The 111470-nt window shown below is 64.7% G+C and carries 109 protein-coding genes and 1 tRNA gene (2 of these 110 running past the window's edge); 38 read left to right on the top strand and 72 right to left on the bottom strand.

Translation table 11 applies throughout. From position 1 onward, the window contains the following. Positions 1-377 carry the 3' portion of an L-threonylcarbamoyladenylate synthase gene (locus tag AT984_RS03730; RefSeq protein ID WP_058722068.1) on the top strand. 259 nt of this gene lie to the left of the window's left edge, so only the last 377 of its 636 coding nucleotides appear in the window; the start codon falls outside the window, past its left edge; the stop codon is at positions 375-377. Between the two features lie 17 nt (positions 378-394). On the opposite strand, the gene AT984_RS03725 is transcribed toward AT984_RS03730, so the two are convergent. The 5 genes from AT984_RS03725 to ybaK all read right to left on the bottom strand — a co-directional run bounded on the left by AT984_RS03725 (position 395) and on the right by ybaK (position 3236). Further along, positions 395-751, bottom strand: a complete 357-nt coding sequence (locus tag AT984_RS03725) for a glutaredoxin family protein (RefSeq protein ID WP_058718964.1) — start codon at positions 749-751, stop codon at positions 395-397. A 137-nt stretch (positions 752-888) separates the two neighbouring features. Beyond that, entirely contained in the window at positions 889-1635 is a 747-nt protein-coding gene (locus AT984_RS03720; protein WP_058718963.1) for a class I SAM-dependent methyltransferase, read from the bottom strand. A gap of 22 nt (positions 1636-1657) precedes the next feature. Further along, entirely contained in the window at positions 1658-2011 is a 354-nt protein-coding gene (locus tag AT984_RS03715) for a RidA family protein (RefSeq protein ID WP_058718962.1), read from the bottom strand. A gap of 1 nt (position 2012) precedes the next feature. Next, positions 2013-2735, bottom strand: coding sequence for a glycerol-3-phosphate 1-O-acyltransferase PlsY (gene plsY, locus AT984_RS03710; protein WP_058718961.1), 723 nt, complete (start codon positions 2733-2735; stop codon positions 2013-2015). Positions 2736-2741: 6 nt separating this feature from the next. Further along, entirely contained in the window at positions 2742-3236 is a 495-nt protein-coding gene (gene ybaK / locus AT984_RS03705; RefSeq protein ID WP_058718960.1) for a Cys-tRNA(Pro) deacylase, read from the bottom strand. Between the two features lie 71 nt (positions 3237-3307). Between ybaK and ydiK the strand changes: the two genes are divergently transcribed. Beyond that, positions 3308-4378, top strand: a complete 1071-nt coding sequence (ydiK, locus tag AT984_RS03700; RefSeq protein ID WP_058718959.1) for an AI-2E family transporter YdiK — start codon at positions 3308-3310, stop codon at positions 4376-4378. Here the strand turns inward: ydiK and AT984_RS03695 are convergent. The 12 genes from AT984_RS03695 to AT984_RS03640 all read right to left on the bottom strand — a co-directional run bounded on the left by AT984_RS03695 (position 4375) and on the right by AT984_RS03640 (position 26562). After that, positions 4375-6417, bottom strand: coding sequence for a transglycosylase domain-containing protein (locus AT984_RS03695; RefSeq protein WP_231741511.1), 2043 nt, complete (start codon positions 6415-6417; stop codon positions 4375-4377). The genes ydiK and AT984_RS03695 overlap by 4 nt on opposite strands. Positions 6418-6446: 29 nt before the next feature. Next, positions 6447-12446 carry an alpha-2-macroglobulin family protein gene (locus tag AT984_RS03690; RefSeq protein ID WP_082679763.1) on the bottom strand — a complete coding sequence of 2000 codons (6000 nt, stop codon included), beginning with the start codon at positions 12444-12446 and terminating at the stop codon, positions 6447-6449. Positions 12447-12628: 182 nt separating this feature from the next. Further along, on the bottom strand, positions 12629-12853 hold the full coding sequence (locus AT984_RS03685) for a CsbD family protein (protein ID WP_058718956.1): 225 nt from the start codon (positions 12851-12853) through the stop codon (positions 12629-12631). 92 nt (positions 12854-12945) lie between these two features. After that, complete coding sequence (locus AT984_RS03680) at positions 12946-13269, bottom strand: BON domain-containing protein (protein ID WP_197418235.1); 324 nt, start codon at positions 13267-13269, stop codon at positions 12946-12948. 62 nt (positions 13270-13331) lie between these two features. Next, positions 13332-13892: a ferritin-like domain-containing protein gene (locus tag AT984_RS03675; protein ID WP_058718955.1), complete on the bottom strand. Its 561-nt coding sequence runs from the start codon at positions 13890-13892 to the stop codon at positions 13332-13334. 75 nt (positions 13893-13967) lie between these two features. Next, positions 13968-22718 carry a GH36-type glycosyl hydrolase domain-containing protein gene (locus AT984_RS23405; protein ID WP_082679762.1) on the bottom strand — a complete coding sequence of 2917 codons (8751 nt, stop codon included), beginning with the start codon at positions 22716-22718 and terminating at the stop codon, positions 13968-13970. A 160-nt stretch (positions 22719-22878) separates the two neighbouring features. Beyond that, positions 22879-23115 (bottom strand): hypothetical protein, encoded by a 237-nt coding sequence (locus AT984_RS03665; RefSeq protein ID WP_058718954.1) that lies wholly within the window; start codon positions 23113-23115, stop codon positions 22879-22881. Positions 23116-23143: 28 nt separating this feature from the next. After that, positions 23144-24046 (bottom strand): OmpA family protein, encoded by a 903-nt coding sequence (locus AT984_RS03660; protein WP_058718953.1) that lies wholly within the window; start codon positions 24044-24046, stop codon positions 23144-23146. Positions 24047-24099: 53 nt separating this feature from the next. Continuing rightward, positions 24100-24486 carry a DUF4398 domain-containing protein gene (locus AT984_RS03655; protein WP_058718952.1) on the bottom strand — a complete coding sequence of 129 codons (387 nt, stop codon included), beginning with the start codon at positions 24484-24486 and terminating at the stop codon, positions 24100-24102. A gap of 130 nt (positions 24487-24616) precedes the next feature. Continuing rightward, positions 24617-25168 carry an NADPH-dependent FMN reductase gene (locus tag AT984_RS03650; protein ID WP_058718951.1) on the bottom strand — a complete coding sequence of 184 codons (552 nt, stop codon included), beginning with the start codon at positions 25166-25168 and terminating at the stop codon, positions 24617-24619. A 66-nt stretch (positions 25169-25234) separates the two neighbouring features. After that, positions 25235-25546, bottom strand: a complete 312-nt coding sequence (locus AT984_RS03645; protein WP_058718950.1) for a chaperone modulator CbpM — start codon at positions 25544-25546, stop codon at positions 25235-25237. 11 nt (positions 25547-25557) lie between these two features. Continuing rightward, positions 25558-26562, bottom strand: a complete 1005-nt coding sequence (locus tag AT984_RS03640) for a DnaJ C-terminal domain-containing protein (protein ID WP_058718949.1) — start codon at positions 26560-26562, stop codon at positions 25558-25560. A gap of 305 nt (positions 26563-26867) precedes the next feature. On the opposite strand from AT984_RS03640, the gene AT984_RS03635 reads away from it, so the two are divergent. The 3 genes from AT984_RS03635 to AT984_RS03625 all read left to right on the top strand — a co-directional run bounded on the left by AT984_RS03635 (position 26868) and on the right by AT984_RS03625 (position 29036). Then, positions 26868-27587, top strand: a complete 720-nt coding sequence (locus tag AT984_RS03635; protein WP_197418234.1) for a Crp/Fnr family transcriptional regulator — start codon at positions 26868-26870, stop codon at positions 27585-27587. Positions 27588-27681: 94 nt separating this feature from the next. Then, positions 27682-28410: a Crp/Fnr family transcriptional regulator gene (locus AT984_RS03630; protein WP_082679761.1), complete on the top strand. Its 729-nt coding sequence runs from the start codon at positions 27682-27684 to the stop codon at positions 28408-28410. A 17-nt stretch (positions 28411-28427) separates the two neighbouring features. Further along, complete coding sequence (locus tag AT984_RS03625; protein WP_156421878.1) at positions 28428-29036, top strand: hypothetical protein; 609 nt, start codon at positions 28428-28430, stop codon at positions 29034-29036. Between the two features lie 201 nt (positions 29037-29237). Here AT984_RS03625 and AT984_RS03620 read toward each other — a convergent pair whose 3' ends face one another. Further along, a complete protein-coding gene (locus AT984_RS03620) occupies positions 29238-30050 on the bottom strand; it encodes an N-acyl amino acid synthase FeeM domain-containing protein (protein WP_156421877.1) in 813 nt (270 codons plus the stop codon). 279 nt (positions 30051-30329) lie between these two features. Between AT984_RS03620 and AT984_RS03615 the strand changes: the two genes are divergently transcribed. Genes AT984_RS03615 through arcC form a run of 4 tightly spaced genes read left to right on the top strand, consistent with a single transcriptional unit; the run spans position 30330 to position 35050 of the window. Beyond that, positions 30330-31739, top strand: coding sequence for a basic amino acid/polyamine antiporter (locus AT984_RS03615; RefSeq protein ID WP_082679760.1), 1410 nt, complete (start codon positions 30330-30332; stop codon positions 31737-31739). A 43-nt stretch (positions 31740-31782) separates the two neighbouring features. Continuing rightward, a complete protein-coding gene (locus tag AT984_RS03610; protein ID WP_058718945.1) occupies positions 31783-33003 on the top strand; it encodes an arginine deiminase in 1221 nt (406 codons plus the stop codon). 50 nt (positions 33004-33053) lie between these two features. Then, entirely contained in the window at positions 33054-34052 is a 999-nt protein-coding gene (gene argF, locus AT984_RS03605) for an ornithine carbamoyltransferase (protein ID WP_058718944.1), read from the top strand. Further along, the gene (gene arcC, locus AT984_RS03600) at positions 34049-35050 is read left to right on the top strand and encodes a carbamate kinase (protein ID WP_082679759.1); all 1002 of its coding nucleotides are present in this window, start codon (positions 34049-34051) and stop codon (positions 35048-35050) included. The genes argF and arcC overlap by 4 nt, the downstream gene beginning before the upstream one ends. Here arcC and AT984_RS03595 read toward each other — a convergent pair. From AT984_RS03595 to AT984_RS03560, 8 genes are all read right to left on the bottom strand, one after another. Continuing rightward, positions 34962-35651 carry an ABC-type transport auxiliary lipoprotein family protein gene (locus AT984_RS03595; RefSeq protein WP_058718943.1) on the bottom strand — a complete coding sequence of 230 codons (690 nt, stop codon included), beginning with the start codon at positions 35649-35651 and terminating at the stop codon, positions 34962-34964. The genes arcC and AT984_RS03595 overlap by 89 nt on opposite strands. After that, entirely contained in the window at positions 35648-36613 is a 966-nt protein-coding gene (locus tag AT984_RS03590; protein WP_197418233.1) for an MlaD family protein, read from the bottom strand. The genes AT984_RS03595 and AT984_RS03590 overlap by 4 nt, the downstream gene beginning before the upstream one ends. Then, positions 36610-37497 carry an ABC transporter ATP-binding protein gene (locus AT984_RS03585; protein ID WP_082679758.1) on the bottom strand — a complete coding sequence of 296 codons (888 nt, stop codon included), beginning with the start codon at positions 37495-37497 and terminating at the stop codon, positions 36610-36612. Before AT984_RS03585 ends, AT984_RS03590 begins: the two co-directional genes overlap by 4 nt. Further along, the gene (locus tag AT984_RS03580) at positions 37494-38675 is read right to left on the bottom strand and encodes an MlaE family ABC transporter permease (RefSeq protein ID WP_058718941.1); all 1182 of its coding nucleotides are present in this window, start codon (positions 38673-38675) and stop codon (positions 37494-37496) included. The genes AT984_RS03585 and AT984_RS03580 overlap by 4 nt, the downstream gene beginning before the upstream one ends. A gap of 10 nt (positions 38676-38685) precedes the next feature. Continuing rightward, positions 38686-39111, bottom strand: coding sequence for a hypothetical protein (locus tag AT984_RS03575; protein ID WP_156421876.1), 426 nt, complete (start codon positions 39109-39111; stop codon positions 38686-38688). 14 nt (positions 39112-39125) lie between these two features. Further along, on the bottom strand, positions 39126-39506 hold the full coding sequence (locus AT984_RS22790) for a hypothetical protein (RefSeq protein WP_156421875.1): 381 nt from the start codon (positions 39504-39506) through the stop codon (positions 39126-39128). After that, a complete protein-coding gene (locus AT984_RS03565) occupies positions 39503-39694 on the bottom strand; it encodes a hypothetical protein (RefSeq protein WP_058718938.1) in 192 nt (63 codons plus the stop codon). Before AT984_RS03565 ends, AT984_RS22790 begins: the two co-directional genes overlap by 4 nt. 145 nt (positions 39695-39839) lie before the next feature. After that, entirely contained in the window at positions 39840-40331 is a 492-nt protein-coding gene (locus AT984_RS03560) for a BON domain-containing protein (protein WP_058718937.1), read from the bottom strand. 251 nt (positions 40332-40582) lie between these two features. Here AT984_RS03560 and AT984_RS03555 point away from each other — a divergent pair, with 251 nt between their 5' ends. From AT984_RS03555 to AT984_RS03545, 3 genes are read left to right on the top strand one after another with little or no spacing between them, the layout of a single operon-like run. Continuing rightward, on the top strand, positions 40583-41050 hold the full coding sequence (locus AT984_RS03555; protein ID WP_058718936.1) for a hypothetical protein: 468 nt from the start codon (positions 40583-40585) through the stop codon (positions 41048-41050). Beyond that, positions 41047-42525, top strand: coding sequence for an ATPase domain-containing protein (locus AT984_RS03550; protein ID WP_058718935.1), 1479 nt, complete (start codon positions 41047-41049; stop codon positions 42523-42525). Before AT984_RS03555 ends, AT984_RS03550 begins: the two co-directional genes overlap by 4 nt. 12 nt (positions 42526-42537) lie before the next feature. Then, a complete protein-coding gene (locus AT984_RS03545; protein WP_156421874.1) occupies positions 42538-44208 on the top strand; it encodes a diguanylate cyclase domain-containing protein in 1671 nt (556 codons plus the stop codon). Between the two features lie 49 nt (positions 44209-44257). Here the strand turns inward: AT984_RS03545 and AT984_RS03540 are convergent, their stop codons facing one another. After that, the gene (locus AT984_RS03540) at positions 44258-44497 is read right to left on the bottom strand and encodes a hypothetical protein (protein ID WP_058718933.1); all 240 of its coding nucleotides are present in this window, start codon (positions 44495-44497) and stop codon (positions 44258-44260) included. A 143-nt stretch (positions 44498-44640) separates the two neighbouring features. Between AT984_RS03540 and AT984_RS03535 the strand changes: the two genes are divergently transcribed. From AT984_RS03535 to AT984_RS03520, 4 genes are all read left to right on the top strand, one after another. Then, positions 44641-44859 carry a hypothetical protein gene (locus AT984_RS03535; RefSeq protein WP_058718932.1) on the top strand — a complete coding sequence of 73 codons (219 nt, stop codon included), beginning with the start codon at positions 44641-44643 and terminating at the stop codon, positions 44857-44859. 33 nt (positions 44860-44892) lie between these two features. Further along, the gene (locus AT984_RS03530) at positions 44893-45813 is read left to right on the top strand and encodes a YihY/virulence factor BrkB family protein (RefSeq protein ID WP_058718931.1); all 921 of its coding nucleotides are present in this window, start codon (positions 44893-44895) and stop codon (positions 45811-45813) included. Positions 45814-45918: 105 nt separating this feature from the next. Next, positions 45919-46806: a Crp/Fnr family transcriptional regulator gene (locus tag AT984_RS03525; RefSeq protein ID WP_231741510.1), complete on the top strand. Its 888-nt coding sequence runs from the start codon at positions 45919-45921 to the stop codon at positions 46804-46806. Between the two features lie 14 nt (positions 46807-46820). Then, positions 46821-48230: a class II fumarate hydratase gene (locus AT984_RS03520; RefSeq protein WP_058718930.1), complete on the top strand. Its 1410-nt coding sequence runs from the start codon at positions 46821-46823 to the stop codon at positions 48228-48230. 44 nt (positions 48231-48274) lie between these two features. On the opposite strand, the gene AT984_RS03515 is transcribed toward AT984_RS03520, so the two are convergent. The 3 genes from AT984_RS03515 to AT984_RS22785 form a co-directional block, all read right to left on the bottom strand. Continuing rightward, entirely contained in the window at positions 48275-48784 is a 510-nt protein-coding gene (locus tag AT984_RS03515) for a CBS domain-containing protein (RefSeq protein ID WP_197418232.1), read from the bottom strand. Between the two features lie 374 nt (positions 48785-49158). Further along, positions 49159-50229 (bottom strand): flavodoxin family protein, encoded by a 1071-nt coding sequence (locus AT984_RS03510; protein WP_058718928.1) that lies wholly within the window; start codon positions 50227-50229, stop codon positions 49159-49161. Continuing rightward, positions 50226-50477 (bottom strand): hypothetical protein, encoded by a 252-nt coding sequence (locus AT984_RS22785; protein ID WP_156421873.1) that lies wholly within the window; start codon positions 50475-50477, stop codon positions 50226-50228. Before AT984_RS22785 ends, AT984_RS03510 begins: the two co-directional genes overlap by 4 nt. A gap of 241 nt (positions 50478-50718) precedes the next feature. Here AT984_RS22785 and AT984_RS03500 point away from each other — a divergent pair, with 241 nt between their 5' ends. The 6 genes from AT984_RS03500 (at position 50719) to AT984_RS03480 (ending at position 56410) form a co-directional block, all read left to right on the top strand. Then, complete coding sequence (locus AT984_RS03500) at positions 50719-51192, top strand: PRC-barrel domain-containing protein (protein WP_058722063.1); 474 nt, start codon at positions 50719-50721, stop codon at positions 51190-51192. Between the two features lie 29 nt (positions 51193-51221). After that, complete coding sequence (locus tag AT984_RS03495; protein WP_058718926.1) at positions 51222-52949, top strand: ABC transporter ATP-binding protein/permease; 1728 nt, start codon at positions 51222-51224, stop codon at positions 52947-52949. A 108-nt stretch (positions 52950-53057) separates the two neighbouring features. Then, complete coding sequence (locus tag AT984_RS03490) at positions 53058-53297, top strand: hypothetical protein (protein WP_058718925.1); 240 nt, start codon at positions 53058-53060, stop codon at positions 53295-53297. Between the two features lie 80 nt (positions 53298-53377). Continuing rightward, positions 53378-53536: a DUF3309 family protein gene (locus AT984_RS22330; RefSeq protein WP_082679756.1), complete on the top strand. Its 159-nt coding sequence runs from the start codon at positions 53378-53380 to the stop codon at positions 53534-53536. Positions 53537-53624: 88 nt separating this feature from the next. After that, positions 53625-54959: a PQQ-dependent sugar dehydrogenase gene (locus tag AT984_RS03485; protein WP_058718924.1), complete on the top strand. Its 1335-nt coding sequence runs from the start codon at positions 53625-53627 to the stop codon at positions 54957-54959. A gap of 14 nt (positions 54960-54973) precedes the next feature. Then, positions 54974-56410: a phospholipase D-like domain-containing protein gene (locus tag AT984_RS03480; protein ID WP_082679755.1), complete on the top strand. Its 1437-nt coding sequence runs from the start codon at positions 54974-54976 to the stop codon at positions 56408-56410. On the opposite strand, the gene AT984_RS03475 is transcribed toward AT984_RS03480, so the two are convergent. The 5 genes from AT984_RS03475 to AT984_RS03460 all read right to left on the bottom strand — a co-directional run bounded on the left by AT984_RS03475 (position 56328) and on the right by AT984_RS03460 (position 59535). Beyond that, on the bottom strand, positions 56328-56909 hold the full coding sequence (locus AT984_RS03475) for a hypothetical protein (protein WP_156421872.1): 582 nt from the start codon (positions 56907-56909) through the stop codon (positions 56328-56330). The two genes, AT984_RS03480 and AT984_RS03475, sit on opposite strands and share 83 nt — an antisense overlap. Then, a complete protein-coding gene (locus AT984_RS03470; RefSeq protein ID WP_058718922.1) occupies positions 56906-57310 on the bottom strand; it encodes a hypothetical protein in 405 nt (134 codons plus the stop codon). Before AT984_RS03470 ends, AT984_RS03475 begins: the two co-directional genes overlap by 4 nt. A 46-nt stretch (positions 57311-57356) precedes the next feature. After that, positions 57357-57746, bottom strand: a complete 390-nt coding sequence (locus tag AT984_RS03465; RefSeq protein ID WP_058718921.1) for a hypothetical protein — start codon at positions 57744-57746, stop codon at positions 57357-57359. Positions 57747-57797: 51 nt separating this feature from the next. Further along, positions 57798-57962: a DUF1328 domain-containing protein gene (locus AT984_RS22325; RefSeq protein WP_082679754.1), complete on the bottom strand. Its 165-nt coding sequence runs from the start codon at positions 57960-57962 to the stop codon at positions 57798-57800. 202 nt (positions 57963-58164) lie between these two features. Further along, a complete protein-coding gene (locus AT984_RS03460; protein WP_058718920.1) occupies positions 58165-59535 on the bottom strand; it encodes a CHASE3 domain-containing protein in 1371 nt (456 codons plus the stop codon). Positions 59536-59591: 56 nt separating this feature from the next. Here AT984_RS03460 and AT984_RS03455 point away from each other — a divergent pair, with 56 nt between their 5' ends. Then, a complete protein-coding gene (locus AT984_RS03455; protein ID WP_058718919.1) occupies positions 59592-60224 on the top strand; it encodes a response regulator in 633 nt (210 codons plus the stop codon). 55 nt (positions 60225-60279) lie between these two features. On the opposite strand, the gene AT984_RS03450 is transcribed toward AT984_RS03455, so the two are convergent. Further along, positions 60280-60729, bottom strand: a complete 450-nt coding sequence (locus AT984_RS03450) for a response regulator (RefSeq protein ID WP_442952162.1) — start codon at positions 60727-60729, stop codon at positions 60280-60282. Positions 60730-61027: 298 nt separating this feature from the next. Between AT984_RS03450 and AT984_RS03445 the strand changes: the two genes are divergently transcribed. The 6 genes from AT984_RS03445 (at position 61028) to AT984_RS03425 (ending at position 64003) form a co-directional block, all read left to right on the top strand. Beyond that, positions 61028-61840 (top strand): beta/gamma crystallin-related protein, encoded by an 813-nt coding sequence (locus tag AT984_RS03445; RefSeq protein WP_058718918.1) that lies wholly within the window; start codon positions 61028-61030, stop codon positions 61838-61840. Positions 61841-61971: 131 nt separating this feature from the next. Beyond that, complete coding sequence (locus AT984_RS22780) at positions 61972-62115, top strand: hypothetical protein (RefSeq protein ID WP_156421871.1); 144 nt, start codon at positions 61972-61974, stop codon at positions 62113-62115. Between the two features lie 72 nt (positions 62116-62187). After that, positions 62188-62739: a hypothetical protein gene (locus tag AT984_RS03440; protein ID WP_058718917.1), complete on the top strand. Its 552-nt coding sequence runs from the start codon at positions 62188-62190 to the stop codon at positions 62737-62739. 87 nt (positions 62740-62826) lie between these two features. Beyond that, positions 62827-63027: a heavy-metal-associated domain-containing protein gene (locus AT984_RS03435; protein ID WP_058718916.1), complete on the top strand. Its 201-nt coding sequence runs from the start codon at positions 62827-62829 to the stop codon at positions 63025-63027. Then, the gene (locus AT984_RS03430) at positions 63024-63332 is read left to right on the top strand and encodes a hypothetical protein (protein WP_058718915.1); all 309 of its coding nucleotides are present in this window, start codon (positions 63024-63026) and stop codon (positions 63330-63332) included. Before AT984_RS03435 ends, AT984_RS03430 begins: the two co-directional genes overlap by 4 nt. 11 nt (positions 63333-63343) lie before the next feature. Beyond that, entirely contained in the window at positions 63344-64003 is a 660-nt protein-coding gene (locus AT984_RS03425; protein WP_058718914.1) for a SagB/ThcOx family dehydrogenase, read from the top strand. Positions 64004-64054: 51 nt separating this feature from the next. Here the strand turns inward: AT984_RS03425 and AT984_RS03420 are convergent, their stop codons facing one another. The 7 genes from AT984_RS03420 to AT984_RS22775 all read right to left on the bottom strand — a co-directional run bounded on the left by AT984_RS03420 (position 64055) and on the right by AT984_RS22775 (position 70667). Beyond that, positions 64055-64762, bottom strand: a complete 708-nt coding sequence (locus tag AT984_RS03420) for a VIT1/CCC1 transporter family protein (RefSeq protein WP_058718913.1) — start codon at positions 64760-64762, stop codon at positions 64055-64057. Between the two features lie 52 nt (positions 64763-64814). After that, positions 64815-66029, bottom strand: a complete 1215-nt coding sequence (locus tag AT984_RS03415; RefSeq protein ID WP_058718912.1) for an ABC transporter permease — start codon at positions 66027-66029, stop codon at positions 64815-64817. Further along, complete coding sequence (locus AT984_RS03410; RefSeq protein ID WP_058718911.1) at positions 66029-66778, bottom strand: ABC transporter ATP-binding protein; 750 nt, start codon at positions 66776-66778, stop codon at positions 66029-66031. Before AT984_RS03410 ends, AT984_RS03415 begins: the two co-directional genes overlap by 1 nt. After that, positions 66775-68247 carry an efflux RND transporter periplasmic adaptor subunit gene (locus AT984_RS03405; RefSeq protein ID WP_082679753.1) on the bottom strand — a complete coding sequence of 491 codons (1473 nt, stop codon included), beginning with the start codon at positions 68245-68247 and terminating at the stop codon, positions 66775-66777. Before AT984_RS03405 ends, AT984_RS03410 begins: the two co-directional genes overlap by 4 nt. Continuing rightward, positions 68244-69707 carry an efflux transporter outer membrane subunit gene (locus AT984_RS03400; protein ID WP_082679752.1) on the bottom strand — a complete coding sequence of 488 codons (1464 nt, stop codon included), beginning with the start codon at positions 69705-69707 and terminating at the stop codon, positions 68244-68246. The genes AT984_RS03405 and AT984_RS03400 overlap by 4 nt, the downstream gene beginning before the upstream one ends. Positions 69708-69972: 265 nt before the next feature. After that, positions 69973-70503, bottom strand: coding sequence for a hypothetical protein (locus tag AT984_RS03395; RefSeq protein WP_156421870.1), 531 nt, complete (start codon positions 70501-70503; stop codon positions 69973-69975). After that, positions 70500-70667: a hypothetical protein gene (locus AT984_RS22775; protein WP_156421869.1), complete on the bottom strand. Its 168-nt coding sequence runs from the start codon at positions 70665-70667 to the stop codon at positions 70500-70502. Before AT984_RS22775 ends, AT984_RS03395 begins: the two co-directional genes overlap by 4 nt. 206 nt (positions 70668-70873) lie before the next feature. Here AT984_RS22775 and AT984_RS03390 point away from each other — a divergent pair, with 206 nt between their 5' ends. Together AT984_RS03390 and AT984_RS03385 are read left to right on the top strand one after the other, a co-directional pair. After that, the gene (locus AT984_RS03390; RefSeq protein ID WP_058718909.1) at positions 70874-71524 is read left to right on the top strand and encodes a BON domain-containing protein; all 651 of its coding nucleotides are present in this window, start codon (positions 70874-70876) and stop codon (positions 71522-71524) included. 133 nt (positions 71525-71657) lie between these two features. Beyond that, positions 71658-71879 (top strand): hypothetical protein, encoded by a 222-nt coding sequence (locus tag AT984_RS03385; protein ID WP_058718908.1) that lies wholly within the window; start codon positions 71658-71660, stop codon positions 71877-71879. A 25-nt stretch (positions 71880-71904) separates the two neighbouring features. Here AT984_RS03385 and AT984_RS03380 read toward each other — a convergent pair whose 3' ends face one another. The 14 genes from AT984_RS03380 to AT984_RS03315 all read right to left on the bottom strand — a co-directional run bounded on the left by AT984_RS03380 (position 71905) and on the right by AT984_RS03315 (position 87575). Then, on the bottom strand, positions 71905-72384 hold the full coding sequence (locus AT984_RS03380) for a hypothetical protein (protein WP_058718907.1): 480 nt from the start codon (positions 72382-72384) through the stop codon (positions 71905-71907). Positions 72385-72729: 345 nt separating this feature from the next. Beyond that, a tRNA-Pro gene (locus AT984_RS03375) sits at positions 72730-72806 on the bottom strand. Between the two features lie 45 nt (positions 72807-72851). Further along, a complete protein-coding gene (locus tag AT984_RS03370; RefSeq protein WP_058718906.1) occupies positions 72852-73376 on the bottom strand; it encodes a MerR family transcriptional regulator in 525 nt (174 codons plus the stop codon). A 35-nt stretch (positions 73377-73411) separates the two neighbouring features. Next, on the bottom strand, positions 73412-73819 hold the full coding sequence (locus AT984_RS03365; RefSeq protein ID WP_231741509.1) for an integration host factor subunit alpha: 408 nt from the start codon (positions 73817-73819) through the stop codon (positions 73412-73414). A gap of 68 nt (positions 73820-73887) precedes the next feature. Next, the gene (pheT, locus tag AT984_RS03360; protein ID WP_058718905.1) at positions 73888-76314 is read right to left on the bottom strand and encodes a phenylalanine--tRNA ligase subunit beta; all 2427 of its coding nucleotides are present in this window, start codon (positions 76312-76314) and stop codon (positions 73888-73890) included. 53 nt (positions 76315-76367) lie between these two features. Beyond that, complete coding sequence (gene pheS / locus AT984_RS03355) at positions 76368-77411, bottom strand: phenylalanine--tRNA ligase subunit alpha (RefSeq protein WP_058718904.1); 1044 nt, start codon at positions 77409-77411, stop codon at positions 76368-76370. Positions 77412-77536: 125 nt separating this feature from the next. After that, a complete protein-coding gene (rplT, locus tag AT984_RS03350; protein WP_058718903.1) occupies positions 77537-77893 on the bottom strand; it encodes a 50S ribosomal protein L20 in 357 nt (118 codons plus the stop codon). Between the two features lie 26 nt (positions 77894-77919). Next, on the bottom strand, positions 77920-78123 hold the full coding sequence (gene rpmI / locus AT984_RS03345) for a 50S ribosomal protein L35 (protein WP_058718902.1): 204 nt from the start codon (positions 78121-78123) through the stop codon (positions 77920-77922). Between the two features lie 250 nt (positions 78124-78373). Next, a complete protein-coding gene (gene infC / locus AT984_RS03340) occupies positions 78374-78919 on the bottom strand; it encodes a translation initiation factor IF-3 (RefSeq protein ID WP_082679750.1) in 546 nt (181 codons plus the stop codon). 72 nt (positions 78920-78991) lie between these two features. Next, positions 78992-80899, bottom strand: a complete 1908-nt coding sequence (thrS, locus tag AT984_RS03335; protein WP_058718900.1) for a threonine--tRNA ligase — start codon at positions 80897-80899, stop codon at positions 78992-78994. A 304-nt stretch (positions 80900-81203) separates the two neighbouring features. Continuing rightward, the gene (locus AT984_RS03330; protein ID WP_058718899.1) at positions 81204-81551 is read right to left on the bottom strand and encodes a glycine zipper 2TM domain-containing protein; all 348 of its coding nucleotides are present in this window, start codon (positions 81549-81551) and stop codon (positions 81204-81206) included. An 89-nt stretch (positions 81552-81640) separates the two neighbouring features. After that, positions 81641-82768, bottom strand: coding sequence for a hypothetical protein (locus AT984_RS03325; RefSeq protein WP_058718898.1), 1128 nt, complete (start codon positions 82766-82768; stop codon positions 81641-81643). Between the two features lie 2 nt (positions 82769-82770). Further along, positions 82771-84984 carry a TonB-dependent receptor plug domain-containing protein gene (locus AT984_RS03320; RefSeq protein WP_058718897.1) on the bottom strand — a complete coding sequence of 738 codons (2214 nt, stop codon included), beginning with the start codon at positions 84982-84984 and terminating at the stop codon, positions 82771-82773. A gap of 236 nt (positions 84985-85220) precedes the next feature. After that, positions 85221-87575: a Tex family protein gene (locus AT984_RS03315; RefSeq protein WP_058718896.1), complete on the bottom strand. Its 2355-nt coding sequence runs from the start codon at positions 87573-87575 to the stop codon at positions 85221-85223. Between the two features lie 121 nt (positions 87576-87696). On the opposite strand from AT984_RS03315, the gene AT984_RS03310 reads away from it, so the two are divergent. Next, entirely contained in the window at positions 87697-89196 is a 1500-nt protein-coding gene (locus AT984_RS03310; RefSeq protein WP_058718895.1) for an RNB domain-containing ribonuclease, read from the top strand. Between the two features lie 57 nt (positions 89197-89253). On the opposite strand, the gene AT984_RS03305 is transcribed toward AT984_RS03310, so the two are convergent. The 4 genes from AT984_RS03305 to AT984_RS03290 all read right to left on the bottom strand — a co-directional run bounded on the left by AT984_RS03305 (position 89254) and on the right by AT984_RS03290 (position 92986). Continuing rightward, positions 89254-90528: an NAD(P)/FAD-dependent oxidoreductase gene (locus AT984_RS03305; RefSeq protein WP_058718894.1), complete on the bottom strand. Its 1275-nt coding sequence runs from the start codon at positions 90526-90528 to the stop codon at positions 89254-89256. A gap of 61 nt (positions 90529-90589) precedes the next feature. Beyond that, the gene (locus tag AT984_RS03300) at positions 90590-91486 is read right to left on the bottom strand and encodes an SDR family oxidoreductase (RefSeq protein ID WP_058718893.1); all 897 of its coding nucleotides are present in this window, start codon (positions 91484-91486) and stop codon (positions 90590-90592) included. 16 nt (positions 91487-91502) lie between these two features. Next, positions 91503-91964 (bottom strand): GNAT family N-acetyltransferase, encoded by a 462-nt coding sequence (locus tag AT984_RS03295; protein ID WP_058718892.1) that lies wholly within the window; start codon positions 91962-91964, stop codon positions 91503-91505. Beyond that, positions 91964-92986 carry an NADP-dependent oxidoreductase gene (locus tag AT984_RS03290; protein ID WP_058718891.1) on the bottom strand — a complete coding sequence of 341 codons (1023 nt, stop codon included), beginning with the start codon at positions 92984-92986 and terminating at the stop codon, positions 91964-91966. Before AT984_RS03290 ends, AT984_RS03295 begins: the two co-directional genes overlap by 1 nt. Positions 92987-93393: 407 nt before the next feature. On the opposite strand from AT984_RS03290, the gene AT984_RS23765 reads away from it, so the two are divergent. Beyond that, entirely contained in the window at positions 93394-94947 is a 1554-nt protein-coding gene (locus AT984_RS23765; RefSeq protein ID WP_058718890.1) for a methyl-accepting chemotaxis protein, read from the top strand. 38 nt (positions 94948-94985) lie between these two features. On the opposite strand, the gene AT984_RS03280 is transcribed toward AT984_RS23765, so the two are convergent. The 6 genes from AT984_RS03280 to AT984_RS03255 are packed head-to-tail and all read right to left on the bottom strand — an operon-like array spanning position 94986 to position 101719. Further along, a complete protein-coding gene (locus AT984_RS03280) occupies positions 94986-95501 on the bottom strand; it encodes a PaaI family thioesterase (RefSeq protein ID WP_058718889.1) in 516 nt (171 codons plus the stop codon). Beyond that, a complete protein-coding gene (locus AT984_RS03275) occupies positions 95498-96295 on the bottom strand; it encodes an SDR family oxidoreductase (RefSeq protein WP_058718888.1) in 798 nt (265 codons plus the stop codon). Before AT984_RS03275 ends, AT984_RS03280 begins: the two co-directional genes overlap by 4 nt. 47 nt (positions 96296-96342) lie before the next feature. Continuing rightward, the gene (locus AT984_RS03270) at positions 96343-96558 is read right to left on the bottom strand and encodes a hypothetical protein (protein ID WP_058718887.1); all 216 of its coding nucleotides are present in this window, start codon (positions 96556-96558) and stop codon (positions 96343-96345) included. A 42-nt stretch (positions 96559-96600) separates the two neighbouring features. Continuing rightward, complete coding sequence (locus AT984_RS03265) at positions 96601-98424, bottom strand: acyl-CoA dehydrogenase (protein WP_058718886.1); 1824 nt, start codon at positions 98422-98424, stop codon at positions 96601-96603. 2 nt (positions 98425-98426) lie between these two features. Beyond that, positions 98427-99602 (bottom strand): acetyl-CoA C-acyltransferase, encoded by a 1176-nt coding sequence (locus tag AT984_RS03260; RefSeq protein ID WP_058718885.1) that lies wholly within the window; start codon positions 99600-99602, stop codon positions 98427-98429. 23 nt (positions 99603-99625) lie between these two features. Then, positions 99626-101719 carry a 3-hydroxyacyl-CoA dehydrogenase NAD-binding domain-containing protein gene (locus AT984_RS03255; protein WP_058718884.1) on the bottom strand — a complete coding sequence of 698 codons (2094 nt, stop codon included), beginning with the start codon at positions 101717-101719 and terminating at the stop codon, positions 99626-99628. 95 nt (positions 101720-101814) lie between these two features. Here AT984_RS03255 and AT984_RS03250 point away from each other — a divergent pair, with 95 nt between their 5' ends. From AT984_RS03250 to AT984_RS03230, 5 genes are all read left to right on the top strand, one after another. Beyond that, positions 101815-103116 (top strand): esterase/lipase family protein, encoded by a 1302-nt coding sequence (locus AT984_RS03250; protein ID WP_231741508.1) that lies wholly within the window; start codon positions 101815-101817, stop codon positions 103114-103116. Between the two features lie 1596 nt (positions 103117-104712). Then, positions 104713-104940 (top strand): hypothetical protein, encoded by a 228-nt coding sequence (locus AT984_RS23390; protein WP_058718883.1) that lies wholly within the window; start codon positions 104713-104715, stop codon positions 104938-104940. Positions 104941-105114: 174 nt separating this feature from the next. Continuing rightward, positions 105115-105534: a DUF4019 domain-containing protein gene (locus tag AT984_RS03240; protein ID WP_058718882.1), complete on the top strand. Its 420-nt coding sequence runs from the start codon at positions 105115-105117 to the stop codon at positions 105532-105534. 109 nt (positions 105535-105643) lie between these two features. Further along, positions 105644-106093 carry a hypothetical protein gene (locus tag AT984_RS03235; protein ID WP_058718881.1) on the top strand — a complete coding sequence of 150 codons (450 nt, stop codon included), beginning with the start codon at positions 105644-105646 and terminating at the stop codon, positions 106091-106093. 135 nt (positions 106094-106228) lie between these two features. Continuing rightward, positions 106229-107173: a DMT family transporter gene (locus tag AT984_RS03230; RefSeq protein WP_058718880.1), complete on the top strand. Its 945-nt coding sequence runs from the start codon at positions 106229-106231 to the stop codon at positions 107171-107173. 55 nt (positions 107174-107228) lie between these two features. On the opposite strand, the gene AT984_RS03225 is transcribed toward AT984_RS03230, so the two are convergent. The 5 genes from AT984_RS03225 to AT984_RS03205 all read right to left on the bottom strand — a co-directional run. Continuing rightward, positions 107229-108230, bottom strand: a complete 1002-nt coding sequence (locus AT984_RS03225) for a sensor domain-containing diguanylate cyclase (protein WP_058718879.1) — start codon at positions 108228-108230, stop codon at positions 107229-107231. Positions 108231-108612: 382 nt separating this feature from the next. Next, positions 108613-109587: a porin gene (locus tag AT984_RS03220; RefSeq protein WP_058718878.1), complete on the bottom strand. Its 975-nt coding sequence runs from the start codon at positions 109585-109587 to the stop codon at positions 108613-108615. Positions 109588-109643: 56 nt separating this feature from the next. After that, positions 109644-110426, bottom strand: a complete 783-nt coding sequence (locus AT984_RS03215; protein WP_058718877.1) for an ABC transporter permease — start codon at positions 110424-110426, stop codon at positions 109644-109646. After that, positions 110423-111250, bottom strand: coding sequence for an ABC transporter ATP-binding protein (locus AT984_RS03210; protein ID WP_058718876.1), 828 nt, complete (start codon positions 111248-111250; stop codon positions 110423-110425). The genes AT984_RS03215 and AT984_RS03210 overlap by 4 nt, the downstream gene beginning before the upstream one ends. Beyond that, positions 111250-111470: the end of an ABC transporter substrate-binding protein gene (locus tag AT984_RS03205; protein WP_058718875.1), read on the bottom strand. It continues 829 nt past the right edge of the window; the window shows 221 of its 1050 coding nt (coding positions 830-1050); the start codon falls outside the window, past its right edge — the gene reads right to left on this strand; the stop codon is at positions 111250-111252. The genes AT984_RS03210 and AT984_RS03205 overlap by 1 nt, the downstream gene beginning before the upstream one ends.

The raw sequence follows: 111470 nt of genomic DNA, 5'->3' as shown, positions 1-111470 counted from the left end.
GCCTGCTCAAGCTGGCCACGCCGGGCCCGTTTGCCTTCATCCTGGAAGCCACCAAAGAAGTACCCCGCCGCTTGTCCCACCCCTCGCGCCGCACCATCGGCCTGCGGGTGCCGGATCACCGCGTGGTGCAGGATTTGCTGGCCTTGTTTGGCGAGCCCTTGTTGTCGGCTACCCTGATTCCCCCCGGCGAGACCGAGCCGCTCAACGACGCGCAGGAAATTTCCGCGCGCTTTGACAAGGTCTTGCAAGCCATCGTCGATGCCGGTGCCTGCACCCTGCAGCCCACCACGGTGATCGACCTCAGCGGGGACGCGCCGGTGCTGATTCGCCGCGGCCAGGGCGACCCGGAAAAGCTGGGCCTGAGTTTCAGCGATTGAGTTTCAGCGCTTGAGACTCAAGGCTTGAGCGACTGAATCAGCCGCGCTTGATCGAAGCCCAGCTGGGTTTGACCTCGCACCACCAGCGTGGGCGTGCCCCGCGCGCCGCGCGCCTGAAACTCGGCCAGGCAAGCAGCATCGCTTTCAACAAAGCATTCCCGAAACGGCACTTGCTGCGCCGTCATCCAAACACGCGCTTTGTCGCAGTAGATGCAGGTCTGCGAGGACAGCATCACGATGTCACCCGGCTTGGCCAGGGCACGCAGTTCTTCGCCCTGCCCGCGCCCCAGCCACCATGACGCAGCCTGGGAGGCCCCCAGCACCAAGGCCAGGATCAGCGCCAGCGACCAGAAATCAGCTTTGATCCTGGCCATCAGATGGGTTGCCTCAAGTCCAGGCAGGTGAACACCGGCACAGACGGAGCTGGGCGGGCAAAGCTCGTCAAGTCGATCGGGGTCATAACAAGCCGGATTTGAACTGCGGTCGATAGGGGCGCCAACAACTTAGCGCCTCAGCGCTTAGCCAGCAGCATATGGATCCAATTGCCATGCGGGCGCGCCCACAAGCCGCTCAGGCCACGCGTCCAGAAAGCCAGCTTGGTCGCGACTTTTTGCGCAGGGCTGCGCGCCGCAGCGCCCTTCATGCGTGCGCCGCAATGGATGCACGGCTCTTCCTGCTCATAGGTGCCGTAGGGGTTACCGGCCCAATCCATCAGCCGGGTCGACAAGGCATTGGTCTGCACCTTGCTACTGCCCACAAAGCTCACGCTTTGCAATGAACAGGCCGGGAACAAGGCCGCCAGTCGGGCCTCATCGAAGCTATTGACATGGCCCCAGGGCGGGCTGATCAGGCCGCAGTTGCCACAGGTGCAGCGGCCAACCCGAATGTCTTGCCGGTAGGGCACGCCAATCAAGATCTGCCCGCCTGCCACTCGCTCGATCTCGCGGCAAACGCCGCTCAGCAGTGCAGGCGGGATATGTTCCAGCACCTCGGCGCAGAACACAAAGTCAAGCGAGCCATCGGCCATCTCCATGGCGGCGGCATCACCGGCCACGCAGCGCACCCGCGGGTGCGTAATCTGCGGCAAGGTCAAATCAAGCGCGATGACCTGCTCGAAGCGCTCGGCCAGCAAGCGCGAGAAATGACCATCGCGAGCGCCAATGTCCAGGGCAAGCCGGCCAGTCGCCGGAAACAAGCGCAGCAAATCTTGCGTGCGCGCTTGCTCCGCAGCACTGGCCCGGTAAACCTCGAGACTCATGGCGGCTCCCGATGAAAAGGCTTTACACCGCAGCCGTCACCACAATTTCCACCTTCCACTCGGCGCGGGCCAGCTTGGCCTCGACCGTGGCGCGGGGCGGGGTGTGGCCGGGCACAACCCAAGCGTCCCAGGCGGCGTTCATGCCGGGGAAGTCGGCCAGGTCGGCGATGAAGATCTGGGCGCGCAAGATCTTGGTCTTGTCGCTGCCGGCCTTGGCCAGCAAGGCGTCGATGGCGGCCAGCACCTGGGCGGTTTGGCCGGTGATGTCTTGCGTGGCATCTTCGGGCACTTGGCCCGCCAGATAGACCACGCCGTTGTAGACGGCCATCTCGGACATGCGTGCGCCGACGTCAAAGCGCTGGATGTTGTTGCTCATTTCAGGAACCTTTCTTTTTGGACGGATGGTGGTGCGAATGGCCATGCGGCTTGGCGCCCACATGCCCATGCGGATGTTTCTTGCTCGTGCCTTCGGCCGGAACAGCGCCAGCGGCCTTGTGGCCGAGCTTGCTCTCGGTGCCATTGAGCAGCTTCTTGATGTTCTCAAGATGGCGCCACACGAGCAGCAAAGCCATCAAGATCAACACGCCGACGATGGGGCCGGTGTCCCAGATCAGCATTTGGTAGAAGGGCGCGAAGGCCGCAGCGGTCAAGGACGCCAGCGAGGAGTAGCGGAAGAAGTAGGCCATGATCACCCAAGTGGCCAAGGTCGCCAGGCCCAGAACTGGGTTCAGCGCCAAGATCACACCGGCAGCGGTGGCCACGCCCTTGCCGCCTTCAAAGCGGAAGAACACCGGCCACAAATGCCCCAAGAAGGCGCCCAGGCCCACCAAGGCGGCCGTGCCTTCACCCAGGCCGAAGCGGGCGCCGTACAGCGTCACCAGCACCACCGGCACATAGCCTTTGAGTGCGTCGAACACCAGCGTCAGGATGGCGGCTTTCTTGTTGCCAGAGCGCAGCACATTGGTGGCCCCGGGATTGCCCGAGCCATAGCTACGTGGGTCCGACAAGCCCATGAAGCGGCTGATGATGACGGCAAACGAGAGCGAGCCGACGAGGTAGCCGCAAATGGCGGCCAGCAGAGGGAGGAGTTGTTCTTGCATGGGGCGCTATTCTGCACTGGCACAGTGAACTGGCCGCGCCGCCAGCAGTTCGACCAAGAGCTGCGGCGCCAAGCCGACCAAAAAACCACGCCGGCCGCCGTTGATGCAGATGCGCGGCAGCTCAAGAATCGTCGCCTCCACATAGATGGGCATGGCCTTTTTGCATCCGAACGGCGAGGTGCCGCCGACCATATAGCCGCTGTGGCGTTGCGCCACTTCGGGCTTGCAGGGCTCGACCTTTTTGCAGGGAATTTGCCGCGCCAATTCCTTCAGGCTGACCTGGCGGTCGCCGTGCATCAGCACGATCAGGGGCTGGGCTTTTTCATCCTGCATCACCAGGGTCTTGATCACCTCATGCTCGGGCACGCCGAGCTGGCGCGAGGACTCCCCGGTGCCGCCGTGCTCGACGTAGTCATACACATGCTCGCTAAAGCTAACGCCCTGGCGGCGCAGCATCTGCGTGGCCGGGGTTTCGCTGACGTGGACTGTTTTCTTGCTCATGACAAGCATTTTCTCCGACTGCAGTCAGAATCTGGCCCATCGCCATTCTTCTGAGCCCGCAGCCCCCGCCCATGAGCAACACGCCCCGCCCCGAACTCATCCGCAATTTGCTGGCCATTGTGAGCGTCGCGCTGATGATGGCCGCCTCGCTATGGGTGCTGCGCCCTTTTCTCGGGCCTTTGATTTGGGCCACCATGGTGGTGGTGGCCACCTGGCCAATGATGCGCGGCCTGCAAGCGCGGCTGTGGGGCCGGCGCGGCCTGGCCACCGCCGTGATGGTGCTGGCCTTGCTGCTGGTGCTCTTCGTGCCCTTGTCTATTGCCTTGGGCGCCATGATCACGCATGCGGACAGCGTGGTGGCCCTGGCCAACAAATTGGCCGACTCCAAGTTGCCGGAGCCGCCCGAATGGGTCGGCGACCTGCCCCTGGTGGGCGGCAGCGTGGCAGAGATCTGGCACCGCGTGGCCGTGGATGGCTACGGTTATGTGATGGCTTTGGTCAAACCCTATTTCGGCATCTCCTTCAAATGGCTGGCGGGTCAGGCCGGCGGCCTTGGCATGATTGGCCTGCAGTTCCTGATCACAGTGGGCATTGCCGGCGTGCTTTACAGCTGCGGCGAAACTGCCGCGCGCGGTGTGCGCGGCTTTGCCTTGCGCCTGGCCGGCGCACAGGGTGACCAAGTCATCACCTTGGCCGGTCAAGCGATTCGCGGCGTGGCGCTGGGCATTGTGGTGACGGCCATCGTGCAGTCCTCGCTGGGCGGCGTGGCCTTGCTGATCGTCGGCGTACCCTTTGCCGGCCTGCTGGCCGCCGTGATGTTCATGGCCTGCCTGGCGCAGATCGGCCCGGTGCTGGTGCTCGCCCCGGCCGTGGGCTGGTTGTACTGGAGCGGTGACAACACCTGGGGCACGGTGCTGCTGATCTTCACGGTGATCATCACCTCGCTGGACAATGTGCTGCGCCCCTGGTTGATCAAAAAGGGGGCCGACCTGCCCCTGCTGCTGATCTTCTCCGGCGTCATCGGCGGCCTGCTGGCCTTCGGCTTGGTGGGCCTGTTTGTGGGGCCGGTGGTGCTGGCGGTGACCTACACCATGTTGATCGCCTGGATCGGCGATGACATGCCGCCGGAACAAAGCCACTAAGGCTTCTTCAACAACTCCGCCCCACGCACCTCAAATACCACCGCCTGCAAGACCTGACCCCGGGTGTCCAGCAGGCGCAGGCGGTGCTTGCCCGGCTTGGGCGCCCATTGCCAGCTGGCGCCTCGGCCCAGGGCTTTGCCATTGAGCTCCCACAGCCCCGTCTGGCCTTCGAAGCGGATGCGTTGGGCTTGCGGCGGAATGTCGGGGTCCAGCGCAAAAATGCTGCCGTCGCGCGGGCTGGCAATGCCCATGGCGGCGCGTGCGCCCATCTGGGCGGTGCTGCGCATCAAGGCCTGCTCGGTGCCGGCCACAAACCATTCTTCGCGGGCGGGCTCCCGCTGGGCGTCGAACTCCACGCGCTGATGCAGCACGCCGGCCGGCGGCTGCGGCGCGCGTGAGGGGCGGCCTCGGTGCAGATGGCGCATCAAGCCGGCCCAGATCGGCGCCGCGCCGCTGATGCCACTGACCCCATGCATGGGCGCGCCGCTGGCATTGCCGACCCAGACGCCGACCACAAAGCGCTCGGAAAAACCCAGGCACCAGTTGTCGCGCATATCTTTGCTGGTGCCGGTTTTGACAGCCGCAAAACCGCTGGTGGCCAAGGGGCTGTCCAGGCCGAAAGTGAGCGCGCGGGCATTGTTGTCGGCCAGCATGTCCGCCACGATGAAGGCGGCGGGTGAGCGGTCATTGGCCAGCGCTCGGTAAGCCTGGGTCAGCTTGAGCAAGCTCACCTCAGAGCTGCCCAGGGCCAGCGACAGGCCGTAAAAGCCCGCACTCTCGCGCAGCCCCAGGCCAAGGGCATTGAGGCGCTCAAACAGCGGGTCCACGCCCAGCATGGCGGTCAGCTTGACGGCTGGCACATTCAGGCTATTGCCCAGCGCCGCGCGCGCCGACACATAGCCGCGAAAAGTCTTGTCATAGTTTTGCGGCAGATAAAGGCCGGACGGGGTGCTGATCTGCGCCGCGGAATCATCCAGCCAGCTGGCTGCGGTGATCAGCTTTTTCTCCAGCGCCAGCTGGTAGATGAAGGGCTTGAGCGTGGAGCCCGGCTGGCGCCGCGCCAGCACGCCATCGACCTGGGCCGCGCTGGAATAGTCGTCCCCGCTGCTGCCCACCCAGGCCAGCACCGCGCCGCTGGCCCGGTCCAGCACCAGCACGGCGCCGTCCTCCACATTGCGGCCGGACAACTCGGCCAGTTGCTGGCGCAGCAGGTTCAGGGCCTGGCGCTGCAGGCCGGCGTCCAGGCTGCTGGGCTGGCGCGGCGGGCCATCTGCTTTGAGCACTTGGCGCGCGTAATGCGGCGCCAGAGCCTCGCCTTGCAGCGGCGAGGCGGGCCGGGCCAGCAAGGCCTCGACCTGACCCTGTACCGCCGCGCAGTTGGCAGCCGCCCCCTGCAACTTGAGCAAGGCACAAGCACGCTCAGCCACGCGCTCAGGCGCGGCATTGGGCGCGCGCACCAAGGCGGCGGCCAGGGCGGCCTCCTGTGTCGTCAGCCCGGAAGGATGTTTGCCGAACAGGGTTTGGCTCAGCGCATGGATGCCGATCACCTCGCCCCGGAAAGGCACGCTATTGAGATAGGCCTCCAGGATCTGCGCCTTGCTCCAGTTGCGCTCCAGCCGCCCGGCCTGCCAGGCCTGGCCGAGCTTCTGGCCCAGGCTGCGGCCGCCGCTGGGGCGCGCCAGGCCTTCATCGAGCAAACCCGCCAGCTGCATGGTGATGGTCGACGCACCGCGCGTGCGGCTGTTCCACAAATTGCCAAAACCGGCACTGGCCACCGCCGCCCAATCAACGCCGCTGTGGGCGTAAAAGCGCTGATCCTCACCCAGCAGCATGGCCGTCAGCAAGGCGGGCGACATCTCAGCCAAAGGGACCCACGCCAGGCTGCGGCGCTGCATGTCCAGGCGCAAGGTCTGCAAGACCTGACCCTGCCGATCCAGCAAAGTGAAGTCAGAGACTTTGTGGGCGGCCTTGACCTCGGCAAAGCTGGCCTGCGCCGCTGCCGGCGAGGCCAGCAAGCTCAGCGCGAGACCAAATGCCAAAACCGAGGCAAGCGCCGCCCTACTTCTCCTCAAGGTCCAACCTCCATCTGCTGCTGCGGCAGCACGCCGAAGCTATCGGGTGCATACATGGCCTCGGCCCGGGTGCCGGGCAGCTGGAAGCGGCCGGCATTGTTCAGGCGCACAAGGTACTCCACCGTGTGCTTGCCGCGCGGCAGATAGTCGAAATAGCCGCGCCAGGCCTCGAAGCTGCGCTCTTCAAAAGTGGGCCAGATGGAGCTTTGATTGCGCTGGCCTTGCTGGGCCAATTCGCTATCACCGCCCAGCCCTGAGCCCAGCACCGCCGCGCCGGGCGGCAGCGGGTCGGCCAGCACCACCCAGCTCATATCGCTGCTGGCTTCGAGCTCAAGGCGCACCTTGAGGACATCGCCACGCGACCATTTTCCGGCCGTCTTCTGCTCCACCGGCAGCAGGGTGCGCGTGAGGCGGTAGCCCGAATACAAGGCCTGCTTGAGCGGCACGGCCGCCAGCGACTGGGTCGTCACGAAAGGCTTGCCCGTGCCCTCTTGCGTCAGCGTCAAAGTGCCGCTGGCCCAGGGCATCAAGAGGCTGCCGCCCTTGGCTTGCGTGGCCCAGTCCAGGCTTTGGGTCTGAGCGCCCAGTTCGGCCCGGGTGCGGCCGCTCACAGCGACGCGCTCGAAGCGGGCACTGAACTTATCCAGCGCCAGCACACCCCACAGATTGGCCGTGGTGGTGGACCAGGCGCCCAGGCGCTGGCGTGCCAGCGTGCCTTGCAACAGACGCGGCAGCTCAGTCGCCCACGTCGTGTCGTCCAGCACAGCCAGCAGCAGGCGCGAGGCATTGGCGTCCGCGCTGTCCATCAGCCACCACCAGGCATCGCCCTCCTCGGTGCTGAAGCGCAAGGTGGTGCCGGCATAAGTGAGGCGGCTGCGCAGCAGGTTTTGCGCTTCAAGCATGCGGGCCTGGCGCTGCGGCGCGGACTGCAAGCGCTGGTGGATTTGCAGCCAGTCCAGCACCGCAGCAGTCGGCCAGGTCGGCAGCGCTTGCGCGTCCACCGTGCTGAGCATGGCCGGCGTGGCGCGGCCGTGGCGCGACAAGGCCTCCAGCGCGGCCAGGCGGCGCACTTGCTGGTCCAGTTGCCCGGGCTTGGGCGTCCAGGGCTGGCGCTGCAAACGTCCTTCGACAAAAGCCGTCAGCCCGTCCAGCATGCGGGCGCGCGGCAGCGCCGGAATCTCCCGCCCGGCCTCATGCGCGGCCGCAATCAGATAGGCGGTGAGGCGTTCACTGCCGGCCGAAGCGGCTTCCGGCGCAGGCGGGAAGTAGCTGGCCAGGCCGTCCCGGTCCAAATAGCCCGGCAGCTTGGCGCCCCAAGCCTGCCACAGCGCGTCGTCATGCAGGCCAATGGCTTTGGAGGCCATTTGCTCCAGGCAGCTGTAGGGATAGCTTTCAAAGAATCGGCGCGGGCCAGGCAAATCGCCGCCGAGCTTGGGCAAGAGGTTGAGCTGGATGCCCCCGCGCTTAACGCCGCTCAGCGGCAAGGCATCAGCCGGTGGCGCCACCGGCAGGCTGAACTTGCCGTCCAGCTGAGTCAGGCTGGCTTGCAAGACTTGCAAGGGCACGGCGGGCAGCACGCTTTGCTTGAACTTCAGGCGGTCTTGGGCCGCGCCACCTTGGACTGCGGCAGCACCCTGCTCTTGCGCCGCGGCCTCCCAGGTGAGGCTTTGCACGCCGACGGGCACCGTCACCTGCCATTGCACTTGGGCAGCAGCACCGGCGGCCAGCTGAACATTTTGAGCGGGCAAAGGCTTCTCCAGCCCCGGCGCCTGCAGCGTGGCCTGCAAGCTCATGGCGCGGCTGCTGCTATTGCGCAGGGTCAGCATGGCTTGGAATTGGTCGCCCTCGCGCACCAGCGGCGGCAGGCCGGACAGCACTTGCAAGTCTTGCGTCACCCGCACCGTGGCCTGGCCGGTGCCAAAGCGCTGGGCGCCGGCATCGGCAATCGCCACCAGGCGGAAGCTGGTCAGGGAATCATTCAGCGGCACCTCGATCAGCGCCTCGCCCTGGGCGTCCAGCTTCACGCTGGGGCGCCACAAGAGCAAGGTGTCGAACAGCTCTCGGGTGGCACCCTGCCCGCCGCCGCCGCCGGCCGCCACGGCCTTGCGCCCATAGTGGCGCCGGCCGATGATTTCGCTCTGCGCAGTGGACGTCTCCACCCCCCAGGCCCGCTGGCGGATCAAGGCGCCCAGCAGGTCCCAGCTCGTATTGGCGCGCAGGTTCAGCAGGCCTTCATCCACGGCAGCAAAGGCCACATCGGCATCGGCCAGCGGCTTGCCATCGGGCTGCAGCACCTTGAGCTTGGCACGCACCGTCTGGCGCACGCCGTACTGGGCTTTGTCCGGCGTGACCGTCACTTGCAGCTGATGCGCGGCCTGGCCCACCTGGAAGGCAACCACACCGAATTTGTAAGACGGTTTGGCCAGGTCCACCAGGGCGGTGGGCGCCGGCATGGCGCGCGACTCACGCCAGCTCTGCCACCAATTCAGCGGTGCGCGCCAGCCCCAGCTGAAAAAGCTGTACCAGGGCACATGGTGGATGCGGCCCCGCAAGGCCAGCACGCTGACGTAAACATTGGGCGCCCAGCTCGACTCAATCTTGAGCGAGATGGTCGGGTCTTGGCCGCTGAGGGTGATCACGCGGGTGTCGATCACGCCTTCGCGCTCGATCGCCACCAAGGCCGTGGCCTCACGGTAAGGCATGCGCACTTGCAGGCGCGCGGTTTCACCCGGCTCGTAGCGCTGCTTTTCCGGCAGCACATCGATGCGGTCGTCATTGCTTTGGGCAAACCACTGCTCACCGCCGGCGCTCATCCACATGGTGGTGGCGGCCTGCACGCTGCGGCCTTCGGCATCCTGGGCCTTGGCGATCAGCTCCACCTCGCCGTTAGCGTCCACGCGCGGCTCGCAGTTCAGCAAGCCCTGAGCATCGCTCGTGCCGCTGCACACAAGGCCCAGATCACGATGCTCGACATGGTTGTCATAGGCGTAAAAGCCCCCCACCATGCGCTTGCGGCTGCTGATGGTTTGGTTGACCCGGCCACGCACCTCCAGGCGCTGACCGGCCTGCGGCTTGCCGGCGGTGTCCAGCGCCAGCACGGTGAATTTCAGTTGACCGTCGCGATTGCTGGTCCAGGACGAAGCCCGCAAGCCCAGCACCAGCTTGGCCGGCCACAGGGCGATGCGCTGGCTGGCGGTTTTGATTTCGCCATTCGGGTCGGCATAGCTCAGCTCGACTTGCAGCTCGGAGGGCCGCTCCAGCTTGGGCAGGGGTTTGAGCAGCAACTCGGCCGCGCCATTGCGGTCACTCAGCAAGGCCACCTTGTCGGCCACCAGCTTTGTGCCCAGGGCGGCCTGGCTGGCCTCCCCTTCGCCGTCCTCGCCCGCATCGGCCTCGCCAGCACCGATGTATTGCGCATCACTGCGGGGCGGATCAAAGCTAAAACCCGGGTAAGCCGCGAACTGCACGGCCCGCGGCCGCAGCAGGGCCGAGAGCTTGAGGGGGGCCTGCGCCATGCCTCCGCCCGACTGGTAATTCAGCTGGGCGCTCAGGCGCAGCTCAGTCGGCGCCACCGGCACTTGCTTGGGCGCGCTGATCTGGGCCAGCACCAGGGGCACGCGGAACTCTTCCACCCGGAACTCGCCGCTCTCCCAGGCGCGGGCGGGCTGGCCGTTCTTGGCCGCGCGCAGCAGATTGATGCGGTAGCTGCCCAGCTTGGCATTGGCCGGAATCTGCCACTGCGAGCTGCTGCTGCGCGGACTGGGCCACTGCAGCGGGATAAGGGTTTGCTGGCCCGTGCCCTCGTGGGTCAGCTGCACTTGATCGGGCAAATGCGCGGGTGTGGGCAAGGCCAGGCCGGTGCCGGTCTCGATGCGCAAGAAGTGCTTCATCGACACGGTTTCCCCGGCGCGCAGCAAGCTGCGGTCCAGCACCGTGTGCGCGCGCAGGTCCGGGTTGCGGTCACTGGAGGTGGGCAGATTGAAGCGCCAGGGCTCGATGCCCTGATTCCAATTGCTGAACACAAAAGCCATATCCGCCGGCGCCTTGGCGTCGCCACCCGCGCCAGCCACAGTTCTCGCGGTCACGAACAAGCCGTACTCAGCCTCGCAGCTGGCATTCGAACCACGCGGCACGAGCGGCAGGCTGTCTTGAATGCGGGCCAGGCCTTGGGCGTCGCTGCGGCCGCTCCACAAGCGTTTGCCACGGCAGTCGTAAACGGCCAGCTCGGCATCCGCCACCGGCTTGGCATTGTCCAACCGGGTCACCCAAACCAAGCTGTTCTCACGCCCTTGCTTGAAATGCACGCCCAGATTGGTGACCAGCACACCGGTGCGCACAAACATGCTGGTGTTGGCTTTGTCCAGCAGGGCCGCACCCAGGCGCGGCGAGGCGATTTCGACCACGTGATAGCCCGGCTCGGCCAGTGGCAGGCCGATCACCTCGAAGGGTCTCGTCGCTTCGCCGTTCTCTTTGCCATTGCCCTTGCCCTTGCCCTCGGCGGGATCGGGCAGCTTCAAGGTCTGCACCGAACGATCGCTCTGCAGCAGCGAGACCTCGCGGGTGTGCACATAACGCGGCACTTGCCGGCTCTGGCTGCGGCCCTGGCCGTCGGTCCAGGTTTGGGTTTCCTGCCATTGCACTGCGGGCAGGCCCAGCTCGCGGGCCAGCAAGGTGTTCTCGTGATAGCGGCGCAGCTTGTTGTACCAGGCCAGTACCTCGGCATCATTGCCCAGGCGTTTGATGCGGATCTGGCCGCCCGCCTTCAGGGCGGCACCGGCCGCAGCATCTGCCGCCCAGTCCGCTTGCACATGGCGCATGGTCACCGGCAGCACGGCGGGGCCCTGGGCCTCGCGCTCGATGATGCCAAAGGGTGCGGCCGCAAACTTGGCCAGCGGCGGCGCGGTGCCGGTCTGGATCTTCAGCGCAGCGAGATTGGCGGCATTGGCCAGCGGGCGGCCGCTGCGGTCGCGCAGCTCGGGCGGCACTTGCAGGCTGTATTCGGCGTTCTCGGCCAGGGGCGGGGCAAATTGCAGCTCGCTCAGCTCGGCCTGGGTATTGTCTTTGTCCACGCGCGGCGCTATTGCCGCACCGCTCTTGGGCTGCAAGCGCATGCGCAGGGCCTGCTCGCGCGGCACGGCTTCGCTGAACAAGACGCGCAGGGGGCGGATCGGCAGGCAAGGCGCCTGGGCACGTTCGCGCTCGCAGCTGAACTCCGCCGTGAAGGGCCGGCGCACCTGGAACTGGTAGCGCTGCACACCGGCCTCACCCGAAGCACCGGCACCTGAACCCGTGCCATGCTGCCACTTGATCAAGACCTGGGCTTCGGGCGGCAAGGGGCGCTGGCAGTTGAGCAGCACCGCCCAATCGGCCTGCTTACCGCTGAGGCGCTTGGCGGCCAGCACGGCGGCGCGCTCGGCGCCCTCCACCCGCTTGACGGGCAGGCGCTCGCCCAAGCCCTCGACCTCGCACCAGGCCTTTTTGGCCAGCATGGCATCGCTGACCGGGCCGTTGAACTGCAGCAGGAAATGCTGGTCTTCCTCGATCTGGCTGCCCTCCCAGGGCTGCACGCGGCTCACCACCGGCGCGCCGGTGCGCAACTCAAATTCGCGCGGGCCGCTCAAGCTGATGCCGGTGATGGGTTTGAACTGCGGGTCCAGCGTGACCTTGCAGACCGAGCTGGCCGGCAGGGGCTGCTGCAGATCCAGCAACCACTCGCGCTCGCTGGACCAGCGCCCCTGGCCGGCGGGAGGCTTGGGCAAGCCGGCGCATTGCAGGGTGGCGGGTGCGGGCAGGCGCGGGTCGCCGGCAGGCACCACCGCATCAGAAAAACTCAGGCGCAGCTGACGCACCTCGCTGACCAGGCCGGCTTGACCATCGGGGCTGAGGCGCACCGTCGTGGCGGCTGACCCAGCGAGCGGCAATGCCAGCAAAACCAGGCCCAACATGGCGGCACGGCCCAAGCGCTGTGAGCCCTGCCAAAAAAAACTTCTTCTCATCCCTACGCTCCCTCGGCGTCCGTCACCTGACGGCCTCGCGCAAGAGTCTAAGGCGGCGGCGCATGGCCGGGGATGAATCTGCTGTGTCCAATGACCGCCTGCAGCCCTGCCCAAAACGCCGGCTCAAAACGACAGCGGCCCCTGTACGCACGCGTACAGGGGCCGCCAATCAAAACTGCTGCTTACTTCGCTGACGTGAACCAGTCATCGGTGACCGTGCGCTCCCAAGCGGCGATCTGCGACTCGGCCTCTTCCTTGGCGACGCCGTAGCGTTCCTGGATCTTGCCGGCCAGAATTTCGCGGCGGCCGGCGACGACATCAAAGTCATCCTTGCTCAACTTGCCCCATTGCTCAACGGCGCGGCCGCTGACTTGCTTCCAATTCCCTGCGATGCGATCCCAATTCATGGCGGACTCCCCTAAGTGTTTGTAAAACCGTGTGCGTAAAAAGTACCCAGTTCAGCGGCGAGGCTGTTACGCCACAGCCGCTGAACAGCCCATCAAGGGCGGACCGTGATTTCGTTCTTCACGGCCTTCACACCATTGACCTTCCAAGCCATGGCTTGGGCGGTGTCTTTTTCCTTCTGGCTCTTGGCGAAGCCGGACAACATCACGGTGCCCTTCATCGTCTCGACGCTGATGGCGGCAGCGTCAACGTCGGTGTTGTCAACGAAGCGGGCCTTCACAGCCGTGGTGATGGCGCTGTCATCGATATAGGCACCCAGAGGCTCTTGGCCACGGGTCACGGCACAGCCGGTGGCCGACAGCAGAGCGACGGCGGCCACGATGATGGCCAGGGTGTTGCGAATATTGAGTGAGTTCATGGTGGTCAGTCTCCGGGTCGGGTTAGAACAAAAGAAATGGCAAGAACAGGGTCCGGCAGGCTTTAAGCCGCCAGCCAGTCTTTGAGTTCCTCGGCATGGTCTTGCTCATCGCTGAGGATGCTTTCGAGCAAGCGGCGGGTGGTGCTGTCCTTGTCGCCGATCAGCGCGATCATTTGGCTGTAGCACTCAATGGCGACGCGCTCGGCGATCAGGTTGGCGCGGATCATGTCCTGCAGGCTGCTGGACTGGTCGTAAGCCGCGTGGCTGCGCTCGGCCAGTGTTGCGGGTGAAAAGTCGGGCGCGCCGCCAAGCTGCACGATGCGCTGGGCCAGCCGGTCGGCGTGGCCGGACTCGGCATTGGCATGCACTAAAAACTCCTCGGCAATCTTGGGCGAAGCCAGACCCTGGGCGGTGAAGTGATGGCGCTTGTAGCGCAGCACACATACCAGCTCGGTCGCCAGCGAGTCGTTCAGCAGCTGAATGATGTCGGCCGCCCAAGGGCCGTAGCTGGGCGTTACCGCCCCATGCGCCAGGCTGTGTTTGGCGGCCTCAACGGCCACCATGTCCAGACGCATCGCCGCATGAGGCTGGGCGGCTTGATCGTGATTTTTGTGATGCGTCATGGCGCTGTCCTGGTTGAACTTGGGGGCTGCCCCAAGCGATAAGGCCACTTTAAAAAACGCAGGGCCCGGCGGCCATCAGCGCGCTTCGCCTGCCGCTGTAGGAAGAAGCCGCGCGGGGCTGTGGGCCGGCGTGCCGCCCGCAGCGGGCAAGAGTGGAATCAGGAAGTGGCGGGTAGCTGGCAACTCGGGCAAGTCGGCCCAAGCCAGGCTTTGCCCCGGCAGCAGAACCTGGCCCGCCAAGGCTTGGGCAGCAACCAGCGCCTCGGCCGGCGTGCCGCGCAGCAAGACAAAGTGCATCACCCGGCCGGCCCGCTTGAGCCTCAGCTCCACACGCGGCCAGTGGCTGGGCAGGCATGGGGTAAAGCTCAAATTGCGCGCCTCCAGCCGCAGGCCACAGATGGACTCCAGCGCGGCGCGGTGCAGCCAGGCCGCCGCCCCCGTGTACCAAGACCAGCCGCCACGCCCGACATAGGGCGGCTGGCTGTAAACATCGCCCGCCAGCACATAAGGCTCGGTCCGGTAGACGGGGCCGCGCTGGGGATGCGCAGCACGGTGGGCCGGGCTCAGATAGCTGAAATAACGGTACAGCGCATCGCCCACCAGCTCAGCACCCTCACCTGCTCCACCCTGTTCGCCCCATGCGCCCTCATCTGTCGGTGGGCTGGCCTGCGCCAGCTGGGCCCGGGCCATCAAGGCCCAAACCCCGGCGTGGGAATACTGGCCGCCGTTCTCTCGCACGCCAGGCGGATAGGCCTGGATATAGCCCGCGCTTGGCACTGCATCCACCAGCGGCGGATCCAGCAAGCGCAGCAAGCCCGCCTCGGCATCCACCAGATGCGTTTGCGCGGCGGCCATGGCGATGCGCTGCAGGGCCGGCGGCGCGGCGCCCGACAAAACGCTCCAGGCCTGGGCGATCAAGTCGATGCGAGCTTCCGTGTTCTGGCCGCTGCCCAGCGCCTCGCCGTTGTCGAAGAAAGCGCGCTTGAACCATTGCCCGTCCCAGCCCGGCCCGATCAAGGCCGAGCGCCAGCCCGCCGCGGCGTTCTCCCACACCGAGGCGCGGAAGCTTTCGCCGCGTGCCCGGGCCAGCGGCGCATAGTCGGCCACCACCCGGCACAAGAACCAGCCCAGCCAGACGGATTCGCCCCGCCCCTCGGCCCCGACCCGGTTCATGCCGTCGTTCCAGTCGCCGCTGCCCATCAAGGGCAGGCCGTGCACGCCCACCTTCAAGCTGCGGTCGATGGCGCGTGCGCCGTGCTCGTAAACAGATGCCGCCTCAGCGCTTTCGGTCGGCGTGTAGTAAGCGTCTTCGGCGCCCTCGGGGATCTGCGCGCCGTCGAGGAAATGCACGCTTTGGTCCAGCAGTTCGGCGTCACCGCAGCAGCGAAGATAGTGCGCGCAGGCCAGGGGCAGCCAGAGCAAGTCATCAGAAAAATGCGTGCGCACGCCGGCCCCTTGCGGGCTATGCCACCAATGCTGCACATCGCCCTCGACGAATTGGCGCGAGGCACACAGCACGATTTGCTGGCGCAGCATGGCCGGCGCGGCCCAGGCCAAGGCCATGGCGTCTTGCAACTGGTCACGAAAGCCGGTGGCGCCGCCCGCTTGATAAAAGCCCGCCTTGGCCCAAAGCCGGCAAGCCACGGTCTGGTAAAGCAGCCAGCGGTTGACCAAGGCGTCGAACAAGGGGTCAGGTGTTGCCAGCTGGGTGGCGCCCAGCAGTTCATCCCAGCTGGCACGCGTGGCAGCCAAGCGCTGCGCAGGGATGACATCGGCGGCCTGCTCGGCCAAGTCCAGGGCGGCGGCCGGGTTGGCTGCGTAGCCGAGCAGAAAAACCCGCTGCGCACTGCCGCCCGGCGCCAGCATCAGCTGGGTCGATAAGGCGGCGCAGGGGTCCAGGCCAGCGCCCTGGCGTTTGCCGAAAAAGTCCGGCAACACCAAGCGCCCACGGGCGTCGAAGAACTCGCGCCGGTCGCAGGTCCAGTCCACGCCATGCCCTTCCCTGGCGTGCATCTCCGCCGGCGCGGCCAGGGCGAAGAAGGCCGTGCCATCGCCAAAGCCCTGCGCACGCTCATGCTGGGTGGCCAGCAAGGTGTTGAGGCGGTGGTCACTGGCGCGCGAGGGCCGGGCCGCCGTTAGCACCGTGCTGCGCTCGGCGCGGTTGGCGCCCATCAGCCACTCCACCATGCCCACCACGCGCAGGGACAGAACCCGGCTGCCATGGTTGACGAAAGCCAGTTGCACCTGCTTGACCGAGCGCTGTGCATCCAAGCACCAAGTCGCCGTCACCGCCAGATCGCCGCGCCGGTGCTTGATCACGCTATAGCCTTGGCCATGGCTGACTTCATGGCAGACATCGGCCGGCCCCCAAGCGCCCGGCGCCACGCTCCAGGCTGCCTGCGTCGCCAGATCCTGCAACAAGAACCATTCGCCCGGCGGATCGGCCACCGCATCGTTGGACCAGGGTGTGAGCTGGTTCATGCGGCTGTTCAAGGCCCAGCTGTAGCCGCCGCCGGCCTCGGAAATCTGCGCGCCGAAGTCGCGATTGGCCAGCACATTGATCCAGGGCCGCAGGGGCCGCGAGCGGGCGTCGACTTCGAAGCTGAACTCGCCCTGAGCTTCGTCGTCGGCGCTGCTGCTGAACTGGCCCTTGAACTGAGCAAGCTCTGGCATCGCCGAACTGAGCAGTGCCGGCCCAACCGCCGTCATCGACGCCTCCAGGCGCGCGTCCAGCGCCTGTTCGTGCTGCTGCAACCAGTCTTCGACATGATGCGTCAGGGGCCGGCCATCGGCATGCAGATGCAGGCAGGCCAGGCTGCGCAGGCTGTTCAGTTCGGCGTCTGAGAGTTCATCGGCGCGCAAGACATGCAGGCCGCTCAAGCCCTGGGCCCCCGATGGCCCGGCCGCGCTTTCAGCCAGATGGCGTTCGCGCAAAGCCGTCAGCTCGCGCTGCAAGGGCATCAAATAGGAAGCTGGTTCGGCATTAACGATCACCAGATCACAAGCCACCCCGCCCCAGGACCACAGGCGCAGCGCCTTGGCCAAGGTGCGCACCAGGCCCAAGCCTTGCAACACACCAGCCGAAACCAAAATCAGCGGCTTATCGCCCGAGATGCCAAAGCGCCAGAGCAGGCGGCGGTCACAGATGGCGGCGGCCGCGCCTTCCAGCGCGGCGGGCGCTTCGAAGCCAGCAGCGACCGCCGCCGCCTGCGGCCGCGTCAGCGTCAACACCAGCGCGGTGCTGAGGGACTGCAGCGCGTGCAGGCTCTCGGCGCTGAGGCCCAGCATGCGCAGGCGGATGCCGGTCAGCGTGGCCGACATCAACGTCGCCCGCTGCACATGGCTGGGCTGGCGGTATTTGTCGACGATGGCGTCCAAGCGGCTGCGGCTGTTCGAGGCGGCGGTGGCAAAGGTCAGCGTCACCTTGGCGTTGGCGGCGATGCGTACGCGCGCGGCCAGGGCGCACATCGGGTCCAGGCCGGTGTCTTGGGCCAGCGTGGCGCCGGGGGGCAGCGCCTGCGCACTGATCACAGCTGGATCGAAATTCGCCAAGGGCTGGTTGGGCGGGCGATTGCGACCCAGCCATTGCTGGCGATCGGTTTGGCAGCGCAGGCTCAGCAGATGCGGGCCACCATCGGCCAGAAAGTGCACCGCCAGCAAGCCTTGTTCGGTGGCCAGGCGCGGCTTGCGCTCGAACAGCAAGGCCTGGTGATCGGGCTGCCAATCGGCGCGCACAAACAAATTGGAAAAAGCCGGGTGCGCCTCATCGGCACGCGGCTCCGCCAGCGTGACTTCAAAGGCCGAAATCAGTTCCAGCTCCAGGGTGTGCGGGCCCAGATTGCGCAGCTCGACCTGGCGGAACTCGATATCGTCCTCGGGGCTGACCCAGACCGTGGTTTGCGCCTGCAGCTGCGGCCAACTGGCCTCGAAGCAAACCGTGTCGGCATGGAAGGTGCAGCGGTACTGGGCCGCGGGATCGGGCGCCGGATGCTGGGTGATGGACACCAAGCCAGGCCGCGCCGACAGCGCCGACAGTCCCGACCGAGCTGACCCGGACAAGCCGCGCAAATAGAAAAAGCTGCCCAGCGCATCGCGCAAGGCATCGTCACGCCAGCGGCTAATGCCAAAACGCCCCCAGCGGCTCCAGCCCGCGCCATTGGCGCGCAGCGCCACGCTGTAATTCCCGTTTGACAGCAAATGGGTGGGCGCCACGGCGGTGTCGCCGGGCAGCACTTCGCGCAGCAAGCTGGGCGCACGCAACTCACGCGGCTGCCGCACCCAGCCTTGCGGCGGCTCAAACAGCACCGCCACTTCACGCGGTGCGCGCTCATGCAGCAGCGAGGCCACCGCCTCGATCTGCGGCGGCGCCATGCCCCAGCGCTGCGCCGGGCCGCCCAGCAGCACATTGGCCAGCGCCACCACGCTCATGCCCTGGTGATGGGCCATGAAGGTGTTGACCGCCATGAAGCGGGTGTTGCCGGCTTGGGCCAGTTGACGCGCGGGCGAATAGTCCAGCGCTTCGATGAAGCCATAGCGGCTGCGCACCAAGCCCGGCGGGCCCAGCGCTTCCAGCCGAGCGAAGTTGCGACAAGCTTCCTGAGGTGCAATCTGCGCGGCCAGCGCCGTGGCATAGGGCGCGATCACCAACTCCTCGGTCGGCGTGCGCCGCAAGGCCAGGCGGGGCACGCCTTGGGGTGCGTACTGATAAGCCAGGGTGTAGTCGCGCCCGGCATAGGCCGATTCCGAAATGCCCCAGGGCGTCAGGTTCTGCTCAGCAAAGCGCATCTGTTCTTGCAAAGCGGCCAGGCAGGCCTCGCGCAAGACGCTGCCATGCGGCTCGTCCAGCACCAGGCTGGGCATCAGGTATTCGAACATCGAGCCAGACCAGGAACGCAGGCCGGCCACCGCCGCCACGGCAAAAAAGGGCCGCCCCAGCGCGCCCCAGTGGCGCACCGGCACGTCGCCCTTGGCAATCGCGAACAAGCTGGTCAGGCGAGACTCCGAGGCCAGCAAATCGTAAAAGCCCGAGTCCAGCTGCTGCTCGGCCACCCGGTAACCGATGTGCAGCAGATGCCGCTTGGGATGGTGGAGAAATTTGAAATCCGCCTCGACCGCCAAGCGCTCGAACGCCGTGGCCAGGGCCAGCAGGCGCGTGGCTGCAAGGCCGGAATCGGGGCTCACCCGATCCAGCGCGACGGAGCGCCGCGTGGCCCGCAGATCGGCCAGGCACCAGCGCAGCTGCTCGCGCAGCACCGCCGAGCCGCCGCAGCGCCTGGCCAGCAAGGGTTGCAAGCGCGTTTGCGCGGCCTGCAGCGCGCGTGCGCCAGCCTGCCTCTCAAATGGATCTGCGCGCAAGGCCCGGCAGGCTTGCGCGGCGGCCAATAGGTGGCCGCAGAGATTGCCGCTGTCCACGGTGGAGACGTAGCGTGGCAGCAGCGCCTCGCCGCGCTCGGTGTCGTACCAGTTCAAGAAATGGCCGCGATGGCGCTCCAGCGCCAGCATGCTGGTCAAGGTGGCCTCCAGGCGGCTCAGCAAGTCCTGCGTGCCAATCCAGCCGAACTCGCGCGCGCAGGCGCTGGCCAGCAAGTAGAGGCCGATATTGGTCGGCGAGGTGCGGTGGGCCAGCATGTCCTGCGGGTCCAGCTGCAGGTTGTCGGGCGGTAAGTGACGGTCGGCGGCGCTGATGCAGCGCTCAAAAAACCGCCAGGTGTCGCGCGCAATGGCTTCGAGATAAGCCTGCTCGGGCGCCAAGAGCGGCGCTTGCTCACAGGCCGGATTGGGCCGGCTGACCCACCAGCTGGCCAGGGGTGCGGCGAACCAGGCCAGGCACAAAAGACTGGCCAAGCCGGGGTTGGCCGTGCCGGCAAGCATCAGCGCGGCCCAAGCCAGCAGCGCCAGCGCGGCGCCGCACCAATGCTGGCGCAGCGCTGCGGGCAGCGTGGTTTTGGCGGCGGCCTGGGCGGCCGCGGCCGTGGTCCATTGCAAGAGCAGGCGGCGGCTGACAAGCAGGCGATAGAGCGCCCGCAGCACGGCGTCCAGCGCCATCAAAGCCTGCTGCAGCAACTGGCCCAGCAACCACAGGCCGCTGAGCAGCGCGCGCAGCAAGTCGGCGGCAGCACGGCCGTAGAAGTGGCGCAGCGCCAAATCATCCCGGCTGGGCGCAAAGCCGGCCAAGGCACCCAGCAGCGGCCCGGCCGCCACTGCCGCCCACACCAGGCCAAAGCCCGCCCAGGCCGAAAAGCCCAAGGCCGCCACGGCGGGGCTCAGCAAGAGCAGGAGCAAACACAAAGAGGCCGGCGCCACCAACGAGCGGCGCAGATTGTCAAACATCTTCCAGCGGCTCACTGCCGCAAAGGGATAGCGCCAGGGGTTCAGCAGAATCGGCAACAGCTGCCAATCGCCACGGGTCCAGCGGTGCACGCGGGAGGCCGCCACATCGGCATGGAAAGGCGCATCTTCAACCACCGTGATGTCGCTCAGCGCCGCGCAACGCGCCAGGGCGCCTTCGAGCAAGTCATGACTCAAGACCTGACCCTCGGGCAGGCGGGCATTCAAGACGGCGTGCAAGGCTTGCACATGCAGCAGGCCCTTGCCGCTGAAGCTACCCTCCTGAAACAAGTCTTGATAGACCTCGGAGCTGGCGGCGCTGTAGGGGTCCACGCCACATTGGCCGGCAAAGAACCAGTGATAAAGCGTGAAGTCCTTGGGCGCCGGCAGCGGCGTGACCACACGCGGCTGCAAGATGCCATAGCCCTGGGCCACAAAGCGGCCGCTGGGGTCCAACTCGGGCTGGTTGTGCGGATGGGCGGCCACGCCGACAAGCTCACGCAAGCGGCCCGGCGGCAGCTGGGTGTCGCTGTCCAAAGTGACGATGTAGCGGGTGCCGGGCTGCGGCGTTGACAGCTCGCCCAGAGGGATGAAGGCGCGGGCCGCGTTGGCGTCGGCGCTGTTCTCACTGCGGCTCTCTGGGCTGGCGGCGGCCAGCAGGTTCACCAACTGCTCCAGCTTGCCGCGCTTGCGCTCCCAGCCCAGCCAGGCCTGCTCGCTGGGGCTGAAGCGCCGGCGCCGGTGCAGCAAGATGAAGCGCGGCGCCAGCGGCGCCGCACCCGGCAAAGAGGCGGCGTTCGGGTGGCGGGCATTCAGCTCGGCCAGCTGCGCACAGGCCAAGTCCAGCAAGGCGGCGTCGCCCACCAGCTCGGGCGTGGGCGCGTCCAGCCAATCGCTCAGCAAGGCAAACTGCGCCTGTGACTCGGGGTTGGCCAGGTAATGCAGATGCAGGCGGTGCACCAGCTCGGTCACGGCAGCAGCACTGCTCAGCATGGCTGGAATGACCACCATCACGCGGTGCTCGGCCGGTATGCCTTGGGCCAGGGCCAGGCGTGGCAAATGGCTGGGCCGGGCGGACTCGCTGACCAGGCGGTTGATCACCGCAACCACCGCCTCCGAGGCCGGGAACAAGATTAGCAAGGCCAGCACAATGCTCAATCCAAGCCAGTCTCCTGTGAGCCCAAGTGCTGCCGGCCAGAGCCAGGTCAGCAAACCCAAGCTGCCGCCCAGCAAGGCGGCCAGATAGAGCGGCAGCCGCAAGGGCCGGCTCCAGCGGGCCAGCCAGCTGTCCAGGCGCTCCAGCAGGGCCGCTTGTTTAGGCAGGCCCAAGGCAGCGACCAAGGTCGGCCGGCCCGGCCCGCAAAGCCAGTGCCGGGCATCGCCCTCGCTGCTATGGCGCATCAGCGCCAGCAAGGCCTGCGCCACGGCGACTTCGCTGCGCCCGCTGCGCCGCGCCAGGCGCTCGATGGCGTGCAGGCTCTGGTCCCGCGTGACCATGTGCTCGGCGGCGAACACCGGTGCGTCCATCATCATTTGCATCAAGCGGCTGCTGCGGGCGACGATGTCAGGCCAGTCGGCATCACCGATGGCACGCAAGCTGGTCAGGGCATTGCTGACGCTGAGGTTGTCCGCCGTTTGATCAGCGATCTGCTGCGCCTGCGCGGCGGCCAGATCGGGCAAGGCCTCGCTCAACCAGCGCGCCGGCAGCGAATCGCTCAAGCGCACCCCGGTCATGCGCTGGTCTTGCAGGCGCTGCGCCATCTGGGCCAGAAACACTCGCCCGACGCCGCGCTGGTTCAGCAGCGCCAGCACCTCATCCAGCGCCCGCGTGTTGAAGCTGTCCAGCCGGTCAAAGCAGAGATTAGCAACCTCGCGCGCGGCCTTGTTGGTGGCCACGCGTTCGGCCAGGCGGCGCAGGTTTTCCACCAGAACTACCCGCAAGGTGGTGGGCAAGGCCCAGATTTCATTCAGGCTGAGTTCGCGCGTTTCTTGGTAGGCGGCCAGGAAATGCAGCAGCAAGTCCTCTTCGAAAGCGCCGTCGGTATGGGCCACAAAAGCCCAGGCCACGCCGTAGATGCGAGGCAGCCCAGCCAGCGGCTCATCCAGCAGCACGGGCAAGGCGCGGAAATAGCTTTGCGGCAGGCCCTCGTGGATCTCTTTGAGTTGCGCCTCGATCAGGTGGAAGTTGTCGAGCAGCCATTCGGCCGCCGGGCTGATGTCGTAGCCGCTTTTGGCGCGCTCGCCGATGTAGAGATGGGCTTGGCGCAAGGCCTGGATATTGCTGCGCAGGCGCGGGAAAAAGCTCGCTGCGAAGGCGCTGGAGCGCTCCGCCTTGTGGGTAAGGCCGAGGCTGCGGCCATGTTGGGCGAAGCGCTGCTGGCCGAAGATCTCGGCCCGAATCGGCGCCAACAAGGCGCCGCGCTGGCCGCCCAGGATGTCGCCCAAGAGGGGGGTCACCTCCGGCAGCAGGCGCTGCAAATCGCTAGTGTGGTGTTTCATGCTGTGTGGAACTTGAGAAAACCGATGCGTTTGGCCCCGTGGCAAGACGCAAACCGCAGACATAGCCGAAGCTATGGCGAGGATTTGCAACGCAGCCATGGGGGCAAAGGCATGGTTTTGTGTTCAACACAGTGTGAAACACCACACTTGTAGCCATGACCTAGCCAAACAAAACACTGCCGAGCACCAAGACCATCAGCACCAGCACCAGGCTGGTGACGAAACGCGGCGCCACAAAGCCATGCAAGCGCTCGGCCGCGCAGCGCAGCCGGAAGATGCGGCCGTGCGAGATCCGGCACAGCCCAAGATGCTCGCCCATGGCCTGAAGCTCGCCGGGCGAGGTGTCGGCACTGTCGCCGAAGGACGAGGTGCTCCAGTTGCAAGCGGAATCAGCCATGGCGTGCCTCATGCGGTTCAGCTGCCGCTCAACGACGCGGACGTACGGGCTGCTCGTTCTCCGAGATATAGATCTCGACCCGGCGGTTCATGGCCCGGTTGCTGGCACTCGCGTTATCCGCCACCGGGAAGCGCTCCCCATGGCCAACCGTGGCGATGCGCGCTGCGTCCAGTCCGGTATGAGTGGCCAGCAGGGCGGCCCTGACGGCATCGGCCCGGCGCAAGGACAGCGCATCATTCAGAGCCGCACCGCCGCTATTGTCGGTATGGCCTTCGACCAGCACCTGGCGCTGCGGATACTGCTGCAAAAAGTCCGCCAGCTTGCGCAGCGACTGCTGAGCAGCGGGCTTCACCTCGGCGCGGTTGAGTTCGAACAGCACATCACCCAGCGTCACCAACATGCCGCGCTCGGTCTTTTGCGCTTGCAAGGCGGCCAGCTCGGCCTGCGCGTCACGCGCCACGGCTACGGCCCGCTCACTCACCTGCTCGGCCGCTGCGGCTTGGCGCTGCGCCACGCCGGTTTGGCTGCGCGAGCGCTCCAGCTCTCGGCCGCGTTGATCGGCGCGGGCGCGTTCGCGCTCTGCCTCGCTGCTGAGCACGGCCGCATCACTGCTCTTGGCCTGCGCCACCGCAGTCGCGCTGCGGGCTTGCTGCGCGGCCACATAGGCCGCGCTGTCCAGATCGGAACTCGCATCGCCCTTGAGCAGCAGCGCATTGGCGCGGCTGAGCGAATCGTTGGCCGTTTTCAATTCCAACGGCGCATGTAGGCGCACCATCGGGTCAGCGGCGGCATTGGCCACGGCTTGGCGTGCGTCCACCAGCGCGGGCGGCGGCGTTGGCGGCGTGCTGGCGCAAGCGCCCAGCAGCAAGCCGGTCAACAGCAGGGTAGCTGGCAAGGTAGAGGTCTTGGGACTCAGAGTCAGTGTTTTCATGGGACGGGTTTCCTGTGGATTTGGCGCGGGGGCACTTAGACGGGCGCAAGCCTTCACTTGCGCGACATCTCGTCACGCAGCTGGCGTATGCCTTCGCGCACTTCGGCCAAAGAGCGGGCGGAGCGTGCTGAGCGGGCTTGGCTCTCGGCCAGGGTGGCGTCGGCCTCGGCCTGCTCGGCCAAGCGGCGGGCCAGCTCAAAGTCCTTGTTCGCGAAGGCCGCATTGGCTTGGCTGAGCTTGAGGCGGGCCGCGGCCACCTGCACCGGCGCATCCACGGCGGCCGAGGTGTCGGCCCGCTCCACCGCCGCCTTGCTGAGCGCCATCTGGGCCGTGGGCGGTGTACCGGCGCAGGCCGCCAAGCCAGCGATCAAGATCGCGCTGAGCAGGCTCAAGCCGGCCCGGCGAATCAGCGCTGGCTGCGTTGGTGCAATAGTTTTCATGGCTTCTCCAGTGGTTTTCAAATGCTGAATGGATGATGCTGGCGCGGGGCCGGTGGGGCCATCAGCCGAGCCCGCAAACAGCTGTCGGACAGGGCCTACAGCCGCCTGGCCGGGCCGCCGGGCTCACGGCCTAATCTGCATGTTTTTTGAGCCAAGCCAGGTAGTGCTCCATCCAGCTCTGCATAAAGGCCTTGGTTCCGGCGCCTAAGCCACCGTCGGCGTCGAACAAGCCCTCTTTGGCCTGCAAGAACACCTCCGGCACGCCCATGGCCGGCACATCCAGGGCGGCGAGCACATTGCGCAGATGTTGCTGCGCCATCGCGGTGCCGGTGGCACCGGGCGAGACCCCCATCAGCCCCGCCGGTTTGCCAGCCCAGGCGTTTTGGCCAGTAGGGCGCGAGCCATGATCAAGCGCGTTCTTGAGCACGCCGGGGATGGAGCGGTTGTATTCGGGCGAGACAAAGAGCAAGCCCTGCGAGGAGCGCAGATCGGCGCGCAGGCGCAGCACCGGCGCGCCGGGCTTGTCGTCGTCATCCTGGTTGTAGAGCGGCAGATCGCCGATCTCCACCGCCTTGAACCTGATCCAGCTCGGCGCCAGACGCATCACCGCGCCGGCCAAGCGCTGGTTGAAGGATTCGCGGCGCAAGCTGCCGACGATCAAAGCGACTTGGTAGTTCTGCATCAAGCTCTCCGGAAATGGAGGCTTGAACTTAGCGAGCCTGGGCTGCCGGGTCTGTGCGCTAGACCACTACGGGCGGCCCAATGCCTGCTTGAGCTGGGCGATTTCATCCAGCAGGTCCATCACCAGCGCAATGCCATGCGGGCTCAGATCCAGCTCGCGCTGCAGGCGCAGCGCCAAGCGCGCCCGTCGCAGCGCGGCTCCTTCGAACAGCCATTGCCCGGTATCCTCCGCCACCAGGCCAAACACGCCTTCGCGCGCCAAGTCGTACAGCCGCGCGGCGTCCACCTGGCAGGCTTGGCTGAGCCCGTCCAGCGTGAATTGCCATTCGCGCTCGACCAGCAGCGCCTGCCCTTGCCATTGCGCCAGAGTCGTGCTCATGGTGATAGTCCTCAAACCGGCGCCGAGACGCGTGGATCGAATGCGCTGAACTGCGCGGCCATGGCGCGATAGGCTTGCTCGGCCTCCGGGCTATCCGCCGGTGGCAGCTGTAGCTGCACGGTCGCGTAGAGATCGCCCGCCACGCCCGCATTGAAGGCAGGCAGGCCACGGCCCTTGAGCCTCAGCTGACGCCCGCTTTTGGAGCCCGGCGGCACGGTGAGGGCCAGTTCACCGTCCGGCGTTTGCAAGTTCACCGTTGCACCCAGTGCGGCCTCCCAGGGGGCCAGCGGCAGATCGGTGAACACATCGCTGCCTTCGACACGAAAGCGCGCCGAGGGCAAGAAGGCAATCTCCAAATACAAATCACCCGGCGGCGCGCCACCCAGGCCGGCATGGCCCTGGCCCGCCAGGCGCAGATGCTGGCCGGCTTGTATGCCTTTGGGGATGCGAATCTGGATGCGCTTGTTGAGCATGCCCGTGATGGCTTTGCCCGCACTGCCCTGCCCGCCCGCCTCATTCGGCGCGGCGGCTTGCGGCATATGCAAGGTGATCGTGCGCTCGGCCCCACGATAGGCATCCAGCAAGGTGATGCTGACCTTGGCATGCTGGTCGGCGCCGGCGCGCTGTGCGAACTCAGGCGCTGCGCCGCGGCCGGTCTGGCGGCCAAACAAGGCTTCGAAGAAGCTGCTGCGGCTGCCGCTGCTGCCTTCGCCACCACTGCCGGCGGCGGCGAATTCCGCCCCGTCGAAGGCAAAGCCATCGCTCCAGCCGGGGCTGGGCTTGAAGTCGGCACCGCCTTGCGTGCGGCTGTCAATCGCATCGTAGGCTGCGCGCCGATCCACATCGCACAAGGCCTCATGCGCCTCGGCCACCGCCTTGAAGCGGGCTTCGGCATCGGGCTCTTTGCTGACGTCAGGGTGATATTTGCGCGCCAGCTTGCGGTAGGCGCGCTTGATCTGCTCGGCCGTGGCACTGCGATCCACGCCTAAGGTCTGGTAATAGTCCTTGAACTCCATGAATGCACTTATCCGGGGTGAATGGCTGCTCGCGCCGGCCCTGCACAGGCGCCAGGCTTGATCCAATATTGAGCGCACTCAGGCCACCATCGGTCTGTGCGCCAGCGCACATAAGCAGCGTCCTTCGATGCCCACGTGCTGCGCACGCCACAAGCCGGTCTCTTGCACCCCCCTAGCTTCCACAGTGCAGCAGCACGCCGAGAAGCCCCCGTCTACACTGCCGGCTCAACCTGACCAGGCCTTCCACCGTAAGCACTCGCCGTTATTGGCCCTGAACGCCAATACACACCGCCTGGAGTTGTTTGATGGCCGCCCCCTCGCTTCTACGCAAAAACCGACTGCTCGATGCCTTGCCCGAGCCGGAGTGGCTGCGCATGCTGCCCCATCTGGAAAAGGTGGACCTGCCCCTGGGCACGGTGCTGTACGAGCCGGGCAGCACGCTCAGCCATGTTTACTTCCCCACCAGCGCCATCGTCTCTTTGCTCTATGTGATGCAAAACGGCGCTTCGGCCGAGATTGCCGTGGTCGGCTTCGAAGGCCTGCTGGGCATCTCGCTCTTCATGGGCGGCGACTCCACCCCCAGCCGGGCGGTGGTGCAAAGCGCCGGCCAGGGCTTGCGCATGAAGGCGCAGGCGATCAAGGATGAGTTCAAGCGCTCCGGCCCGGTGATGCAGCTGCTGCTGCGCTACACCCAGGCGCTGATCACGCAGATGTCGCAAACAGCGGTCTGCAATCGCCACCATTCGCTCGATCAACAGCTCTGCCGCTGGCTGCTGCTGAGCCTGGACCGGCTGCGCAGCAATGAGCTGGTGATGACCCAGGATTTGATCGCCAATATGCTGGGTGTGCGCCGCGAGGGCGTGACCGAGAGCGCTCTCAAGCTGCAGCGCGCCGGCTTGATCCGCTATGCCCGCGGCCATATCTCGGTGCTGGACCGGCCCGGCCTGGAGCAGCGCAGCTGCGAATGCTATGCGGTGGTCAAAGACGAATACGAACGCTTGTTGCCCCGGACTTCGCAGCTGTAGGACAGAGTTGACAGATAGATCAGCCGCCCGCTGATGGTCAGGCGGGCGCGGCAGGACAAAGATGGGCTCTCCTAAAGACGCAGCGGAGCCTGTCATGAAAACTTGCCCTAGCCCGACTTGCCAGCCGCGCCAAAACCTCTTGCTGGCCGACTTGCCCGAGGCCGATCTGGCCGGCTGGGCCGCCGACTTGCAGCCGGTGAAGCTGAGCCTGGGCCAAGTGCTGTGCGAGTCCGGCAGCACGGCGGCCTATGTCTACTTCCCCACCACAGCCATCGTCTCCTTGCTCTATCTGACGCAAGATGGCGAATCGACCGAGATTGCCGTGGTCGGCCGCGACGGCGTGGTGGGCATCTCGGTCTTCATGGGCGGCAATGGCACGCCCAGCCGCTCGGTGGTGCAAAGCGCTGGCGAAGCCCTGCGTTTGCCGGCGCACCGGGTCAAACAAGAAATCACGCAAGCCGGCGCCATCCAGGCCATGCTGCTGGGCTACACCCAAAGCCTGATGGCGCAGATGGCGCAAACCGCCGCCTGCAATCGCTATCACTCCATCGACCAACTGCTGTGCCGCCGCCTGCTGATGGGCCTGGATCGCCTGCCCAGCGAGGCCTTGATGATGACGCAGGAGTTGCTGGCCAATCTGCTCGGCGTGCGCCGCGAGGGCGTCACTGCCGCCGCACTGAGGCTCAGCCAGGCCGGCCTGATCAGCTATAGCCGCGGCCGCATTGCCGTGCTGGACCGCGCTAGCCTGGAGCAGCGCGTCGCCAACCCGGCCCAGCCGGCCAAGCAGCGGGGGGGGGCTGCCTTGATGTCCCAGCAGGCATGATGATGATGAACAAAACTATGAGTTCCCCGGTTGCGGAAATGGCGCACAGCCTGCCGGTTGACCGCGCGCTGGATTGCCTGGCCGGCTTCTACCTCAACGAGGCAGAATGGACGGCGGCCGCCCGGGAATTGCAGTTCAGCCACGGCCTGCACAGCGCCCAGCTGACCCTGCTGCGCCCGAGCGACGCCGCGCCGGGCCTGTTCTCGCGGCAGTCCCGGCATTGGTTGCGCCCGACCCGCATGCAGGCTCAAGCCTGGGATTGGGCCGCAGACGGCTGGCCGATGACCGGACTAGGCGCACTCGTCGGCGGCTTTCTCGCCTTGGGAGGCATCCTGCTCGACCTGAACTATAGCTGGCTGCAAGATCTGGGATCCAGCTCGCCGCTGCCACTGATGCTCTTGGCGATAGGCCTAGGCGCCTTGGTCGGCGCTGGTTTGGCGGCGCGGCGGCGGCGTCGAGTCCCTGTGCGTAGCTTTGAAGCGCAAGTGCACCACGGGCTCGAACAAGGCCTGTGGGTGCTGGTGCTGCATGACGTGCCCTATTCGCGCCAAGCCAAAGCGGCAGAGCTGGTTTGCCGCCGCAGCGTCCGGTGGTGCGCCGCCGCGCTGCCGGTGCAGCAGCTTTGAAGTCCATCGTTCCCCCCTGCATCGCCCTCTTCACCCCTTGCCTCAGAGGAAAAGGACACGGATGCAATGCTGTGAGGCGTGCACTCCAAGCTGCACCGTAAAAACAAGCGGTGAGGCATAGAACGCTCCCGACGCCACCTCAGTGCGGCGGCGCTAGCTGTCACCCTGAGCGCATCTGCGAGTGCGCGCACTCGGCGGCGCTCAGGCCTGTGGCCAGACCGGCCAGGCGCTATTCGGCTGAACCTGCGGCAGATGAGAGAAAACCACGTCGGGCTGGGTGCGCTTGAGCCGGCCGACGATGCTGGCCTCTTCGGCCACCGAGAACACAAAGGGATAGAGGGAGCGCGCTTGCAAGGCCAGCTCCGGCCGCCCGCCATACATGGCGATCTGTTCGTGGATATAGCTGAAGTCAATGCGCATCAGCACCGCCACCGCATTCACACGCGGGTTCATGCGCGGCTGGCCCAGCACCTGGAAGCCCAGCATGCCCTCGTAAAAGCGCACATGGCGTGGGTTGACCTCGATCAGCAAGCTGTCAAAGCCCATCATGCGGTGGGCATAGATATAGGCCACATGAAAGAGCGAGGCCAGCACCCGCTTGGAGCGCATCACACTGTCCACCGCCAGCTGGGTGAACTCACACAGCTTGAGGCCGTGCTCGCGCAGTGCCGTTGTTTCAAGCGAGAAGGGCTGGTCCACGCAAAGGCCGGCGCCTGAGTCAAAGCCTATCGTGATGGTGCCTATGGTCAGCTCGTCTTCGCTGGCCAGCAGGGTGATGCGCTCCGGCAATTGGGCGGCGGGCCCCTTGCCGGTGTCATAGCCGCGCCAGGCATACATGCGATTGACCAAGATGCTGGCCGAGCTGCGCTGGCCGGCCGAATCGGCGCTGCGGATCTTGAACAAGCGCTGGCTCTGCTCGGGCGAAGGCGGCTGCAGGGGCTCGAAAGCCTCCTGCAACAAAGAGCGCAAAGGTCGCGACTCAAAGGGCACGCCAATGATGGTGTCTGCGTTCATGGATCAGTACCTCCGAGGCTGAAAGCGGCTTGCTGCCTGCGCTTGCGAACCTAGTCCCATTGGCAGCGGCCTGTCGGTGCGACGGCGCACCCTGGCGCTGCATACAGGCCAGGACAAGAAAGGCAAGGCAGGTGGACGGCTAATCAGCCATCTGTGCGGTATCCAACAGTCAGGGTGAAGCGGGCTGTCGAAGATGAAGCCAAGGCCTCAACCGCCGCAGGCCTTCGTGTCAGCGCGCCACAGCCGCCATGCCCACCCGCCCCCTCATTAGGACCGCTCATGCCAGCCCCAAGCGCCAAGCCTTCAAACCGACTCAGCCTGATCCTGCTGGTGGCGCTTGTCTTGGGTTCCATGCTGGGCAGCGGTATCTTCGGCCTGCCACAGAACGTGGCGGCCGGTGCGGGCGCCGGTGCGATCCTGATTGCTTGGGGCATCAGCGGCTTGGGCATGCTGATGCTGGCCCTGTGCTATCAGATGCTGGCGCTGCGCAAGCCTGAGTTGGACAACGGCGTGTTCGCCTATGCCCGTGAACTGGGCGGCGACTATGTGGGCTTCAATGCCGCCTGGGGCTACTGGGTCAGCGCCTGGATCGGCAATGTGGGCTATCTGGTCGCCGCCTTCGGTGCTTTGGGCTACTTCTTCCCGGTCTTTGGTGAAGGCAATACGCCTGCGGCCATCCTTGGCGCCTCGGCCCTGCTCTGGTTGGTGCACGCCCTGGTGCTGCGCGGCATTCAGGGCGCGGCCCTGCTCAACGGCATCGTCACCCTGGCCAAAGTGCTGCCGCTGCTGATCTTCATCGTCCTGGTGTCCTTGGCCTTTGAACTCAGCACCTTCAAGATCGATTTCTGGGGCACGCCGGCCCTGGGCTCGGTGCTGGCCCAGGTGAAAAGCACCATGCTGGTGACGGTTTGGGTCTTCATCGGCATCGAAGGCGCCAGCGTCTACTCGGCTCGCGCAGCGCGCCGCAGCGATGTCGGCCGGGCCACGGTGATCGGCTTCTTGCTGGCCCTGGCGCTGCTGATGGCGGTCTCGCTGCTGTCGCTGGGCGTGCTGGCACAGCCGCAATTGGCCGGCCTGAAGAACCCGTCGATGGCCGGCGTGCTGGAGCACGCCGTCGGCGCATGGGGTGCGGTGCTGATCTATATCGGCTTGCTGGTCTCCGTGGGCGGCGGCTTTTTGGCCTGGACCTTGCTGGCGGCCGAATCCTTATTCACCCCCGCAAAAGGCGGCGTGATGCCGGCCTGGCTGGGCCGCCAGAACAGTGCCGGTGTGCCGGCCAATGCGCTGTGGCTGAGCAGCGCCATGGTGCAGGCCTTTCTCTTGCTCACGCTGATTTCCAAGGCCAGCTATCTGGCGCTGATCTCGCTATCCACCGCCATGATTTTGCAGCCCTATTTGTTCAGCGCGGTGTACGGCGCATTGCTGGTGCGGCGCGACGGCAAGCTGGGCATTCAAGTGATCACCGCCGTGGCCAGCGCCTATTGCCTGTGGCTGCTGTACGCCGCCGGGCTGAAGTACCTCTTGCTCAGCGCCCTGCTCTACCTGCCCGGCGTGGCCATGTATCTGTGGGCCAAGCGCGAGCGCGCACAAACCCCTTTCAAGCCCATGGAATGGCTGCTGCTGGCCGCCTTGCTGGGCTTGGCCTTGCTGGCGGCCTGGATGCTGAGTTCGGGCCGGTTGGGGCTGTAGTCAAGACATCAACACAACACGGCAATGAAAAGGGAAACAAGCGATGAAGCCAGGACTGAATTCCGAAGTCGGGCGCCTGCGCCAGGTGCTGGTCTGCCGGCCCGGCCTGGCGCAAAGGCGCCTGACGCCAGCCAATTGCCGCGAACTGCTGTTTGACGATGTGCTGTGGGTGGCGCGCGCGCAGAGCGACCATGATGCCTTCAGCTCCTTGATGACGGAGCGCGGCGTTGAGGTGCTGGAACTGCTGGACCTGCTGGCGGCCACCGTCAGCGATACCAAGGCCCGCGCCTGGCTGCTCGACCGCAAGCTCGCCCCCGATGCCTACGACCCCGCCGGCGCCGCCCAACTGCGCCCCTGGCTCGAAGGCCTGCCGCCGCTGCAGCTGGCCAGCTTTCTGATCGGCGGCCTGGCCCGCAGCGACCTGCCTTTTGAGCCGGTCGGCCTGCTGGGCGCTTGCAGCGGGCCAGCCGATTTGCTGCTTGCCCCCTTGCCGAACAGCTTGTTCACCCGCGACAGCAGCTGCTGGGTCGGCAATCAGCTCGTGCTGTGCCAGATGTTCTGGCCGGCGCGCCGCCAAGAGACCTTGCTGGTGGCCGCCGTCTACCGCTTTCACCCCATGTTTGCGGGCAAAAGCGAAGCGCTATGGGGTGAGCCAGACAGCAGTACCGCCCAGGCCAGCCTGGAGGGCGGCGATGTGATGCCCCTGGGCGGCGGCGTGGTGTTGATCGGCATGGGTGAGCGCACGTCGCCGCAGGCGGTCTGCCAGCTCGCGGCGCGCCTATTCGCCGACGGCAGCGCCAGCCAGGTGCTGGCCGCGCAAATCCCCAAGTCGCGCGGCGCCATGCATCTGGACACGGTGCTGACTTTTTGCGATGTCGATCTGGTCACCATCTTCCCCGAGATGGTGGATGCGATCCGAGTCCACAGCTTGCGGCCGGGCAAAGAGCCCGGCAGCGTGGATGTGCGCAGCGAGCATGGCAAGGGCTTCATCGACATCCTAGCCGTCGCCCTGGGCTTGAGCAAGCTGCGCACAGTCGCCACCGGCGGCGACAGCTTCGAAGCCGAGCGCGAGCAATGGGACGACGGCAACAACTTGCTGGCACTGGCGCCCGGCGTGGTGGTGGCCTACGACCGCAATGTCTTCACCAACACGCGGCTGCGCAAGGCCGGCGTCGAGGTCATCACCATTCCCGGCGGCGAGCTGGGGCGCGGACGCGGCGGCAGCCATTGCATGAGCTGCCCCATCGTGCGCGAAGAGCTCTGAACCCGCAGCAGTAACAGCAACAAATCCAGCAGCCGAAACCAGGACCCACCATGAGCTTCAACCTCCGCAACCGCAGCCTGCTGGATTTGCGCGATTTCCCGCCGCGCGCCATACGCTTTTTGCTCGACCTGGCGGCCGAGCTCAAACGCGCCAAAGCCGCCGGCACCGAACACCCGCGCCTGCAAGGCAAGAACATCGCGCTGATCTTCGAGAAGGCCTCAACCCGCACCCGCTGCGCGTTTGAAGTGGCCGTACATGACCAGGGCGGCCATGTCACTTACATCGACCCGGTTGGCTCGCAGCTGGGCCACAAAGAGTCGCTCAAAGACACCGCCCGCGTGCTGGGCCGCTTGTATGACGGCATCGAATACCGCGGCTTTCATCAAAGCGTGGTGGAGGACATCGCCCGCTACTCGCGCGTGCCGGTCTGGAACGGCCTCACCGATGAGTCACACCCGACCCAGGTACTGGCCGATCTGTTGACCATGGAAGAGTTCGGCGAGAAGCCGCTGCATGAGCTGAGCTTTTGCTATTTGGGTGATGCCCGCTTCAATATGGGCTGCTCGCTGCTGGTGGGCGGCACGCAAATGGGCATGGATGTGCGCATCGCCGCCCCATTGGCGCTGCAGCCGCCGGCCGAGCTGGTGGCACAGATGCGCACATTGGCCAAGACCACAGGCGCGCGCATCAGCCTGAGCACCGAACCGCAGACGGCGGTGGCCGGCGCCGACTTCATCTACACCGATGTCTGGGTTTCGATGGGCGAGCCGGCCGATGCCTGGAAGGAGCGCATCGATCAACTGCTGCCCTTCCAGGTCAACCAAGCCTTGATGCAGGCCAGCGGCAAACCGCGCAGCTGCTTTATGCACTGCCTGCCGGCCTTGCACAATCTGGACACCGAGCTGGGCCGTGACATCCACGCCCGCTTTGGCCTGAGTGAGCTGGAGGTGACGGACGAGGTCTTCGAATCCGAGGCCTCCATCGTCTTCAGCCAGGCCGAGAACCGCATGCACACCATCAAGGCCGTGCTGGTCGCCACGCTGGCATGAAGCTGGTCATCGCCATCGGCGGCAATGCCTTGCTGCGGCGCGGCCAGGCCCTGACCGCCTCCAATCAACTGGCCAGTGTGCGGCTCGCCGCGCTGCAGCTGGCCCGCGTCGCGGCCCAGCATGCCGAGCTGGTGCTGACCCATGGCAACGGGCCGCAAGTGGGCCTGCTGGCCCTGCAGGCCAGTGCTTATGCTGACAGCCACAGCGACCTGCCCGCCTTCCCGCTGGATGTGTTGGGCGCACAAACCGAGGGCATGATTGGTTACTTGCTTGAACAAGAGTTGAGCAATGCGCTGCCGCCGGGCCGGCAAGTCAGCACCCTGCTGACCCGGGTGGAGGTGGCTGCGGATGACCCGGCTTTCACCCACCCCAGCAAGCCCATTGGCCCGGTCTACAGCGAGGACCAATTGCAAACCATCGCCGCGGCCAAGGATTGGAAGCGGGTGCGGGACGGCGGCGGCTGGCGCCGCGTGGTGGCCTCGCCCCAGCCCTTGCATGTTTTGGGCATGCCTTCGATCCGCTGGCTGCTGGAGCACGGTGTGGTGGTGATTGCCTGCGGCGGTGGCGGCATTCCGGTGGCCAGGCTGCCTGGTCGCAGCGAGATGCGAGGCGTTGAGGCGGTGATTGACAAAGATCTGTGCAGCGCCAATCTGGCCATCGAGTTGGATGCCGACTGCCTGATCATCGCCACCGATGTAGCCGGCGTCTGCCTCGATTGGGGCTTGGCCACACAGCACGTGCTGGCGCAGGCCACGCCCGAGCAATTGGCCCAGCACAGCTTTGCCGATGGCAGCATGGGCCCCAAGGTCGCCGCCGCCTGCGCTTTCGTGAATGCGACCGGGCGCCGCGCTGTGATCGGGCCGCTGGAGCAGATCGAGGCCATGTTGGCCGGCCGCGCCGGCACCCAGATCAAGGCGGCGCTGCCCTGGGCGGCGCAAACTCCGGCGCCCGCGGCAAGTCAGCCAAGACCTGCTGCAGCGCCAGATTCGCGGCCGTGACGCCCCCCTGCGCGTCCTCGCTGGGCGCCGCCAAGCTCACATCAAACCCGCGGCTGGCCAGCACCCGGCGGCTGGCGTTGTCCAACAAGCTGGCGCGCAAGCTCAGGCGCAGCTGACTGGGCTGCTGCGAAAAGTCTTGCTGCAGACGCGTGATCTCGGTGTCCAGGCTGAGTTCCGTATTGGCCGCGCTCGCGGCGCTCACCACCACCCGGTACAAGCCGCTCACAGCGAAGGCGGATTGCAGCAGCGGCGCCAGCATCCGCGCCGGCGTGTCCGCCCACTCATGTCGGGCGTAATAGTCCAGCCGGTAAGGCTGGCGCAGATAGATGATGCGGCGGCTGTCAAAGCCGGCGGCGGCCAGCGGTTCATTGATGCGCAAGCTGAGTTGAGGCGGCAGCGCGGGCTGGGGCAGGACGGCCGATGAAGACATGGGCGCGGACACAGGCGCAGGCGCAGGTACAAGTGGGGGGCGCCAAGTCAATAAATGCAGCGTCGGCGCCGCTGGCGGCTCCGGCAACAAGCTGCCGCAAGCGCCCAGGCTCAGCAGCAGCGCGGCCGCGATACCCGAACGCCAAGCCCCTGCCAGGGTATGTTGTGTCATGGCTCTTCCTTGCGCGGCTTGTTGATCGGCTCGAGCGCTTCGCCGGGGCCGTCGGGCACAGCGCCCTGCCCCAGGATCAAAGCGCCGGGATTGCGTTCGGCTTGCTCGCTCAAGCGCCGCAGCGAGGCCGCCAGCACGCTCAGCTCACTCATCAAGCGCTGCAGCTCCGGCAGCGCCACGGCGCTGAAGCGCTTGAGATCGCCGCCCACATCCGCCACGGTGCGGCCCGCGCTGCTGCTGGCTTGCGCGGTCTCAAGGCCCATTTTTTCAACGGCCACGGCCGCGTTGTCCAGCCGCTGCATCAAGGGCCCAGCTTGGCGCCTGAGCTGCGCGCTCAGCGCGGCGCTGTTGTCCAGGGTTTGCGCGGCGCTCACCAGGCCGTCATCAATCGTGTCGCGGCGCCCAGCCAGGGTGTGGCTGAGCAAGGCAATATCAGACAAAGTGGCGCTGAAGGCCTTTTGATTCTGCGGGCTGAGCAAGGCATTGAGGCTGGCCGAGGTGCTGTCCAGCTTGGCCAGCACGCTGGTCAGCACATTCTCCAACCGGGCACTCAGAGAAGGCTTGCTGCGAATCAACGGATAACGCTCGGGCGCCACGGCATGCAGCGGCGCGGAGCTGGCCAGGCCGCCGGCTAACTCCACATAGGCAATGCCGGTGAGCCCTTGGGTTTTGAGCACGGCCACGGTGTCCACCCGGATCGGCGTGCCGTGCTTGATGGCGAACAGCAGCCGCACACGCTCGGGCTTGTCGGCATCCAGCGCAATGTCCTGCACCTTGCCCACATCCACGCCCATGTACTTCACAGGCGCGTTCAGGTTCAGCCCTGCCACCGACTCTTCCATGATGGACAAATAAAGGTCTTGCTTGGCCGCCCAAGCCCCACCCGAGGCCAGCCACAGCACGCCCGCGATCAGCGCCGCGCCGAGCAAGAGCACAAAGCCGCCCACCAGGCTGAAGTTCACCTTGGTTTCGATGATGGGCTCCCTGCGCTTGGGGTCGGCGGCTTCTGGGACGCCGGCGCCTCAGCTTTCGCTTTCGATTGTGTCTCTGCCTGCTCCTGAGCCTGGCGGCCACGCGGCCCTTCAAAGAACTGCCGCACCGCCGGCAGTTCCATGGCCGCCAACTCCGCCATGCTGCCGACGCCCTGCACCTGGCCATCGGCCAGCACCGCCACCCGGTCGGCCACCTGCCAGAGCAGGTCCAGGTCATGGGTGATCATCACGATGCTGAGGCCAAACAGATCCCGCAGCTTGAGCACCAAGGCGTCAACACCGGCGGCACTGACGGGATCCAGCCCGGCGGTGGGCTCGTCCAAGAACAGCAGTTCGGGGTCCAGGGCCAGGGCGCGTGCCAGCGAGGCGCGCTTGAGCATGCCGCCGCTGAGTTCGGGCGGGTATTGCGCGCCGACCTCGGGCTTGAGCCCCGCCATCTGCAGCTTCCTGGCTGCGATCTCGTCGATCAAGCCATCGGCCAGCGCGGTGTGCTCGCGCAGCGGCAGGCCAATGTTCTCCAGCACCGTCAAACTGCCGAACAAGCCGCCATGCTGAAACATCACGCCCCAGCGCAGGCGCAGGGCCAGCGCGTCCTTGGCACTGATGCCCTGCAGCGCCGCGCCCAGCACCTTGACGGTGCCAGCATCGGGCTGCTGCAACAGAATCATCTCGCGCAGCAGGGTGGACTTGCCCGAGCCGCTGCCGCCAATCAAGGCGAAGATCTCGGCCCGGCGCACCTCCAGGCTGATGTCGCGGTGCACCACATGCGCGCCGAAACTGGTGCTGACATGGTCCAGCCGAATCACCGTTTCGGCGGGTGATGCCTCAGCGGCAAGGGCTGCGGCGGCGCTCATAAATCCAGCGCGCTGAACGCGACCGAAAACAAGGCGTCGGCACTGACCACCAGAAAGATGGACTGCACCACGCTGCGGGTAGTTTGCCGCCCCACGCTGTCGGCGCCGCCCTTGGCTCGAAAACCCTGGAAGCAGCCCACCAGCACGATGATGGCGGCGAACACCGGCGCTTTGCCGATGCCAATCAGATAAGAGGTCACGCTGACGGCCTTGGCAAAGCGTTCGATGAACTCGGTTGGCGTCACATCCAGCTTGGCGCTGGCCATCAGCATGCCGCCCAGCACGCCCAGCACATCGGCAAACAGAGTCAGCAGCGGCAGTGCCACCAGCAGTGCGAGGAGCTTGGGCAGCACCAGCAATTCCAGCGGCAGCAGGCCCAGGGTGCGCATTGCGTCAATCTCCTCGCTGACCACCATGCTGCCGATCTGCGCCGCATAGGCCGAGCCAGAACGGCCCGCAATGATGATGGCGGTGATCAGCGGCGCGAACTCGCGCAGCATCGCCAGGCCCACCAGATCGGCCACAAAGATGTTGGCGCCGTACTGGCGCAGCTGACTCGCACCTTGATAGGCCACCACCACGCCGAGCAAAAAAGACATCAGGCCGACGATGGCCAGGGCCTCCACTCCCGCTTGCTGGAGGTTGAAAAGCATGGGTCGCCAGCGCAGGCGCTTTGGCGAAGCCAGGCCGCGGCCCAGGGCGAGCGCGCATTCACCCACAAAGCTCAGCAAGGCCAGCATTTCACTGCCTGCCGCCGCGATACGGCTGACGCTCATGCGCCCCACCCGCGCCAGCAGGCCGGCCGGTGCCGGCGCTGCCGCGGCGGCCGCTGGCCTTTGTTCCAACTGCGCCGCAACCTCCGCCAGCAAGGCCTGCATGCGCTCGGGCAAGCCTAGCAATTGCGCGGGCTGGCCGGCGCTGCCACGGCTAAGCAGCAGCTTTTGCAAGACATAGGCACCGGCGCTGTCCAGGGCTTGAATGCCGCTGGCTTCCACCTCAGTCGGCCCGGCCAACGGGGAATCAGGAGCGCTGCGCTCCGCTTGATCCGGCGCCGCGGCCAGCACGCGCGCGGGCAACAAGCGCGCCGGCATATCGCCCATGCCGCGCGCTGTCCAGAAGCCGGCCAGCGTCAGCCGCTGCGGCGTGGTCTGGTTGAAGCTCGCGGCGGCGGCATCCATGCCGGCGTTTTTAGGGCTTGGGCTGGGAAGCAGACGCGGGCGGCGGGACAGGGGTCACCGCACGGCGCAGAAGGCCCCCACCGGCCACACTGCCGCTGGCCGGCGCACGCATGCGGGCGATGCACTCGTAGCGTTCGGGCATGGGCAAGGTCATGCAGCGCTCGCGCGCATTGCGCTCGTAGGCGGCGGGGCCGTCATTGAGTTCACCGCGCTTGGCCTCGGCAAAAGCAGCTTCGGCCTCGCGCAGGCAATCGGCCCGGCTTTGCGCCGCCTGCCCGCTCTTGCACGCGGCAATCTCGCGCTGATGGCGCTGCGCCAGCTCAGACGGCTGCGCCGCCACAGCCTGGCTCAAGAGCACGGCGGGCAGCAAGAGCAACAGTCCGCTGAGGCGAGCCGCTAGGGGTGATCGGGCAGTGGGTGAAAACTTGGCTTTCATGGTGTGCTCCTTGGCTAGGGATTCGATGCTTGAACTGGCGGCAAGGCCTGCTGGGCTTGCGCCCCCAAACGCGCGCTTTCGTTCAGCGCCAGCAGGCAGGCTTCTTGCTGCCGCCCACCGACCAGTTGGGTGCAATGGCGGGCTTGGCCGATTTGGGTGGCTTTGATGGCACGGCGCAGCTGACCTTGTTCGACCGAGCGCTGCACAACCACTTGCAGCGCCAGCAACAAGGCCAGGCACAGCAAGGCCGCCAAGCCCGACCACCACCACAAACCGGCATGCGCAGGACCGTCTACATGGTGGACGGCGCGCAGACCGGGGCCTTGCTGCGGGCGCGATTGCCCTTGTGATTGCCCTTGCGAGCGCGGCCAATGCGGCAAGATGTGGCTGCTCATGCCGGCTCCACCGCAGCGCCGCCGTCTGCCGCTGCACCCAGCCAAAGGCTGGCCAGCAAGGCCGGGCAGGCCGACTCAAAGCCGATGGCGCCCAGCCCGTCCACATCGAATTCAGCCGCTCCGCCCCTGGCGTCCTGGGGGCGATCACCCGCCGGCGTCGGGCTCAGTGCGTTCAACTCATGTGTCATGACAGACCTTCAAGCCAACCCGCTGGCAGCGGGCTTTAGATGGCACCATGGTCCACCCGCGCAGGGCGGCTCGCCATCGGCAAACAGCGGGCCTGCGTGTAGGACGAACTCGACTGGGCGCAGCGTGCACCCGCAGGTCAGCGCATCAAGACTTGGTCTTGACGGTCAGCTGGTTGTCCACATCGACCACACCTTTGACGCCCAGTGCGATCGCCCGCGCACGGGCCACCGCCACCTTGTCGGCCGCCGTGCCACGCAGAACCACCCGGCCTTTCGTCGAATCGACGTTGATGTCGGACACCGTCAGCAGCGTCTCGGCGGCGAGCTTGGCCTTGACGGTGGTAACGATGCCGGCGTCGCTGAGATCGGCCCCCACCTGCTCACGCATCTCAAGCGTGGCCTGCTTGGCGTCTTGCATTGCCGTGCTGCTGGCTGAGGCCGCATCGGCCGCGCCCTGTTTCACTTCGGGCTTCATGGCCTCGGACTGCTGCTCCATCTTGGCAATGCCATCGTCCAGCTTCTTGCCCGGTGTGCGCGCATCATCAGCTTCTTTGCTGCAAGCGGCCATGCTCAAAGCGATGATGGCGGCGGCCAGGGCACGCATGGCCTGGGGCGAAGGATTTTTGGGTATTTTCATGGCGTTCCTGATTTGAATGGCACACTGCCAGCCTAGCCCTCGCCCGGGCCAGCACCTGTGGGCGCGGGCCGCAACTACTTGTCGGATTTCGCTGACAGGCGCAGCCCGAAAGCCAAGCCCATTCACCCCCTATGTGCGCTAGCGCACAGATGCCGCACAGAATGTGCGTTACGGTCAAGCGTCTATTCCAAACAGCAGGCAAACAAGACAGGCATGCTTGCATTTGATTGCTTGCGCGCCCCGACCCAACCATGACAAGTCCAGAGAGCGATCAAACCTTGGCCTTCCGGGCCCAGCACCTGGATGCTGGCGCCAGTGCGCCGCAGATTGCCCGGCTGGTCGAGCGGGTCTGCCATGAGATTTCGCTGGCCTTGGTGCCCATCGTGGGCCAACGCGGCGTGGCCGCCTTGTTCGCCCGCAGCGTGCAGCTCAGCGCCAAAAGCCACCCCTGGCTGGGTGCCCTGAGCGCCAGCATGGGTACGGGCATGAGCAGCGGTAAGAGCGCCGACGGCACGCCTTCGGAATTCAAGCCGAGCGCCTTGTCCGCGCTGATCGCCGCGCAGCCCCGCAGCGAGGCGGCTGTCGGCGCCTGTCATTTATTGCAAACCTTTTGTGAGCTGTTGGCCAAATTGGTAGGGCGCGCGCTCACCGAACGCCTGCTTCGCACCCCTTGGCTTACCTTTTTGAGCGGCACGGCCGCGCAGGACAACACGCAATGAGCAGCAAAGTAGCCATCCAACGTTTGCCCACCGGGGTGCCGGGATTGGATCAAGTGCTTGGCGGCGGTTTGCCCGAGTTCTCCTTCAATCTGATCGCCGGCCAACCCGGCTGCGGCAAGACCACCTTGGCGCACCAGATCATGTTCTCGCTCGCCACCACGCAGCGCCCGGCGATTTATTTCACCGTGCTGGGCGAGCCGCCGATGAAGATGCTGCGCTACCAGCAGCAGTTTGATTTCTTTGACAACGAGCGCGTCAACGACTCGGTGCGCTTCATCAATTTGTCAGAGGACGCCGCCAACGGCGACCTCGACCGCGTGCTGGCGCGCATCGGCGAGGCAGTGGCCACCTATGAGCCGGGCCTGGTGTTTGTGGACTCCTTCCGCTCGGTGATGATCGCCAGCGAAACCAACGGCAACCCGCAAAGCCCCACGCATCGACTGCAGCAATTCGTGCAGCAGCTCGGCATGATGATGACCAGCTGGCAGGCCACCACCTTCTTGATCGGCGAGTACTTCATCGAGACCGATGCCAACCCGGTCTTCACCGTGGCCGATGGCCTGATCTGGTTGCGCCAAAGCGTGCAGCGCAACTCCATGGTGCGCAAGATCGAGATCCTGAAGATGCGCGGCCAGCCGACGCTGCCGGGCCTGCACACCTTCCGCATCGCCAGCTCCGGCATCCAGATCTTCGCCCCGGCTGGGCATCAAACAATGGCCTCGTCGGCTGAGACAGTTGCCAGCGCGCCCGCCACCGACACCCGCTTGCAGCTGGGCGTGCCCGAGCTGGATGAGATGCTGGGCGGCGGTTTGCCGCGCGGCTATTCGCTGCTGGTGGCCGGCCCTTCGGGTTCAGGCAAAAGCATTCTGGCGGCCGCCTTTCTGGCCGAAGGCGCACGGCGCGGCGAAACCGGCGTGGTGGCGGCTTTTGAGCAGCGCTCCCATCAAGCGCAGAACCGCATCATTGCCGAGCTGGTCGCCAGCGGCCAGGTCGGGCTGGTGGACAGCCGGGCGCCGGATCTCTCGATTGATGAAGTCATTGGTCTGCTGCTGAGCGAAATCACGCGGCTGGGTGCGACCCGCGTGGTGATCGATTCGCTGTCGGGCTTTGAGCTGGCGGTAGCCCCCACCTTCCGTGAGGATTTCCGCGAATCACTGGCGCGCTTGGTGCTCGCGATGGCGGGTGCGGGCGTGACGATTTTGATGACCTCCGAGCTGGAGGATCGCTACACCGATCTGCGCTTCAGCCCCTACGGCACCGCCTTCCTGACCGACGCCATCATCGTGCAGCGCTACATCGAGATCGACAGCCGCTTGCGCCGCTTGTTGGCCGTGGTCAAGCTCAGGGGCAGCGCGCATTCCGACCAGCTGCGCGAGTTCCATATCGACGACCAAGGCCTGCAGATCGGCGCCCCGCTGGCCGATCAGGAAGGCCTGCTGGGCGGCCGGCCCCGCCAAAAAAGCAAAACGGCTTAAGGCCCTGCACCCGTGGACGCGCCGCCCACTCCCCCAACACCTGCTGTGGCCGAGGCCGAGCAGGCGCTGAGCAGGATCACCCAACGCGTCGAAGCGATGCGAGCGGTCTTGGTGCGCTTGCTGCAGGATGTTGTGCGGGCCGAGAGCTTTCTCGACGAAAGCCAAAGCGTGCAGCTGCTGGAAGCGAATGAGCAGCTGCTGCTGAGCGCTTTAGACGCGCAGATCGACAGTGAATCGGCCATGCAAGCGCTGGACGAAGCGGCTCGCACCAGCGGGCTCGATCCCTTGACGCAGCTGGCCAACCGGGCACTGGCCTTTGACCGATTGGAGCAGGCCATCGCCCATGCCAAGCGCCAAGGCACCCAGCTGGCCCTGCTGTTCGTGGACCTGGATAAATTCAAGCAGATCAATGATTCCAAAGGCCACGCCATTGGCGACCAGGTCTTGCGCCAAGTGGCGCAATGCCTCTTGTCAGCGGTGCGGGAGTCAGACACCGTCAGCCGCCATGGCGGCGATGAATTTTTGATTCTGCTGGACGATCTGGCCCAGATCAAAGACGCCTTGAGCGTGGCCGAAAAGCTCAAGGAAGTACTGGGCGAGGCCAGAGCCAGCAATGAGCAATGGGCCGAGCTGAGCGCCAGCATTGGCATCAGCATCTACCCACGCGACGCCGACACGGCCACGGCGCTCATCGCCTGCGCCGACCAGGCCATGTACATCGCCAAGCGCCAAGGGCCTGGCGGCATTTCCTTTTTCGTCGAACGCACGGCCTTTCCGGAACTAGGCTCGCCTTGGGCAGCCGGCACGGCCGCAGAGCCATCGGAGTCCTCAGAGCCCTCTGTATTGGCCCTGCAACGTCAAACCGCCGAATTGACTCAACGCTTGGCCCGACAAGAGAAATCCCAACTGCTCTTGCAAGAGGCCAACGAGCAGTTGGTGCTGGCCACCCTCAGCGCGCTGGACTTGCAGGCCGCTGCGGCAGCCGCGCAGCAACGCCAGGGCGACTTCATCGCCAGTGTGGCTGCCGAGCTGAATGATCCTGTGTCGCCAATCCGCCTCGCCATGACGGCGCTGGGCCGCCAGCCCGATGCCGCATCGCTGCTGCCGCACGCCCAGGACATGATGGCGCAGCAGGCCACGCAAATACGCGGCTTTGTCAGCGACTTGCTGCATCCGCTTGATGCATCAGCAAAAGCCAAGGCCAAGCTGCTGCTGAATCGGCAAACGCTGCCGCTGACGCCCCTGCTGGCTCATTGCGCGCAGCTGTGCCGGCCGCTGCTGGAGCAGCGCCAGCAGCGGCTGAGGTGCGAGCTAGCGCCCGAATCCTTGTGCGTCTACGGTGACGCCCTGCGGCTGACCCAGGCCGTCAGCAATCTGCTCAGCAATGCCAGCCGTTATTCGCACGAGGGCGGCACGATTCAGATGACACTGCAGCGCGCCGGCGAGCAGGCGCTCATCACCATCAGCGACGCCGGCATCGGCATCAGCGACCAGGCCTTGCAAACGATTTTTGAGCCCTTCGGCCGCGAGGCCCATGCAGTGGGCGTGCACGGCGATGCGCTAGGCCTGGGCTTGACGGTGGTGCGCGAGATCGTCGCGGCGCATGGCGGCACGGTGCGCGCCAGCAGCCCCGGCATCGGCCAAGGCTGCCAGTTCCTGGTCAGCTTACCGCTGTCGGAATGAGCTGAGCGGGGCTCAGCACAAGCGCGGCCAAGCACTGGGCCGCACGGCTTCAGTCCTTCTTATCCTTCTTCTTGTCCTTCTCAAGCTCATGGCCGATGACGCCGCCAACGACCGCGCCGCCCACCGTCGCAGCCGCGTTGCCACCGGTCAGCACCGCGCCGCCGGCAGCGCCGATGCCTGCACCGATGGCCATATTTTTGTCTCGCTGAGACATACCGGCGCAGGCGCCAAGAGCGAGCAGCAGGGCGGCGCTGAGCGCCATATTTGCCAAGCGTTGCAGTGAGTTCATAAAGGACCTCTTGAAGGGTTAAGGGACGTTGAAAGACCTGACCCTATGCCGCGCTATTCGCTGTGTCTGTCTGCCAGCGCACGGACGACTGCACTTTCGCCGCATAGCCTGAGACACCACAACTCTTTGGCAAGGCGGCAGTGATGAATGCAATCAAAGTCATGGCATTGGCCCTGATCGTGGCCGGCCTCATGGCCCTGGCTTACGGCGGATTCAGCTATACCGAGCGCAGTCAAGCGATCAAGCTGGGGCCGGTGGCCGTGACAGTGGATGAAACCCATGTTGTCAATGTGCCGATCTGGGTCGGCTTGGGCGCCCTGGTGCTGGGCGGCGCGCTGCTGCTGTGGGGGGCGAGGCGCTGAGGCGCGGGCGGCAGCAGCCTCAAGGCGGCGTTCATGCCCCTCATCGACCCACGCTTGCGCCTGCTGCTGGCGCATCCCGCGGCCTTCAGCCTGCGCGTGCTGCGCAACTTTCAGCGCAATCAGGGCCTGCTGCTGGCGGGCGCGGTGGCTTATTACGCGCTGCTGTCCATCGTGCCCATGTTGATCCTGATCCTGATCGCCTTGTCGCACCTGACGCCTGAGGCCGAGTTGCTGCAGACTTTACGGCGCTACCTCGATTGGCTGCTGCCGGGGCAGGCGCCGGCGCTGGTGGCTGAGTTGGTGCTGTTTTTGGCGCACCGCCAGGTCATTGGCTGGACCTTGGCGCTGACCATGCTGTTTTCCAGCTCCCTGGCCTTCACCGTGCTGGAGAGCGCCATGGCGGTGATCTTCCGCCACCGACTGGCCTTGCTGCAGCGGGGCCGCAAGCGGGGCCGGCGCTGGTTGATCTCCGCGCTGATCCCCTACGCCTTCATCCTCTGCCTCGGTCTGGGGCTTTTGCTGGTGACCTTGATGACCGGCAGCTTGCTGGCCCTGGGGCAGGACGAGATTGAACTGCTGGGCCGCGACTGGTCGCTGGGCCGGCCCTCCAGCGCCTTGCTGTATTTGCTGGGCCTGGCTGGCGAGGTGGCGGTGCTAACGTCAATTTACATGGTGATGCCGGCCGGGCGCCTGCCGCTCAAGCATGCCTTGTTCGGTGCGGTGTTTGCGACCAGCCTGTGGGAGATCTCACGCCGCCTGCTGGCTTGGTACTTCAGCAGCCTGGCGCAGATCGGCCTGGTCTACGGCTCGCTGACCACGGCCATCGCCGTGCTGCTGAACCTGGAGCTGGCGGCCAGCTTGCTGCTGCTGGGCGCGCAAGCGATCGCGGAGTTTGAGCGCCTGCCGGGCCCGGCAAGCCCTGCCTTGAAGCTCCCGGTTTTTCCAGACGACTGAGCTGAGCTGAGCTGAACCGCGCTATGGCACGCCGCTGTGTTGCGCAGCGCACATACAGCGCCGCCCTAGGGTCTTAGCCTGAACATCTAGCCCAGGGGAGTCGCCGTGTACAAAGCCCAGCAGGACATATCTGAAGACCGCCCGCCCCGGCTTACCGCCCTGGCCGGGCATCCGCAGCCACCGAAGGCCTTGAATGCCTTGAATGCCGCCGACGCAGCGGATGGCGGGCGCCGCAGCGCAGCAGCCAACCATCGCGGCACCAGCGCCGGAACAAGCCCTGGCGCCGACCGGATCGCCCGCTCACTGAGCTTGCTGCAAGAGCATTTGCCACTGCGGCGCCGCCTGGTGCATGCCGGCGACCTGATCTTTGAAGCGGGCGTTCCGTTCAAGCAGCTCTATGTGCTCAATTCGGGCAGCGTCAAGCTGGTCAACACCGCGGCGGACGGGCGCAACCAAGTCGTTGGGCTCCTGCTCCGGGGTGACTGGCTGGGTTTTGACGGCATTGCCAAAGGCCGCTACGGCTGCAGCGCACAAGCCCTGGAGATTGGCGAGATCTGGAGCTTGCGTTATGACGCGCTGATGGACGCAGCCAGCGCCCAGCCCCAGTTGCTGCAGGTGCTGCATGCGGAGATGAGCCGCGCCATCAGCCGCGGGCGGGATGCGATGCTCTCGGTCTGCACCCTGCCGGTCACGGCGCGGGTGGCGGAGTTTTTGCGCCAGTCGGCCGCATCCCTGGCCGCGCGCGGCCTGCGCAATGACCAGATCATCTTGCGCATGTCGCGCGCCGAGATCGGCAACTACCTGGGCATGACGCTGGAGTCGGTCAGCCGTGCGTTCTCTAGCCTGGCGCGGGCGCAGGTGATCTGCTTCTCAGAGCGCGGCCGCCGCATGATTCAAATCCCCGACCTGCAGGCCTTGAGCGACTTCATTCAGGTCGAAGCCCAAGCTCACGCGCAGCCCCAGGTTCGAGCGCCCGGCGCGACCCTGCAATGAAACCCCCACCGGCCATGGCCAGCACTCGCAGCGAGACCGATGGCTTTGGCACGCTGGAGTTGCCCCTGGACGCCCTCTGGGGCGCGCAGACCGCGCGCAGCTTGCAGTTCTTCAAGATCGGCCAGCACGAGGGTCAGCAGCAAATCATGCCCTTGAGCCAGATCCACGCGCTGGCCTGGTTCAAATGGGCGGCGGCGCTGGTGAACCGGGATCTGGGCCTGCTGGACGGCGCCGAGGCCGAGGCCATCGCGGCAGCGGCGCGCGAGGTGGCGGCGGGCGCGCATGACGGGCAATTCCCGCTCTCGGTCTGGCAGACCGGCTCGGGCACGCAAAGCCATATGAATGTCAACGAAGTGATCGCCAATCTGGCCTCGCAAGCGCTCGGCGGCGCCTTGGGCGAGCAGCGCTCGATCCACCCCAATGACCAGGTCAATCTCGGACAAAGCAGCAACGACGTTTTCCCCAGCGCCATGCACCTCGCCGTGGCCCTGCAGGCCAAGCAAAGCCTGCTGCCGGCGCTCGGCGACTTGCAGCAGGCGCTGACGGCCAAGGCGACTGAATGGGCCGCCATCATTAAGATCGGCCGCACCCATGGCCAGGACGCCACGCCGCTGACCCTGGGCCAGGAATTCAGCGGCTATGCAGCGCAGCTGCGCCTGTGCGAGGAGCATCTGCGTTATGCCTTGCGAGCGGTACACACCTTGGCGATTGGCGGCACGGCGGTGGGCACCGGCCTGAACACCCACCCGGAGTTCGGCAAGCGCGTGGCCGCCATGCTGGCGCAGGCGCTGGACTTGCCGCTGCGCCAGGCCAGCAATCTCTTTGCCGCGACGGCCGGCCACGAAGCCTTGGTGGGCTTGCATGCTGGCTTGAAGATGCTGGCCATCGCCCTGAACAAGATCGCCTGCGACATCCGCCTGATGGGCAGCGGCCCACGCGCCGGCCTGGGTGAGCTGCAATTGCCGGCCAATGAGGCGGGCAGCTCCATCATGCCGGGCAAGGTCAACCCGACGCAGATCGAGGCGCTGACCATGATCTGCGCGCAAGTCATCGGCCATGACGCAGCCATCGGCTTCGCGGCCTCGCAAGGCCTGTTCGAGCTCAACACCTACAAGCCACTGATCATTCTGGATTGCCTGGACAGCCTGCACTTGCTCAGCCAGGCCATGCGCAGCTTCCAGCAGCACTGCTTGCTGGGCCTGCGGGCCGCGCCCGAGCGCATCCAGGCCTTGCTGGAATCTTCGCTGATGCTGGTGACCGCGCTGGTGCCGCATATCGGCTACGACCGCGCAGCCGCCATCGCCAAGCAGGCCCAAGCCAGCGGCTCAACACTGCGCGACGCAGCACTGGCACTTGGCGCGCTCAGCGCCGAGGAGTTTGACGCCTGGGTCGATCCTCGCCTGATGCTGGGGCCGCAGGCCTAGTTGGTGGAGCAAGGTGCAAGGTGAGGCCAAGCTCTCACCAGGGGCTACTGATAGCCAATGCCCATCACATAGTTGCGCAACAATTCCTCCTCGAAATTACCCGCCAAGAGCAGCGCGCGCAGGCCGTCACGCAGATTCAAAACGCCCAGCGGCTTGTTGTCGGTATCGAGCAGCAGCATGTGGATCAAGCCCTGCTGGTGCATCTCAGCCACCACCTCAGTCAGCAGGTCTTGCAGCGTGCAGGACTTGATTTCCCGCGTCATCACCGCGTCGGCCCGGGTGCTGAAGAAGTCGGCTTCCCCCAGGCCCAGCTGCCTGACCAGCATGGTCTCGGTGATCAGGCCTAAGACTTCCCCTTGCGCGTCACAGACCACCACCACGCTGATCTGCGCATTCGCGAGCAGGGCGGCCACCTCGACCAAGTGGGTGTCCGCCGCCACGGTCAGCAGCCGCGAGCGGGCGACCGCCTCAATCGCACTGACCGGGGATGGCGGGGCGCGGCCGGTCTTTGTGCTGCCACTATCGGTGTGGTTATCGGTAACGGTGTCAGCCATGGTGAATCCCTTCATCAAACTCAAAGCGGTGGCAGGGGCGTTCTTTGTCTGCTCCCATGCTCGCGGCCGGGAACGTTGCTGTCTGTTGTCCAGCGCACAGACCTGCGGTGCTGCCGCCCCCACACTGCAAGGCTTGCCCTGGCACTCTCACCTGGACGCATGAACGAATATGGCTCAAGCCCACAAACACCCTCATCCCCATACCGATGTGCCGGCAGAATTTGAACCCGGCGCGCTGCCGGTGGAGCCGGACTCTGGGGCTGACCCAAGCCAGATCCCAAGTGAGCCCGAGCACGAAGGCGAACCGCAGGCATGACGCTGGGCCGCAGGGTGGCCGCTCAGGCGCGGCCGGCCACGGACTTGGCTGCGCACGCTTACTTCGGGCGCGGCGCCTTGACTTGCTGATCGGGCTGGCTCAACTGCCCCAAGCGCACTTGCAACACGGCCTGAACCACGGCGCGCGCGGTGTTGCGGGCTTCCTCTTGCACGGCTAAGTCACGGTCGAGGGCTTCGTGGCTGTTGAAGTAGGGCTCGTAGTAGCCGATGTAACGATCTAGTTTGGCGGCAGCACCGGCGTCGATCAGGCCCATCCACTCCAGCCAATCACAGAGCGTGCGCCGGTGTGCTTCGGCACCGGCCACATCGCCGTGCACGATCACGCCATAAGCCCGGCCGGCCAGGTGTTTGGGGTAGTCCCAGCCCTGCTCTTCGATCAGCTTGGCCTCGGCCACATGCTTGCCGTGGGTCGTCGTCGGATCGGGGTTGCCCCCATCGGCCGAGACCATGCGGTCCATCATCAGCTTGAGTGGGCTGGGCGACTGATACCAATAAGTCGGCGCCAGGATGATCACCGCATGCGCGGCGACCCAGCGCTCATAAATTTCGGCCATCCAATCATTGGTCTGATCCAGCGCATGATTCGGATAGCAGCTGCAGGGCCAGTGACACAGCGGCATCGCGGTCGATACGCAAGCCTTGCAGGGGTGGATCTTGCGGCCGTATTCCGAGGTCACCAGACTCAGATCCAGCAAATCGGCTTGCAGGCCCGCTTGCTCGATCACCTCTCGAACCAAGCCGCTCAAGCGCCAGGTCTTGGACACTTCGCCCGGGCAAGTACCGTCATTGCGTGCACTGCCGCAAATCACCAGCACACGGGAGGGGACCTTGCTGTCGCTCCAGCGCCTTTGCGCGGCCTTCAGGCGCTGATGGGTGTCCAGCCACTGTACCGACACCTCGTAGCTCGGGTCGGCAAAGCCGCGCCCGGCCGGCCGAGTGAGCGGCGCTTTGCGGCCTTGCTGCAAGGCCGTCCAGGCAATGGCCTCCAAACGTTCGATGGCAGGCCCTTCCGCCTCGAAAGCTGGGTCGTAGAAGCGCGCCTTGAAGCGGGTGCTGAACTCCGCACGCGTCAGGGGCGCTGGCGCTTGACCGGTACGGATGGTGCTCATGCTGAACTCTCTTCATCAAGCAACTCAATCGCCCGGCTGGCGACGTAGCTTTTGTAGACGGCCAGCGGGATTGCGGCGGAGCCATGCATCACACCCTCGCCCTGCTCCTCGCCATCCGCCTCGCTCCAACTCAGCGTCACATCCTGCGCTGACTCCTCAACCTCGCAGCGGCCTTTGCGAATCGTCATCTGTGCGCCCTCGCCTTCGCGGTATTCGACTGTTCCGGTGATCTGCGCTGGTCTGCTCATGGCGGCTCCGCTGGCTGGATGGGGCACTGCACCGATGCGGTTCAGTGGCTGGCATCTTGCGAGCGGCCAAATCCGCTTGTCCGTGCGCTGGCGCACATGCACGCTGGCCGCTTGCCGCCCCGCTCTGTGCGCGAACGCACAGCCGAAAGCAGCCTCAGTCCTTAGCTTATGGGTGCGGCGCTGCTTCCTCATTGCAGCGCGCGCATCCACTTGCCAATGAGTCATCCACTTGGAGCAGCAGATGAACTACGAAGAACGCGACCCCTACGGCATGTACCGCGTCAATAACGGCACGGGTACCGATCTCAACAGCCAGGGTAATGGCAGCCTTTACACCCCAACGCATCAAGGCCCCGGCCCACGGCTGATGGGAGCCAACACCCTGATCGGCAACGACGTCAGCAATCAAGACGGTGACGATCTGGGCGAAATCAAGGAAATCATGCTGGACGTCAGCAGCGGCCGCATCAGCTACGCCGTGCTGTCCTTTGGCGGCTTCCTCAGCATGGGCGAGAAGCTCTTTGCCGTGCCCTGGAGCGCACTCAAGCTGGATACCGTCAACAAGCGCTTCACCGTCAGCATCGACAAGACACGGCTGGAAAGCGCCCCCGGCTTTGACAAGGACCAATGGCCCGATATGGCCGACCCCGAATGGGCCGCCGGCATCCACGCCTACTACGGCACCACGCCGCGCGCTGAAACCTTGATGAACTGAAGCGCAGAAAGAAAAGGCTGCCCCGCCTCATGCAAAGCCTTGCCGAGCCCGGATTCAACGCCCGCCTCTGGCATCGCTTTGCCGCCATCGCCAAGCCGTTTTGGCGCAGCGAGCAACGCTGGCGGGCCAGCGGCCTGCTGGCCTTGCTGGTGGTCTTGCTGCTGGGGCAGACCGCTTTCAACGTCTTGTTCAATCAAGAGACGGGCGAGTTCACCTCGGCGCTGGCCGCCCGCGACGGCGCGCGCTTTTGGAGCGCCATCGGCCGCTACACCGCCATCCTCGTCGGCGCGGTGCCGATCTACGCGCTTTACTTCTATGTGCGCGACACCTTGGGCCTGCGCTGGCGGCGTTGGTTGACTGATCACTTTCTGGCCCGCTACTTTGAGCAGCGCGCTTTCTACCGGCTAACGGCAGCCTCCGGCATCGACAACCCGGACCAGCGCATCGCCGAAGACATCAATGCCTTCACCCAGCAGTCGCTGTACTTCTCGATGGTTGTGATTGGCTCGGTGATGCAGCTGATCGCTTTCGCCGGCGTGCTGTGGTCGATCTCGCAGGGCTTGGTCTATTTCCTGGTGGGCTATGCACTCTTGAGCACCTGGTTCGCCAGCACGATGTTCGGGCGCCGACTGATTGCCCTGAACTTCCGCCAGCTGCAACGCGAGGCTGACTTTCGCTACAACCTGGTGCGGGTGCGCGAACATGCCGAGGCCATCGCCTTTCACGACGGCGAGGCGCGCGAAATGTCGGCGCTGCAGCGCGTCTTCACGGCGCTTTACGGCAACTATCTGCAAGTGCTGCGCTGGCAGTTCAAGCTCAATTTGTTTCAGTACGCGCACAGCTTTTTGATCGCGGTGCTGCCGATTGTGATCATCGCCGGCCCGGTGCTGGCGGGCGACTTGGAAGTTGGCCGTGCGATCCAGGCCGCGGGCGCCTTCGTGGCGATTCTGAGCGCGCTGACCGTGATCGTGGACCACTTCGAAAGTCTGAGCCGCTTCTCGGCCGGCGTTGATCGCCTGCATGCTTTTGCCGCGGCGCTGGGCACGCCCGGCCAGGCAGCAGCCTGCCCGCCAGATGAAGCCCTGCAGCAAATCATCACCGCACCGGCCTTCGCCTTGAGCGTGGCGCGGCTGACCGTCCTGACCCCTAACCGCGAGCATCTGCTGATTCAAAACCTGGACCTGAGCGTGCCGCCCGGTGAAGGGCTCTTGATTGCCGGCGCCAGCGGTTCGGGCAAAAGCTCGCTGCTGCGCGTCATCGCCGGCCTGTGGACCAGTGGCTCGGGCCAGGTGCAACGCCCGGCCGGGCTGGACATGTTGTTCCTGCCGCAGCAGCCCTATTTGCCCCTGGGCAGCTTGCGCGATCAGCTGATCTATCCGCAGACCGAGCGTTTGATTTCAGACCAAGAGTTGCTGGGCTGGTTAGAGCGCGTCAACCTGCCCCTGCTGGCCGAACGCTGCGGCGGCTTGGCGGCCGAGCTGGACTGGGCGCGGGTGCTCTCGGTGGGTGAGCAGCAGCGCCTGGCATTTGCCCGCGCGCTGCTGGCCAAGCCGCGCTATTTGCTGCTGGACGAATCGACCAGCGCCCTCGACGCGGCCAACGAGGCCAAGCTCTACGGCCAGCTGGCCGGGCTGAGCATCACGCCCGTCAGCGTCAGCCACCACGCCAGCTTGCTCTGCCATCACCGGCAAGTGCTGGAGTTGCCGGGCGACGGCAGCTGGTCATTGCATGTGGCGCAAGCTTATGTCTGGCGTTAAAGGCCAAGTATCTGAGCGCTGTGTTCGCTAACGCACGGAAGCCGCGGCGCTGCCGCCCTAGTCTGAGCATGTTCAGTCCCAAGGTCCACCCAAATTCCAAGGAATCCCATGAAGAACTTTGTATTGCTAGCTGCACTCATGCTGTCCCTGGGCCTTGCGGCCTGCGACAAGCCCACCGTCGTCAATGTGCCGCCGCCGGCCACGCCGGTACCTGGCCCAGCCGGCCCGACCGGCGCCACCGGCAGCACCGGCGCCACAGGCATGACTGGGCCCCAAGGCGCCAGTGGCGCACAGGGCGGCGCCGCGGTGATTGTCGTCACGCCACCGGCTTCCGCCGTACAGAACTAAGAACTTGTCCGCCAGCCGCGCCCAGCGATTGACGGATGGGTTCTAAGTCAAACCACCATTGCCCGTTTCAGGAGAACACCATGAGCTTAGGCGCCATACTTTTGATCGTTTTGATTCTGATGCTGATCGGCGTCTTCCCCGCTTGGCCGCACAGCCGCGGCTGGGGCTACGGGCCTAGTGGCGGTGTCGGCCTGGTGGTGTTGATCATCGTGGTCTTGCTGCTGCTGGGCCGCATCTAGGGCGGGCATGGGCGCTTCCGGCAGACCGTCAGGTGGACGCGTAGGCGCACGGCCCACAACAGGTCGCCGCCAAGCACCGCATCGCCGGATGCTGCTGAGCTTGGGCGTGGGTTTAAGTTTAGGCCTAACGCTCAGCGCCTGCGGTGACCTGGCCACTCAACCGCTGAGCGCCGGCACCGGCCCTCAGCCCACGCTGCCGGCACCGGTGAGCCGGCTCATCCCCACCGTCCATATTGCACCCGCCATTGGGTGGCCCAAGGGGCTTGCGCCTGTCGCAGCCCCGGGCCTGCAAGTACAAGCCTTTGCCCGTGGGCTCGAGCACCCACGCAATTTGCTCGTACTGCCCAATGGCGACGTGCTGGTCGCCGAGAGCAATGCGCCCGCCAAAGCGGCCCTGCAAGAGGGTTTGTGGGCCAGCATCAAAAGCCGTGTGATGGGCTGGGTGATGAAGCGGGCCGGCGCGGGCGTTGCCAGCGCCGACCGCATCAGCTTGCTGCGTGACAGCGATGGCGACGGCGTCGCCGACGTCCAAGTCCCTTTTCTGGAGGGCCTGCATTCGCCCTACGGCATGGCACTGCTGGGCCAGGACTTGTATGTGGCCAATACAGACGCCTTGCTGAAGTTCGCCTACACGACCGGCAGCACCCGCATCAGCTGCGCGGGGCTCAAAGTGCTGGATCTGCCCGCAGGCCCCATCAATCACCACTGGACCAAGAACATCATCGCCAGCCCTGATGGCCTGCGGCTCTACATCACCGTGGGTTCCAACAGCAATGTGGCGGAGCGTGGCCTGGCTGTTGAGCAGGGGCGCGCCGCCATTTGGGAGCTGGAGCTCAAGACCGGCGTCAGCCGCCTCTTCGCCACCGGCTTGCGCAACCCCAATGGCATGGCCTGGGCAAGCACCGGGCCGGGCCAAAGCAGTTTGTGGACCGTGGTCAACGAACGCGATGAACTCGGCAGCGATCTGGTGCCCGACTACCTCACCTCGGTTCGCGACGGCGCCTTTTACGGCTGGCCCTTCAGCTACTTCGGCCAGCATGTGGACAGCCGTGCGCAGCCACAAGCACCCGAGTTGGTCGCCCGCGCTGTCGCGCCCGACTTTGCACTTGGCGCCCACACGGCCCCGCTGGGCCTGGCCGCGGCGCAAGGCAATCGCCTGCCCGCGCGCTACGCCGAGGGCATGTTCATCGGCCAACATGGCTCCTGGAACCGCCGCCCGCACAGCGGCTACAAGGTCATCTTTGTGCCCTTTGCCCAAGGGCGGGCGCTTGATGGGCCGGTGCAAGAGGTCTTGAGCGGCTTCCTCAGCCCTGAGGGCGAGGCCCACGGCCGCCCGGCCGGCGTCGCCCTGGACCGCAGCGGCGCGCTGCTGGTGGCGGACGATGTCGGCAATGTGGTTTGGCGCGTCAGCGCGCTGCATTGAAGGCGGAGCCCGGCATGCGGCAATCCAAGAATCGCAGCAAGCGTGGCTGGCTTTGGCTTGCGCTGGGAGTGCCGAGCCTGCTGGCCATCCTCGGCCTGGCCTGCTGCACCCGCTTGCCCACACTCAGCCCGGAGTTGTCGCGCAGCGCCCGTACACCGCTGATCATCGAGGGCGCCAACGGCCCCTTGTCGGCACGCCAGGCCAAGGCCATCTTGCTGCGCCTGAGCGAAAGCGCCCCAGCGACCGGCATCTTCGAGCGCCATCTGGCGCTGGAAGAAGCCATTAACGGCAGCCCCTTGAGCGCAGGCAATGCGGTGCAGCTCTTGCAGGACGGGCCGGCCACTTACCGGGCCATGTTTGCGGCCATTTTGGCGGCGCAGGATCACATCAATATGGAGACCTACATCCTCGACGACGATGAGGTCGGCCAACGTTTTGCCCAGGCCTTGATCGACAAACAGCGCGCCGGCGTGCAGGTCAATTTGCTGCGCGACAGCGCCGGCACCATGGCCACGCCGGCGGCCTTTTTCGAGCGCCTGCGCGCCGCCGGCATTGCGGAGCTGGAATTCAACCCGCTCAACCCGGTGCAAGCGCTGGGCGAGCGCAGCGAGTGGGCGCTGAATCAGCGCGACCACCGCAAGCTGCTGATCGTGGACGGCCGCATCGCTTTTCTGGGCGGCATCAATATCAGCAGCGTCTATTCGGGCGGGTCCTTCAAGTCGGGGTCGCACGCGGCCAAGACAGCGAATGCGCAAAGCGGCTTGGCTTGGCGCGATACCGATCTGCAGCTGCAAGGGCCGGTGGTGGCTGATTTGCAGCGCCTCTTCATCGCCAGCTGGCAGGCCCAGCAGGGCCCGCCCTTGGCCGCAAGACACTACTTCCCTGCCCTGCCGGCGGTGGGCCGGGAGGTGGTGCGCGCCATCGGCAGTTCACCCGACGAGCCCTTCAGCCTGATCTACGCCACCTTGCTGTCGGCCATTGCCAGCGCCGAAACCAGCGTGCATCTGACCAATGCCTACTTTGTGCCCGACCCGCGGCTGCTGGCCGCTCTGATCGATGCGGCCCAGCGCGGGGTGGACGTCAGCCTGATCCTGCCCGGCAAGTCGGATTCCCAGCTGGTGCTGCAGGCCGGGCGCGCCAGTTACGCGCCGCTGCTGCAAGCGGGGGTGAAGATTTTTGAGCACCAAGGCGCCATCTTGCACGCCAAGTCCGCTTCGATCGACGGCGTCTGGTCGACCGTGGGCTCCACCAATCTGGACTGGCGCAGCTTTGTGCACAACCAGGAGTTGAATGCGGTGGTGCTAGGCGCCGACTTTGGCGCGCAGCTGCAAGCCTTGTTTGAGCGCGACCTGAGCGCCTCGACCCAGATCAGTTGGGCGATGTGGCAGCAACGCCCGCTGTCGGACCGGCTGCAGGAGTGGTTTGCGAGTGCCTGGGCGTATTGGCTGTAGGGCCGGTGCCAGCAGCAGCTGTGGCTCCGTGCGCCTGCAGCATCTGCCCCAGCGCCGCCAGCCAGTCTTCCAGCCCGGCGCCACTGAGCGCCTTGGCCAGCAGGGGCTGAACCAAGCCCACCAACAAGGCAGGCTTAAACACGCCACCCCAGCGCCAGGGCCGCGCCCAGACCAGCAAGCAGCCGGCTGCCGCACCCAGGCAGACCAGAGCCAGCGGGTGCTTTTTGGCGAACGGCGCCAAGCCCGCCTTGGCGCTCTGCGCCAACAGCGAGACGACGCCATGCAGCGGCTGCTTTTGCCACCAAGCCCGCGCCAAGGCCATCAAGAGGCCGGTCGCTGGCATAGCCTTCAAATCGGCCAAGCAGTCTGCCAGCTCGGCATTGCCAGCGGGCCGATCACGCAAGCCTTGCTGCAAGCGGGTGCGCGACAGTGCCAAGCGAGCCAGGGCCGCTGAAGTGGATGTTCCGATTGAACGTGAACTTTCCGGCGGCCTGCTCATGCGCCACCTTCCGGCGCTGCATCGCGGCTCTGCAACAGGGCACGGTCGGCGGCCCACTGCTGGCGCAGATGGGCAAACAAGGCACCGTCCCGGCTCCCGCTGGCCGCGGCGGCGCGCAGGCATACCAGCGCCAACAACAGCGGCGGCAGCGGCACGCACACCATCAGCCAGGGCGCGTGGATTTGCGCCGGCGGCGTCACCGCCCACAGCAGCAGCGCCACGCCGCCCAAGCCAACGCCCAGAGCCACGCTGCACATCACCACGGCATGCAGCACGAAGCGCCGCCGCAGCGCGTGCTTGGCCTCTTCAAACTCCGCACCGAACAAGTCGGCATAGGCTTGCGCATGCTCGGCCAAGGCCGTGGGCTGCGTCGTGAACAGATGGAAAAGCGCATGCAGCATGGCGGTGCGGATGTGGAGAAATGCCTGGGAGCGGTGCCGTGCAGCTTCAGCTGCGCGTGCGGTTCAGCATATTGACCAGGGCCATCAGGGCCGCGCCGGCAGCTGCGGCCATTAGCACCGACTTGAGCGGCTCGGCGCGAATGTAGTTCGTGCTGTTGGTGCCGGCCCGAAGCGCTTGCTCACGAAGGCGCAGCGATTGGTCGCGCACGGCATCCACGGTTTGGTGCGCCAGATGGCTGGCGCGGTCGGCCGCTCTGTGCAGCATGGGCTCGGCCTGATCGCGCAATTCTTGGACGCCGTCGCTCAGGCCATTGAGGGCCTCTTGTGCGAGCTGCTGCGTGGCCTGAACGGCCTGGGCCGCTTGCTCAACCGGGTGACCGGCGTGATCGAGGCTGCTGAGCGCAGGGCTAGATGAAGACTTATTGCTACCGAACATGATGCGTCCTTAGTGAGTTGTGGGGGCGAGCCGAACAGGCAGCTGAGCAAGTCAGTTCTTGCCAATCAAGCCAAACAAAAAGCTGGCAACCGCCAGCACCGCGAAGATCACGAACAAGATCTTGGCGATGCCCACGGCACTGGCCGCGATGCCGCCGAAGCCAAACACGGCGGCAATCAGGGCGATCACGAAAAAGACAACGGCGTAATGAAGCATGCTGATCTCCTGTCAAGCCGGGGCAAGGGCTGATGGCGGTGAGGTCGCTGCCCAAGTGGCGGCGGCATGCAAGGAGTGTGGGCTCAGCACAGCGCAGCCGCGATAGGCGGCCCGCTTGCAGCAGGGTCGGACGACCCGGCGCCGCTGTGTAGGACGATGGCTCTGAGCGCCCGCGAGGCGGGCAGCTTGGCCGCAAATCGGCTTATGCCGGGCTGTCTTGGGCCGGCAGCAAGAGCTGGATCAAAGTGCCCTGGCCCGGCTGCGAGCTCACCGTCAGGCGCCCGCCCTCGGCCTCCACCCGCACGCGCATACCGAGCAAGCCATAGGCCGAACGCGGCGTAGCGTCGGCATCGAAGCCCAGGCCATCGTCACGCACCGACACCGTCACCCAGCCCTGCGCCTGTTTCATCTCCACCCAGAGCTGACTCGCCTGCGCGTATTTGGAGATATTGGTGATCGCCTCTTGCAGCACGCGGTAAACCACGATCTCGGTGCCGCTGGCCAGTGCCACCGGATGCAAATCGCAATGCGCTTGCACGCCCTGGGCCTCGGCAAAGTCACGCACCAAGATCTCCAGGGTCGGCAGCAGGCCGAGATTGCTCAACGTGGAGGGCCGCAAATCCTCGATGATGGTGCGCCCCAGGGCGATGCTGGCATTGAGGGTGCTGACCAGATGCGCCAAGCGCTCCAAGGCCTCGGTCACGCCAGGCGCGGGCACCGGCGCCTGGTTCAGGCGCGACTTGATGCGCGCGGCATCCAGCTTGGCCGAGGTCAGCAAGGCGCCCAGCTCATCATGCAGATTGCGCGCCAGGCGGCCGCGCTCATCTTCGCGGGCGGTCAGCAAGTGTTGGGTCAGCTCGGTCAGCATCAGCTTGCTGATGCCGGCCTCGTCTTGCAGCTGATCGCGGTCGTCTTGCAGGCTGCGGCTGGAGTCCTGCAGCTGCTGTTTCAGAATCAGGCTCTTGCGCACATACAAGAACAAGGCCAGCAAGCAAGCCGCGCAAAGGGCGGCCAGGCCGATGCGGTTGACCAGCAGGGTGCTGGCCAGCGCGGCTTGCTCCAGGGCCGTGCGATCAAGTTCGAGCGCCAAAAGCTTTCTGACATCGGCACGGAAGGCCTCCATCAAGGTCTTGCCGACGCCACTGCTGACCAATTGCCGGGCCTGCTCGTGCTGGCCGGACTCGGTCAAGCGGACGCCGGCTTCAAGCAGCGCGATCTTGGCCTCCCATTGCTGCTTGGTGTCGGCCAAGATCGGGACAAAGCTGGGGTCAGCACCGTAAGCCAGGTTCAGCGCCTGCATGCCTTCTCGGCTGGCTGCCAGACCACGCTCATAGGGTTCCAGATAGGTTTTATCAGCGGTCAGCAAATAGTTGCGCTGGCTGGTTTCAGCGTCGAGCAAGCCGACCAACATCATGCGCGTGGTCGCTCGCATCTTCGTCATGACGGTCAATTCCTCCAGGCTCTCTGTGGCCTGCAAATAGGAACTCTCGCTCAGAAAGATAACGGCCACCGTCGCCACACAGGCCAAGGGCACGACCAGCGGACTGCGCCTTGCGACAGTGAAAAGATTCATAAGCCGGCCCAAAGGGAATTCGTGGGATCATGGCCCATAGGAGCGCCGTCACACCCATGATTCGTATTGCCATTGTTGATGACCACGCCATCGTTCGCGCCGGCTTGCAGCAGTTTTTTGCCGAGCAGATCGATTTCCAAGTCGTGGCCGAGGCGGCCACCGGCCGGGCGGCGATGGAGATCGTGCGCCAGGGTGAGGTCGATGTGATCTTGCTGGACATTTCCATGCCCGACCAGAGCGGCGTCGATACCCTGGCCGCCATCAAGGCGCGCGCGCCGGACTTGCCGGTCTTGATTTTGAGTGGCTTCCCCGAGGCCCATTACGCCACCACCTTGCTGCGCCAAGGTGCCAGCGGCTATCTGAACAAGGACTGCGACCCGGATGAGATTGTTCGCGCCATCCGCACCGTGGTGCGCGGGCGCAAATACATCAGCGCCGGTGTGGCCGAGCAATTGGCCAACGGGCTGGCCAGCGGCGGCGACCGCCCACCGCATGAAAGCTTGTCGGAGCGTGAGTTGCAGGTCTTCTTGCGCCTGGCCCGGGGTGAGACGATTGGCCATATGGCCGACAGCATGTCGCTCAGCGTCAAAACAGTCAGCACCTACCGCACCCGGGTGATGGAAAAAATGTCGCTCGCATCCAATAGCGACCTGACCTACTACGCCCTGAAGAACGGCCTGATTCAATAAGGCCGGCGGGCGGGCAGCGCGGGGACTCACTCGCCAAGCACTGCGCGCGCCCATCTCAGTCCAAGCCAGCGCGGCCGGTGTCGCCCACCGCCAAGCGGCAGCAATAGTCCAGCAAATCATCGATTTCATTGGACTTGTCGAACACCCGCGCCGCACCCAAGGCCAGGCACTTACGCCGCATATCGCTGGTGGCGTAGTTGCTGAGCACCACCATGGTGTGGTGGCCGGGTATGGCGCTGAGCGCCGTCAACACACCGATGCCTGAGCCCTGCTTCAAGAAGATATCGACGATGGCCAGGTCGAAGCGCTGCGCGTTCTGGCGGGTCCACTGCACCGCGCTGGCCTCATCTTCGGCCGTACCGACCACTTCGATCGGACCGAGCTCTTCCAGGGTCGCGATCAAATTCTCACGGATCACCGGGCTGTCCTCGACGATGTAAGTCTTGAGCCTGGCCATGGGCCGCGCAAGTTCGATGGGGTCAGGGGCCGAGATTTCAGGTGTCATGGGGGGTGGCGGCTGGCTGGGCAAGGCCCAAACGTATCCCGCTGACCTCGGGTCATTGGTGGATGGGCCGAGTGTGCCAGCAAAGCCACGCATGCCGCAGGTTGGACTTGCCCGGCTTGATGTAGGAATTGGCCTACAGCAGCAGCCCAAGGCCCATGCGTAGGACAGCAACTACGCGCTCCCAAGCCCCCGTCTGCTTCCGCAAAAGGGTGCTGGCTTCAACACTGCTCCTACCGTAGCAATGATGCCGCTCAAATTCAACATTAGCGGTGAACCACTCTCACTTCAGGAGCTTTCGATGAGTTCAAAGCTGAAACTACTGGCCGCTGCAGCGGGCCTCGCCTTGGCCACCCAGGCCGGCGCCCAGATCACCCTTTACGAGCATGACAGCTTCGCCGGCCGATCCTTCAAAACGCAGAACAAGGTCAACAATCTGCAGCGCTATGGCTTCAACGACATGGCCTCCTCGGCGGTGGTCGGCAATGGGCGCTGGGAGGTTTGCGATCAGCAGAATTTCGGAGGGCGCTGCGTCATCTTGCGCCGTGGCAACTACCTGAACTTCTCATCCATGGGTCTGAACGACCGCATCTCGTCGGCGCGCGCGGTGTCGGCCAATGCCCAATACGAGGATGAGCGCTATGCCCCCGCGCCGGTGTCCAGCTATGACTCGCGCCGCCGCGATAACGAGCGCCTGTATGAGGCCGAGGTCACCTCGGTGCGCGCCGTGATGGGCCATCAAGCCCAACAGCGCTGCTGGATTGAGCAGCAAGAAGTCTCCCAAAGCAGCAATGCCAATGTGCCGGCCGCCCTGGTGGGCGCCTTGATTGGCGGCGTGCTGGGTCACCAGGTGGGCGGCGGCCGCGGCAAAGACCTGGCGACCGTGGGTGGTGTGGTGGCCGGCGCGGCACTCGGCTCGCGGATGGGGGATGACGGGCCATCAAGCCGAACCCAGGACGTGCAGCGCTGCAGCTCCGACACGGGCCAACAACAAGGCCAGCCTGAGTACTGGGACGTGTCCTACACCTTTCAGGGCCGCCAGCACCGCATGCAAATGAGCTCACCCCCGGGCCGCACCATCATCGTCAACCGGCAAGGCGAACCGCGCACTTGAAGTCACGCGCAGCCATGGCCCGGCGCTGACCGTAGGACATTGACTACCCCGACAAGCGAAGTCGTCCGCTAGGCCAGCCGCCCCGGCAAGCCAACACTGGGGACTCGCTCACCCGTCGCAAAAGGTCCCCCATGAGCTTCGTTCTTTTAGCGCTGACCGCGCTGGCGTTTGCGTCCTCATGCGGACTCGCGATTTTGAGCTGGTATGCCGCAGAGCAAGTCCAGGCGGAAATGGGGCGCCAGGCGCTGGGCGGCTTGCGGATCTGGGATGACTGATCGCCCCCAAGCCGATCGCGCACCCACAAAAAATTCTTCCTCCCTTTCTTTCATCAACCACCAAGGAACATCATGAACACTCAATTCAATCTCAAGGCTTCAATCCTTCTTGCCGCCCTGTTCTGCGTGCCTGTGGCGCAAGCCGCCATGACCAGCAACGATGAGTACAAGGCCAACAAGACCCGCATTGCCGCGGACTACAAGTCCGAGAAAGCGGCCTGTGGCGCCATGAACGGCAATGCCAAGGACATTTGCGTTGAGGAAGCGAAGGGTCGCGAAAAGGTGGCACTCGCTGAAGGCGAATATGCCCACACCGGCAGCGCCGCCGACAGCAAAAAAGTGATCATCGCCAAGGCGGAATCGAACTACGCGATCGCCAAAGAAAAATGCGATGACCGGTCCGGCAATGACAAGGACGTTTGCGTCAAAGAAGCCAAGGCAGTCGAAGCCAAGATCCTGGCCGATGTGAAGTTGAGCAAGAAGATCGACTCGGCCGTGAAGGACGATGTGCAAACCAAGCGTGACGCCGACTACAAGGTGCGTGTCGAGAAGTGCGACTCCCAGTCCGGTGACGCCAAGGCCAGCTGCGTGGCGAACGCCAAGGCCAGCGTCGGTAAGGACTAAGTTTTAGTTCGGGGCAGTGAGATGCCCGGTCGACATGCCAGCAGCCCAGGCCCCGCTTGGGCTGCGCCTTGAAAGGATGGCCTCGCCATGATTGCGTTTCAAGTCAGCGATATGAGTTGTTCGCGTTGTGCCGGCGCCATCACCAAGGCACTCAAAGAGGCCGATCATTCCGCCTTGGTGCGGGTGGATCTGGCCACTTTCACGGTCGAGATCGAGCCCAGCCACGCCACAGCGCGGCAGCTGAGCGATGCGATCAAGCGGGCCGGCTATTCGCCGGTGGCGGCATGAAGAAGACTTTTGCGGTTTCCAAGGTCAGGCTGGATGCTGGCGGGCGCATCACCGCCGTGCTCTGGGGTCCGGTGGACACCGAGAAAAACGCCTGGGCCGCGCCCGAGGTGGAAGTGCCGGTGAGCAAGGCCGTCAAGGCCATTCGCGCCGGCGCCCCGGTGTTCGCCCTATTTCCTTCGACCCATGGTCACATCCCCGACCGCCAGTTCATGGTGGCAGACTATGAGGGCGGCCGCGCCACCATTGTGATGGACGGCCCAGCCACCCATGAGCGCGAGGTCCACGATATGGACCGGCTTGCCTGAGGACGGATGCGATGAATAGCTTGACCAAAATGGCCCTCGGCCTGATCGGCCAATTGAAGCCTTTGCCGGCGCTTGAAGGTGCCAGCACCCTGCTGCACTTGCCTGCGCCCTCGCTGAGCGGCGGCATGCCCTTGATCGCTGCGCTGGCCAGCCGGCAGTCGCGGCGCGAGTTCGCGCCCGAGCCTCTGGCCGAACAACAACTCTCCGATCTGCTGTGGGCCGCGGCCGGCATCAACCGGCATGAACTCGGCGGGCGCACCGTGCCCAGCGCGATGAACTCGCAAGAGGTGCTGCTGTATGTGGCGATGCCGCAGGGCCTGTTCCTCTACGAGCCGTTGCCTCACCATTTGCGCCTGATCGTTGCCAGCGATGTGCGCCGCGTCACCGGCCAGCAAGATTTTGTCGACACCGCCCCGCTGGACCTCGTCTTTGTGGCCGACCATTCGCGCCTGGGCCTGGTGCCCGCCGCCCAGCGCGAGGCCTATGCCTACGTCATGGCCGGTGCGATGGCGCAGAACGTGTATCTCTACTGCGCCTCGGAAGGCCTGGCCACGGTGATTCGTGCTTGGTTCGACCGCGACGCGCTGTCGCAAGCCATGGGCCTGCAAGCCGATCACCAACTGCTGCTGTCGCAGACGGTGGGCGGGATGAAGGCAGAGTCCAGCGCCTGAACGCACAGGCGCCGCACAAGGGCATGGTCGCTTCAATGCCATCGCCAACGATCAAACGCCAGCGACCGCGCCAAATATGGCGCCGGCCGCCGCGGTGACTGCCATCGCCACCGCGCCCCAGAACGCGACCCGCCAAGTGCCGCCCCAGATGGGCGCCCCGCCCGCCTGGGCCGAAAGCGCGCCCAGGCCGGCCAAAAAGGCCAGGGACGAGGCGGACACCCAAACACTCAGCTGCGCAGGCGCAGCCACCACAGTCACGGCGACAACGGCAATCGGCAAGGCGGCACCCAACGCAAAGCTGGCCGCTGAAGCCCAGGCCGCCTGAAGAGGCCGCGCGGCCGTGGTGTCAGACAAGCCCAATTCGTCCCGCCCATGGGCCGCCAGCGCGTCATGCGCCATCAACTGCGCGGCGACTTGATCGGCCAGCGCCAAGCTAAGGCCACGGCCGACGTAGATGTCCGCCAACTCGCGCTGCTCACCCGCAGGGTCTTGGGCCAGCTCGGCACGCTCACGTGCCAAGTCGGCATGCTCGGTGTCCTTTTGCGAGTGCACCGAGATGAACTCCCCCGCCGCCATCGACATGGCACCGGCGATCAGGCCCGAGACGCTGGTGAGCAAAATCAATCGCGGCTCGGTGCCGGCTGCCGCCACACCCAGCACCAGGCTGGCAGTGGACACGATGCCGTCATTGGCGCCCAGCACGGCGGCGCGCAGCCAGCCGATGCGGGCGCTGCGGTGGTTTTCAGCGGGAAGACGCATGACTCAAACCCCCATCAAATTTCTAGTTAGCCAGGCCGAACGCTTGTGCCAGCTACTCATGCCGCAGCGCCTCAATCGGGTCCATGCGCGCCGCGCGGCGGGCCGGGAAGTAGCCGAACACCACGCCAATCACCGCGGAGAACAACAGGGACAGCAGATTGATGGCCGGATCGAATGTGTAGGGCACGCCCATCACACCCGACAGCGCATAAGACGCCGCCGTGGCAATGACGATGCCGATCACGCCGCCCAGAGCCGACAGCACCACCGCCTCGATCAGGAACTGCAGCAGCACCTCGCTCTCCAGCGCGCCCACGGCTAGGCGCAGGCCGATCTCGTGGGTGCGCTCAGTGACGCTGACCAGCATGATGTTCATGATGCCAATGCCGCCCACCAGCAGGCTGACCGCCGCCACCGCGCCAAGCAAGCTGGTCAGCACGCCCATGGTGCTGGACAAGGTTTCGGCGAGTTGCTGGGTGTCGAAGATATTGAAGTTGTCGTCATCGCTCTCGGCCAGGTGGCGGCGCTCGCGTAGCAGCTGACGCAGGCTGGCTTTGAGCGGCGCGCTGTCACTGCCGTCTTGCATGGACACCAGCAAAACGCCCACCTTGCGGCTGCCGGTGACCCGCCGCTGCAGCGTGTGCAGCGGCAGCAGCACAGTGTCGTCTTGATCCCCCATGCTGCCCTGCCCCTTGGCCGCCAGGATGGCGATCACCTCGCAGGAGAAATGCTTGACCCGCAACTGCTGGCCCAGGCCGGTCTGCCCCACGCTGCCGCCCCAGAGTTCGCGCCGCACCGTCTCGCCGATGATGCACACGGCCGCACCCGAGAGCTGCTCATCGGGCGCGAACAGCCGGCCGCTGGCAAGCTCCCAATTGCCGGTCTCGAACCAGGCATTGCTGCTGCCCACCACCGTGGTGGCCCAGTTGCGCCCATTAGCCACCACGGTGGCGGTGGCGCGGCCCTGGGGTGCCACCGCAGCCACGCCGCCGATCTGCGCGGCGATGGCCTCACCATCGGCCTCAATGAACTGCGGCACACCGCCGCCGCCCCCGCCGCCACCGATGCGCTGGCCCGGGCTGACCATCAGCAAATTGGTGCCCAAGCTGGTGATCTTTTCTTCAATCGCCTGCGTAGCGCCATTGCCCAAGGTCACCATGGTGATGACGGCGCTGACGCCGATGACGATGCCCAGAATGGTAAGAAATGAGCGCAGCATATTGCGCCTCACCGAGCGCAGCGCCAGCATGAAGACGCTGAACAGCATCAGATGCTCTCCACACTGCTCTCAATGCCGTCCATCACCGGCGCGGCCGTGGTCGGATTGGGGTTGAGCACATCCTTGGCGATGCGGCCATCAACGAAATGCACCATGCGCCGCGCGTACGCGGCCATATCGGGCTCATGCGTCACCATCAGCACGGTGATGCCGTGGTCACGGTTCAGCGCCATCAGCAGGCCCATGATCTCGTGGCTGCGCAGGGTGTCCAGATTGCCGGTGGGCTCGTCGGCCAGCACCACGGCGGGCTGGGTGACGATGGCGCGGGCAATCGCCACCCGCTGCTGCTGGCCGCCCGAGAGCTCGCCCGGCGTGTGCTGCTCCCAGCCGGCCAAGCCCACATCGGCCAAGGCCTTGGCGGCCGCGCTGCGGCGCGCCGCCGCACCGTCGCCCCGGTACAGCAGCGGCAACTCCACATTCTCTTGCGCCGAGGTACGCGCCAGCAGATTGAAGCCCTGGAACACAAAGCCCAGGTAGCGCCGCCGCAAGCGCGCACGCTGGTCGCGCGACAGCGCTTCGACATGCGCGCCGCGGAACAGATACTGACCGCTGCTGGGCGTATCCAGGCAGCCCAGGATGTTCATGGCGGTAGACTTACCCGAGCCGCTGGGGCCCATGATGGCAACGAATTCGCCGGCGTCGATGTCCAGGTTGATGCCCTTGAGCGCCAGCAGCTCCGCCGCACCGCTGCCATAGCGTTTGCTCACGCCGCGCAACTCGATCAGGCGCGTGCTCATTTGGCACCCGCTGTTTGCTGGGCGGTGATGACCCGCATGCCGGCGCTGAGCGCGCCGCTGACGATCTCGGTCATATGGCCGTCGCTGATGCCAGGCACCACGGCCACCGCCTTGGGCACCGCGCCGCTGATGGCTACGCCGTTTGAGTCAGCGGGCAAGACCCAGACCTGGCGTGCCGCGGCCGTGCTGGCGCCATCCGCCGCGCCGCGGCGCCTACTCTCGGTCTTGGGCGGGCCGAAGGCAATGCCTGAGGCAATGCCCTTCTTAGCGGCGGCCGCGGCCGTACTGGGCGCGTAACGCAAGGCGGCATTGGGCACCAGCAGCACGTCTTTGCGCTGGGTGGCCACGATGATGGCGGTGGCCGTCATGCCCGGGCGCAGGCTGAGGTCGGCGTTGTCCACATCGAGGTAGGTCAGATAGGTGACGACGTTGTCGGTGATGGTCGAGCCAAAACCCACCCGCGTGATGCGCGCCGGGAAGGGCCGGCTCAGATAGGCGCTCACGGTGAAGGTGGCCGCCTGCCCAACCTTGACCGCCCCCACATCGGCCTCGTCCACATAAACCCAGAGGCGCAGCCGGGCCAGATCCTCGGCCACGGTGAACAGCGTGACTGCCTGCAGCGAGGCGGCAACCGTGTTGCCGGGGTCGACCGCGCGGGTCAGCACCACGCCATCGGCGGGCGCGGTGATCGAGGCTTTGGAGAGGTTGATCTGGTCGGTGGAGAGTGCAGCCAGCGCATCGCTGATGCCGGCCTGCGCGCTGCCGTCATCGGCCACAGCGCGGGCCAGGGTGGCGCGGCCGCTATCCAGCTCGGCCTTGGACGGCACCTTGCCGCCGGACAGGCGCGCCACTTCCTCTAGCCGGCCTAAAGCGGCGCGGGCTTCGGCCACGGTGGCCCCGGTCTGCGCATGCCGGGCGTGGGCGGCAGCCAAAGTGGCTTGTGAGCGCAGGATCTGGCCGCGCAGCTTGGCGGTGTCCAGCACCACCAGCACCTGGCCTTTTTTGATGCTGTCATTGACGTCGACATTGACCTTCAAGACCGTGCCCGACAGCTCACTGCCAATATTGATGGAGCGCGTGGGCTGCACCGTGCCATTGGCGGTGACGGTCAGCGTGAGATCGCCCCGCCCCACCACCACCGTGGTGTAGCCCGGCTCCGCCTTGGCCGCCCGCCCCGCCCACCACCAGGCAAGGCCAGCCGCGGCTAGCAACACGGCGGCGAGCAAGCCCCACAGCCAGCGCCGCAGGTACCAAGGCCGCGCAGCCGGCTCGCCCAACAGTTCAGACAGATCGGCGCCGGGCGTGGCCGTGCTTGTTGCTGCTGCGGGTTTGGCTTCAGCCTTTGCCTCAGCCTTTGCCTCAGGTTTGGCGGCAGCTTGGGGCTCGGTTGGAGTGGCGGCGGCAACTTCGGGCGCAGGCACGGGCACGGGAACTACCACTGGAGCCGGGGGCGGGATCGCTAAGTTCATCTGTTGGGTGCTTCCACTGCGGGCGACCAACCGCCGCCTAATGCTTTGAATAAGCGCACCTGGTCGCTACCCACTTCGGCACTGGCGCTGGCCACGCCGTCCTGGGTGGCGAACTGGGTGCGCTGGGTTTCGAGCACGGTTTGAAAATCGATCAGGCCGCTGCTGTAGCGCTGGCGGGCCAGCTGAGCGGCGCTGCTGGCGGCGTCGGCCGCCAAGCGCAGGCTGGCCAGGCGCAGGCGCGCGCCCTGCAGCGCCAGCAGCGCGTCTTCCACTTGCTGCAAAGCGGCAAGCACTGCCGCGCGATACAGCAACTGCGCCTGAGTCAAAGCCGCCTGCTGCACACGCAGCTGCGCGCTCAGGGCGCCGCCATCGAAAAGCGGCAAGCTCACACTGGCCAGCAAGCTGCCCAGCACCGCATTGCTATTGCCCAGCGCGCCGACCGTGGCAGCACTCCAGCCCAAAGAACCGCCAATGGCAAAGCTGGGATAGCGTTGCGCCTGGGCCTGTGCCTCGCGGGCCAGGGCCGCGGCCACTTGGTATTCGGCCGCGCGCACATCGGCACGTTGGCGCAAGGTCTCGGCGGGGATGTTCAAGGTTAGCGCCTCGCGCGCTTGCGGGACCTTGAGCGCCGAACTCACAGCGCCAAGCTCGGCCATCTCCAACAGGGCCGCCGGCGGCCGCCCCGTCAGCACCGCCAGCGCATGCAGCGTCTGCCCGCTGCTGGTTTGCAGCAGGGGAAGCAGCGCGCGGCTTTGCTCGACGGCGGCGCGCGCCTGCTCGGCCTCCAGCGCGGTGACCAAGCCCGCTTGCTGGCGCCACAGCGTGATCTGCAGCGTTTCCTCCTGGCTGGCCAGGTTCTCGGCCGCGATGAGGCTGCGCACCTGGCTGGTTCGCAGCAAGATGTAGTTCAGCGCCACTTCCGCCGCGATTTGCACCTGCACATCGCCCAGGCTGGCCTGGCTGGCCGCGAGGCCGGCTTCGCCCGCTTCCAAGGCGGCACGCCGCGCGCCAAACAAGTCCAGTGCCCAGCTGGCATCGGCACCGAGCTGAAAGTTGTTGCCACTGCTGCGGCCGCCCACCGTGCCACGCTGCGCGGAGGCTTGGGCCGTCAAATTCGGCCACAAGGCGGCAGCGGCAAGATCGCGCAAGGCCCGCGCCTGACCCAGCGCGGCACGCGCGCCCTGCACCGTGGTGTTGGCCTGCAGGGCTTGGCCTTCCAAGGCATCCAGTTGCGCATCATCAAAGCGCTGCCACCAAGCCAAGAGCGAAGCGGTGCTGACGGCGGAGCCGCCTGCTGCCGCTGATGCCGCCGCAGTGCCCCTTGACCAAGCGACGGGCATATCGAGCTTGGCCAGCGGCGCTTGCTCGCTTGGCGCCAGCGACGCACAGGCCGCCAAGCTGCCGAGCAAGCCCAGGCCGGCGAAGCGGCACGCCAAAGTCGCGCCTGGCGCGATGCCCATGTGCAGCCTCACCGGCGCGGCCGACCGGCGTTGCGGCGCGGCGTCGCCAGGCCGGCAAGTTCGCCAGGGCCATCAAGGTTCAGGGGCATGATGCAAGTCCTCCGCTGCTGCAGCCAACCGGCCATGTCGGCGAGTTGTGACGATGACGCAGTTTTAGAAGGCGATGAACAGGCCGTCTGTTCGGCAGCGCACATGGCGGTGAACTGAGCGCGCACCGCAGCGTGGGTCAAGCCCCAATGAACGACTTGGTTTAAGCGGGGCGAATTCACCCGCGCAGGCCGAGGCCCTCAGCCCTGCGCCCATGCACAGGGTTAAAGCCGCCGACCGATTGCACGGCGCTGGCGGCCCGCCGCACCGCCTCAAAATCCGACGCCAACATATCGACCGGCCGGCACTGAGCTAGATGCGCGTTAGCCCCAGCGAACCAAGCCGCCACCGCCCAGCCCGACCACAGCTGCGGCAAGGCGGCACGCACCTCTTGCGCCTCCGCCTTCAAGGCCAAGTCCTGCGCCTCAAACTGAAACATCGGTATCCACAAACTGCTGCGCCATTCAAAGCCGAAGACTTGGCCGGTATGAACGAGTTGGACGAGTTGAACAAGTTGGGTAAGGCTGCAGGCACGGCCGAGCTGATATTCCTCCAGCAAGCGCGCCAACACATCAGCCGGTGCCGTGCCCCCCGTCGCCCGGAAGGCCTCCAGCAAGGCGATGAAGCCGCGGCCGCTGGGCACTTCAAGTTCAGACGGTGGCGGGTAGGTGAATGAGGGCGCAAATGCGGCAAGGCCGGCGCGGCTCATTGCGCCCCCTTGTGATCTTTTTGGCCCGTGTTCTTGTGCCGGCCCAGCACTTCATTGGGCTCGGTCGGCGCGAGGGGTGACTTGGCTGCGGGCTTGTTTTGCGCGGGCTTAGTCGGCCGCCCAGGCACGGGCGCCATCCAGGGGCTTTGGTACTTCTTGTTCATCAGGAGCTCCTATCAAAACGTGGGCACCGGCGTCCGCAATGACGTCAGCATGGGAACGCACAGCCTAAGCAAGCCCAGCGCGGCCTTCTGTGCGACAGCGCACGCGCGCGACATCAGTTCATTGGCGCTTCAAGGTGCGCTGTCGCACAGAAATCATGTGCACCGGCGCGCAAGCTCAAGCCCCTCAAGCAACCGGATGGACACTTATGAAAACTGATTCACAGCTGCAACAAGACGTGATGGCCGAGCTGAAGTGGGAGCCTTCGGTGCATGCCGCGCAGGTCGGCGTCGAGGTCAAGGACGGTGTAGTGACGCTGGCCGGTGAGGTCAGCAGCTATACCGAGAAACTCAATGCCGAGCGCGCCGCGCAACGGGTGCATGGCGTCAAGGCCTTGGCCGTGGAAATGTCGGTCAAGCTCTCACAACTGGGCAAGCGCAATGATGCGGACATCGCCGGCTCCGCCCGCAATATCCTGAGCTGGACCAGCTCACTCCCCAGCGACGCCGTCAAGGTGCTGGTGGAGGACGGCTGGCTGACCCTGTCGGGCGATGTGGAGTGGCAATTCCAACGTCAAGACGCCGCGGACAGCGTGCGCTATCTGATGGGCGTGGTCGGCGTCAGCAATCAGATCGCCATCAAGCCCTTGTTGTCGGCCACGGTCGTCAAGGCGGACATTGAGTCTGCACTCAAGCGTCGCGCCGCAGCCGATGCCAAGACCATCACGGTCGAGGTCAAGGGTACCGACGTCACCCTCACCGGCACCGTGCACAGCTGGGCCGAGCGTGACCTGGCCAGACGCTCCGCCTGGGGCAGCGTGGGCGTGCGCAATGTCGTCGACAAGATGAACCTCGTCTGAGCGAGGTGGCGCGGATTGCGAGCGAGGCAGGTCCTGCTTGTTTCGCACGCGATCAGTCAGCCGTGGCCGAGCGGCGTCATTCCGTCTCGCCTTGGCATGCTCACAGGACCAACAATCAGCAAGGGGCAGCAGCATGGACATCACCACACACCGCGCACGCATCATCGGCCCGGTCTCTTACCTGGCCGGCACGGGGCGCAAACAACGCATTCCAATCGGGCCTTGTCTGGTTGAAAGCCGGGACGGGCGGCCGATCGACATCGTCTGGGGCGCGCAGGGGCAAAGCTCCGTCACCCTGCCCTTCGAAGATTTACAAGCCGCCCAAGATCAAGGGCATTTGGTGCTGCTGGACTGATAACGCCGATGCTGTGCGGATAGGTTCAAGACTGGGGCACGGGTGGGCGCAATTGCAATTCGAACTGCGCCAGGCTGGCCACATAGACCGCAGTCATGGCACGGTCCAGGCTCTCCGGGCTGAAGGCATCAGAGTTCGCGAGTTCAGCGGTGCTGTGAAGCGGTTCCCGCTGGGCCAGCGCCGCCATCACCACATCGCCACAGGCATCCAGCAGTCGGACATCCAGCGCTAGGTAGGCCTCTTGGCCCTGCGCCATGCCATCAAGCAAAGTGATGTCAACGATGCCGATCAGACCACGCTGGCCAACCAGGGCCAAAAAGGTCGAGTGCCCGCGCGGCGTCTGCCTGACTTGCACATCACCGCGCAGGCCGATGCCCTGAAAGCGCCGCAGCAGTATTTGCGCACATGCCTCAAGACGCGGCTGCAAGGCCTGCGTCAAACGGGTGACGGTGATCTCCCTTGCCGGCTGGCTGGGCGCTGCGGAGATGGGGTGTGGGATGGCCATGACTCAGATTGTCCGGCGCGAGCACTGGGCGCCATGCCCGAAACAGCCGGGTCATCGCCGCTCACCCATGTTCTGGACGCAGCCGCTGGCGGGCTATTGATTCAACCCCAAACGGCGGGGTGACTGCCAGCATCAGATGGGGCGGCAGCGCTTTGCTGAAGTGTTGGCATGCGCGTGGGAAACATCCGCGAAAAAGAGCGCCGCACATTCGGAATTCCGCAGACACCCTGCCCACTCAGCGAGCACCCTAGGCTCAAGCATCGCGTTGTTATGGCTGTTTCGGACCCGCAATGGAAAAACGGCCTAGCTGCTTACGCCGCTAGGCCGTTAGTCTCTTCTTATAAATGGTCGGAACGGTGGGATTCGAACTCACGACCCCTTGCACCCCATGCAAGTGCGCTACCAGGCTGCGCTACGCCCCGACTGAGCTTTGCATTATAGGACAGTTTTTTGTCCCATGCAAAGAATTACTTTAAAAGATCTTCGCGTATTGAAAAAAGCTCGTCCCGGATCTGTTCGATAGACCAAGGACCTGCAGGCATTGTACTCGTGCTGGCACGGTGAATTTGGCTAACAGCCAAAGCTGCGGCCGAAACACCCTGGCTTGAAGCAACGGTCTTGCGAGGCAAGTCATCTGCATCCAAGGCGCCGACATCAAAGCCCTCGATGTCGTCCGCCGCATCGACATCACTGTCTTGCAAATGCTCAAAAGCAAGGGCCGCGTCGCCACGCGAGCTGGCGGCATCGACCAACTGATTGCGGGCGCCGCTGATGGTGAAGCCCTGCTCGTACAGCAAGCTGCGGATGCGGCGAATCAGCAGCACTTCATGGTGCTGGTAATAGCGCCGATTACCGCGCCGCTTCATGGGCTTGAGTTGGGTGAACTCCTGCTCCCAGTAACGCAGCACATAAGGCTTCACGCCACAAAGCTCGCTCACCTCACCGATGGTGAAGTAGCGCTTGGGCGGAATGGCGGGAAGCACGTTGTCCATGCAAATCAAGGGCTAGACCTTTGGGAGCTCAGACTCTACTCGATGTCGTCTTCATCGCACGCATCGCCTTGCACTGCACTCTTGAGTTTGTGGCTGGCGTGAAAAGTCACCACATCGCGCGCCTTGATCGGGATGGACTCACCGGTGCGCGGATTGCGTCCCGGGCGCGGTGCCTTGCGGCGGATATTGAAATTGCCAAAGCCTGAGAGCTTGACGTCATCACCGCGCACCAGATTGGCGTGGATGATGTCGAAGAAGGCCTCGACCATGTCCTTGGACTCGCGCTTGTTCAGGCCCAGCTTGTCGAACAGCAGCTCGGCCAGTTCGGCCTTGGTCAAGGTGGGCGTTTCCAGGCTGGGCAGCAGCACGCGGGCAGGCGCGCTGGGCGTGCTCAAAGCATCCAGCTTGCTGTCATCGGCGCTGTTGTTCTTATTGTTTTCCATCGTCATCATCAAGCAAGCGTTCGCTGTTCTCAGGTGGGTGGAGCAAGAGCTGGATGGTTCTGAGACTATCAGCCGCGCAAGCGCGCGCCCAGCCCTTGAGCGAGTGCCGCGATCACAACTGCCACCGTCTGCTCGATGCGCTCGTCGGTCAAGGTTTGCTCATCGTCCAGCAATTCCAGGCGCACGGCCATGCTGCGCTCGCCGTCCTTCAGGTCAGCGCTGGCCTGGGTCGGCTTGAACACGTCAAACAGCTTGGCCGAGCGGATCAGGCCTTGGTGGGCCGAGCCCAGAATGGTCTGCATCAAGGCATCGTGTGTGACGCCCTCGCCCACGATGACGGCCAGATCACGCAGCACAGCTTGCTGGCGAGGAATGGCCTGGGCAGCGGGCAGCACGCGTTGCAGCGTGGCATCGAGGTCCAGTTCGAACAGCACCGGCGCGCTGGGCAGTTCATAGCCCTGGCGCCATTTGGGATGCAGCTCGCCGATCACACCGATGTCAACGCCGTCCAACTCCACACGGGCACTGCGGCCGGGATGCAAAGCGGGATGCTCAGCCGCCACGAAGCGCAGCTGACGCGGCGCGAACAGCGCCTCCAAATCACCCTTCACATCGAAGAAGTCGATCAGGCGATCACGCTGGCTCCACTGCTGCTGCTCGGCCGGGCCAAAGGCCAAGCCGGCCAGACGCATGGGCTGGTGAATGCCGGCCACGCTGGTGTCGCCCTGCTGCACCGAAGCGTCGCGCAGGAACACGCGGCCGATCTCGAACAAGCGCACGCGCGAGGCGCGGCGGCTCAGGTTGTAACGCAAGGTGTTGACCAGGCTGCCGATCAAGCTGGTGCGCATCACGGCCAGTGGTGCTGCGATCGGGTTGAGCAACTGGATAGGATTCTGATTGCCCGCCAATTCCTTTTCCCAGCGCGCTTCAACAAAGCTGAAGTTGATGGTCTCGAAGTAACCCAGGCCGGCGACGGCGCTGCGCAGTGCATGCGTGGCGCGGCGCGACTCCGAGCCCACCTTGGCCACCACGGGCGCCAGCGGCGGCGTGTCCGGCAGCGTGGGGTAGCCCAGCACGCGGATGATTTCTTCGATCAGGTCTTCTTCGATGCGCAGATCGAAGCGGAAGCTCGGTGGCGTCACGGTCAGCACGCCGCCATTGGCGTCGCTCTCGGTGAAGCTCAGGCCCAGGCGGGTGAAGACGCGGGCGCAGTCTTCCTGCGTCACCGGCATGCCGATGATCTTGGCGGCGCGCGCCACGCGCAGGGCCACCGGCTGACGCTCGGGCAGCGTGGTGATGGTGTCGTCGATCGGGCCGGCCTGGCCGCCGCAAATCTCCAGCACCAGCTGGGTGATGCGCTCGATATGGGCCACGGTCAGGGCCGGGTCAACACCGCGCTCGAAGCGGTGGCCTGCGTCGGTCGAGAAAGCGAAGCGGCGCGAACGGCCCATCACCGCCTCGGGCCACCAGAAAGCGGCTTCGACGTAAATGTTTTGCGTGTCGTCCGACACAGCAGTGGCGTCGCCGCCCATGATGCCGGCCAGGGACTCAGGCGCCTGGCTGTCGGCCACCACGCCAACCTTCTCATCCAGCTCGACGGTATTGCCGTTGAGCAGCTTGAGCGTCTCGCCCTGCTTGGCCCAGCGAACCACCAGCTCGTCGTGGATCTTGTCCAGATCGAAGATATGCGAGGGGCGGCCCAGTTCGAACATCACATAGTTGGAGATGTCCACCAGCGCCGTCACCGAACGTTGGCCACAGCGCGCCAGACGATCCACCATCCACGCGGGCGTTTGCGCCTTGGTATTGACGCCGCGCACGATGCGGCCGGAGAAACGGCCGCACAGATCAGCAGCCTCGATACGCACCGGCAGCTTGTCTTGATGCGCCACCGGCACCGGCGTGCAATCAGGCTGAGTCAACGGTGTGCCGGTCAGGGCCGAGACCTCACGGGCAATGCCGTAGACGCTCAAGGCATGGGCCAGATTCGGCGTCAGCTTGAGGGTGAACAAGGTGTCATCCAAGTTCAGGTGTTCGCGGATGTCTTGGCCCACAGGGGCATCGGCGGCCAGTTCCAACAGGCCGCCATGCTCTTCGCTGAGCTTGAGCTCACGCGCCGAGCACAGCATGCCGTAGCTCTCGACGCCGCGCAGCTTGCCAACGCCGATCTTGAAGGCCTTGCCATCTTCGCCCGGGGGCAATTCGGCGCCCACAGTGGCCAGCGGCACCTTGATGCCGGCACGCGCATTGGGCGCGCCGCAGACGATTTGCAGCGGCTCGGCCGCGCCGACATTGACCGAGCAGATGCGCAGCTTATCGGCGTTAGGGTGTTGCTCGGCCGACAAGATCTCGGCCACTTTGATGCCGTGGAAAGGCGGCGCCACCGGGCGCAGCTCTTCGACTTCCAAGCCGGACATGGTCAACAGCTCGGCCAGTTCTTGGGTGTTCAGTGCAGGGTTGCAAAAGGCCCGCAGCCAGGATTCAGGAAATTGCATGGTGTGTGTTCTCTCGGGTTCTCAGATGGTGGCGTGGGATGAGGTGCTGGGCCTCACTTGAACTGCGACAAGAAGCGCAGATCACCATCAAAGAACTGGCGCAAATCATTCACGCCGTAACGCAACATGGCCAGGCGGTCGATGCCGGAGCCAAAAGCAAAGCCGATGTAACGCTCAGGGTCCAGGCCCATATTGCGGACCACCTGCGGGTGCACCTGGCCGGAGCCAGACACTTCCAACCAACGGCCTTTCAGCGGGCCGGACTCGAACATGATGTCGATCTCAGCGCTGGGCTCGGTGAAGGGGAAGTAGCTCGGACGGAAGCGCAGCTGCAGCTGGTCGGTCTCGAAGAAGGCGGTGATGAAGTTGAGATAGACCGCCTTCAAGTCCTTGAAGCTGATGTTCTCGCCAACCCACAGGCCTTCGACCTGGTGGAACATGGGGGAGTGCGTGGCGTCGTTGTCGACCCGGTAGGTGCGGCCGGGGGCGATGACGCGAATCTCAGGCATGTGGTCCTGACCGGCATAGCGGCGGGCATGGGCCTGGGCATAGCGGATCTGCATCGGACTGGTGTGCGGACGCAGATTGAAATAGCGCCCGCCTTCGTCCTTCATATCCACATAGAAGGTGTCCTGCATGGAGCGCGCAGGATGGTTCTCAGGATTGTTGAGGGCCGAGAAGCTGAACCAGTCGGTCTCGATCTCAGGGCCATCGGCAACATCAAAACCCATCGAGCCGAAGATGGCCTCGATGCGCGCCATGGCACGCGTGATCGGGTGCAAGGCACCGGTGCCACGGCTGCGGCCTGGCAGGGTGACGTCCAGCGCTTCAGCCTTCAGCTGCAGAGCCAACTCGGCATCGGCCAGGGCTTGGCGGCGCTCGGTCAGCGCGGCCTCGATGCCACTCTTCAAGACATTGATCTCGGCGCCGCGCGCCTTTTTCTCGTCCACAGGCAGGGCCGCCAGACCCTTGAGCAACTCGGTCACGCGACCGGCCTTGCCCAGAAAACGAGCCTTGGCGTTCTCCAGTTCGGCAGGCGTGCTGGTGGCGGCGAATTCGGCCTGGGCGGCTTGCAGCAATTGTTCGAGATCAGTCATCTTGAAGAGGAAATTTCGGGCGGAAACAAAAAAGGCCGAGCACCAGGGTGTCGGCCTTGAGGTTGCTCACCGCGGCTCCCGAAAGAGCCGCGGCTGCAAAGAACCGCCAAAGGCGGCCCTCTGCATTAAGCCAGTGCGGCCTTAACCTTGGCGAAGACGGTGGCAAAGCCAGCCGGATCGTTGACGGCCATGTCGGCCAAGACCTTGCGGTCGATCTCGATCTGAGCCTTCTTCAGGCCAGCCACAAACTTGCTGTAGGTGAGTCCCAGGCCACGGCTTGCTGCGTTGATACGAGCAATCCACAGAGCACGGAACACACGCTTCTTGGCGCGACGGTCACGGTAGGCGTATTGGCCTGCCTTCATCACCGCCTGTTTGGCGATGCGGAAGACATTCTTACGACGACCACGGAAGCCCTTGGCCAGAGCCAGGACCTTCTTGTGACGGGCACGAGCGGTAACACCACGTTTAACGCGAGGCATATTAAATCTCCTTTAGTTAAATGGGTTTACAGACCAAAGCCGGGCAACATCTGAGCGATGTGACCCATATTGGTTTCGTGCACGGCAACCGAACCACGCAGATGGCGCTTGTTCTTGGTCGACTTCTTGGTCAGGATGTGGCGCTTGAACGCTTGACCGCGCTTGACGGTACCACCCGGACGAACGCGGAAGCGCTTCTTCGCGCTGCTCTTGGTCTTCATTTTGGGCATGTGAGTGCTCCTTTTAAGATGTCCCAGGGGCGGTTGAGGGCCTCTCAACACTTGCCAGCCTCTGGAGACTAATAAGCCCGCCGATGACCAAATCAGCGGGCTTGAACTTCATACGGGCGCCATCTTGGCCGCCTGCCGGGCCGCCCCAAAGGCGGCCACCTTGCAATCAAAACCGGGCCACTGCCCGCTTTTGATTGCACCCCCTCGGGGGGTGGGTCCGTGTACTCACGGACCCGGGGGTCAACAGTCCTTAGCGCTTTTTCGGCGCCAGCACCATGATCATCTGACGGCCTTCAAGGCGCGGCATATTCTCAACCACGGCCACATCCGCCAACTCATCGCGGATGCGTTCCAACAAGCGCATGCCGATGTCTTGGTGGGTAATTTCACGACCGCGGTAACGCAGCGTGACCTTGCCCTTGTCACCATCCTCAGCGATGAAGCGGCGCAGATTGCGCATCTTGATCTGGTAGTCGCCTTCGTCCGTACCCGGGCGGAACTTGACTTCCTTGATTTCGATGACCTTCTGCTTGGACTTCGCCTCGGCCGCACGCTTTTGCTCGATGTACTTGAACTTGCCGTAGTCCATCAGGCGGCACACAGGCGGTGTCGCGGTGGCGGAAATTTCGACAACGTCAACATCCAACTCGCCCGCCATGCGCAGCGCTTCTTGGATGCTCACGATTCCGAGCGGCTCGTTTTCCGGACCGTTCAGACGAACTTCGGGAGCCATGATTTCGCGATTCAGCCGATGCTTACGCTCCGGTACAGCACGACGGTCAGCAAAAGTAGCGATGGTGAAAACCTTTCAGCGAGCCCCAAGGCGAGAGGCCCAAACAAAACAAAAGCGCGCCTCGCTTGGCAAGAATCAGGTCTTTGAGGAGATATCGGCTGAGGCCTTCGCTTGGAAGTCTGTCAGAGCCATCACACCCAAATCCTGGTTGCCACGGGCGCGCACCGCAACGGTTCCATTTGCCTTCTCCTTGTCGCCTACAACCAGGATGAAAGGAACCTTTTGCAAAGAATGCTCGCGGATTTTATACGTGATCTTCTCGTTACGCAAATCGGCCTGAACTCTAAGCCCTTGTTTCTGCAGCGATTTCACGATTTCCGCGACGTAATCCGCTTGTGCGTCGGTGATATTGGCCACCACCACCTGCGTCGGCGCCAGCCACACCGGCAGCGCGCCGGCATGCTGTTCGATCAAGATGCCGATGAAGCGCTCCAGGCTGCCGACGATGGCGCGGTGCAGCATGACCGGGGTCTTGCGCTGGCTGTCCTCATCGACAAACTCGGCCTCCAGACGCGAGGGCATATTGGAGTCGATCTGAATGGTGCCACACTGCCACTGGCGACCCAGGGCATCCTTGAGCGCGTATTCGATCTTGGGTGCGTAGAAGGCTCCCTCGCCATGGGCGATCTCGAACTCGCAGCCCGAACGACGCAGCGATTCCATCAACACCTGCTCGGTGCGATCCCAATACTCATCCGTGCCGATGCGCGCCTCGGGGCGAGTTGCCACCTTGTAGACGATGTCGGTGAAGCCGAAGTCGGCATAGACCTTCTTCAGCAGCGCCGTGAAATTGGCGCACTCGTCGAGGATCTGGTCTTCGGTACAGAAGATGTGGCCGTCGTCCTGCGTGAAGCCGCGCACACGCATGATGCCGTGCAGGCCACCCGTCGGCTCGTTGCGATGGCACTGGCCGAACTCACCGAAGCGCAGCGGCAGATCGCGGTAGCTCTTGATGCCATGCTTGAAGATCAGGATGTGACCCGGGCAGTTCATCGGCTTCAAGGCGTAGTCACGCTTCTCCGACTCGGTGATGAACATATTGTCCCGGTACTTGTCCCAGTGGCCGGACTTCTCCCACAGGCCCTTGTCCAGGATTTGCGGACCCTTAACTTCCTGGTAGCCGTTGTCGCGGTAGACGCGGCGCATGTACTGCTCCACTTCCTGCCAGACGGTCCAGCCCTTAGGGTGCCAGAACACGGTGCCGGGCGAATGCTCGTCGATATGGAACAGGTCCAGTTCACGACCCAGCTTGCGGTGGTCGCGCTTCTCCGCCTCTTCCAGACGCAGCAGGTACTTCTGCAGATCATCCTTGCTGGCCCAGGCCGTTCCGTAGATGCGCTGCAATTGCTCGTTACGGTGGTCGCCGCGCCAGTAGGCGCCAGCCACCTTCATCAGTTTGAAATGCTTGAGCTTGCCGGTGGACGGCACGTGGGGGCCGCGGCACAGGTCAGTGAACTTGCCTTCGGCGTAAAGCGACACCGCCTGATCGGCCGGGATGCTCTCGATGATCTCGGCCTTATAGGCCTCACCCAGGCTCTTGAAATAAGCCACAGCCTCGTCGCGCGGCAAAACCGAGCGGGTGACCTTTTCGTCCAGCTTGGCCAGCGCCGTCATCTTGGCTTCGATGGCCGCCAAATCCTCGGGCGTGAAGGGGCGCTTGTACGAGAAGTCGTAGAAGAAGCCATGCTCGATCACCGGGCCGATGGTGACCTGCGCCTCGGGGAACAATTCCTTGACGGCATAGGCCAGCAAGTGGGCGGTGGAGTGGCGAATGACCTCCAGGCCATCGGCATCCTTGTCGGTGATGATGGCCAGCTGCGCGTCGGCCTCGATCAAGTGGCTGGTGTCCACCAAATTGCCGTCCACACGGCCAGCCAGCGCGGCCTTGGCCAGGCCGGCGCCGATGGAGGCAGCCACATCGGCCACGGTGACGGCTTGCGGAAATTCACGCTTGGAACCGTCAGGCAGTTGAATCGAAATCATTGCTCAGTACTCCGAAATTTGCGCGGGCGCTTGTGGCAGAAGATGAATAAAGCCAGCCCGACAATGAAAAAAGCGCGGCCACTGTGCCGCGCTTTTGACTGGGTTGCTGCTTTGAAAACAGCTAAGAAAGACGTGACAAGCCGCGGCCGACTAGAGAACCTGTGAGGTTGTGCTCGTAGTTCGCGGTGTCATAACCATGATGCCTTTCTCGCCCTTGTTCGTTGATCGAGCTGAGATTGTAGACGAGCCCTTGCAGAGCCCGCCATTTTTAGCGCCTTGAGCAGCGCAATCGCTACGTTCGCTTCTAACGCCGCTGACCGCGCTCGATCTCATTGCCGATCACCGCGCCGCCGATCACGCCAATGGCGGTGCCCACGCCAGGCTCCACCGCATGGCCCAGCACACCGCCGACCACACCACCCACCAGCGCCCCACCACCCGAGCTGGGGCCTGCGCCGTAGCGACTGGGGCCGTAGCCGCGCCGTCCATGATCATCACCATAGCCGCGCCGCTCGTCGTAGTGGTGGTGATGGCCGCCACGCGGGGCGACCCAAACACAAGCACTCAAGCTGCTGGCAGCGCACAGAACGACAAGCAAGCGCAACCCACGCGACAAGTCTTTGCGGGGCTGAAAAGCGGGGGATTCAGACATGGCGGACAACTCCAGCGCAATGGCATTCCAGATTGGAACGCTGGCTCAACGCCGCCGCGGGCCGCCGGGTTGTCGAGACTTGCTTTCTCTTACAACTGTAAAGCGCGCAGGCTGGGCGCCTCGCAGGCCTGGGCAAACTCATCCGCCAGGCGCTGGCTCTCGGCAATGGCGCGCAGCCAGGCTTTGGCGCGCGCGGGCATATCGTCGCCGTAGCGCTGAAAGTCATTGCGATCCGGCAGCTTGGCATTGGGCAGGGTTGCGATCCAGGCCGGGTTAGGCGCCAGCAGCACGACGTTGTCCAGTGACGGCGTGGCGGCATGGCGCCGCTTCAAGGCCTTGTCCAGCCAACCCGGCACCACCTGCTGCTGGAAGTGCGGGTACAGCACCAAGCCTGCGCTTTGCTCATTAGCGGCCATGGCCGCGTAGTTGAGGTGCAGGTGATAGTCGGTGATGCCGCCGTCCCAGTAGGCACCGCGCGGGGCATCGGGGATGTCATGCACCGCCTGAAGCCAAAAAGGAATGGCGCAGCTGGCCAAGATGCTGGCCTGGAAGTTGGCTTGATTCAGCTCAACGGCATGACTGCGGAAGTCGTCCAGCGGCAGGGGCAGCGGCGTGCGCGGGTCAGAAAAAGCCACCCGCTCCAGCCACGAGCCCAGGTTGGGTCGTGAAATCAAATTGGCCGCGAACGCAGCTGTGTAGCCCAGCGGCGTGCGCCAGCGCCCTTCCCGGCTGAGCAGCTTGCGCCCGCGCGAGGCCAGCACATGCAGACGAAAGCGCGGGTGGCTGAGGGCCAGCTGTTCGCGCCCACCGAAGACCTGATCGAGGGTTTGCGCAAAACCCTGGCTGACCCAGGCAGCCGAAGGCATCTTGCCCTTTTTGGCACCCGGCTCATCCGCATAGCTTTGGTGCACATAGCCATGCGCCAGCTGGTCAAACTCATGTTTGACCTCGGCGGCATTGCGGGTCACGCAGGCCGTGGCCATGCGCCATGCACCGATGGAGGCACCCATCAAATGCACCGGCTGCTGGCTGCGCGCCAGCCAGTCGCCAAAGATGAACTGGTCCAGCGGCCCCAGGATCAGGCCCTTGGGCCCGCCAGCCGCCGCCGGCACGACCTGCACATCTTCGGGCCGCAGGCCGCGCTCGGCCAGACGGGCACGCGCACGCGGGCCAGCGAAGATCTGCAGAGCCGGGACGCTGCTGCTGCCGCCGCTCATGCTCAGAGCTTGTATTCCAGCACCGCGCCGTACTGGGTGCGGGAGCTGCGCTCGACGCCGATGCTGTTGTCCGCACCATTGACCAGGAGCGAGCGGGTATCCAGCGGCGCCAGGTTATTGGCCGAGACCCGCAGCGACAAGCTCTTGCTGAAGGTCCACTGCGCGAACATGTCCAAGGCGCGGCTATTGGACGCATCCAGCGACTGGCTGAGCGTCTGCTGCGTCAGATAGCCCGGCGTGTAGGCCAGCGACACGCCCATATTCAGCGGCAGGCTGCTCAGCCGGTAATCAAAACCGGCATTGGCGGACCAAGGCTGCTGACCGTCGAGGCGGTTATTGGCCATGGCAATCGCGTCCACATTGGAGTGGTAGACGCTGATATTGCCGCGCAGATTCAGCGCCAGCTTGGGGTCAAACAAGGCGGGCAGCAACTCGCCGGCGCGACCCTTGACTTCCAATTCCAAGCCCATCGTCTGGGCACGCGAGAAGTTCTGCGGCTGCGACACATAGCGCGGCAGCGGCGACCAATCCACGGTCTGCTGGGTTGTGACGTTACGAATCAGGTCGCTGATGCCGCGGTAGAAGCCGCCCACGCTGACCATGCCGCCGCCGGCCAGGTACTTTTCAAACGCGATGTCCAGGCCGGTGGCCAGTTCGGGCTTCAAGTTCGGGTTGCCAATGCGATCCGGGTTGAGCGGGTCGTTGGTCTGCGGATTGCCATTCGCATCCAACAAGGGCTTGACGCCACTGATGCTGGGCCGAGCCAGCAGTGCGTTCAAGTCGGGTGCCTTGTAGCTGCGCGTGACGCTGGCGCGGATCATGTCCTTGCCCTTGGGGTCCAGCTTGTAATTCAAGTGCCACAGCGGCGTCACCACGGTGCTGGTATTGCTGACCTGGCTGCCTTCACCGCTGCTGGTGGTTTGAATGCGCTCGGCGCGCAGGCCGATATAGGTGGACCATTGAGGCGACAGCTCCCACTCGTCCTGCACGAACAGGGCTTGGCGCTGGATGCGCGCACCAAAGGGCTGGCCTTCAATGCCGGGCTGCTGCGGCCGGCCGTTCTCGGTAATGCTGCGGGTCTCGTCGCGCTGACGCCATTCCAGGTCCCAGCCCACCGTCAGGCTGTGATCCTCACCCAGCAGCTGGCCGTATTTGCCACCCTGGATCACGCTCTGGTCGTGGCTTTCACCCAGATTGACACGCCACACCTGCGCCTCGGTGGCCGGGGCCACAACGCGGAAGCTGCGGTTGTTATTCGTGCCCTTGGAATCCTGCAAGGCCAGCTTCAACTCGATGCGCTGCGAGTCACTGAAGCGGTTGATCCACTGCGCATTGCCGCGCAGGTTCTGCCAAGTGCCACGGCTGAGCGAGTCGTCATCCACGCCTGGGAAGCCGCTGATCACCTCGTTTTGGAAGGTCATGCGATTGCGCCAATAGCCTTTTTGCACAAAGGCTTGCAGGGCCAGCGACTCTTCATCGCTGATGCGCCAGTTGACGCGCGGCGCCGAATTGAAGCCATGGCCCCAGTTGTCTTGCACACCGCGCTGAATGACTTCCGAAGGCTGGTCATTGCTACCGAGTGCCTTGCGGTTCGTGACCACATCGGTTTGCTGGCGCCACTCAAAGCCAGACAGCGGCACCGAGATCGACACATTGCCGATCTTCTCGCCGTAGGTGAAGGTGCCCGACGGCGTCGGCCGCACGGCGCTATAGCCCAGCCCCAAGCGCAGATCGCGTTGCGAAACGCGCGGCGCGTCCTTCAGGATGATGTTGATGGCGCCGGCCACGGCCTGGGCGCTTTGGTCAGCGGTCGGGCCTTTGGTGACCTCGATGCGCTCCACCTGGGCGGGATCCAGCTGATCCAGGGCAAAGCCCGGAGGCGCCGGGTCGCCGTTGATCAAGATCAGGGTGTAGCCCGAGCCCAGGCCGCGCATGCGCGGGGCGCCACCGGCGACCGACACGCCAGGCAGGCGCTTGAGCACATCGGCCACATTGGTGTCGCCGAACTTTTCCAGTTCTTCGCGGCCGTAAATCTGCTTGGCCACCGGCGCACGGCGGCGCAAATCGGTGTCGCTGCTTTGGCGCGAGATTTCAACCCGCTCCAGCTTGGCGCCAGGGCGAGCTTGCGGCTCGGCACCTGGCTGGGCTTCTTGGGCTTGCGCCAGGGTCACAGACAACAAAACACAGGCGGCGGCAATGGGCGACAGGGATTTCAAGAAACAGGCTCCGTGATCGCTGCGCAAGGCAGCTCAAAATTCGATGGCTGAACCATAGCGGAAGTCGCGGCGCGGTCTGCCACCTTTGCGACCAATGGTGGATTTGAGGGGGTCAGCAACCGGTGCCGACCCTGGCTGGGGCCGGCTGCCCGAAGCAACCCGCCCTCACCCCTTCATCCAAATAACACCCTAGGCCCGGATGCCACCGCTCAGCAGCCGGGCCGCAAGCGCCTGGCTTAGCGCTTGCCCTGCAGCTTAGCGAAGGCGGCCGCCATCGCATTGCCGCCTGCGGGCACAGACGCGGCCGGGGCCGAGCGCCCACCACCGCTACTGCGCTCGTTACGAGCGGCCGGGCGGTAGCTGTTGTCGGCCTTGCCGCCAGGGCTGCCGCTCTTTTGCACCGGTGAATCCAGCTTCATGGTCAGCGAGATGCGCTTGCGGGCCAGGTCCACCTCCAGCACGCGCACCTTGACGATGTCCCCGGTCTTGACCACTTCACGCGCATCGCTGACGAACTTATTGGCCAGCTGGCTGACGTGAATCAGGCCGTCCTGGTGCACGCCCAGGTCCACAAAAGCGCCGAACTGGGCGACGTTGGACACTGTGCCTTCCAGCACCATGCCTTCGACCAGATCCTTGATGTCGTCCACGCCTTCGCTGAAACGGGCCACTTTGAAGTCGGGGCGCGGGTCGCGGCCGGGCTTTTCCAGCTCGGCCAGGATGTCTTTGACCGTGATGGCACCGAACTTCTCGTCGGCAAAGGCCTCGGGCTTGAGGCTGCGGATCACATCGCTCTTGCCCATCACCTCGGCCGCCGGGCGTTGCAGCGCGGTCAGGATGCGCTCCACCACCGGATAGGTTTCGGGGTGCACGCCGGAGAAGTCCAGCGGGTTGTCGCCGCCGCGAATACGCAAGAAGCCGGCCGACTGCTCAAAAGTCTTAGGACCCAGGCCCGTCACATCCAACAGCTGCTTGCGGCTCTTGAACGCGCCGTTGGCATCGCGCCAGCGGACGATAGACGCGGCGACCGTGGCGCTCAGGCCCGAAACGCGCGATAGCAAGGGGGCCGAGGCGGTGTTGAGGTCCACACCCACCGAGTTGACACAGTCTTCCACCACCGCGTCCAGGGTCTTGGCCATCTCGCTCTGGTTGACATCATGCTGGTACTGGCCAACACCAATGCTCTTGGGGTCGATCTTCACAAGCTCGGCCAGCGGGTCTTGCAAGCGGCGGGCGATGGACACCGCGCCGCGCAGGGTCACGTCCAAATCGGGCAATTCCTTGGAGGCGAATTCCGAGGCGGAATAGATCGAGGCACCCGCCTCGCTGACCACCACTTTTTGAATCTCGGTGCCGGGTGCGAGCTGCTGGATGCGCTTGATCAAGTCAGCGGCCAGCTTGTCGGTTTCGCGACTGGCCGTGCCGTTGCCGATGGCGATCAGGTTCACGCCATGGGCCGCGCACAAGCGCGCCAGGGTGTGAATCGAGCCTTCCCAGTCCTTGCGCGGCTCATGCGGGAACACGGCGCAGGTGTCCAGCACCCGGCCGGTGTCGCTGACCACCGCTACCTTGACGCCGGTGCGAATGCCCGGGTCCAGGCCCATCACCACCCGCTTGCCGGCCGGCGCGGCCAGCAGCAGGTCACGCAGATTCTCGGCAAACACCTTGATGGCCACGGCCTCGGCCGACTCACGCAGGCGCGAGAACAAATCGCGCTCCAAGCTCATGCTGAGCTTGACCTTCCAGGTCCAGGCCACGCATTTGCGGATCAGCGCGTCGCTGGCGCGGTTGGCGTGGCTCCAGCCCAGATGGCGGGCGATGCGGCCTTCGGCCAAGCCTGGCTGGCCCGCCACCGTTTCTTCGTCCAGCACCAGCTTGGCGTCGAGAAACTCCAGCGTGCGGCCACGGAACACGGCCAAGGCACGGTGCGAGGGCACGGTCTTGATCGGCTCGTCGTAGTCGAAGTAGTCACGGAACTTGGAAATGTCCGGATTGTTCTCGTCCTTGCCTTCCATCAGCTTGGAGCGGAACAAGCCCTCCTCCCACAGCCACTCGCGCAGCTTGCCGATCAGCAAGGCGTCTTCGGCCCAGCGCTCGGACAGCAGATCGCGCACACCGTCCAGCACAGCGAAGGCATCGGCAAAACCAGCGTCGGCATTGATGAAGGCCTGCGCCTCGGCTTGCGGGTCCAGGCTCGGGTCGGCAAACAGCTTGTCGGCCAGCGGCTCCAGGCCGGCTTCGCGGGCGATCATGCCCTTGGTGCGGCGCTTGACCTTGTAGGGCAGGTAAAGGTCTTCCAGCTCCTGCTTGGTAGGGGCGGCTTCAATCAGGGCGCGCAGCTCAGGCGTGAGCTTGCCCTGCTCGTCGATGCTTTTGAGCACCGCGGCGCGGCGGTCTTCCAACTCGCGCAAATAGCCCAGGCGCGCTTCCAGATCGCGCAGCTGCGCGTCATCCAGGCCATCGGTCACTTCCTTGCGGTAGCGGGCGATGAAGGGCACGGTCGCACCTCCATCGAGCAATTCAACAGCGGCGTTGACTTGGGCCGGCCGAACACCCAGCTCGGCGGCAATTTGAAGCAGGATCTTGTCCAAAGCAGTCTGGAATCACATGAAAACGGGAAGCGGCGGAGTTTGCCACAGGCCGACCCGGCCGCCCGAGGCTGGGCAAGGAGGTCGTTCGAGCCAGCAGCTCAGAAAGCTCTACAGTAGGCTGATGCGAAATCAACGCCGCTTCAAACGCCACGACCTGGCCGCCCTGGCCAGCCAAGCCATGCTGGAGCGCGGGCTGGAACCCGAATTCCCGCCCGCCGTCGAACTCGAACTCAGCCGCTTGGCGGCGTCGCACCGCCGCCCGGCGGCCGATGCGCCGGAAGAACAGGGCTCAAAGATTGCCGATCTGCGCGCCCTGCCCTGGTGTTCGCTGGACAACGACGACTCGCTCGATCTCGATCAGCTCACCGCCTGCCAGCGCGAGGCTGGCGGCGGCCTGCGCCTCTTCGTGGCGGTGGCGGATGTGGACGCGCTGGTGCACCGGGATTCCGCCATTGACCGACACGCCCGCCACAACACTTGCTCGGTCTACACCTCGGCGCGCATTTTCCCGATGCTGCCCGAACGCCTGTCCACCGACCTCAGCTCGCTCAACCCGCAGCAAGACCGCCTGGCCCTGGTGACCGAGATGCTGATCGACGGCCAAGGCGATTTGCTGGACTCAAGGATTTACCGCGCCCGCGTGCGCAACCAGGCCAAGCTGGCCTACGACGCCACTTCCGCCTGGCTGCTGGGCGAGGCCGAGCTACCCGCCGCCGCTCAGGCCTGGCCCGGCATGGACGAGCAGCTGCGCCTGCAAGATGCGATGGCGCAAACCCTGCGCGCGCGCCGCCATGCCCACGGCTCACTCGAGTTCGAAACCTTGCAGCCGCGCGTCATCTTCGAGGGCGATCGGGTGGTGGATCTGCAGCAGCAGGAACAAAACCGCGCCCGCCAGCTAATCGAGGAATTCATGATCGCCACCAACGGCTGCTGCGCGCGCTTTCTGGCCAGCCATGGCGGCGCCTCGCTGCGCCGCGTGGTGCGCTCACCCGAGCGCTGGGCTCGCATCCGGGAAGAGGCGAACAAATATGGCGAGCAGCTGCCCAGCTCGCCCGACGCGAATGCGCTGGAAGGCTTTCTGGCCCGGCGCCGCCGCGCCGACCCGCTGCGCTTCCCCGATCTGTCCCTGATCATCATCAAGCTGATGGGCTCGGGGGAATATGTGGTGGAGCGCCCGGGCCGCGAGCCCATCGGGCATTTCGGCTTGGCCGAACGCGAGTACACCCATGCCACCGCGCCCAACCGGCGCTATCCCGACCTGATCAGCCAGCGCATGGTCAAAGCCCTGCTGGCCGGCCGCCCCGCGCCCTACAGCCCGGCCGAGCTGGAAGACCTGGCCCTGCACTGCACCCAGCAAGAAGACGCCGCCCGCAAGGTGGAACGGCGCATGCGCAAGTCAGAAGCCGCGCTATTCCTGGAGCCGCGCCTGGGCGAGGTGTTCTCGGCCCTGGTCACCGGTCACGGCGCCTCGGGCATCTGGGTGCGCCTGCTGACGCCGCCGGTGGAAGGCATGCTGGTGGGCCACGCGCCCGAGCTGCGCCTGGGTCAGCGCTTGCGGGTGCGCCTCGTGGGCTGCAATATCGAGCGCGGCTTCATCGACTTCGAGTATGTGCAGGGCTAGGGATGCACTGCCGCCATTGCGGCAAGTGAGCACTCTGGCCCAGCCGGCCCCACCGACTCAAGCGCGAGCGAATGCCGCCGCGCCCTCGCCCGCCACTGCGCCGCTGGCCATGCTGGCGGTCAGCAGATAGCCGCCGGTCGGCGCCTCCCAGTCCAGCATCTCGCCGGCGCAAAACACGCCCGGCAAGGCCTTGAGCATCAGGCGCTCATCCAGCTCTTCCAATCGCACGCCGCCGGCGGTGCTGATGGCTTCGGCCACCGGGCGGGTGGCGCGCAGCGTCAGCGGCAGGCGCTTGAGGGTGCGGGCCAGATGCACGGGGTCGTTGTACTCTTCCTTGCTCAAGACTTCATGCAGCAGGCCGGCCTTCAGGCCTTCGATGCCCAAACGGCTCTTCAGATGGGTGGACAGCGAGCGCGGGCCCCGTGGGCGCGCCACTTCGGCGGCGACAAAATCTTCGCTGCGGTCGGGCAGCAAATCAAGATGAACGGTGGCCGAACCGAATTCGGCAATCTCCTCGCGCAAAAGGCTGGACGCGGCATAAACCAGCGAGCCTTCAATGCCGCTGGCCGTCACCACGAACTCACCCTGGCGCGCAAACTGCCGGCCACCCTGGCCCTGGAAATGCAAGGCCACCGGCTTGATCGGCAGGCCGGCGAACTTGCTGGCGAACAGCGCGCTCCAGCCCGGCTCTTCCGCGCCAGCGCGGCGTGGGCCCAAATCAAAACCGCAGTTGGCGGCACGCAGTGGCGCCACGCCCACGGCGCGGGCGCTCAGCAGCGGCAGCCAAGCTGCGTCAGAGCCCAGCTGCGGCCATGAGGCCCCGCCCAGCGCCAGCACCAGCACATCGGCGCGCACCAGACGCTCCTGCCCATCGGCATTCAAAAAACGCAGGCTCTGGCCATCAGCCGCCCAACCCTGCCAGCGCTGGCGCATCGAAAAGCGCACGCCAGCTTCGCGCAGGCGATGCAGCCAGGCGCGCAAAAGCGGCGCGGCCTTCAGGCTGACCGGGAAGACCCGGCCCGAGCTGCCGACAAAGGTTTCCACCCCCAGCTTGGCCGCCCAGCCGCGCAGGCCGGGGCCGTCTAGCTTGTCCAGCCAGCGGGCTACTTCGGGTGCGCGCTCGGCGAAACGCTGGTCGAACACCGGGCGGTCTTCGGAGTGGGTCAGGTTCAGCCCACCCTTGCCGGCCAGCAGGAATTTGCGCCCCACCGAGGGCATGGCATCGAAGAGCTCGACATCCAAGCCCGCGGCGCGCAGGCGCTCGGCCGCCATCAGTCCGGCAGGGCCGCCGCCGATGACGATGGCGGATTTGGTGGGGGCTGGCTGGGACATCTGGCGCTTTCTGGCTGGGGCATGGGGGGCTGCGAGTGTGCCAGATTCGCCCCGCCCCGGCTCAAGAAGCTTTCAACAAGGCTTTGATTTGCTCGCCGAGCTCGGGCTTGTCGATGAAGGGGCTGGTCGGATTGCGCAGCTGCATCACGTCTTCCAGCCGGGTCTGCACGCCGGCCAGCACCTTGGGGTGGCTGAAGATATAGAACTGCTGCTCATCCACCGCCGCAAACACCATGGCCGCCACTTCCGCCGCAGTGACCTTGCCGGAGGAAACTGCCTTGTCGCTCATGGCTTGCGACACCAGCTGGCTCTTAGTCGGCTTGGTCGCCGCAAACTCGCCCGGGCGGTTGCGGTGGCTTTGCGAAATGCCGGTGGGCACAAAGAAGGGGCACAGCACGGCGGCATGCACCTGGCTGCTGACGAGGGCCAGGTCTTGATAGAGCGTTTCGCTCAGCGACACAACGGCATGCTTGCTGACGTTGTACACACCCATATTCGGCGCATTGACCATGCCGGCCATCGAGGCGGTGTTGACGATATGGCCTTCATAAGCCGGGTCGGCCGCGGCGGCCTCCAGCATCATGGGCGTGAACAGGCGCACGCCGTGCACCACACCCATCAGATTCACGCCCAGCACCCACTCCCAGTCGGCCAGGGTGTTTTCCCACACCAAGCCACCCGAGCCGACGCCGGCATTGTTGAAGACGAAATGCGGGGCGCCGAAACGCTGCTTGACGGCGGCAGCCAAGGCTTCCATCTCGGCCGCCTTGCTGACATCCACCCGCTGCACCAGCATGGGCCGGCCTTCAAACTCAGCCGCCGCGGCCTCCAGGGCATCGGCCTGCACATCGCACAGCACCAAATTCATGCCGCGCGCCGCAGCAATACGCGCCACTTCCAGGCCGAAGCCCGAGGCAGCGCCGGTGATCACGGCCGTTTGGCCTGAGCAGTTCTTCATAGTCATCCTTGGCCCCTCAGGGCAAACGCATGTCGATATGGGCAATACCGTCTTCGTCGTACACATCAGAGATCGGCACAAAGCCGAAGCCGGCGTAAAAGCGCTGCAGATGGGCTTGCGCACTCAGCACCAGGGCTAAGCCCGGCCAGAGGCGCCGGCCCTCGGCCACGGCCTGGCTCATCAGCTGCTGGCCCTGGCCTTGGCCGCGCGCCTCGGGCGCCGTCAGCACACGGCCAATGGCCGGCTCGGTCTGCTCGGGGCCTTTAAGCCCCGGCGGCAGCAGCCGGGCATAGGCCTGCAATTCACCGGCCTCATTGAGGCCGCGCAAATGCCAGGCCTGCAGGTCAAGCCCGTCCGGGTCCAGATAAACGCACTGCTGCTCCAGCACAAACACTCGCGCACGCAGCGCCAGGATTTGGTAGAGCTGCGGTGCGCTGAGTGCAGTTAGACGCTCACAGTGCCAGGTCAGTTCCGCCATCACACCAGCTTGACCAACTGCTTGCCGAAGTTGCGGCCCTTGAGCAAGCCCAGGAAGGCTTCCGGCGCGCTGGCAATACCTTCGGCCAGCGATTCGCGGTACTTCAAGCGGCCGGTGGCCACCAGGCCGCCCAGCTCCTTGAGCGCTTCGGGCCAGACGTCCATGTGCTCGCTGACGATGAAGCCTTCCACCTTCATGCGGTTGACCAGGATCAGCTGCGGCGCGGCCATCGGAATGGGCTCGCCGTTGTAGCCGGCGATCATGCCGCACATGGCAATACGGCTGAAGGCATTGGCGCGCAGCATCACCGTGTCCAGAATCATGCCGCCGACGTTTTCAAAATAGCCGTCCACGCCCTTGGGGCAGGCTGCCTTCAGTGCGGCATTCAGCGACTTCACATCGGGGTGCTGCTTGTAGTCGATGCATTCATCGAAGCCGAGCTCTTCCACCACATAGCGGCATTTGTCTGCACCACCGGCCAGGCCCACTGCGCGTGCACCGCGTGCCTTGGCCAGTTGGCCCACCACGCCACCTACGGCGCCGCTGGCGGCACTCACCACCACGGTTTCACCGGCCTTGGGGTTGATGATCTTCACCAGGCCGTACCAGCCGGTCACGCCGGGCATGCCGACGGCGCCCAGGTAGGCGGACAAGGGGATGTGTGTCGTGTCCACCTTTTGCAAGACGCCGCGCTGGGCCGCGTCGACGACGAAATACTCTTGCCAGCCGCCCATGCCCACCACCTTGTCGCCCACGGCGAAGGCGCTGTTCTTGCTGGCCACCACCTCACCGGCGGTGCCGCCCAGCATCACCGCGTCCAGCGGCTGGGGGTCGGCATAGCTCTTGCCGTCATTCATGCGGCCGCGCATATAGGGGTCGAGGCTGAGGAAGTGGTTGCGCACCAGCACCTGGCCTTCGGCCAGCTCGGGCACAGGTGTCTCCACCAGGCGGAAATTGGCGGCACTGGGCTCGCCGCTCGGGCGCGAGGCCAGCACGATCTGGCGGTTGATGGCTTGGCTCATGGGGCGTTCTCCTGCTTCTTGGGTTTGTGGGGAAAGAATGCGGCTGATTGAACCACGAGCTGAATGCGGCTGGCGTCCCTTCAGCGACAAGGGCACGAGCCGGGCGCCTAGGCTGGCGATCCCCAGCTATGTCCTTTCCAAGCAACCCTTAAAGAAACGCCGCGCTCGGTCGATAGAAATGGGTTTGACACAGTTTTAGCGGCTTGCGATGAGGCCCAAGTAATGGCGAAATACGGGGTGAAGACCGGTCCAAAAGGGTCTGCCATCGCCGTCAAGCCATGCCTAGAATGGCCTGGGCTCAGCGGCATCAAGGCCGCTGCTGAGCTCGCCACCTGCTCACTCGCCGACTCGCTCCGACCTTTCAGCTCACGCTGAACCACGACCGCCCCAGTACCCAGGAGGACAGCATGCGTTTATCTGACTACCGACTCTCGACCCAGCTGATCGGTGCCTTTGTGATCGTCACCACCGTGATGGCTTTGGTCGGCCTGTTTGCGGTGCTGCAGATGGGCCGCATCAACGATGCCGACACCCTGCTTTATGAGCGCGAGCTGGTGGGGCTCTCGCTGGTCAAGGAAGCGAAAACAGATATCGCCCTGGCCGGGCGCGCGGTGCGCGCCGCCTTGTTGGCGCCCTCGATGGACGCACGCAAACAGGCGCAGGAACAGGTGCAAAAGGCGGTAAAGGAAGCCAAAAGCAATATCGACAAAGCCGTGCCGCTGTTCTGGACCGAAAAGGGCAAGGAGCAAATGCGCCAGCTTCAGTCTGAATGGGCCGGCTATGAAGCGGTCATTGTCAAACTCGAAAAGCTGACTTTGAGCGCACCCCTGGTGGACGCGACCGATGCCTCAGACTATCTGTTCGGCGATGCCGCCAAACAAACCGGCCGCATACAAGAACTGATGTCGACCCTGAGCTCCACCAAAGAAGCAGTGGCCAAGCAAACCTCCGACGACAACGACGCCATCTACGACAGCAGCCGCAATATCTCCGTCTTGCTGATCGCGCTGGGCATGGGCCTAGGCATTGGCCTGGGCTGGTTCATCAGCCGCCAGGTGACCGTGCCCTTGGCGCGCGCCGCCGAAGTGGCCGGCGCCATGAGCGGCGGCGATATGAGCATTGCCCTGCATGCCGAGGGCCGCAACGAAACCAGCCAACTGCTGCAAGCCCTCGAAGGCATGCGCCTGCGCCTGCGCGACATCGTGGCCACCGTGCGCTCCAATGCCGAGAACGTGGCCACCGGCAGTGGCGAAATTGCCCAGGGCAATGCCGACCTGAGCCAACGCACCGAAGAGCAAGCCAGCGCGCTGGAACAAACCGCCGCCACCATGGACCAACTCAGCTCCACCGTGCGCAATAACGCCGACAACGCCAAGCAAGCCAATCAGCTCGCCCTGAATGCATCGCAAGTGGCCACACGCGGCGGCCATGTGGTGGGCGAGGTGGTGGAGACGATGAAGGGCATCAATGACAGCTCCAAGCGCATCTCCGACATCATCTCGGTGATCGACGGCATTGCCTTCCAGACCAATATCCTGGCCCTGAACGCCGCCGTCGAGGCCGCCCGCGCGGGCGAGCAAGGGCGCGGTTTCGCGGTGGTGGCCTCCGAAGTGCGCAGCCTGGCGCAGCGCAGCGCGGAAGCGGCGAAAGAGATCAAGAACTTGATCAATGCCAGCGTCGAGCGGGTCGAGCAAGGCACGGTGTTGGTGGACAAGGCCGGTGAAACCATGACCGAGATCGTCGGCTCGATCAAGCGAGTGACCGATATCGTCGGCGAGATCAGCGCCTCCAGCACCGAGCAAAGCCTGGGCATCTCACAAGTCGGCGAGGCCATCACCCAGATGGACAAGGTGACCCAGCAAAACGCCGCTCTGGTGGAGGAAAGCGCCGCCGCCGCAGAGAGCTTGCGCCAGCAGGCCGATCAACTGGTGGGGGCGGTGGCCTTCTTCAAGACCCGCTGAGCAGGCTGTCTGAATCGGCCGAACTCAATCGGCCAAGTTCAGTCGGCCGATGATGAATCCGCCGAATCCTGCGCCTTACGCTGCAAAGCCTTCAAGGCCCTGCCCTGACCCGGCAGGGCCTTGATGTATTTGAAGGTGGCGGTGGCATGGGCGCAGAGCCGGCCGTCCGCCGTGAAGATGGAGCCCTCGCAAAAGGCCAAGGTGGCCGAGCTGTGCAAGAGCTTGCCCACGGCCCGCAACTCGCCCTCGCCCGGGCGCATGAAGGAGGTCTTCATCTCCACCGTGACCACGCCCGGCCCCATGCCGGGTTGATCCATGTGCACGCTGCGCGCGGCATGCGCCATCGCTACATCCAGCATGGTCATCAAAAGCCCGCCGTGCGCCACGGCAAATGAGTTGTGATGTTTCTCGCTCAGGTCAACCCGCAACTCCGCCGCGCCGCCGCCCAGGGCGTGCAAGCTCAGACCCAAGTCCTCGACGAAGGGGATGTGCACCGGGAAGGGCAGCGGGCCAGACTCCGCTGACTTCACGGGATTGCTGTCGGCCTCGCTCATGCGCCGTGCACCGCGCTGACGCCACCGTCCACCGCCAGGATCTGGCCGGTGATGTGCTTGCCTGCGGCGGAGGCGAACATGAGCGCAGCGCCCTTGAGGTCTTCGTCATCGCCGATGCGGCGCAGCGGCGCATGGGCCGCGAGATTTTCTTCGCCCAGCGCGGCCAGCAAGCCCTTGGTCATCTTGCTGGGGAAAAAGCCCGGCGCCAAGGCATTGACGGTGATGCCAAACTCGCCCCACTCCCCCGCCAGCGCGCGGGTGAAGTTGACCACCGCGCCCTTGCTGGTGTTGTAGGCAATCGTCTTCATCGCGCTGGGGTTGCCGCTCAGGCCGGCGATGGAGGCCACATTGATGATGCGGCCATGGCGGCGCGGAATCATGCTCAGCTTGGCCACCGCTTGCGCCATCACAAAGAGGCTGCGCACATTGAGGTTCATCACCTTGTCCCAAGCCTCGATCGGATGGTCCTCAGCGGGCGCACCCCAGGTGGCGCCGGCGTTGTTGATGAGGATGTCAATCTGGCCCAGGCGCTCCAGCGTTTCGTTGACCACGCGCTGTGCCTCGGCGGCGTCGGACACATCGGCGGCGATCCAGCGGGCGTCGATACCGCGATCTTGCAAATGCGCCACGGCCTGCTCCAGATCGGCCGCCTTGCGCGAGCACAGCATGATCTTGGCGCCGGCCTCACCCAGGCTTTCGGCGATTTGCAGCCCCAGGCCGCGTGAACCACCGGTGACCAAGGCCACCTGGCCGGTCAAATCAAAAAGGCTTTGCACCGTGCGGGCTGTCGTCATGCGGAACACTCCAAAAAAGATTAAACGTCGTCAGTGAATTTGTTGACTCAATCGGCCTTGAGCCGCGAACGCAGCCAGATCAGCAGCACGCCAACCGCCGCGCCCAGCGCGCCGCCCACCATCAAAGCAAGGCCAAAGCTCTGGCCCATTTGCTCATCAATGCCCTGGCGCAGCACGAACAAGCCCAGCACAAAGGCTAGGCTGCCGAGGTAGATGAAGATCCACACCAGGCGCTCGATCCAGGCAATGGCCTTGGGGCTCATCGCTCAAGCCTTGCGCTGCTGCGCTGCGTGCTTGCCGCAGGCTCAGAACCACTCATCTTGCATCTCCCGGCACAGCGCTTCGCGCCGTGCCACCACGCCCAGCCAGGCGTCGATCTTGGGCAACTCATAGGCAAAGAAATAGCGCGCGGCGCTGCGCTTGCCTCGCGCAAACTCCTCATCGCGCTCGCCCAAATGGCACACCACATCCAGCCACAGCCAAGCCAGCACCAGATGGCCAAAGGCCTGCAGATACGGTGTGGCGTTGGCCAGCGCTTCCTCGGGCTGTCCCGTTGACCAGGCCTTCTTTGTGGCCCCGCCGACTTGGCCCAGGGCCGCGGCGAGCTGGTTGCCCAGCGCCGCCAGGCTCGGCTCCTGCAAGGCTTGCTGCACGCTGGTGTTGATGCGCCCGGCAAGTGCCAGCAAGGCCTGCCCCCCATCCATGGTCACCTTGCGGCCCAGCAAGTCCAGGCCCTGAATGCCGTGCGTGCCCTCGTGAATCATATTGAGGCGGTTGTCGCGCCAATACTGCTCAACGGGGAAGTCACGCGTGTAGCCATAGCCGCCCAGCACCTGGATGGCCAGGGAGTTGGCCTCCACACACCACTCGCTGGGCCAGCTCTTGACGATGGGCGTCAGCACCTCCAGCAGCAAGCGCGCTTCTTTCGCTGCCTCCGGTGTGCCGGTGTGCTGCTCGTCCACCAAGCGGGCGCAGAACAGAGCCAGGGCCAGGCCGCCCTCCACATAGCTCTTCTGCGCCAGCAGCATGCGCTTCACATCAGCGTGCTCAATGATGGGGCGCTGCGGCTGGCTGGCATCTTTGCCGGTGGCGGTGAGCGCGCGGCCTTGCGGGCGTTGGCGCGCGTAAGCCAGGCTGGCCTCATAGCCGGCGTAACCCAGCATCACGGCGCCCAAGCCCACGCCGATGCGGGCCTCGTTCATCATGTGGAACATGCACTTCAGGCCCTCGCCGGGCTGGCCCACCAGATAGCCGATGGCACCGGCTGCGCCGCCGGGCGTAAAGCGCCCCTCGCCAAAGTTCAGCAAGCAATTGCTGGTGCCGCGAAAACCCAGCTTGTGATTCAGCCCGGCCAGGGCCACATCGTTGCGCTCGCCGGTCAACTCGGCTTCGGCGTTGACCAAATGCTTGGGCACGATGAACAAAGAGATGCCGCGCGCGCCGGCGATCAGCCGGCCCTCGGCATCCGGGATCTTGGCCAGCACCAAATGGATGATGTTCTCACCCAGCTCATGCTCGCCGGCCGAGATCCACATCTTGTTGCCCTTGAGGCGGTAGCGCGGCCCGAGCGGGTCTACGGCAAAGTCAGCGCCATCCGGCGTGGCGCGGGTGACGATGTCAGAAAGGCTTGAGCCCGCCTGCGGCTCGCTCAAGCACATGGTGCCAAACCAGCGCCCGGCCAACTCCTGCCGAGCAAAGACTTCGCGCTGCATCGGCGTGCCATGGGCCAGCAACAAATTGGCATTGCCGCTGGTGAGCATGGCGTAAGCGCCCATGGCCACACTGGCCTTGCTGAAAAAGGCGTTGGCCGCCATCTCAACCACGCAAGGCAGCTGCATGCCGCCCCAGTCATAGTCTTGCGAGGCCGCCAACATGCCCGACTCAGCATAAGCGCGCACCGCCTGCGCGGTGGGCTCGGGCAGATGCACCCGCTCGCCGTCGAAGCGGGGTTCCTCCACATCGCTGAGGCGGTTGAAGGGTGCGAACTTCTCGGCGGCGATGCGCTCGCAGCTGTCCAACACCGCGCCAAAGGTCTCGGCCGAATGCTCAGCGAAGCGCTCGCGCGAGCTCAGGTCTTGCGCGTGCAGCCAGTCGCTCAGCAGAAAGTCCAGGGTTTGGCGCATGCTCATGGTCAGAGCACCTCGAACACGCCCGCCGCGCCCATGCCGCCGCCGATGCACATGGTGACGCACACCAGCTTGGCGCCGCGCCGCTTGCCTTCGATCAGCGCGTGGCCGGTCAGGCGTTGGCCCGACACGCCGTAGGGGTGGCCCACCGCAATCGCGCCGCCATTGACGTTGAGGCGGTCCAGCGGAATACCCAGCGTGTCGGCGCAATACAGCACCTGCACGGCAAAGGCTTCGTTGAGTTCCCACAGGTCGATATCGGCCACCGTCAGACCCAAGCGCTTCAAGACCTTGGGCACGGCGAAGACCGGGCCAATGCCCATCTCATCGGGCTCGCAGCCGGCCACGGCAAAGCCCAGGAAGCGGCCCAGGGGCTGCAGGCCATGGCTTTGGGCGTAGCTCTCGCTGGTGAGCACGCAAGCACCCGCGCCATCGGAGAACTGGCTGGCATTGCCGGCGGTGATCAGGCCGCCGGGCAAGGCCGAGCGCAGGCCTTGAATGGCCTCCACCGTCGTGCCTTCGCGCAAGCCCTCGTCGGCGCTAACGGTGACTTCACGCGTCGTCAGGCCCAGGGTCTTGTCGGCCACACCCATGGTCACGGTGATGGGGGCCAGCTCGGCATTGAAGTAACCGGCTGCTTGAGCGGCGCATGCGCGTTGCTGGCTTTGCGCGCCGTAGGCGTCCATACGCTCGCGGCTGATCTGGTAGCGCTTGGCCACCTGCTCGGCGGTTTGCAACATATTCCAGTAGATCTCCGGCTTGGCCCCCCGCAAGGCCGGGTCGGTGATCATGTGGCGGTTGGCTTCGTTTTGCACGCAGGAGATGCTCTCCACCCCGCCGGCCACATACACATCACCCTCACCGGCAATGATGCGCTGCGCGGCCATGGCGATGGTTTGCAGGCCACTGGAACAAAAACGGTTGATGGTGACGCCGCTGACGCTGATCGGCAGGCCAGCGCGCAGGGCGATCTGGCGCGCGATATTGCTGCCGGTGGCGCCCTCGGGGGTGGCGCAGCCCATCAGCACGTCTTCGATGCTGTCGGGGGCGATGCCGGCGCGCTCAACGGCGGCCTTGACCGCGTGGCCACCCAGGGTGGCGCCGTGGGTCATATTGAAAGCGCCCTTCCAGCTCTTGGCCAGGGGGGTGCGGGCAGTGGAAACGATGACGGCTTTGCTCATGATCTGTTCTCGTCTCTATTGAATCAGGAGAAGGATTTGCCTTCGGCCACCAAGCGGGCCAGCAGGGGGGCGGGTTGCCAGAACTCGGCATCGTCCAGCGGATTCTTGGCGAAGCGCTGCATGGTCTGCACGACGTTGAACAAGCCCACCGTGTCGGCATAGCACATCGGGCCGCCGCGCCACAGCGGGAAGCCGTAGCCGGTCAGGTAGACCATATCCACATCCGAGGCGCGCTGGGCAATGCCCTCTTCCAGCAAATGGGCGGCTTCGTTGACCAGGGAATAGACCAGGCGGTGCACGATCTCTTCATCGCTGATCTGGCGCGGCGTGATGCCCAGCGCGGCGCGGTGCTTGTCCAGCATCTCGGCCACCACGGCCGAAGGCAGCGCGTCGCGCTTGCCCGGCGCATAGTCATACCAGCCCGCACCGGTCTTCTGGCCGTAACGGCCCAGCTCGCACAGCAGGTCGGCGCTCTTGGAATAGCGCAGATTGGGCTTCTCTTGATAGCGGCGCTTGCGGATGGCCCAGCCGATGTCGTTGCCGGCCAGGTCGCCCATGCGGAAGGGGCCCATGGCGAAGCCGAACTTCTCCGCCGCGCGGTCCACCTGCGCAGGCGAGCAGCCCTCGTCCAGCAAGAAGCCGGCTTGGCGGCTGTATTGCTCGATCATGCGGTTGCCGATGAAGCCGTCGCACACGCCAGACACCACCGCCGTCTTGCGAATCTTCTTGGCCAGAGCCATCACGGTGGCCAGCACATCCTTGGCCGTGTGCGCGCCGCGCACCACTTCCAGCAGCTTCATCACATTGGCCGGGCTGAAGAAGTGCATGCCAACCACGTCCTGCGGGCGCTGGGTAAAGCTGGCGATTTTGTTGACGTCCAGCGTCGAAGTGTTGGAGGCCAGGATGGCGCCGGGCTTCATCACCGCGTCCAACTGTTTGAACACCGACTCTTTGACACCGATTTCCTCGAACACGGCTTCAATCACCAGATCGGCATCGCCGATCTCGGCATAGCTCAGCGTGGTGCTCAGCAAGGCCATGCGCTGCTGGTACTTGTCTTCCTTGAGCTTGCCTTTTTTGACCTGCGCTTCGTAGTTCTTCTTGATCGTGGCCACGCCGCGGTCCAACGCCTCCTGCTTGGTCTCCAAGATGGTGACCGGGATGCCGGCGTTGAGGAAGTTCATGCTGATGCCGCCGCCCATGGTGCCGGCGCCAATGACGGCCACTTTGGCGATATTGCGAGTCGGCGTGCTCTCGGGCACATCGGCAATCTTGCTGGCGGCGCGCTCGGCAAAGAAGGCGTGGCGCAAGGCCTTGGACTCGGGCGTCATCATCAGCGCGGCAAAGCCTTCGCGCTCGGCCTTGATGCCTTCGTCAAAAGGCTTGCTGACGGCAGCCGCCACCGCCTCCAGGCAGCGCAGCGGCGCGGGAAAGTTTTTGCTCATGCCGCCCACCATATTGCGGGCGAACTGGAAGTAGGCCTCGGGGTTGGCGTGGCGGGCTTTGAGGTCACGCACGCGCGGCAGGGGGCGCACTTGCGCCACCTCGGCGGCCAGCGCCAATGCCTCTTCCATCAGGTCGCCGCTGGCGACACGGTCAAACAATTTTTGGCCTGGCACCTGGGCCAGCAGCTCGGCATTGACCGGCTCGCCGCTGACGATCATGTTCAGCGCCGGCTCCACGCCCAGCGCGCGCGGCAGACGTTGCGTGCCGCCTGCGCCGGGCAACAAGCCCAGCTTCACTTCGGGCAAAGCCACCTTGGTGCCGGGCGCCACCACGCGGTAATGGCAACCCAGGGCCAGCTCCAAGCCACCGCCCATGCACACGCTGTGAATGGCGGCCACGACCGGCTTGCTGCAGGCTTCCACCACGCCAATCAGGTCCAGCAGATTGGGTGCGGCCATGGCCAGCGGCGAGCCGAATTCCTTGATGTCTGCACCGCCCGAAAAGGCCTTGCCCGCGCCGGTGATCACCACCGCCTGCACATGGGCATCGCTCTCGGCTTGGCCGATGGCCGCAGCAGCCGCCTTGCGGGTGGCAAACCCTAGGCCGTTGACGGGCGGGTTGCTGAGGGTGATGACGGCGATATTGCCGCGGACTTCGTAGGTGGCTGTCATACAGAAAATCCTCTGTTCGTTAGCAAAAATAGAACGCTCGTTCGATTCTAGGCAGCAAAGCCAACAATTCGATGTCCCTGCAGTGACAATGGTGCATGAGCACAGCCAAGCCGGAACGCGCGCCCAAGCCCACGGACATGCCAACGCAAAAGCCCAAGCAGCGCCGCAGCAGCATCGCCCGCCACTGGCAGGCCAGCGATGCGCGTGCCCTCAGCCAGCTGGCCGTGCAGGCCACGCTGGGCGTCACCGAGATGGTGGAAGGCGTGCACCAGTCCGTTTGGCGGCGTCTGGGTCTAGCGAAACCGGAGCAGCCCCAAGCCAGCGGCATCAGCGGCCTGGTGTTTCGCAGCGTTAAGGGCGGCACCAAGTTGGTGGGCCTTGGCCTAGACATGATGTTGCGCGGCCTGGAACCTTGGTTGGTGCAGTCGCTGGCGGGCCCCGTCAGTTCCCCCGAGCGCGAGGCTGTGCTGGCCGCCCTGAACGGCGTGATGGGCGACCACCTACAAGCCAGCAGCAATACCCTGGCTACCCCCATGAGCTTGCGCTGGCAGGGTCAGGTCTTGCAGGAAGCGCCGCAAAGCTGGCCGGCCGCTGCAGCGGTGCAAGGCAAGGTTCTGCTGCTGCTGCACGGCCTGTGCATGAATGATTTGCAATGGCGCCCGCCGGGCGACAAGCAGCTTCACGGCGGCCATGCCCAGGCGCTTTGCGATGCGGGCGGCATGACGCCGGTTTTCCTGCGCTACAACTCCGGCCTGCACATTTCGCAGAACGGGCATTTGCTGGCCTCGCAACTGGAGTTGCTGTGCCGGCGCTGGCCGCGCGCCATCGACGAATTGCAAGTGCTGGCCCACAGCATGGGCGGCCTCTTGCTGCGCAGCGCCTACCAAAGCGCCTTGAGCCAGGGCATGCTGTGGCCGGCACGGCTGAGCCGGGTCTACTTCTTGGGCACGCCCCACCACGGCGCGCCGCTGGAGCGGGCCGGCAATTGGATCGATGTGTTGCTGGGCAGCAGCAGCCACTCCGCCCCCTTCGCCAAGCTGGGCCAATTGCGCAGCGCCGGCATCACCGATCTGCGCTACGGCAATCTGCTCGACTCCGACTGGCACGGCCAAGAGCGCTTCGCCCGCCGCCCCGATCAGCGCGAACACCTGCCCCTCCCCGCCCGCGTGGACTGCTTCGCCATTGCTGCCACGACTGCGGCCAAACGCAGCCCACTGGCCGAGCGTTTGATTGGCGACGGCCTTGTGCCCCTGTCCAGCGCCCTGGGCGAACACGAGGACCCGGCACGCTGCCTGCACTTCGCGCCTGAGCGGCAATGGATCGCCTTCCGCACCGGCCATCTGGCCTTGCTGCATGACCCAGCAGTAACCAAGCAGTTGCTGCTCTGGCAAGGCTGAGTGCGCTGCGGCTAACGCCGCGACTGCACTGCTTGCCTAGGCGGATCGTGGTTTGCAAACGTGGCGCTTAAGCCGCGCGTCGGTCACCAGAGAGCTTGATGAACACGCGCAACCTGAGCACATGAGCGCCCTCGGCACCAAAACCGTAGCAACGCAGAACTCAGACAAGATCGCGAAGTTGCTCGAGTTGCCGTAGCGACTTCAATGCAGACAGGTTTGCCGCACCATTTTTGGGGACGAGGGGCATGGCCCAGAACTCCCCCCATTGGTGCGATGGACGAATCACTCAGGCGAATCTCCAATGCACAAAGCCGTCTACCTATGGGTTGCTACCGAGCAGTTCACCCGGAAATGGAGCTCAGAATCGGGGCGAGGTTTTCCCTGTTTTTTGATACGGTTGTTTCGCACAGCAAATGCCACACAAATTCAAGCTGCAAGCCGCCCGCAGGCTAATCACATCGGACATGTTATGGAGACAGGGTGCCAAGTTATGCGGCACTGTTGTCTCCACAAATCCAAGTTAGGTTTCACATGCGCTCTCGCTACAAACGGGTTTGTGTCATAGCGGCTCTGAGTGCATCTTGCGGTTCAGGCTGGGCTCAAGACATTCCATGTAAGTTCGTTCTAGGGTATGCAGAACCAAAGCCCGGCTGGTTCACGGTTACCGGAGATGCCAAGCTCAAAGTCAAAGGGGGAAGGATCGTCGCGGATCTTTACGACGACCGACTAGGGGGCCAAAAGTCACACACCATTTCACTACGGCTTCACGGAAAGAATGCATCGGGAACCATGGTCAATTTATTCAGTGATGAGGGCCGAAACTCAGCAAGCGGAAGCTACGAGTCTCGCGAGTACAGAGATGGAAGAGGAAAGAATCTTGTGCGCAGTCTTGTGGTTCAGAACGCCTTCATGTTTGCAGCGGTAACTTGCTATGCAAAGATTGAAACCTAACCGGTCGCTCGAGCGGACCTACGCCAGCTGGCCGCGCTACGCTGCCTGGATATTCTCAGCTCCGCGGCCAGCCGGCTCCGGCCCCTCAGCTTCAACGTTAGGCGTCACCAAAGACATCGAGATCGCCGGTCTTCGTGCTTCCGGCCGACTTGGTCGGCTCACCCGAAATAGCCTACCCGCAATAGAACTACTCTCACGTACATCAAGGCAGACAAAGAATGCAGAACGAGCAACCTGTGGTGGTCGTGGATATCCAGATGAAGTTCTGGTCCATGGTCATTTTCTTGATTAAGCTAGCCTTCGCGTCAATTCCCGCGGCCATCGTGTTGACCCTCGTATTGACAGGACTCCCACTTCTTCTTCGGCAAGCTCTCGTGTTCGTTAGCTAGCACGAGATTCCCGCACTGCTGAGATTGTCAACAATACTGCCCGCTCGTCCTCGCCAAGCATCGCCAGCCTGCCACCAAGGTGACGCCTAATTCCTCGTTGAACTACCGGACCCGCTACGGTGGTCCGGTTAACTCGAAGGTTAGACATCACTTGGCTACACCGCTACTCGCGAGAGGCTGTTTTAGCATTCTCGACGACAAGGTTGGCGGAAAGCAGAAACTTGTGGGCTGGAAGTATTCTTCGAAAATTGAATTGATGAGCAAACTGAAGTTACTGCTGACCCTGGTGTTGATGGCCATCGTTGTAGCCGATTTACTTGTGGCTATGTTCTTGACCTATACAACTTGGAGGCGCCCACTTGATGGACACAAGACCAAAGACAAGCAGTGGTTGATCTCAACGATTGGCAAGCGAACCTACTACGCAATCGTCGGATTCTTTGCAGTTCAGCCTGCCTTCCTTCTCTTCTATAAGTACGCGTAACTGTAGAGCGAAGGTTGAACTCAACCAAGATTGAAATTGCGATGCCTAACTGGTCGCTCGAATGGACCTCCGCCAGCTGGCCGCGCTACGCTGCCTGTATATTTTTAGCTCCGCGAGGCTAGCTCGCTGCGACCCCTCAGCTCGAACGTCTAGCCCGCAACTCCGGAGATCATCATGAAAATCGTCAGTGCTATCGCCTTGGTTGCAAACCTGCTTCCTGGCGTTTCGGTGTTTGCGCAAGATGCGGCGTCTGTGGGTCAGGCGCAATTGGCGGCTACTCGCTGGGTGGCGCTTGCGGATTCCGGGCAATTTGCAGCGAGTTGGGACCAAGCTGCTGATCCATTTCAAACCGCGATTGCCAAGCCCAAATGGGAAAGCGCAATGCAAGCTATCCGGGTTCCGCTCGGTACGGTCAAATCACGGACATTGAAGTCAGCCGTATTCGCTACTTCGCTCCCAGGCGCGCCGGACGGTGAATACGTCGTCGTTCAATTTGATACGAGGTTCGAGAACAAGGCTGCCGCAATCGAAACCGTGACACCCATGAAGGGCAAGGACGGTACTTGGCGAGTATCCGGCTATTTCATCAAGTAGCGGGCTAACTAGTCACTCGAGTGCACCTCCGCCAGCTCGAACGTGATAGCGCAGGCCATTTCCCACACCCCGCATCGGCACCATTCAAATTTGGCATTAGGTCGCTGCAATGGCATTCGAATTCAAGAAGGGCACAGGGCGTGAGGACGTTCTGCTGATCACGCGGCCAGATGGCTCCACAGAGACTGTTGTTTGCCCCAAGCAAGGCATCATTCCGCATGAAATGGTGCATTACGCAGTGGAGTCCGTATTGAACCGGAACGGCTTCTTGGCGAAGGTGGTCCAGGGTGAAGTGCCTGGCTACACCATGTCGCCATCCGACGAAGCTGAAAGCGTTGAGCGCCTGGTCGAAGCGATGCAGGCGGATGGCTGGTCGGGCTGGACCACCGATCCTGCGGCCATATTGGACATGTACGCAGTGAGTTGCGATGCCCGTGCGTCCAAGCCCTTGCCGCTGCACGTGGGGGAGATCGCAGAGATCCGTGAATTCATCTTGACGCTCACCGCCCAGTGGTCGGAAGTCGGGCCAGGGCAATCACTCAAGCTTCCAGGCTGGTGAATCCCGCAAACTTGGCCACCGCTCGCTCAACAAGGCTGGCAGGGGCCGGGCAACTTGTAGACCTCATTTCATTTTCGCCCCCCGGCATCCTGTCGCCTTGGGCCGCATCGCTAGAACCTTAGGCGTCAAAAAGCCATGACCACTTCCACTTCCGCGTCCGTTTCGCCAGCTCAGTCGTCAAGCACTGGCTTGGCCTTTCTTGCTGCTTGCGGCGCGGGCGTCCTGTGGGGCACTGGCGCGCTGATCGTGAACCTGCTGGTCGAGAAGCATGGGTTCACACCGGCCAATATCTCGTTCTGGCGTTTTCTTGTGGGTGCCGTGGTGCTGCTGGCTGTTTTCGGCAGGCAAATCTCTTGGGGCAGGCTGCGCCCGCTGCTGGGAACCGTGCTGATGGCGGGCATCGCCATGGCGGGTTATGTGCTGCTGTGGTTTCTCGGCATTGAGCAAATGGGGGCGGCCGTGCCGACTTTGATTGCGCTTTGCCTGCCGCCGGTGATCGTCACGGTAATCGCGGTCGCTCGTGGACAGGAACGCGCCGACCTCCAACTCCTGCTGGTGCTTGTGGGCGCGATCGTCGGCACGGTGCTCATCGTCATCCAGCATGGCCCTCACGCAAGCAGCAGTGGCTCGGCCAATGACGCGGCACTCGGCGTCGTCTTTTCCATTGGCTCAGCACTTCTCTACGCCGGCTTCTCCACGATCAGCGGACGAATATCTGTGGCGCTCGGTGCTGGTCCTGCCACTGCTTGCCTGACCGTGGTGGCTGCCGCTGCCATGGGCTTGTTTGGCTTGTATCGCCCGCTTACGTGGCCAAGCGATGTGCCGCCACAGGCTTGGTTTCTCTACCTGGGCGTTGTAACCGCAGCACTTGCCCTGCTTGCCTTCAGCTGGGGCGCTGCACGCTTGAAGCCTACGGCCTTGACCGTTGCGACCCTGCTCGAACCGCTGACCGCCGTCGTTTTATCGACCGTGCTGCTCGGCCAGCAGCTCGGCGTCACTCAGTGGTTCGGTGGCGTGCTGCTTTTGCTCAGCATCTTCGTGCTGGGTATGCGTGCGGCGGGCAAGGCGCCGACACACTGATTGCGAAGCGCGGACTCAAGCGAGCTTGCAGCGCCCCGACGGGCTCAACCGTCGGCTAAAGCGAACCTCTGGGCATGGACGGCTCGAACATCTGAAACGTATTGCGCCCTGCTTTCTTTGCCTCGTACATGGCGGCGTCAGCAGCGGGGCACAGGTCATCAAAGCCTTGGTGCCCTTCATTCATCAAGGTAGCGCCAATGCTGACCGTGCTTGTGTACTGAACCTCACCCAGCAGATAGGGCTGGGCGAGACACTCCAATATCTTCTCGGCAATGGCGCGCGTTTTCTGCGCTGCGTCTGCGGCATCGGTACCGAGGTTTTCCAACATCACCACAAACTCGTCACCTGAAATTCGCGCCACCGTGTCGACCTCTCTGACTGCCGACCTTAGGCGCGAGGCAATTTCCTTCAGTAACAAGTCCCCCACTTCGTGACCGTGCTGGTCATTGACGGCTTTGAAATTGTCAGCATCCAGAAACAAGAGCGCGCCGATTTGATGAGTTCTCTTGGCGTTGTGCAGGGCCTGGCTGACGCGGTCGATGAGCAGGCGGCGGTTGGGGAGTTGGGTCAAGGCATCGGTCATCGCCATGAGGTGCAAGCTGGCGTTCAGTTGCTCCAGCTGCGCCTTTTGGGCGGACAACTCGAGGTTCAGTCGCTTCAGCTCTTCCTCTTGTTGCCGCCGGGCGTGGACGTTGTAAGTGACGCCGATCAAGTGCTTGGCTCCCGGGTGGCCCGCTCGCTCGATGATTTTTCCGCTGTTGGCGTACCAAACCCAAGCGCCCGACTTCGCCTTAATCCTGAATTCGCATTGGTATTTGGGCGTCTTGCCGCTCGCGTGCTCATTGAGCGCGTGTTTCATCCGGTCGACATCCTCGGGGTGAACGATGGCGAAGATGTTGTCCATGACGTCGCCCACCTCTTGCGCGGTGTAGCCGAGTTCTGCATAGACCTTGGTGGCATTTCGGGTGACCCGGCCGCTGACGAGCTCGTTTTCCCAAACGTCCAAGTCAGCCGCATCCATGACCACCTGTAGGAATTGTTCCCGTGGCATCTTCATGGGTTGTGTTCCCTTTGCAATGTCATGGCGCTCATTCTCAAAAGAGAAAGTCAACTGCACAAAGCAAAGTATGGCGCATGCGGAGGGCGAGCCGAGACTTCCATTCGTCCCTGCCGGGTGCTGGCGGCGCCGTCGCTGTGGAAAATTTCGCTCGCGTCGGCCCTGGGAAGCGCCAAAGCTGTGCGCGGCGCGGGCACCGCCAGGTCCCGATCAAGGCGTCAAGCAAGAAGATGCGCTGCGCCGTCGCAAAGACTTACTGCGTCGAACTGTGCGCAAAGCGTACGCCGGCCAGCGCCGGCTAGGCGCGGCTAGACATCCAGCCACACCCTGCGCACATCGCTATTGCCGCGCACTCGGCCGATAGGCCCCGTGGCCTTGCGCGTCAGAAGCGATGGCGGATGCCGGCGCCGTAGCTGGCGCCACTGCTCAAGCCCGTTAGCTTGTCGTTCATGTAGGCGGCATAGACATCGGTGCGCTTGGACAGCGAATAGTCGTAGCCGACGGTGACGGTCGTGCGGTCGGCGCCGGCCGAGGCCGAGATACGGCCGTACTGCGCCAGCAGCTTGCCGCTGCCCACCGGCACGGCCACACCCACATTGGCGAGCTTGTAGTCGCGCTTGCTGGTGGTGTTCTCAACATCGCTGTATTGGCCGAACAACTTGGCAACGCCGAAATCGTAGGAGGCCGCTACCTGCGTCGTTTCGGTGTCATCCACCGACGCGCCTTTGGCCACCTTTTGATAGACGGCCGAGGCTGCGAAGCCACCGGCGCCGTAGCCGGCGTTGGCACCCCAGTTGCGGCCACCCGCGCCCTCACCGGCAGCGACGATGACGCCGCCGCTGAAGCCGCCCATTTTCGGCGCCACGTAAAGCACCGAGTCGCTCCAGCCGGAGTCGCCCGTGACGGTGCCGCTGGTGAAGGTGTGGCGGATCGCAGGCGAGAAGCCGAAAGAGTCGCCGAAGGCGTTGAACACCAGCGTGCTGACAAACAGCGGCGTGGTGTTGCGGCCGATTTTGAGGGTACCCAGCTCCTGGCTGGACAAGCTGGCGAAGGCATTGCGCGCCCACATGGCATCGCCATTGAAGCGGCCGGCGGTGCCGCCGTCGGGTTGCAGAAAGCTCTCCATCACGAAGCCGGCCGTCAGCCCGCCGCCCAAGTCTTCGCGGCCCGAGAAGCCGATGTAGCTGGTCGTCATGCTGCCGCTTTCGGCCTTCATGATCGCCTGGCCGCCTGGGGCTTTGAAGGAGCCGACGCTCAGGTCCATCAAACCATAGAGCGTGACATTGGACTGCGCCTGCGCGGCTGCGCCCAGCAGGGCCAGCACGGCGGCAGCGGCGATCTTGTTGGAGGTCTTCATCGGATGGGTTCCTTTTTTATGGAGGGAGGTGAGATCAGAAAATTTGCGACGCGGGCTCAATGGTTCTCGCCACCGCGGTGCGCCCAGCCGGTCAAGCGGCGCTCCAGCACGGCGAACAGCTCGTACATCAGCATGGCCATCGCGCCGACGACCACCAGGCCGGCGAAAGCCAGGCCCATCTGCATCGACGCGCCCGCAGAAATCAGCAGGTAGCCGATGCCCTCGTTCGAGGCGGTCATCTCGGACACCGTGGTGCCGACGAAAGCCAGCGTGATCGCCACCTTCAGCGCGGCGAAGAAGTAAGGCATGGAGCGCGGCAGGCCGATCTTGATCAGCACATCCCAGCGCCTGGCTCCCAGCACTCGCAACACATCCTCCAGTTCGGGCTCCAACGTGGCCAGGCCGGTGGCGATATTGACCATGATGGGGAAGAAGCTGATCAAAAAGGCCGTCAAGATGGCCGGCCCAACACCGATGCCGAACCACACCACCAAGATGGGCACGAAGGCCGCCTTGGGCAGCGCGTTGAAGCCCGTCATCAGCGGATACATCGCCCGGTAAGCCAGTTGCGAGCTGCCCATCAGGAAGCCCAGCAGCACACCCACCACGATGGCGATGCCAAAGCCCGCCACCGTGACCCAGAAAGTGCGCCAGGCATGGCCGAGGATGGTGCTGTGGTGCTCGGCCACCGCCTGCCCGATGGCCATGGGGCTGGGAAAGATGAATTCCGAGACCTGCAGCGCGCTGCACAGCACCTGCCACAGCAGCACGATAGCCAGCAGCAGCAGCCAGGCGGCATAGCGCTGAAACAGCAGATGGGGTTCGCGGCGGCCGGTCATTGCGCCACCTCCGCACTGCTCTTGCCCACATGCCGCAGGGCACCGATATGGCTGCGCAACTCGTGCACGATCTCGGTGAACTCGGGCGTGTAGGTCAGTTCCAACTCGCGCGGCCGCGGCAACTCGATCTCACGTCTGTGCAGCAGCCGCCCCGGGCTCTTGCTCATCACATAGACCGTGTCGGCCAGGAATACGCTTTCGCGCAAATCATGCGTCACCAGAATCACGTTGAAGCCCTTCTCGGCCTGCAAGTCCCGTAGCGCGCACCACAGCTCTTCACGCGTGAAGGCGTCCAGCGCGCCGAAGGGCTCGTCCAGCAGCAACAACTGCGGCTCGTGGATCAGCGCGCGGCAGATACTGGCGCGTTGCTGCATGCCGCCGGAAAGCTGCCAGGGGAACTTGTCCTCATAGCCGGCCAGGCCTACGCTGGCCAGCAAGGCACGGGCACGCTCGGTGTACTCGGCCTTCTTGCTGCGCAGCTGGCTGCGATGCGGCTCAACGATCTCCAGCGGCAGCATCACGTTCGCCAGCGTCGTGCGCCAGGGCAGCAGCGAAGCCGCCTGGAAGGCCATGCCGCTGATCTTCAGCGGCCCGGTGACGGGCTGGCCGTCAACGAAGATCTCGCCGCGGCTGGGCTTCTTCAAGCCGGTGGCCAGCTTCATGAAGGTGGATTTGCCACAGCCGGAAGGGCCGACGATGGCGGCGAATTCGCCGCGCTTGAGCGTCAGCGAAATGTCCTCGACGGCAAACTTGCCTTCGGCCCACAGCTGTTCGTTATAGGCCAGCCAGACGCGTTTGAATTCGACGAAAGCGGCGTCTGTCATCACTTCTTCTTCAGCGCCGGCAGCACGTCCAACTCGGCCTTGCTGGGCAGGAAGCTGCCGTTCCACACCGCCTCGGGCACCACCCGCGTCTTGGTGGCATAGGTGTCGGAGACCTGGCTGGCCATCAGGGCCAGACGCGGGGCCAGCACTTGGCCGAAGCCTTCGGCACGGGCGTCCGGGCTGGCGACGACGGCATCGATGGCCAGGCGCAGACGGCGCT

The sequence above is a fragment of the Paucibacter sp. KCTC 42545 genome (assembly GCF_001477625.1).
In the GTDB taxonomy this organism is placed as follows: domain Bacteria; phylum Pseudomonadota; class Gammaproteobacteria; order Burkholderiales; family Burkholderiaceae_C; genus Paucibacter_A.
This window is presented reverse-complemented; position numbering and strand designations above follow the sequence as displayed.

Bases quoted from the DNA above. Each gene is read 5' to 3' on its own strand.
- AT984_RS03470 (WP_058718922.1), bottom strand. From the start codon at position 57,310: ATGCTGCATGCGCTTTTCCATCTGTTCACGACGCAGCCCACGGCCTTG.
- AT984_RS22325 (WP_082679754.1), bottom strand. From the start codon at position 57,962: ATGCTTCATTACGCCGTTGTCTTTTTCGTGATCGCCCTGATTGCCGCC.
- AT984_RS03210 (WP_058718876.1), bottom strand. From the start codon at position 111,250: ATGACAGACGCCGCTTTCGTCGAATTCAAACGCGTCTGGCTGGCCTAT.
- AT984_RS03475 (WP_156421872.1), bottom strand. From the start codon at position 56,909: ATGAGCAGGCCGCCGGAAAGTTCACGTTCAATCGGAACATCCACTTCA.
- AT984_RS03235 (WP_058718881.1), top strand. From the start codon at position 105,644: ATGGCATTCGAATTCAAGAAGGGCACAGGGCGTGAGGACGTTCTGCTG.
- AT984_RS03725 (WP_058718964.1), bottom strand. From the start codon at position 751: ATGGCCAGGATCAAAGCTGATTTCTGGTCGCTGGCGCTGATCCTGGCC.
- AT984_RS03640 (WP_058718949.1), bottom strand. From the start codon at position 26,562: ATGGAGTTCAAGGACTATTACCAGACCTTAGGCGTGGATCGCAGTGCC.
- AT984_RS03465 (WP_058718921.1), bottom strand. From the start codon at position 57,746: ATGTTCGGTAGCAATAAGTCTTCATCTAGCCCTGCGCTCAGCAGCCTC.
- AT984_RS03680 (WP_197418235.1), bottom strand. From the start codon at position 13,269: ATGAACTCACTCAATATTCGCAACACCCTGGCCATCATCGTGGCCGCC.
- AT984_RS03655 (WP_058718952.1), bottom strand. From the start codon at position 24,486: ATGAAAACTATTGCACCAACGCAGCCAGCGCTGATTCGCCGGGCCGGC.
- AT984_RS03535 (WP_058718932.1), top strand. From the start codon at position 44,641: ATGAATGCAATCAAAGTCATGGCATTGGCCCTGATCGTGGCCGGCCTC.
- AT984_RS03255 (WP_058718884.1), bottom strand. From the start codon at position 101,719: ATGACAGCCACCTACGAAGTCCGCGGCAATATCGCCGTCATCACCCTC.
- AT984_RS03495 (WP_058718926.1), top strand. From the start codon at position 51,222: ATGCAAAGCCTTGCCGAGCCCGGATTCAACGCCCGCCTCTGGCATCGC.
- AT984_RS03410 (WP_058718911.1), bottom strand. From the start codon at position 66,778: ATGAGCACGCGCCTGATCGAGTTGCGCGGCGTGAGCAAACGCTATGGC.
- AT984_RS03395 (WP_156421870.1), bottom strand. From the start codon at position 70,503: ATGAGCCGCGCCGGCCTTGCCGCATTTGCGCCCTCATTCACCTACCCG.
- AT984_RS03385 (WP_058718908.1), top strand. From the start codon at position 71,658: ATGGACATCACCACACACCGCGCACGCATCATCGGCCCGGTCTCTTAC.
- AT984_RS03425 (WP_058718914.1), top strand. From the start codon at position 63,344: ATGAATAGCTTGACCAAAATGGCCCTCGGCCTGATCGGCCAATTGAAG.
- arcC (WP_082679759.1), top strand. From the start codon at position 34,049: ATGAAGCTGGTCATCGCCATCGGCGGCAATGCCTTGCTGCGGCGCGGC.
- AT984_RS03485 (WP_058718924.1), top strand. From the start codon at position 53,625: ATGCTGCTGAGCTTGGGCGTGGGTTTAAGTTTAGGCCTAACGCTCAGC.
- argF (WP_058718944.1), top strand. From the start codon at position 33,054: ATGAGCTTCAACCTCCGCAACCGCAGCCTGCTGGATTTGCGCGATTTC.
- AT984_RS03665 (WP_058718954.1), bottom strand. From the start codon at position 23,115: ATGGCTGATTCCGCTTGCAACTGGAGCACCTCGTCCTTCGGCGACAGT.
- AT984_RS22330 (WP_082679756.1), top strand. From the start codon at position 53,378: ATGAGCTTAGGCGCCATACTTTTGATCGTTTTGATTCTGATGCTGATC.
- AT984_RS03575 (WP_156421876.1), bottom strand. From the start codon at position 39,111: ATGAAAGCCAAGTTTTCACCCACTGCCCGATCACCCCTAGCGGCTCGC.
- pheS (WP_058718904.1), bottom strand. From the start codon at position 77,411: ATGACTGATCTCGAACAATTGCTGCAAGCCGCCCAGGCCGAATTCGCC.
- AT984_RS03500 (WP_058722063.1), top strand. From the start codon at position 50,719: ATGAACTACGAAGAACGCGACCCCTACGGCATGTACCGCGTCAATAAC.
- AT984_RS22780 (WP_156421871.1), top strand. From the start codon at position 61,972: ATGAGCTTCGTTCTTTTAGCGCTGACCGCGCTGGCGTTTGCGTCCTCA.
- AT984_RS03400 (WP_082679752.1), bottom strand. From the start codon at position 69,707: ATGGGCATCGCGCCAGGCGCGACTTTGGCGTGCCGCTTCGCCGGCCTG.
- AT984_RS22785 (WP_156421873.1), bottom strand. From the start codon at position 50,477: ATGAGCAGACCAGCGCAGATCACCGGAACAGTCGAATACCGCGAAGGC.
- AT984_RS22790 (WP_156421875.1), bottom strand. From the start codon at position 39,506: ATGAGCAGCCACATCTTGCCGCATTGGCCGCGCTCGCAAGGGCAATCA.
- AT984_RS03310 (WP_058718895.1), top strand. From the start codon at position 87,697: ATGCGAAATCAACGCCGCTTCAAACGCCACGACCTGGCCGCCCTGGCC.
- AT984_RS03370 (WP_058718906.1), bottom strand. From the start codon at position 73,376: ATGGACAACGTGCTTCCCGCCATTCCGCCCAAGCGCTACTTCACCATC.
- AT984_RS03460 (WP_058718920.1), bottom strand. From the start codon at position 59,535: ATGAATCTTTTCACTGTCGCAAGGCGCAGTCCGCTGGTCGTGCCCTTG.
- AT984_RS03635 (WP_197418234.1), top strand. From the start codon at position 26,868: ATGGCCGCCCCCTCGCTTCTACGCAAAAACCGACTGCTCGATGCCTTG.
- AT984_RS03415 (WP_058718912.1), bottom strand. From the start codon at position 66,029: ATGCTGTTCAGCGTCTTCATGCTGGCGCTGCGCTCGGTGAGGCGCAAT.
- rplT (WP_058718903.1), bottom strand. From the start codon at position 77,893: ATGCCTCGCGTTAAACGTGGTGTTACCGCTCGTGCCCGTCACAAGAAG.
- rpmI (WP_058718902.1), bottom strand. From the start codon at position 78,123: ATGCCCAAAATGAAGACCAAGAGCAGCGCGAAGAAGCGCTTCCGCGTT.
- AT984_RS03625 (WP_156421878.1), top strand. From the start codon at position 28,428: ATGAGTTCCCCGGTTGCGGAAATGGCGCACAGCCTGCCGGTTGACCGC.
- AT984_RS03240 (WP_058718882.1), top strand. From the start codon at position 105,115: ATGAAAATCGTCAGTGCTATCGCCTTGGTTGCAAACCTGCTTCCTGGC.
- AT984_RS03450 (WP_442952162.1), bottom strand. From the start codon at position 60,729: ATGACACCTGAAATCTCGGCCCCTGACCCCATCGAACTTGCGCGGCCC.
- AT984_RS03390 (WP_058718909.1), top strand. From the start codon at position 70,874: ATGAAAACTGATTCACAGCTGCAACAAGACGTGATGGCCGAGCTGAAG.
- AT984_RS03595 (WP_058718943.1), bottom strand. From the start codon at position 35,651: ATGACACAACATACCCTGGCAGGGGCTTGGCGTTCGGGTATCGCGGCC.
- AT984_RS03270 (WP_058718887.1), bottom strand. From the start codon at position 96,558: ATGAGCCCCAAGGCCATTGCCTGGATCGAGCGCCTGGTGTGGATCTTC.
- AT984_RS03275 (WP_058718888.1), bottom strand. From the start codon at position 96,295: ATGACGACAGCCCGCACGGTGCAAAGCCTTTTTGATTTGACCGGCCAG.
- AT984_RS03610 (WP_058718945.1), top strand. From the start codon at position 31,783: ATGAAGCCAGGACTGAATTCCGAAGTCGGGCGCCTGCGCCAGGTGCTG.
- AT984_RS23390 (WP_058718883.1), top strand. From the start codon at position 104,713: ATGAGCAAACTGAAGTTACTGCTGACCCTGGTGTTGATGGCCATCGTT.
- AT984_RS03615 (WP_082679760.1), top strand. From the start codon at position 30,330: ATGCCAGCCCCAAGCGCCAAGCCTTCAAACCGACTCAGCCTGATCCTG.
- AT984_RS03330 (WP_058718899.1), bottom strand. From the start codon at position 81,551: ATGTCTGAATCCCCCGCTTTTCAGCCCCGCAAAGACTTGTCGCGTGGG.
- AT984_RS03380 (WP_058718907.1), bottom strand. From the start codon at position 72,384: ATGGCCATCCCACACCCCATCTCCGCAGCGCCCAGCCAGCCGGCAAGG.
- AT984_RS03565 (WP_058718938.1), bottom strand. From the start codon at position 39,694: ATGACACATGAGTTGAACGCACTGAGCCCGACGCCGGCGGGTGATCGC.
- AT984_RS03365 (WP_231741509.1), bottom strand. From the start codon at position 73,819: ATGGAAAACAATAAGAACAACAGCGCCGATGACAGCAAGCTGGATGCT.
- AT984_RS03520 (WP_058718930.1), top strand. From the start codon at position 46,821: ATGGCCAGCACTCGCAGCGAGACCGATGGCTTTGGCACGCTGGAGTTG.
- AT984_RS03290 (WP_058718891.1), bottom strand. From the start codon at position 92,986: ATGAGCCAAGCCATCAACCGCCAGATCGTGCTGGCCTCGCGCCCGAGC.
- AT984_RS03265 (WP_058718886.1), bottom strand. From the start codon at position 98,424: ATGAGCATGCGCCAAACCCTGGACTTTCTGCTGAGCGACTGGCTGCAC.
- AT984_RS03405 (WP_082679753.1), bottom strand. From the start codon at position 68,247: ATGAACTTAGCGATCCCGCCCCCGGCTCCAGTGGTAGTTCCCGTGCCC.
- AT984_RS03715 (WP_058718962.1), bottom strand. From the start codon at position 2,011: ATGAGCAACAACATCCAGCGCTTTGACGTCGGCGCACGCATGTCCGAG.
- AT984_RS03645 (WP_058718950.1), bottom strand. From the start codon at position 25,546: ATGAGCACGACTCTGGCGCAATGGCAAGGGCAGGCGCTGCTGGTCGAG.
- AT984_RS03480 (WP_082679755.1), top strand. From the start codon at position 54,974: ATGCGGCAATCCAAGAATCGCAGCAAGCGTGGCTGGCTTTGGCTTGCG.
- AT984_RS03690 (WP_082679763.1), bottom strand. From the start codon at position 12,446: ATGAGAAGAAGTTTTTTTTGGCAGGGCTCACAGCGCTTGGGCCGTGCC.
- AT984_RS03585 (WP_082679758.1), bottom strand. From the start codon at position 37,497: ATGAGCGCCGCCGCAGCCCTTGCCGCTGAGGCATCACCCGCCGAAACG.
- AT984_RS03650 (WP_058718951.1), bottom strand. From the start codon at position 25,168: ATGCAGAACTACCAAGTCGCTTTGATCGTCGGCAGCTTGCGCCGCGAA.
- AT984_RS03675 (WP_058718955.1), bottom strand. From the start codon at position 13,892: ATGACGCATCACAAAAATCACGATCAAGCCGCCCAGCCTCATGCGGCG.
- AT984_RS03420 (WP_058718913.1), bottom strand. From the start codon at position 64,762: ATGCGTCTTCCCGCTGAAAACCACCGCAGCGCCCGCATCGGCTGGCTG.
- AT984_RS03305 (WP_058718894.1), bottom strand. From the start codon at position 90,528: ATGTCCCAGCCAGCCCCCACCAAATCCGCCATCGTCATCGGCGGCGGC.
- AT984_RS03230 (WP_058718880.1), top strand. From the start codon at position 106,229: ATGACCACTTCCACTTCCGCGTCCGTTTCGCCAGCTCAGTCGTCAAGC.
- AT984_RS03280 (WP_058718889.1), bottom strand. From the start codon at position 95,501: ATGAGCGAGGCCGACAGCAATCCCGTGAAGTCAGCGGAGTCTGGCCCG.
- AT984_RS03660 (WP_058718953.1), bottom strand. From the start codon at position 24,046: ATGAAAACACTGACTCTGAGTCCCAAGACCTCTACCTTGCCAGCTACC.
- AT984_RS03260 (WP_058718885.1), bottom strand. From the start codon at position 99,602: ATGAGCAAAGCCGTCATCGTTTCCACTGCCCGCACCCCCCTGGCCAAG.
- AT984_RS03220 (WP_058718878.1), bottom strand. From the start codon at position 109,587: ATGAAGACCTCCAACAAGATCGCCGCTGCCGCCGTGCTGGCCCTGCTG.
- AT984_RS03620 (WP_156421877.1), bottom strand. From the start codon at position 30,050: ATGAACGCAGACACCATCATTGGCGTGCCCTTTGAGTCGCGACCTTTG.
- AT984_RS03300 (WP_058718893.1), bottom strand. From the start codon at position 91,486: ATGAAGAACTGCTCAGGCCAAACGGCCGTGATCACCGGCGCTGCCTCG.
- AT984_RS22775 (WP_156421869.1), bottom strand. From the start codon at position 70,667: ATGAACAAGAAGTACCAAAGCCCCTGGATGGCGCCCGTGCCTGGGCGG.
- AT984_RS03540 (WP_058718933.1), bottom strand. From the start codon at position 44,497: ATGAACTCACTGCAACGCTTGGCAAATATGGCGCTCAGCGCCGCCCTG.
- AT984_RS03295 (WP_058718892.1), bottom strand. From the start codon at position 91,964: ATGGCGGAACTGACCTGGCACTGTGAGCGTCTAACTGCACTCAGCGCA.
- AT984_RS23405 (WP_082679762.1), bottom strand. From the start codon at position 22,718: ATGAAACACCACACTAGCGATTTGCAGCGCCTGCTGCCGGAGGTGACC.
- AT984_RS03630 (WP_082679761.1), top strand. From the start codon at position 27,682: ATGAAAACTTGCCCTAGCCCGACTTGCCAGCCGCGCCAAAACCTCTTG.
- AT984_RS03440 (WP_058718917.1), top strand. From the start codon at position 62,188: ATGAACACTCAATTCAATCTCAAGGCTTCAATCCTTCTTGCCGCCCTG.
- ydiK (WP_058718959.1), top strand. From the start codon at position 3,308: ATGAGCAACACGCCCCGCCCCGAACTCATCCGCAATTTGCTGGCCATT.
- pheT (WP_058718905.1), bottom strand. From the start codon at position 76,314: ATGCAATTTCCTGAATCCTGGCTGCGGGCCTTTTGCAACCCTGCACTG.
- AT984_RS23765 (WP_058718890.1), top strand. From the start codon at position 93,394: ATGCGTTTATCTGACTACCGACTCTCGACCCAGCTGATCGGTGCCTTT.
- AT984_RS03325 (WP_058718898.1), bottom strand. From the start codon at position 82,768: ATGAGCGGCGGCAGCAGCAGCGTCCCGGCTCTGCAGATCTTCGCTGGC.
- AT984_RS03510 (WP_058718928.1), bottom strand. From the start codon at position 50,229: ATGAGCACCATCCGTACCGGTCAAGCGCCAGCGCCCCTGACGCGTGCG.
- AT984_RS03490 (WP_058718925.1), top strand. From the start codon at position 53,058: ATGAAGAACTTTGTATTGCTAGCTGCACTCATGCTGTCCCTGGGCCTT.
- AT984_RS03250 (WP_231741508.1), top strand. From the start codon at position 101,815: ATGAGCACAGCCAAGCCGGAACGCGCGCCCAAGCCCACGGACATGCCA.
- AT984_RS03455 (WP_058718919.1), top strand. From the start codon at position 59,592: ATGATTCGTATTGCCATTGTTGATGACCACGCCATCGTTCGCGCCGGC.
- AT984_RS03560 (WP_058718937.1), bottom strand. From the start codon at position 40,331: ATGAAAATACCCAAAAATCCTTCGCCCCAGGCCATGCGTGCCCTGGCC.
- ybaK (WP_058718960.1), bottom strand. From the start codon at position 3,236: ATGAGCAAGAAAACAGTCCACGTCAGCGAAACCCCGGCCACGCAGATG.
- thrS (WP_058718900.1), bottom strand. From the start codon at position 80,899: ATGATTTCGATTCAACTGCCTGACGGTTCCAAGCGTGAATTTCCGCAA.
- AT984_RS03685 (WP_058718956.1), bottom strand. From the start codon at position 12,853: ATGAATTGGGATCGCATCGCAGGGAATTGGAAGCAAGTCAGCGGCCGC.
- plsY (WP_058718961.1), bottom strand. From the start codon at position 2,735: ATGCAAGAACAACTCCTCCCTCTGCTGGCCGCCATTTGCGGCTACCTC.
- AT984_RS03515 (WP_197418232.1), bottom strand. From the start codon at position 48,784: ATGGCTGACACCGTTACCGATAACCACACCGATAGTGGCAGCACAAAG.
- AT984_RS03225 (WP_058718879.1), bottom strand. From the start codon at position 108,230: ATGAAGATGCCACGGGAACAATTCCTACAGGTGGTCATGGATGCGGCT.
- AT984_RS03430 (WP_058718915.1), top strand. From the start codon at position 63,024: ATGAAGAAGACTTTTGCGGTTTCCAAGGTCAGGCTGGATGCTGGCGGG.
- AT984_RS03720 (WP_058718963.1), bottom strand. From the start codon at position 1,635: ATGAGTCTCGAGGTTTACCGGGCCAGTGCTGCGGAGCAAGCGCGCACG.
- AT984_RS03550 (WP_058718935.1), top strand. From the start codon at position 41,047: ATGAGCAGCAAAGTAGCCATCCAACGTTTGCCCACCGGGGTGCCGGGA.
- AT984_RS03530 (WP_058718931.1), top strand. From the start codon at position 44,893: ATGCCCCTCATCGACCCACGCTTGCGCCTGCTGCTGGCGCATCCCGCG.
- AT984_RS03580 (WP_058718941.1), bottom strand. From the start codon at position 38,675: ATGGATGCCGCCGCCGCGAGCTTCAACCAGACCACGCCGCAGCGGCTG.
- AT984_RS03435 (WP_058718916.1), top strand. From the start codon at position 62,827: ATGATTGCGTTTCAAGTCAGCGATATGAGTTGTTCGCGTTGTGCCGGC.
- AT984_RS03445 (WP_058718918.1), top strand. From the start codon at position 61,028: ATGAGTTCAAAGCTGAAACTACTGGCCGCTGCAGCGGGCCTCGCCTTG.
- AT984_RS03215 (WP_058718877.1), bottom strand. From the start codon at position 110,426: ATGACCGGCCGCCGCGAACCCCATCTGCTGTTTCAGCGCTATGCCGCC.
- AT984_RS03555 (WP_058718936.1), top strand. From the start codon at position 40,583: ATGACAAGTCCAGAGAGCGATCAAACCTTGGCCTTCCGGGCCCAGCAC.